Source organism: Paraburkholderia sp. A1RI-2L (genome assembly GCF_048957375.1).
GTDB lineage: Bacteria > Pseudomonadota > Gammaproteobacteria > Burkholderiales > Burkholderiaceae > Paraburkholderia.
Window position 1 is genome coordinate 1 of the sequence record NZ_JARBTA010000003.1, and the last position, 114879, is coordinate 114879.

Sequence of the window (114879 nt, forward strand, 5' to 3'; positions counted from 1 at the left end):
AGGCGCGCAACGTCGCGCCCCGTTACTGCGTCTTTCATCGGCTCTGACCTCCAAAGGAAAGGGGGTGGCGGCAACTTGCGTTGTTCGCGGACGCCTATCCTTTGCTAGCCAGTTTTTGCCTGGAACACGAAAAATCCGAAAACCGGGCCGGAAGCTATGTCGTGCGCATCACGCGGCCCGGAAATTCATATCCGTTTGATATTCGATAAATTTTTTCTAGCTATCCCAGTCCCGAATGGGAAGACGCCACACGCGTCACTCACGCGTACGAAGGAAACGGCGATAAGCCTCGCCGAACGCTGTAGCGTGCATCGGCTCGCTGTCGCGGCTCACGTCGCCATCGTCGAAGCCGATCTGGTCGGTATTCGCCTGCGCCGTTATGAGATGATTCTCCTTTGTTTCCATTGTCTGGAATGCATTGACGCGGGCGTTCTCCCATGACGAACCACTTGATTCAAAGCGTTGAGAGCGAGGCCAGAAACCCGAAACGGTTGCGCTTCGGCATCGTGCTGCTGCCCAATTTCACCTTGACGGCTTTCTCGGGTTTCGTGGACCTCCTGCGGCTCGCGAGCGACGAGGGCGACATGAGTCGGCCCGTGCGCTGCTCATGGACCATCGTGGGAGAAAATCTCGTTCCCGTGCGCGCCAGTTGCGGGATTCAGATCACGCCGTGGACGACCTTCGCCGAAGCCGGGGAATTCGATTACGTGGTGATCGTGGGCGGGCTGCTGCATTCGGGACCCTCGGCAAGCGACGCGACGCTCGCGTTCATCCGCGCCATGGCCGACACGCCGGCCACGCTCGTGGGCGTTTGCACGGGTGCGTTCGCGCTGGTGCGGGCCGGCGTGATGAGCGGCTATCGGATTTGCGTGAGCTGGTTTCACTACTGGGATTTCGTCGAGCGCTTCCCGCATGTGGACGAGCACGAAATCGTTGCCGACCGGCTCTTCGTGATCGACCGGCGGCGCATCACGTGCTCGGGCGGCCGGGCATCGATCGACGTGGCGGCGGCCATCCTGTTGCGCCATGTGGAGGCCACGATCGTGCGCAAGGCGCTGCGCATTCTGCTCGTGGACGATGCGCAGAAAGGCAACGCGCCCCAGCCGCATCCGCCGGGCCTCGAGCCCGCCACGCATCCCAAGGTCCGGCGCGCCATCTTGCTGATGGAGCAGCATATTGGCCAGCCGCTGAGCTTGCCGGAGCTTGCGCGCCGGCTCGAAGTGTCGGTTCGGCAACTCGAACGGCTGTTCACCTCGGAGACGGGCCGCTCCCCCGGCACCTACGCAAGGCAGATCCGCATCCGCATGGCCTCGTGGCTGTTGACGAGTTCGGATCGCACGGTGGCCGATATTGCATCGTCGTGCGGATTCTCCGATGCCTCGCACCTGGGCCGCGAGTTTCGCAAGGAGTTTGGAGAATCGCCCAACGAATACCGCACGACGCGGCTGCCGGACACGCCCGACGTGCCGCCCGTGCTGCCCGAGGTACATTGATTTTGCTGGCGCGCATGGGCCCGCGTGGCTATTCGGTCCTCATGTCAACGGGTGGACGGCGAGCCCCGGTTTGACGTATTGATGCGCCCATTTCCGCGCGTATCCTCTAAAATTCGAGGGCACGCTGCAACAAGGAGTGGACATGAACAGGGACAGAGCCGAACACATTCTGATCGAGGCTGATTCGGTTGCCGAGCTGGTGCTAGGCGGCTTCGATATGACGATTGACACTTCGGAAGGGCGCGCGTTGTACGAGCGCGCATTCACGGCTTACGTTCGCAGTGAGATTGGCGATTTGCCGATGGCGTCGCTGTATGATGCGCTGAAGGGCTCGGCGGGAACCTTGCCGTCGTAGTGCAGGCGCGGTATGGCGAGCCCGCTTCATGCGCTCGCCGCCCGCGATCACACGGGCGATTTCACGCCGCCGCTTCGGACTCCATCCGCTCGAGATAGCGCAGCAGTTTGCTCACCATCACGACGACCGTGAGCGCGAGGATCACGAAGAACACCGCAAGCGGCGTGAGCACGTGCACGGAAACAAAGCCCGCGAACCCCATCATCGCCGAAGACACGAGCAGCAGCGCGCAGCCGAGTATCGCGCTCGTCAAGCCCGCAATGTGCGGAAACAGCGAATTGCCCTTGGCCATCAGCGTGGGATACATCGCGCCCGCGCACAACCCCATCACGAGCACGGGCGCCGCCAGCGTCCAGACTTGCAGGCCCACCGTCAGCGAGAGCGCCTGCATCGTGATCGCCGCGCCCGCCATCACGCGCGAACCGAACCGCAGCCGCCACTCGGGGCTCGGCAGGCGCGGACCGTGCAGCCGGTTCGACAGGCCGCCGAGGAAATACATCATGCCGATGCCGAGCGCGAGATAGCCGAAATAGGTCGGCGGCTTGTGCAGCGTGTTCAGCACCATGAACGGCCCGACGATATTGAACACGAGCAGGATGCTGTAGCACAGTCCCTGTGCGAGAAAACAGCTCTGGAACACCGGGCTCGCCAGCACCTTGCCCGCGTTCGCCATGAGCGTGCGCGGCTCCAGATGCACGGGCTGCGGCAGCGTCTCGCGATAGCGCCAAAGCACCGCCCACATTCCGAGCGAATAGAGGAGCAGGAACACGAGGCAGGCCTGCCAGCCGAACCAAGTTTGCAGGTGCGCGCCAATCACGGGCGCGACGATGGGCGCGAGCCCCCACGTGATCGACATATAGGTGTACGCGTGCATCAGCGCCTTGCCGCTGAACGAGTCGGTGATGATGGCCTTGGCGAGCAGGTTGGTCGTGGCGATGCCGAAGCCCTGCAGACAGCGGGCCAGCACGAAGGTCTCCAGATTGGGCGCGGCGAGCGACAGCACGCAGCCGATCGTGTAGATCACGAGCCCGAACGCGAGCACGCGCTTGCGCCCATATGCATCGGCGACGGGGCCGAAGACGAGCTGGCCGATCGCGTAAGCGGCCATGTAGCCCGAGACGCTCGACTGGATCGCCTGCGGCGTGGTCGCGAAATAGCGCGCCATCGCGGGCAGCGCGGGGACGTAGATGTCGATGGCGAGCTGGCCCGCGGATGCGTACAGGCAGATCATCGCCAGCAGGAAGCGCGGTGAGTTGGTTGCGCGCGCAAGCGTCGTTGCGCGGTTGGAGGAAGAGGCGGACATGAGAGAAGTAATGGGTGCGTAGCGGGCGTTTCCGGGTATTTCGATAGCGTCCCGCACGATTTCGCCATGACCGAAGCCATCGGCGGGCCATATACTAACATTCCCCCGTGGTTCGAGTTTGCCGCGCATGAATTGCAGCGCAAGGTGCGGAGTTCATTGCGGCTGTCGCGCCGGTAGACTGGATTCGTTCGACTTTCCACTGGAAACAAGACATGGCCGATGCAGAACTGGGTGCGCGAAGGGGCTGCGGCACGAATTGGGCCACGAAATGGGCCACGAACTGGACCACAAGCGGTGACGCGATCTGGGCAGACGCAATCGAGTCACTCGACCGTTATGGCAACGCGGTGCTGCCGTCCGTGCTCCGGGTGCAACAATGCGAGCAGCTTGCTGCACTGTATTCGCGCGACGACTGCTTTCGTTCGCGCATCGTGATGGCGCGCCACAATTTCGGACGCGGCGAATACAAGTACTTCGCCTATCCGCTGCCGCCGCTGCTCGAACGGCTGCGCCACGCGCTGTACCGCCGCCTTGCGCCGCTTGCCAATCGGTGGAACCGGCAGATGGGATTCGACGTGCAGTATCCCAACGAGCTCGACGCGTTTCTCGCGCGCTGCCACGCAGCCGGACAGACGCGTCCCACGCCGCTCATGCTGCGCTATCGCGAGGGCGACTACAACTGTCTGCATCAGGACCTTTACGGTAAGCATGTATTTCCGCTTCAGGTGGCGATTCTGCTTTCGGCGCCGGGCACCGATTTCACGGGCGGCGAATTCGTCATGACCGAAACGGGAAGCCGCGATCAGCACGCTGGCGTTGTCGCGCTGGAGCAGGGCGATGCCGTAGTGTTCGCCGTCAATCAGCGGCCGGACACGACGGCGAGCGCGCGTGGGCGCGCAAGCGTGCGCCGCGTGGCGATGCGTCATGGCGTGAGCGTCGTGCGCAGCGGCACCCGGCACACGCTCGGGCTGATCTTTCACGATGCGCGCGCGGCATCGACATCGGAGCCGGCATGAATGCGCACGCCATGATCGAACGTTTCGATGTTGATGCCGTGGGCGCGCAACTGGACGCCGAAGGTTACGCGGTGTTGCCACACTGTTTCGATCCCCGCGAAGCACGCGCGCTCGCGCGCTTGCTGGAGGATGGACTGCTTTCGTCCGTGCCGTCGGAACCCGGCAACGGCGAACGGTTCGACTTCAATGAGGGCCTGCCGCCGCTCTTGCATGCGTGGCGCGAAGCGCTCTATCGATGGCTGGCGCCCATGGCGAACCGCTGGCATGCGCTGGCGGGTCTCGAACCCTGCTTTCCCGCCGAATTCGAGGCCTTTTCCGAAGCTAACCGGCGCGCCGGACAGCATCGGCCGCAATCGCATCTGAGCCGGTTGCGCGCAGGCGATCGCCTCGCGCTGCATCGCCACGACGAGGGTGAGCAAGTATTTCCGTTTCAGATGATCGCGCTGCTAAGCGCGCCGCAGCGCGATTTCACGGGCGGCGAATTCGTGATGACCGAGCAGCGCCCGCGAATGCAGTCCCGGCCCATGGTCGTGCCGCTCGCACTCGGCGACGCCGCCATCATCGCGACCGCGCAGCGCCCCGTCGAAGGCGCGCAAGGCCATTACCGCGTCAAGCTCAAGCACGCGATCAGCCGCGTGCGAGGCGGCGAGCGCTTCGGCATGGAGTTGATTTTTCACGATGCGCGTTGAAAAAGGCACGCGATTCGGTAAAAACGTTATGCCCATAAAGCCAATAAGTGGGCCGCCGTGTATTTCTGGCACTCGCCGCCGGAAATGAATATAAATGAGAATTTGCTCGTGAAAACGTTGCTGATAAAATTTAAAAAATAAATAAAAATAAATGGCTGTTGTGACCTTGCATCGAAATTACATATGCGGTGGCGCATAGGGTTTTTTGGTGCAACGAGACGGGTTTGTATCAAACGGGGCGGGATAAATCCAACAACTGCCAACGTCAAGCGCTCCAATATATTCAGGCGGTTTGCGCTATTTGTCCCTTTATCTATCCGAAAGCGGGCTCGCCGCTCATCGCAATAATATTCACATCTGGTTACAAGGCCTGACTTTACCCTGCAATCGGCCTTCCCCTATGCTCGACGCATACAAATCGCCCGCTCAGCTATCGGCTGCGAAGGCTATCTGGGAAGTCAGTCGATGGGTGACGGGTTGGCATGCCACCGCCGCCGTGATTGCAGCGGATTCCACGTCTTCCCGAGGTTAACCGGAGCGTCAGATGTTGCATGCCTTCTTTTTCGATGCAGCCGCGAGTCAACCGCATATGCCGGCGTTGTGGGCACGCGGGTGCACTTACCACTACGGCGAGATTCAAGCATGGGCTCGTCGCGTGTCGTCGGGACTGCATGCGGCCGGCGGGACCAACGACGTGCGACGGTGCTTGCTCTTCGGGCATCGCAGCGCCGCCACCTATGCGGGGATACTGGGCATTCTCGACGCCGGGTTGGCCTATGTGCCGCTTAGCACGAGGATGCCGGCAAGACGCATTGCCGCGATCATCGAAGAGTCCGGTGCGCCGTTGATGCTGGTCGACCGGCATGGCGCCCGGGCGCTCGAGGAGGTGTTGCCGCTGCTTGCGCAGCCGCCACGGATATTCCTGCTCGACGAAGATGCGCACGACCTCTCTTTGCCGTTGCTGCCGAGCGCGCCCTATGTGCAGCGCAAGAGCGCGGAGAGCGATGTTGCCTATGTGCTCTTCACCTCCGGTTCGACGGGGACGCCGAAGGGCGTGCCGATCACGCATGCGAACGTCAGTGCCTATATCAACGGGCAGTTGCGCATACATGGAAAATCGGATGACGCGCGATATATACAGTTATGCGAACTAGTATTCGATCCGTCCGTGCATGACATGTTCGTCTGCTGGGCGAATGGCGCTTGCCTTTACGTGCCTGAAACCGTCGATCCGCTCTACAACGCGGACTTCATCAAGCGTCACGGGATCACGCACTGGAATAGCGTGTCGTCGGTGGCGGGATTCATGCAGCAGATGCGCAAGCTTACGGCGGACGCCTTTCCGAGCCTTCGGGTATCCCTGTTCGGTGGCGAGCCGCTGGCCCGCTCTCTGGCGCAAGACTGGATGCGCGCGGCACCCCATAGCCGGTTGCTGCATATGTACGGCCCCACCGAGGCGACGATCGCCTGCACGTATTTCGAGGTCGATGCCGGATTCGTCGAGGATCGGCGCCACGCTGTCGTACCGCTTGGCGGCGCGCTACCGGACGTGGAGTGGGTGATTATCGACGATGAACTCGACCCCGTCGCGAACGGACAGAAGGGGGAACTGCTGGTGGCGGGCCCGCAGATTGCCGAGGGCTATCTATCGCCCGACGAGGCCGGCAATAGTCGTTTCGTGGTCGGGCGCTATCCCGGCCGGCGCGCGCAACGCTGGTATCGAACCGGCGACGCCGTTCGCATAACTGAGCAATATGGCCTGGTGTTCGAGGGACGTCTGGATTCGCAGGTCAAGATTCGCGGCAACCGGATCGAACTGGAAGAAGTCGAGCGTGTCGTTCAAACGTGTAGTCAGGCTGCGCAGTGCGCGGTGATTCCATGGCCGGTGGACGAAGCTGGGCAAGCCGCAGGCCTGGTGGCCTTCGTGACCGACGCCAGCGGCGAGCCCGGGCAGATTCAGCGGGCGTGCCGCGAGCGCTTGCCGCTACACGCCGTTCCGCAACGGATCGTGGTTCTTGACGCGCTTCCGCTCAACGTGAACGGGAAAATCGACCGATCCGCGCTTGCGAGGCAATACGCGGGTGACACGATGGCCGTCTGATGCCCGTGTCCGTTCGAGGCAATGCATAGCGAGCCGTCGTCGCGCGGGAACGCGCGCACGGGATGTTGGAAAGAATGTCAGTAAGAGGGGGAATCAATGAAAGCCGCATTGCGCCGCATTATTTCGGAAACCGCATGCCTCGACGTGCCGGTCGAAACCTTGAGCGATACCGACGATCTATACGCGGCCGGACTGTCGTCACTTGGCACGATTCGCGTGATGCTGGCTGTCGAGGAGGCGTTCGGCATCGAGATGCCGGCTGAGTTGATTACGTTCAATTTGTTCACGAGCATCGACGCGCTCGCCGGAACGCTCGCACCGTTCCTGCGTGATGGGCAGGCCGCGCGTGTACCCGTCGCAGCCTTGCCGCGACAGCCATGAGGATGAAGCCAACCATGAGGCCCGTCACCCTGGGCGGCTGCTCTGGGTCGCTGCATCTGCCTGCGGGCGGCGAGGCAGGCACTGGCGTGGTGCTGTGCAATCCGTTCGGCTATGACGCACTATGCGCATATCGCGGCTGGCGCGAGTTGGCAGAGCGCCTCGCGCACGGCGGCGTATCCGTTCTACGCTTCGATTATCCAGGCGCCGGTGATTCGACCGGCAACGAGGAAGATCCGCAGCGTTTTCGTGCATGGATCGACAGCATCAAGATGGCGACGCGCTATCTGCGCGCAGCCAGCGGCGCAACGCGCGTGATCCTGTGCGGATTGCGCTTGGGCGCGATGCTTGCAGCGCTGGCCGCCGAAGAAATGGGCGACGTGGACGGGCTCGTATTAATGGCGCCCGTAATAGCCGGGAAGCGCTATATCCGCGAACTGCGCATGCAGCATGAGAGCTGGCTCAAGACCTCCAACGGCAGCGCGACCGCCGATGAGGTGCGCGAGGCCGTGGGGGCATTCGGGTTTCAATTGCATGCGGACACGCTCGAGCCACTCGCCGAGGTCAACCTCGCGCGACGCGAGCGTCGTCCCGCACGCCGCGTGCTGATTCAGGACGTCTGCAACAACGCATCGCTGCACGAACTCGCGGCGCGCTATCGCGATTGGGGCGTGCGCACGGACGTGGAAATTTTTCCCGAATACGACAAGTTCCTGGTCGACCCCCGGTCCAGCGTAGCGCCGCAACGCGCCTTCCACGGCGTACTGGCGTGGCTGGGATTGCAGCCCGGTATGCCGGCGCGGCCAGCGGCTCAATTGCTTGCGCCAGCCGCCGATGCCCGCATCGATTTTGCGGCGGGTAACGAGAAGCCGGTGGTATTCGGGGGCAAACGCTATGCAGGAGTATTTTGCCGGCCATGTCACGCGAATCGACGCGCGCCCGCCGTGCTGATCGTCAATACAGGAGGCGTTCACCGCGTCGGCGACGCAAGGCTTGCCGTGCTGATGGCGCGAAGGCTGGCGGCCCAAGGCATCGCCTCGTTGCGCATGGATCTGGGCGGCCTGGGGGATAGTTTGGATCACGAAGATTCACCGACACTCGATGACACCTATGCGCGGCATGCGGTCGACGACGCAGGCGCCGGCGTGGATTGGCTCGTCGCGGCCGGATGCCGGGAGGTGGTGACGTTTGGCGTCTGCTCGGGGGCGTGGGCCAGCATGCATGCGGCTTTGGTCCATCCTGACGTGGTGGGCTGCATGTCGGTCAACCTGCCTTTTTTCTTTTGGGGTGGACCGCAAACGAAACCGGGTGCCCGGCGTATCGAATCCAGCCAGGTGTATCGGCGCTCGGTCCGCAACCCGCGCAAATGGCTCCGCTTGCTGACCGGCCGCGCGAACGGACTGGCGATCGCCGCGGAGTTGGCGCGCCGCTGGTCCGTGCGCCTGACGTCGCTCGCCGGCAGTCCGTTCGAGGGACGGTTCGGCTTCAACACCTCCACGGGCGCGACCCGCAGGCTCTTGACGGATCTCGAGCGCAAAGGCGTAAAGACATCGCTGATCTACGGCTCGCTCGATGCAGGGCTCGATGAACTGGAGATGCGTTTTGGACGAAACGGAAGCGAACTCCGCACGCTGACTCATGTCACGACCGAGGTGATCGAGAGGGTGGATCACTCGTTGTTCTCGCGCACCGCGCGTGAAATAGTGATGGCGCGTTTCGAAGCATTCTTGCTCGCGATGGCACTCGACGCCGGGCACGCAGACGTTCCTGATTGCAGGGATTCGCACCTGCGTGTGTTGTGCAGGATGTAGACGATGATGATCACGATGACACGCGGTGAAGCGCGCGCGTCTGTGCGCACGGAACTGGATCGGGAAGTCCGGAAGATAGAGCGGTCGGCCTGCCTGTCGACGCAGATCGCTTGCGTCCCGGACGCCTTCACCAGAAAGACATTCGAAACGGGCCTTTGCTGGCTCGAGGACTTCATCATGAAGCCTCATGCCGAGCTTGGCCGACGCGGCGCGGTTTGCCCTTTTGCGAAGCCTGTTCATCACGAAGAGTCACTGGTTTTTTGCCTGTGGGACGCGACCGATCTGCACTACAGGGACTATTTGTCGATACTGGGCAAGTTCCCGGACCTGTACCTCAGGCTGCTTGACTCAGCGAAAGCAGATTCTCGGCTCTTTTCATTATGTGTATTCGTTCGTGGCCTGGACGAAGCGCAGTTTTATCAATACATAGACGAAGCCCATGCATTGTTGAAACCCGCGTTTATGGACGCGGGATTGATGCTTGGCGAATTTCATCCGTTGAGCGTGACAAAAGGCGCTCATTCAGAAACGTTCCGGCCCATGCGCAGCAGTCAGCCTGCATTTGTTGTGCGCGCCATGTCGTCCCACGACGCACTCTTCATCGATCGCGAGAGTAGCGCGGACGAGGTCCGTCTTCGCGAACTGCGGAACTATCGCTCATGGGTGGGCGAAAACCTGCCGGAAGCGGAGGTCGCGCGTATCGAAAAACGGATCGCGGAACTCGGAGCGGCAGGATCGGCATGACGGTGGCGCGCGTGATTCGTGAAGGCTTTTTGCTCTGATCCCAATCGGCTGGCGGCGCGCTCAATGCCGATAAATATCCGCCATCTCACCTGCGGAATTGGGCTGTGTCGCAGCGCCAACAGCCTCGAAATCATTGCGCGTTCATGCAAAGTTATTTCTCGGAAGGAACACTGAAGCGGAAAAGCTCTGCAGCGGAGGTCGTCATCACTTTTGCTCTCGCCGGAAAGTCGGGAATCCAGTCTTCCAATGCTTCCACGGTACCGCGGTAGTCGATCAGATGACGATGCTGCGTATGCGGCCAGTCGCTGCCCCACACGAGACGTTCAGGGCCAAATGATTCGAGCAGAGCGGCGGCGAGGGCGCGCCCGTGCTCAGTGCCGTCTGAGCGGTCGGCGCTGCGATAGGCGGCAGACAGCTTGACCCACACGCTGCCGCAGGAGGCTGTGGATTGCAGATAACGAAAGCCGGCATCGCCGGGACCGAGATGCGCATCGGGCCGTCCGAAATGATCGACGACCACCGTGCAACCGTGGCCAAGCAGGGCATTGAGCACGACAGGGAGATCGGCCGCATTCGCCTGAACTTCGACATGCCAGTGCAGGGCGTTCAAGCGCGCGAGGAGCGCGGACCATCGGCGATCGCGAAACTCCGGCAGTGCAAGTCCGATCAGATTCAGTCGTGCGCCTACGATGTGCGCGGCGTTCAGCGCTTCCAGTTCGGCGTCCGTGATCTCTGGCGCGACAACGGCCACGCCACGAAAGCGTCGCGGATAGCGCTCGCATACCGCACGCAGAAACGCATTGTCGGTGCCAAGAAAGCTGGGCTGCACCAGAACGCCTTGCGACATGCCATGCGCTGCGAGTTGCGCAATGTACTGTTCGAGCGTCGCATCATAGTCCGGCGCATGACGGCGTTGTGAGGCGAGCGGAAGTCCTTGCACAAAGATGTGCGCGTGCGTATCGATGCCCGTGATGGACGTCGTGGCCCCGTCGAGCCATGTCAGGGACGCCGACGAAAGGCCATCGAACGGATCGGCCGGTAGTGCGGGCTGGAAGCGGTCCATCGTTTGTAGTGCCTGAAATTCGGTTGACATTGAGCGATGCGTCAATGCACGAGCGCGCTCAGTGGCGCGACACGGCTGGCGCGTCGTCGCGCGCGCCGCTCGGGTGCTGCGACGGGACGAGCCGGCCCCGCGTGCTGGGCAGCATCAACGCGGCGACGACGACGAGACCATAGGCAACGCCCGCGTCGATACCCAGTGCCGCGCCCAGCGACATCGACCCGCTCATATGGCCAATAAGCACCGGAAATGCGGCCGATACGATGCGGCCGAAGTTGTAGCAAAAGCCGACGCCGGTTCCGCGCACCCCTTGCGGGTACAACTCGTTGAACAGCGCGCCAAGCGTCGCCGGAATGCCCGCCGAAAAGAGGCCGAGCGGAAAGCTCAGGATCAGCATGGTAGTGTCGCTGATCGGCAGGAACGTGTAGATGTTCACCATCACCGCGCAGCAGATGGCGAAGAGGATCACGTCCCAGCGTCGTCCGATACGGTCCTGCAACCATGCGCTCAAGAAACAGCCGACGATGAATGCCACGATGACGACTGCGAGATAACCGCCGGTTCCCAGCACCGAGAGATGGCGCTCAGTCTTCAGATACGTCGGCAGCCAGGTGGTGATCGCGTGGTAGCCGCCATGCGCGCCCAGTCCGATCAGGCCGCCGACGATGGTGGTGCGGATCACGGCAGGATCGAAAATTCCCGCGGCAATGCTGAATATGCCGCGTTGCGCGGAATCGTCGTGCGCGATCTGCGGTTCGCGCGGCGGCTCGACCACATTGCGGCGCACGTAGAGAACGAGGAGCGCGGGGACGAGGCCGATCGCGAACAGAACGCGCCAGGCCCATTGCGGCGAAACGAACGAGAACACCGCCATATAGAGCAGCACAGCGGCGCCCCAGCCGAACCCCCACGCGCTCTGCACGATGCCCATGGCCTTGCCGCGATGCCTGGGGTTCATCGTTTCGCTGAGCAGGACGGCACCAGCCGTCCATTCGCCGCCGAAGCCGATGCCTTGCAGCGCCTTCAGCACAAGCAACTGCTCGAAGCTTTGGGCGAATGCACTCAGAAACGTGAAGAGCGAGAACCAGATCACGGTGATCTGCAGCGCGCGCACCCGGCCGACGCGGTCGGACAGGATGCCCGCGAGCAATCCGCCGAGCGCGCCGGCCACCAGCGTGGCGCCGCCGATTAGTCCCGCCTGGCCTTTGCTGATGCTCCAGGTGGCGAGAAGCGAAGGAATGACAAGGGAAAAGACCTGCGTATCGACGGCGTCGAGTGCCCAACCGCCGAAGCAGCTCCACAGTGTTCGTTTCTCGATGGGCGTGATTTCGCGATACCAGCGCATGGTCGTCGTCTCCTGGTGCGTGCCGCGTGCGAAGTTCGGCGGACGGCCGCTGTTAGTGGATTTGACGGGATTCTAGGTAAGCCTGAAACGCGTGCATACTATGGAAATGTTGTTCATTCATAGCATCTTGATATGGAAAGGCGACCATGGAGTCGATTCGCACGTTGAAGTATTTTCTCGCCATCGTCGATGCGGGAAGCGTCACCGGCGCGGCCGCCCAGCTCGGGATGGCCCAGCCAGCGCTCAGCCAGGCGATTACCCGGCTGGAGAAGGATCTGGGCGTGAAGCTGCTGGCGCGCACGCGCCGCGGCGCCGCCCTGACACCTGCCGGCGAAGCGATCGCCGAGGATATTCGTCTTAGCGTTTCGCGGATCGAAGCGGCCGAAAAGCGGGCGCGCGATATCGGCGCACAACGCGGCGGCAGGCTGACCATCGGCTTCGCGTCCGCGGCGCTGTTTGAGGTCATGCCCAGGGCGATAGCGGCGTTGCGCGCGGCGGTCCCTCATGTCGAGTTGACATTGCGCGAAATGAGCAACGCGGAACAGGCCAGCGCGCTCGAATCCGGCGAGATCGACATTGGGCTGCTGCATACGCCGGTTGCGGTGGGCGGCAGAATGCGCGAAAAGCTGATCGTGCGCGAGCGCTTGCAGGCAGTCGTGCAGGCGTCGCATCCGCTGGGCGAGGATGGCAAGCTCGGCCTCGCGGAACTGGCACGCATGGGGCTGGTGTGGTTTCCGCACGGACACTTGCCGGTGGTGCGAGCGGGCATCCTCAGCGCGTTTCGCAAGTTCGGTTGCGAAGCCAATATCGTTCAGGATGCCAATCGATCGCTGACAGTGCTCGCCTGCGTTGCCGCGGGTTGCGGCGCTTCGCTGTTGCCGCAATCCGTCAAGGCGATCCAGTTCGAAGGTGTGCGCGTGTGCGAGGTGCGGGAAGGCGACGCGCTGCCGCTATTCGAACTCAGTGCGATCTGGCCGCATCGTTCGCGTCCTACGCTGGCCGACAAATTTGCAGCGCTGTTAAGCACGTGTTGATTCGTGCGTCGGACTTCGAGTTGCACTTTGGACACGACTGAGTAGCCGGATAGAAACCGGTCCGGTGATGGAGCCAGGCACGGAGGTGGGGCCCAAGCTCGCAGCGCCAGTTCGCTGACAGACATACGGGCGCGGCGCATTCGAACAGAATGCGGCCCATACCCAATACAGACCCGCCTGCCAATGCGCAAGTCGGGCGCTATCAGCACACTCGGGGAAAGCACATGCACACCACTCGTTTTCGGCCATCTACTCTGGGTGGTCTGTTCGCGGCGTTCACATTTGCTGCTGCACCCGCAGCTTCAGCCCATACCAGCGCGCCAGGCAGCGAGCCCACCGTGACGGCCATCTATGGCATCGCCCTGTACAAATCCTTCACCGCGATGCCGGAGTGCCCCTTCAAGCCGAACAGCTATCCGGGCGTCCACAACTCCTACACCGACGAAATCCCGCACCCGTGCTTTGAACACGCCGACCGCTCGCTGATTGGCACGGCCCCAACAGGAACGGAGACGCTCGACGTCATGTACCCCGTGGACAAGTCTCCCGAGATGTACACAAGTTTGCGCATCAGCCTCATCAAGGGCGTTGTGCACGGCGTCTACCTGTTGACGCCGGGCGTCGACACGCAGGTACATGACTATGCACTCCTGGAGTACAAGTTCGGCAAGCCCCAGGTCAAACGCTCCGTCACCGTACAAGACCGGATGCGCGGCACCTACGAGGTCATCGAGGCGCGCTGGCAACGACCGGGCGGCGTCTCACTGTCGTTCACCGGCGCGGCCGACGCGCCTAACGCCGGAGAATTCACGGCAACGACGCCGCAGGAGGGTGCGCGGCAGCAGGCCCAGGACGGCCAGCGGCAAGGCCTGCCAAAGCTGTAACGCTTTGACCAGGTTATCCATGGTCCGGCTGATATTGTCGAGTCAGAAGGCCCTGCTTCTCTGGCCCTGTCTGTCCGGGTGTTTCTGCGTGTTTCGCGGCGCAATTTGAAAGGATGTTCGGCTTTTGGCGAGCGTTTCAATCGGCTTACCTGTTTGCACCATAAGCCTTTTGTTCTTTGCAAAAAAAGGGCCGCGCTGCATGAGCGCAGCCCGCAAATCACACACGCAGCGAGAATTTTCAGTGCCGCTAAGTCAGGATAATCTTCTGACGAAGGAAATCACTCAGGCGTTTCCCCTACAAAATGTAAGCCAACAACAATTCGGTGCGAGTGATGGTCACAGCATCGGCGCGCTCCAGCCATACTTCTCAGACACGGACGCGCTCACTCGTAGCCCTTGTCTGCACCCAACGTGATGATCTGGGTGCGGCGCAGGTAATCGCCGGCGGAAAGAGCACCCAGCCTGCGCGTGGATTTATTCGCACATACAAGGCCGCTTTCGGGTCACGACGACGCGTCTTCAGTTTCAGGCGCCGACGCGGCCCCGGTTTCCACAGCAAAGGCTGCGCCCGGGATCAACAGGACCGGGCACGACGACATGCGCACGAAGCGCTCAGCGACACTGCCGAGCATGAGCCGCTTCACGCCGCGCCGCCCATGCGTGCCCATGACGACAAGGTCGCAATGCGTCGCGCGCGCTACATCGAGAATGCGCTCGGGAACACTGCCCCCGGGCGCGTCGACTTCGACTACGCGCGGGTTGCCTCGTACACCGTTGAACTGCATGGCCGCAAGCGCTTCGTCCTTCAGGCGCTGGCCTTCCTTTAGCAGCGCTTCGTGCACGTGCATCGGATTGCCGCCGGGCATCTCATAGGCCGAGATCGGCACCTCGACCACAAAGAGCGGGATGAGCTCTGCCCCGCTCCCGCGCGCGATCGAAAGTGCGAATTTGAACGCGCTCTGTGACGTTGCGCTGCCTTCTATCGGCGCCAGGATTCGTTCGTACATGGTCACACCTCGTTGCTGCTCTAACGTAACGTTCAATCTAGGCGTGGCCCCGGTTTTCTGACTGATGTGGATCAATCAACGCCGGGCACCCGGCCGTGCTTCACGGAAGTCGAATGGAGCGCATGGAGATGCAGGCATGTTCGCTAGCGCAGCGACTCCTGTGTGAAGCGGGAATTTGTACGCTTGATTGGCGGGTGTTGCGTCAACCGGACTCGACCGCGGCGCGGCGCATAAGCGCCACGCGTTTCTATGACTGAGCACCTTCGAGCGCGGCACACTGGGCGTTTTCCCCATTTCGCAAGCTTTCCTTCGCTGTGCGGGACCGTGCGGCATGCTACGATCGGTCACGCGATTCCACTTCGATCTGGGCGGGCCATGGCGACGTTGTATGACTTCCTGGGCGTGCATGACGACGCGAGTGATGAGGAAATCAAGCGGGCCTACCGCAGGGCCGCGATGAAAGCGCATCCTGACCGCAATATGGGACGCGAAGCATCCGCACATGCGCAGTTTCAGGAGATCAAGGAGGCTTACGCGATCCTCTCAGATCCCGCGCAGCGTCGCGTTTATGATGCCGTTTATGCCGAGGAAATGGGGCGTCTGGCCCGTGAGCAGGAAGAAGAAGCGCGTTTGCAAGAGGCGGCACGCCAGGCGGCGTATGCGCGTTATGTAGCTGTGGCGATGCGCTTCGCAGAACAGGGCCACAACCGCGACGTCGTGTTCGGCGTGCTACTCGGTCGCGAATGTGAGCCACAAATGGCGGAGCGAATCGCAGTTGGCGCGGTCGAGTTGCATTTATCGCGCCAGAGCTGTACCTCCAGTCGCCAGCAATCTGACGATTCCACATCGCCCAACTCCAAAGAGCCACGCAGCGCAATGCCAGAATCTGCGCCAGAGAGCGAGTGCAAGAGAGAGCCGCTTGATGGCCACTCGCACGAGAACTTCTTTAATGCGATCTGGCGCGGAATGTTCGGGTTCGTCGTGCCGGGCGATCCCCCTTCGCGTGAGGAACGCTGATGCCTGGCTGCCGGCGCTGTCCGACGGTCTCGCCGTGACAGACTGCCGGAATCGATCGCAGGCCCGTAACTAGCGAACGGCCGCCTCAAAGCGCTCCTACTTGTTGGGTGCAAAGATCCAGCTTCTTGCTGGCGCCCGTGATCGAGTCACTCGTTCAAGCTCTCAGCTCCATTGCGTTGTTCGTGCCGGACGCCGTTGGTGTCCAGAAAGGCGGGTTCCTCATGATTGGCACGGCGCTGGGTCTCAATCCGCAAACATGCATCGCAACGGCGTTCGCGCGTCGTATTCGCGATCTGCTGGCAGGTCATGGAATGGCGCCAGTTGATCAGGCTTGACGCATCGACGGCGTGCAGAGCAGCTCGAGAAGATCGTTGCGAACATAATCGATGGCAACGATCGGTTATTGAATTTTGCTCCCCCGGCGTGAGGCTCGGTCTTCCTCTTATACGCCAGCGCCTTGCCTGACGCCAACGGTTCGGAGGCTGTGCTTTTCAAGGTTGCTTTTGGCGAAGTACCGGGCCGAGCCAATTGCCGATCTCCTGCGCACTCATCAAGCCGCTTCGGCGGTCCACCTCGATTCCGCCGCGAAACAGCACAAGCGTCGGAATACTGCGAATCCGGAATTGCGTCGCAACTTGTGGATTTGCATCGGTTTCGATCTTTGCAAAGAGGGCGCGCGCTTTGAGCTCAGCCGCGGCGGTGGCGAACTGCGGCGCCATGGCCCGACATGGACCGCACCATTGCGCCCAAAAGTCGACGAGCACCGGCAGATCATTTCGGCCGACATAGGACGTGAAGTTGCTCGTGTTCAGATGGACGGGGTCATCGCCAAGCAACGGCTCGCCGCAGGCCCCACAGACGGCGGAAGCGTCGAGTCGTGCCGCATCGATGCGGTTGACCCGCATGCAATGGCTGCAAACGATGTGCATTTTTCTCTCCTTCGTTTCCATGTCGAGCCCGACGCGCGGCCTGGAGAAACATCAGTTCGCGTCCTCGCCGCTTGCTTCCGATCTCGACGCTGAACTCGCGGGAGTCCGCGGACTCCGTCCGGATTCGGACCGCGGCTTCGGGGCGACAGTTTCGTCAGTTCCGCCCGTGGTGGAACCGGAGGGGGACGCTGGGGCGGACATCACTGATGTGGCCGGTGTCGGAATAATGTCGAAGAGCAACCCAGCCGATACAACGAAGATCGCGGCAGATAGTATGAATATCATGGCATCCACCTCACGCTCGTAAATAGCCTCGGCGGCCGGACGGCTCACATCGCTTATCCGCCCAACGCAATAATCGAAATCGTAAGCAGCCCACAGCGACCATCGCGAGGCCGGCTTTCATTGCCCCCCGCCGCGGTATAGCGCGCGAGTGCAGATCCTGCGGTGGGTACGCATATCGTCTCGGCTGAAGTTCGACAAACTCATTTGCGCCGACTGCCAGCGCGAATCGCCGCTACAAAAGGTATACGAACGATGTGCTGATTACTTGATTTCCGTCAATCGCGAGCCCTCGCACTGAAGACCGCGATGAGCGGGCGGGGAATCCCTTTTAGCGATCAGACCGGCGATATTGAATTACATCGCACACAGTGAAGTCGAAAGGCGAAATCGGGACCGTGAGCTCATCAAGCTCGGACACACTGTTCGACTGATCGCCCCACAGTTCGTCCGGCCTTACTTGCAGAGCAACAAGACCGACGCGGCCGAAACCTGGAAATCGCGTGATGGGGAGGCTGTGATCCAGGTCAATCGTTGAGGATCTTTCTTCACTACTGTCTACACAACGGGTGGTTCTCGCGGGCACACGGAGCACTGCGGCTGCGAAGCATTGCTCATACCTTTAAGCGCGATTCACCAACTCATGCGAGAGCGTTCTGAAGACTGCCACGCGCAGTGAGAAGGCATGGACGCACAACGCTGAAACACGCAAGGAGAAGACGCCATGGATAAAGCTTTTTCGCGCAAGGCCGCGCACTCCGCGAACCCGGCGCCAGTAGCTTACCGCACGCCTGACGAGCGGGCTGCCGAGGGCCGGGTCATTCGCGATCACGTACCCCGGGCGTCGCAGGCGGGATGGCGCCTGCCCGAGCAGCGCCGCAATGTGATCGAACTGCTCGAAGAGTCCAACGCGGGCCGCTTGCCGCACCTGATCCCCATCCGCTTCGGTCGAATGTCCGCCTCGCCGTTTGCGTTCTATCGAGGCGCCGCCGCCATCATGGCTGCGGACCTTGCCACGACGCCGACGAGCGCCTTGCGCGTGCAGGCGTGCGGCGATGCGCATCTGATGAACTTCGGCGGGTTTGCGACCCCCGAGCGCAACGTGATCTTCGACATCAACGATCTCGACGAGACACTGCCGGCTCCCTTCGAGTGGGACCTGAAGCGGCTTGCCGCGAGCGTGGTGATTGCGGCACAGCATCTCGAGCTGCCTTACAGCGACACCGTGCGTCTCACGACCGATCTCGTGCGCCAGTACCGCGAACGTATGCACGACTATGCCTACATGCGCGCGCTCGATGTCTGGTACGACCGGATTGATTTGCAAAAGTATGAGGACAAGTCAGGCGATCCGGATATCGTCGAGTATGCGCGCAAGCGCCTTGCGCAACGGATCGAAGTCGAGCGACGAAAGACCGTGCCGGATCACCTCTATCCCAAGCTCGTTACCGAGGAGGGCGGGCGGCCGCGTATCAAGGACGAGCCGCCGCTCATCTTTCACCCTGATGCGGAACTGGCGCCTGGCCTCGAGTCAGGCTATGCCGAGTCGCTGGCCTCGTATCGCGAGAGTCTCGCCGAGCATGTGCGCGTGTTGTTCGATCGGTTCCATCTGGTTGACCTCGCGGCCAAGGTAGTGGGTGTGGGCAGCGTCGGCACGATGTGCAGTGTGGGCCTCCTCATGGCCTCCGATAACGACCCGCTATTTCTGCAGGTGAAGGAGGCCAGAGCTTCGGTCCTGGAGCCGTATGCGGGAAAGAGTCTGCATTCCAATCATGGTCAGCGGGTGATTGCGGGCCAGCGCATCATGCAGTCCGCAAGTGACGTGTTTCTCGGCTGGACTCGCGGACAGAACGGGCGCGACTTCTATATCAGGCAACTGCGCGACATGAAGATGTCTGTCGTTATCGAAGCACTGGATGCCAGAATGCTCCGGCAATACGGACGCATGTGCGCGCATGCGCTTGCGCGGGCTCATGCGCGCTCCGGTGATGCCGCGATGATTGCCGGATACATGGGTTCGGGCGGGGCTTTCGACGACGCCATCACTGAGTTCGCAACGGAATACAGCGGGCAGAACCGGAACGATTATCGAGAGTTCATTCGGGCAATTCGTGAAGGTCGGATCGAGGCGGTAATGGATGACTGAGCCGCGAACGCCATGCTGGCGTCTCTAGTCAGCTCTGGCCGGCTGGCGGCGTGCTCAATGCCGATAAATATCGGCCATCTCACCCGCGGAATTAGGCCGTGTCGCAGCGCCATACCTTAGCCGCTCAGCATGAGCCCGATGCCGATGCGAATGCAGGACGGGCCGCTTCGATTCCGGCGGCATGGTGGAGACCTCGCGCACATTGTGTGCATTTTTGGGAACCCATCCGCCCTTGACCATGGCCTGCGAGAGCAGCGCTTTGGTTTCCGGCGTATTGCCGCGTTGCGCGATGGCGCTGCTGGTCGTTTCGATCACGCAATCCCATTGGGCCGCAGCCGCGCATTCGCGCGCCTGCGCGAGCAGGGTATCGTAGGCATCGGGCTGTGGCGTGGGTGTTGTCGCGATGGCGGGTGTTGTCGCGATGGCGGGCGCGGACGCATTCGCGACCACATAGCGATCGGGTTCGGCGGGCGCCTCACGCTGCGGTGTGGCCACATGATACTTCACGCCAATCGCGACCATGAGCAGGAAGAAACAGAAGCTCACCGCAAGGCTGAACCATGCGCCGCCGGTCAGGCGCGCGGGATCGTTGCTTCTTGCGGAGGCTTCGGGGCCGTTGACGTGGTCCGGCTCCCGGTCTTCGCGTTCCCCTGGCTCCGGCTGGGGCGGCATCGTCATGGAACGATTCTCCTCTTGCTTCGCTTCTCGAAGGCCGCCACGATCGATCATCCCTGGCAGATGCAAAAAGCATAGAAATCGGCGGGGCGAAAGGCAACTCTCCTGGGAAGGGCCAGTGCGCGGATGGAAAAATGGCACAAAACGAATAAGCGAATGAGACAGAACAAGCGGAACAAACGGGCAGTTTTTCTTTGTTCAGAAGAAAATTGCCAACAAGATTTCCGATTGCCATTTCCAGTTAAACGTTGTGCACCCAGCGGCTTTGCAAAGGAGCAAAAATAGCTCCCGCCCAGGCATTCATGACGCTTGTGTTCTGTCACGATGCCGCTCGCCTTCTATGGCATCGGATTTTGTTCACGTCTACTGAAACGAACGGCTGTGTCACGCCCCGTGGCGCAGCTTTTTCCATCAGAGGACGCCATGCGCAACGCTTCCGTTTCCACGTCGCCCAAATCGCGCGCGACCGCCGCCGCACGGCTCGAACGCTTGCCGTTTTCCGGCTATCACAAGCTGATTTTCCTGATCATCGCACTCGCGTTTTTCTTCGACTCGGTCGATCTCGGCACCATGACTTTCGTGCTCGGCTCGATCAAGAAGGAGTTTGGCCTGTCGAGCGCGCAGGCCGGGCTCGTGGCCAGTGCGAGCTTCTTCGGCATGACGATCGGCGCTGCGGTGGCGGGGCTGCTCGCCGACCGCTTCGGCCGCCGTCCGGTGTTTCAATGGAGCATGGTGCTGTGGGGCATCGCATCGTATCTGTGCTCGACCGCGCACGATGTCAACTCGCTCATCGTTTACCGGATCCTGCTCGGCTTTGGCATGGGCATGGAGTTCCCGATCGCGCAGGCGTTGCTTTCCGAGTTCGTGCCCTCCGCGCAGCGCGGCCGCATGGTTGCGTTGATGGACGGCTTCTGGCCGCTCGGCTTCATTACCGCAGGCATCGTCGCGTACTTCGTGTTGCCCGCGCTCGGCTGGCGCGCCGTGTTCGCGCTGCTCGCGATTCCCGCGGTGTTCGTGCTCGTCGTGCGCCGGATCGTGCCGGAGTCGCCGCGCTGGCTCGAGCATCGCGGGCGCCTCGTCGATGCCGACCGCGTGGTCTCGGACGTCGAGGCGCGCGTGATGCGCTCCATGAGGCTGACGCGCTTGCCCGCCCCGCAGCCGCTCGCGCAACCCGCATCGTCGCGCGGGCGCAGCGCATTGCGCGAAATCTGGAGCCCTGCTTACCGCCGCCGCACGACGATGGTGTGGCTGCTGTGGTTCTTCGCGCTGCTCGGTTTTTATGGGCTCACTTCGTGGCTCGGCGCGCTGTTGCAGCAGGCCGGCTTCGCGGTCACGCAGTCGGTGTTCTACACGGTGCTGATCTCGCTGGGCGGGATACCCGGCTTTCTGTGCGCGGCGTGGCTCGTCGAGCGCTGGGGCCGCAAGCCCACCTGCGTTGCGTCGCTCGTGGGCGGCGGCGCGATGGCGTTCGTCTACGGGCAAACGGCGCTGCATGGCGCGAGCATCGTATTGCTGGTCGGCACGGGGCTCGTGATGCAGTTCTTCCTGTTCGCGATGTGGGCCGCGCTCTATACCTATACGCCCGAACTCTACGGCACCGGTGCACGCGCGACGGGCTCGGGGTTCGCCTCGGCGATCGGGCGGGTCGGTTCGCTGATTGGCCCCTACGTGGTGGGCGTCGTGCTGCCGTTGTTCGGCCAGGGCGGCGTGTTCACGCTCGGCGCGCTGTCGTTCGTGGTTGCGGCGCTGGCCGTGTGGGTGCTCGGCATCGAGACGAAGGATGCCTCGCTCGAAGCGCTGGAATCGTCGGATGCCGGCGCCGGAATGGCGGCGGCTGCCCGCGAGAAAGCCCCGCTGAATTAAGAGGCCGAGGCGCGCTGGCGCGCGGGCAAGAAGCCGATTGGTATTTCGCCTTGAACTTTATTGCTCAGATCAATGACTATTCGGATCGTCGCAACGCTTGTGATCATCGCAAGCGTTGCTTCGAGCCGCGCAGCCGATCAAGCCTCGCGGTAGGTGCCCTTTGCCTTCGCCGCATGTGTGGCCAGGATGTCCATCAGCGCGGGACTGAGACAATCATAGGGTTCCAGGCCCTTGTCGTGCAGGGTTTGCCGGACTTGCTCCATCTTTGAAGGCGGCGTGCCGCTTTCGATGATCGACGAAACGAACGCCGCGAAGCCCGGGCCATCCCAGCCGGTATCGGCGGACAGTTCCGTATGGATGAAATCGAGCCCGTAGAACGCATGGTCCTTATTCTCGATGCGGCCATACAAATGCGTGCCGCAGGCGGTGCACGCATGGCGCTGGATCGGCGCTTTCTCGTCGACGACCTTCAACTTTTCGCCGTGCGCAACGACGGACAGCTTCTCGCGCGGCACGACCCCCACGACCGAGAACAGCGCGCCCGCGGGCTTCCAGCACTTGCTGCAACCGCATGCGTGGTTGAACAGCACCTGTGAAGCAACCTGCACTTCAACCGGGTTATCGCTGCACTTGCAACGCAGCGTGCCTCCCGCGAAATTCTCGGTGCCTTTTTTGATGCCCTGATCGACGGTCGGATGTAACGCGATGGTCATGATGTGTCTCCGTGATGGCTTGTGAAGTGAACAGTCGTGTGGACTGGTTTGCCCGTGCTTCGCTGGGCGAAAGCGGCTGCTGATGATACTGGGTGCGAGTATAGGTCAAATACTGCAGGGGAGTATACGAGGGAACCCTGCGAAACAACGCTGCGAACGGCCGTGACGTGTCCCTGCATGTCTGGCGGGCACGGGACGCTCCGGCATGCAATACGTTTTAGAAAAACTTAAGCATCGTGCACTAGCACACCTCTATTCTTCGATTTTTTGAGTCCATATGCTTGGGGCCTTGTTGTTATTGTTCGCCCCGAACACCACTCCTTTAGAACAGGAATGCCCATGATTGCCATGAAGAAGACGCTGGTGTGCGTCGCGCTGTCCGTTGCGGCGCTTTCCGCCCACGCGAAGGAATTGACCGAGTTGAAGTTTGGCGTCGATCCGACCTATGCCCCGTTCGAGTCCAAAGCGCCGGACGGCAAGCTCGTGGGTTTCGAAATCGACCTCGGCAACGAAATCTGCCGGCGGCTCCGCGCAAAATGCATCTGGGTCGAAACCGCGTTCGACGGCATCATTCCTGCCCTGCAGGGCCGCAAGTTCGATGCGATCATGTCCGCGATGTCGGTGACGCCGCAGCGCGAAGCGCAGGTGGCCTTCTCGACCATGTTGTTCAAGACGCCCAGCGCATTGATTGGGCCGCGCGGCGCGCGGCTCGAACCAACGGTCGCGTCATTGAAGGGTAAGAATATCGGCGTGGCGCAAGGCTCCACGCAGGAGGCCTATGCGAAGGCTTATTGGGCGCCGGCCGGCATCAACGTGACCTCGTACGCGAATCAGGAAGTGGTCTACACCGATCTGCGAGCGGGCCGGCTCGACGCCACGCTGACCGACATGATTTCCGGCAGCAACGGCTTTCTGAAAACGCCGCTGGGCCGCGATTACGCGTTTCTTGGCGCGCCGGTCAACGACGCGAAGACGCTGGGCGCCGGCGCGGCAATCGGCTTTCGCAAGAGCGATAACGCATTGCGCGAGATGATCGATCAGACGATTGGCGAGATGATCAAGGACGGGACCTATCAAAAGATCGCGCGGCGTTATTTCGATTTCGACGTGCTGGCGAGTTGAAGTTTCCGGAGCCTCAAGCGATCAGGCGCTCGTTGCGCTGCTGCTGCTCCTTGCCACGGTTGACGAGCCAGCGGTGAAACTGGCGGCAATGCGGCCGGTCGAATGCGTTCGGCTTCCACTTGAGGAAGTAGGGCGACGGCAACGCGAGCCCGAGCGCGAAAGGCATGACGAGGCGGCCTGCGGCCAGGTCGTCGGTAATCATCGAGCCTTGCGCGAGCGTGAACCCGTAGCCGTCGATGGCCGCCTGAATCGCCACGCTCGAAAGCGAGAACACGAGGCGGTTTTCGTCGAAATCGGCGCAATCGACATCGTTGGCGGCGAACCATTCGCGCCATGACGGCGGCGAGGCGAACTTCGGCTGCCAGTCCACCGTGATTAACGGGTAGGCGAGGAGATCGGCCGGCGTCTCGAGCGGCGTGCCCGACTCCAGCAGACGCGGGTTGCACACGGGCACCACGCAATCGCGGAACAGTTCAACCGCATTCTCCGTATTCAAGCCGCGCTCGCCATAGCTGATGCGAAAGTCGATTTCGTAGCCGTCCGGCGACGGCTCCGTGTGCGTGCCATCGAGATACACACTCAGCTCGGGATGCTGACGCTGCCATTCGAGCACGCGGGGCGCGAGCCACTTCGACACCAGCGAAGGCAGCGCGCTGACGCTCAGATTGCGCGTGTTCTTCGCGCGTTCTATTTCGGCATGCGCCACGCGCAGGCTTTCGAAGGCCGCAGCGCAACTCTCGTGGTACTGCCGGCCGATCGCGGTGAGGCGCAGCCGCTTGCCGTCCTTTTGCGTGAGATGCATTCCCAGCGTGTCTTCCAGCAGTTTGATCTGCTGGCTGACCGCGCCCGCGGAAATGCCTAGCCGCCGGGCTGCTTCGGTGATGCCGCCGCATCGACCGACGGCTTCGAAGATCTGCAGCGCGCGCAATGGAGGAAAGCTGTTCGTCGTCATTTCGTTATCGCTCGAATCGCTGGCGGGATTTCACGGTTTAGAAACTCTAAACGAACAGGCAGGTTTTTACATCTATTCTTTTGCTTTATGGCTTTTTATCCTTGGAACCCAATACACGAAATCGTCAAGGTGGAGGCAACGGAATGTTTCTGAGGAATGCATGGTACGTCGCGGCATGGGACGCGGAAGTGACGCGCGAACTCTCGCCAGTGACGCTGTTGGGCGAGTCCGTGGTGTTGTACCGGCGCGAGGGCGGCACGCCTGTCGCGCTTGAAAACGCGTGTCCGCATCGCAAGCTGCCGCTTTCGATGGGCCGGCTCGTCGGCGATCATGTCGAGTGCGGTTATCACGGTCTCACGTTCGATTGCGAGGGCGCGTGCGTACGCGCGCCGGGCAGCACGAGGATCCCTTCCGGCGCGAAAGTGCGCAGCTACCCGCTGGCGGAACGTTACGGCCTGCTCTGGATCTGGATGGGCGATCCCGCACAGGCCGATCCCGCGAAGATCGTGCAGATCGACGAATGGGGCGATCCGGCGTGGGGTATGAATCGCGGCGATGCCATGACGGTGGACTGCCACTATCTCTATGTCACCGACAATCTGCTGGACCCTTCGCACGTTGCGTGGGTGCATCGCTCGTCGTTCGGCAATGCGGCCTGCGAAGCGGAACCGCTCAAGACGGAGGCGACCGCGCACGGCGTGACCGTGTCGCGCTGGATGCGCGATGTGGAGGTGGCGCCGTTCTACGCGCAGTTCGTGCGCTTCGCAGGACGTTGCGACCGCAAGCAGCATTACGAAGTGCGTTTTCCGTCGCACGCGATCATCAAGGCTGTCTTCACGCCGGCCGGCACGGGCGGCGACGATGCACCGCTTCATACCGATGTGTTCCTGATGAACTCGTATAACTTCATGACGCCGGTGGACGCATCGCATACGCGCTACTACTGGTTTCAGACGCGCAACTTCGCGCCCGACGATGAACAGGTGTCGCGTCAGTTCGACGAGGACGTGCGCCATGCGTTCGAGGAAGACCGCGCGGTGTTGACGGCCGTGCACGCGGGCATGCAGAACGCGCGCACGCCGAACATTGACCTCGCCATCGACGCGGGACCGCTGCGCTTCAGGCGCGCGCTCGCGCAGATGATCGAGCGCGAGCAGCAGACGGAAAATCTTTCGCTTGCGCCGATTCACGTCGTGCAACGCGAGCGCGTGGAGCCATGAAATGAGTGACGCTGGCAAGACCGCGGCGGAACTGGCGAGCCGTGCGCCTACTGGCTTTCGCCGCTTGCGCGTGAGCGCGCGCACGCGCGAAAGCGCATCGATCGTTTCGTTCGAACTCGTGCCTGCCGATGGCGAGGCGTTGCCTGCGTTCGTGGCCGGGCAGTTCGTGACGTTGCGCTTGCCCTTGCCGGGCGGCGAGCCTCTGCTGCGCACCTACAGCCTCTCGGGCGACCCGGCCGATACGGCGCGCTGGCGGATTTCCGTCAAGCGCGAACCGGCCCCGGCAGGGCGCGAGGACCTGGCGCCGGGGCGCGGCTCGTCGTATCTGCACGACGCGGTGCAGGTTGGCGACGAACTCGAAGCGGCGGGCCCGTCGGGCGCGTTCGTGTGCGGCGACGACATCACGCGGCCCGTCGTGCTGATGAGCGGCGGCGTGGGTTTGACGCCGCTCGTCAGCATGCTGCATCGGCTTCGGGCGATGGCGGGCGCGCGGGACCGGCGCGTGTATTTCATTCACGCGTGCGAGAGCGGCGCGGTGCATGCGTTCGGCCGCGAAGTGCAGGCGGTGGCGGCCGAGTGTCCGAACGTGCGCGTGCACGTTTGCTACCGGCAGCCCGCCGCGCAAGATCGTCGGGCACAGACCTTCGACAGCGAGGGGCTGATCACGCGCGAGACGCTGCAAGGCTTGCTGCCGCTCGACGACTACGAAGTGTATCTATGCGGGCCGCCCGCGTTCATGCAGGCCAACTGGCGGCTCCTGCGCAGCCTCGGCGTGGCGCGCGAGCGCATTCATTACGAGTTCTTCGGCCCTGCAACCGTGCTGGAAGCCGATGCCGATGTGGAACCTGCGCGCGAAACATCGCCCGATGCGGTCCCGCGCACGGAGACGATCCGGGAAATCGATGCGCACGCAACCACTGTTCGATTTCACCCGGACGCTGCGCCCGTGGCGTGGGATGATCGCTGCGAGTCGCTGCTCGAACTGGCGGAGCAGCATGGTTATGCCGTGCCGTTCAGTTGCCGTGTCGGCATCTGCAATACTTGCGTGACGCCGCTGGCGCAAGGCAACGTTGAGTACGCCACTGCGCCACTCGACCCGCCCGCTGAAGGTACGGTGCTGCTTTGCTGCGCGAAACCCGCGGGACACGTTACGCTCGCGCTGTCCGAGGCGTGCGCGCAAAGCGGCGCGGCGCGCTCCCCACAACCCGCTTGATGACTCGCAGAGGATTTCATGAAGATCGGCTTTCCCGTCGAACCGGATTTCGCGGCCCAGCGCCAACATTTTCTTCACGCCACGCAATTGGCGGGGGCAACGGTGACGAGCTACGCGCATCCGCTCAAGGGCCCCAACGGCGAGGCGCTCGCGACCGACGTCGCCTGGCTGGGCAACGCCGTCGCGCGCCGCGTGCTGGTGGCCGTGTCGGGTACGCACGGGGTGGAGGGCTACTACGGATCGACGTGCCAGACGCAATGGCTGCATGAGTTGGCCGCGCGAAGCCTGCCCGACGATGTCGCGGTGATGATGGTGCACCTGATCAATCCGTGGGGCACCGCGTGGGTCAGGCGCGTGAACGAAGACAATGTCGATCTGAATCGCAACTATGTCGACTTCGGCGCGCCATTGCCGCTCAATCCGCGCTACGAGGAACTGCATGAGATTTACGTGTGCCCCGATATCGACGGTCCGCAGCGGCACCACGCCGATACGCTGCTGGAGCGGCAAGTCGAGTCGCTCGGCTGGTCGGGTGTGCAGGCGATCGTGGGCGCGGGCCAATATCGCCACGCGGACGGACTCTTTTACGGCGGCCAGGCTGCAACATGGTCCAACCGGACCTTGCACGAGATTGTGCAGCGCTTTCTCAAACCGGCCCAGGTGGCGATTTCGTTCGATCTGCATACCGGGGCGGGCGCGTTCGGCCATCCGATGCTGATGGCGATTGCGCAATCGACCTATCCCGCGCTGGCCGACGCGCAGCGCCTTTACGGCCCCTGGCTCTACACGCTGCTCACGCACGCGGATGCCGCCATCAGCGAAACCGGTGTAGTTGCGCGCGCAACTGGCTACGCCTCGCAGGCGCTGCTGGACGCGTTGCCGGATACGCATCTGATGCAGCTCGTGATCGAATGCGGCACGTACCCGGAAGCGCCCATGCACACGGCCTTGCGCGACGACCACTGGCTGCACCTGTACGGCGACCCGCGCGACGCGCGAGGCCGCGCGATCAGCCGCGCGCTGTTCGAAGCGTTCATGCCCGCCGATGCCGATTGGCGCGAGCTCGTGTGGCTGCGCACGCGGCAGATCTGGGAGCGCGCGCTGGCGGCGCTGCCAGGCATTGCGCCCACGGCAGCGCCTTGAAACGTAGCCTGATCTGCTAGTATCGCCGCGTGATCGTGGCGGCGGAGCCGATGCGCGATTCGCGCTCCGCCGCCGTCATGCTTCAATGCAGCTTGATCGAGGGCCGGTTGTAGCGCTGCAGAAACTGGCCCAGCGTCTGGAGCAGCGTGCGCCGGGTGCCGTGCACGCCCAACAGGTGCTTGCGATACAGCAGCCGGTACAAGCCCGACGCAGCCAGGCCGTCGACGATCACGGAGCGCTCGCGCAAGCGCAGGTCCGCCTGATACAGCGCGCCGGACTCGCCGAGCGAGACTACCGTGCCGGCGTCGCGAAACACGAAGCCCGCAACCGCCTTGCCCGCGATGCGCCGCGCGAAAGCCTGGCTCAGGTAGACCGCCTGCTGGTGGGCGACCTGGGCGCGCGGCGGCAGGTAACGGCTCGAACCGCTGACCGGGCAGGCTGCGCAGTCGCCGAACGCGAACACGTGCGCATCGTCAGGCGTTTGCAAGGTATCCGTCACGATGACCTGATTCGACGCGCTCAGCGCCAGTCCCTCGATCGAGCGCAGCATCGCGGGCCCGGCCACACCGGCGGCCCAGATCGTCATATCGGCGGGCAGTACTGCACCGGTCGAAGTCACGATGGCATCTTCCTCGACGCTCGCCACGCGCGTGTCGGTCAGCACTTCGATATGCAGACGCTCGAGTTGCGCCTGCGTGCGCGCCGAAATGCGCGGGTCGAGCACCGGCAGCACGCGCGGCGCGCCTTCGATCAGACGAATCTGGACGTCGCGGTCGGGATCGAGCGCCCGGAAGCGGTACGCCGCGAGTTGCCCCACTGCGTGCCGCAGCGCGGCGGCCAGCTCCACCCCGGTTGCGCCCGCGCCGATCACGTTGATGCACACCGGCCGCACGAGCGGCGCGCCGGGCGCATCGGCGAGGTGATTGACCTTCGCGCAGGCCGCGAGGAACTTCTTGCGGAAATCCTCGGCGTGCCCCACGTGTTCGAGCGGAAGCGCGTAGCGCGCGGCGCCAGGCACATTGAAGAAGTTGGTCACGCTGCCGACGGCCAGCACGAGGTCGTGATACGGCACTTCCCGTGGCGGCACGATCTGCGCGCCGTCGTGGTCGAGCACCGCGCCGATGGTGGCGATGCGGCGTGCGCGATCGACCGATTGCAATTCGCCTTGCACGAACTCGAAACCGTGGCGCTTTGCCTGCGCCGCATATTCGATCGTATGCGAAGCGGGGTCGCGGTGGCCCGATGCGGCTTCGTGCAGAAGCGGCTTCCAGAAGTGCGTCGGCAAGCGGTCGACGAGCACGATGTGCGCTTGCCCGCGGCGGCCGAGCGTGCTGCCCAGGCGCGTAGCGAGTTGCAAGCCGCCGGCGCCGCCGCCGACAATCAGGATGCGGGGCAGATTAGCCGCGCGCGCCTTCGCGAGAATGCCAGGGATGAGTGCCATGGTTGTCTTCCAGAATGAAATCGGTTTGAATGTCGCGCGACTGGATTTCACGATATCGTTTCGCGAACCCAAGAACAATTTAATGTTTATAGGCAACTCATATGCTTTCACTAATAGGTAAGGCGGCCACGTTCCGGCAGCTCAAGGCGCTCGACATGGTCATGCGCCTCGGAAGCGTATCGCGCGCGGCGCAGGAGCTGCATCTGACGCAGCCGGCCGTCTCGCTGCAGATCCGCCTGCTGGAGGAAGCGGTGGGCGCGGCGTTGCTGCAGCGTGTGGGCCGGGGCGTGGAGTTGACCACGGCGGGTGAAATCGTGGGCCGCTATGCGCGCGAGATCTTGCATCTTTGGCAGGAAGCGGGCGACGAAGTGGCGGCATTGAAGGGAGATTTGGGCGGCACCTTGCGCATCGGCGCGATCACCACCGCCGAATATCTGATACCGCCGCTGCTGGTCCGATTCACGGCGACGCGCCCGCATGTAAAGACCTACTTCAAGGTGGGCAATCGCGAAGAGATCATTCGCATGCTCGCCACGCATGAAATCGACCTCGCGGTCATGGGCAGTCCGCCCAAGGAACTGCGCACGCATGCGGCCGAGTTCGCGAAGCATCCGATGGTGTTCGTCGCTGCGCCCGAGCATCCGCTCATGCAGCGCAAGCGTATTTCAATGAAGGATCTGGAATCGGCGCATTTGCTGGTGCGCGAGCGCGGCGCGGGGACGAGAACGACCGTCGAGAGTCTGTTCAAGACATCGGGTCACCGATTTCATGTGGGATCCGAACTATCTAGCAACGAGGCCATCAAGCAGATGGCCGAAGCGGGGCTCGGCGTGGCGTTCCTGTCGCGTCATGCATGTGCGCTGGAACTGCGCGCGGGGCTGCTGAAGGAACTGCCGTTCGCGGGCAATCCGGTCGAGCGCGAATGGTATGTGGTGACGCTGGCCGACCGGCGCATTTCGCAGGTGACCGGGTTGTTTCGCGATTTCCTCGTCGAGCAGGGCGCGCCGGTGATCGATCTGGCGATGTTGTCTTCCTCCGGCGCGCGGCGCAGGAAGTAGGGAGCCAGGCGCGCTCGCGCGCTCAAATGCCCCGTGGCTGCCTGCGCTTGAGCGCGACGATGTTGGCGTCGATCCAGCGGCGCGCGCTGGCGAGCATGATGGCTTCCTGTTCGCGGCCGTTTCTCATGCCTTCGACGGTGACGAACTCGACATTGCGTATGCCGATGGTCGCGAACACCGCGCGAATGTAGCCCGTGAGGTAGTCGGGCTGGCGTGCCGCGCCGCCCCAGGTAAAGAGACCGCCCGACGAGACCGCGACCATCACGGGGCGATCCCTGAGCAAGCCGATCTTGCCTTGCGCGGTCATGGTGAAAGTGCGCCCGAGGCGCATGACGTGATCGAGCCAGGCCTTGAGCCCTGAGGGCGGCCCGTAGTTGTGCATGGGCGTGCCCATCACGACCACGTCGGCCAACTCGAGTTCTTCGATCAGTTGTTCCGAAAGCGCGAGTGCGCCGTGTTGCGCGGCGCTGCGCGCGTGGGGCGCGACCAGCATGGCATCGACGAATTCGGCGCTCAGGTGCGGCGGCGGAGCGTTGCCCAGATCGCGCCGCTGCACACGTGCGTCCGGGTTTTCACCGAGCAGCGACTCGACCGCGTAGCGCGTCACCTGGCTACTGACCGAGGCGTCGCCGCGCGGGCTGCACTCGATATGCAAGATCTGGTTCACGCCTCGATGGCCTCCGATTCCATGCACCGATCCAATCCGGGAACGTTCGTGAAGATCGATGTTCGCGAGGCGAGTGCGGTTTTTGCGCTATATGCGTTAGGGAACGATCCTATCAAGCCACGCGCGCGGCGGCACCATCGGGTTGCACATGTCGTTCATACCACGGTGCTGATAAGCCTTTGGCCGGCGAGATCGCTTCGACTTTTTTCCATACGTCCTCACTCAGCAGATTTCGGCAAATGTAAGCAGACATTGGCCGCCGATTAATCGAGTTCAAATTCTCCGGGAATCGTCTAACAATACCAGGACAAACGCGTCGTGCATGGTGGGGGAAATCGTGATGTCCTGAGTTCTACGGGCTGCGCGAATCCGAACGGCTATTCAAGCCCGGCGTGCCATGTCCATGGCGCGCGGACGCTCGCGTTCCGGATTCGGGGCTATCCGGTGCCTTCGCTGCTGGGGGCGGGGCTCATGACGGCCGTGCTGTTGACGACCTTCGTGACGTGCGAATCCGCATGACCTTGCTGCGCGGCGTGCAGTTTCTCGTGGCGTTGACGCTGGCTTACTGGCTCTGGTGTCGCGGGCGGACGCAGGAGGCGGAGGCGGTCCACGCACCGGGGCATGGATTGCGCTTATGCGCGGCGGCGTTTCTTCGACAGATCGGCGAGCGCCGGAACGAGTTGCTTGAATTGCTGGAAAGCGGCGTCGCGGTGCGCCCGTGCCGCCGCGTGAAGCTGCATCTCATCCTCGCGGGTCCAGCTTCCGATCGCGGCAATCTTGTCGGCTTCGCGGCGCATCCATTGCGCCTGCGCGATATTCATGGACCGCCCGCAGACGGTCGAGCGCAGCCGCCAGTAATCGAACTCCGCATAGAACCGCCGTGGGCCGCGCGCGCCCGCCGGGCGCTGCCGGCGCAACCACCATTCGAATTTTCCGTCGCTCCAGATCCGATGCGTGAAACCGGCGGGCCATTCGAGCCCGTCCGGAATCAGTGATTCGGCAGCGAGTTGCTCGATGGTGCCGAGCACCTCGAAATAACCGAGCTCGGGGCAAACATTGAAAACCGGGGCGTCGGGGATCTTGACTTCGATAGCGTGTCCTCGCGCTGTGTCGCTGGTAATGGTCATGGGGATGGCCTCTCGACTTATTGGTCTGCTCATGGTGGGACGTGCGGCCCATTCGCTCATTATCGAGATAGCACGTGCTTGCGCTAAGTGACGAGGTGACGCCCTGGACGGCTTGTCGCAGTCAGTCGAACTTGATGCGCTTCAGGAATGGCGAGGATATCCATGGCAGATTTCCCATCGGCCCAAAAGGGGAGCAGACGGTGTTTCACCGTCAGCAGCCCAAACCCGTAACGACGCGGATTCCCTTGGGGTATTGCAGGCAAGCCGCTGCCCAAACCGGTTGCCACATTCGCACTGATCGTTGACCGGACGAAGAACGAAGCGAAACATCGTGCTGATGTCGTTTACTGGCCGATTCTTGACGGTTTATTTGCGGTTCGATTTCGCGCAGATAAATAGAATCGTTTGAAATAACGTCGCCTGGTGCCAAGCAGTTGGCTTCTAACATAGTCCGCCTTCGCATCACTATGGCACTCAAAGAATTCGCCAGCGCCATCAACCCTGAAAGCGCACCCGATCAGTGCATGACTGATCGAAGGTGTGCACGGGGCGGATTCGTTGTGCAATATCCGGAGACAGTCAGTGGAATCGTTTGCGAATGGCGCACTGTGGATGCTCGATCCTCACTCTCGCCCACCATTCTCGCGGACATCATCGCTTGACGATGCTCTGCTCAAGCGTGCCACCGGCGCCGCGGCGTTCGGCAGCGCGATGGGTGGGTGAATGGCGTAGCAATACCTGCGCCGCAACGTCTGGTGGCTCGCCCAAAAATCTCATCGCTAGCCGATGCGTCGATTGCATTTTTGATCTGCGCGGCTAGTTCGAACGTGGAGTCTGGCCTGACGACATTGCACGCCTGCCCACCGCCATTTTCATCACGAACCGGCCAGTTGCCCGCTTGTGGCGAACCGCCCGAGCGGCGCAGTACGGCATTGAGGCGTCGCTGATGCGTGCCGCAAAAAATGGAGAGATACGCATGACCTCGCTAGAAAAGGCTGCTGCGGTTTCCGCCGTCGCGATGGAGGAAGAGACATCTGCAGCGTTTAAACGACGCTTCATGATCAGAATGATCATCGTGCTTACCGGCGGCACGTTTCTGGACGGCTATATCCTCGGGATTGTCGGCCCGGTGTCCGGCAAAATGACCGCCGAACTCGGCATATCGGCGGTCTGGGAAGGCCTGATCGCGGCGGGCGCGCTGTTCGGCATCCTCGTCGGCTCGCCGTTGGGTGGGTGGGCTGGCGACAAGTTCGGTCGCAAACCCCTGTTCATGCTCGACATGGGGTTGTTCGTGATTGCGTCGGTCATGCAGTTCTTCGTCGGATCCACGCAGTTATCTATCGCGTTACCGCTGCAACTGTTCGTGGTGCGGCTGCTGATGGGCATCGCAATCGGCGCGGAGTACTCGGTTGGTTGGCCACTGTTGTCGGAGTTCTCGCCAGCCCGGATCCGTGGACGGCTCATGGGCTTGACGCTGATCGCGTGGTATGCCGGCTTCATGTTCGCCTTCGTCGTGGGCTACTGTCTGGACCGGTATACGGATCTCGGCTGGCGAAACATCCTCGGCACCAGCACCTTCATCGCGATGGCATTGTTCCTTGGCCGGATTGGCATGCCCGAGTCACCGCGCTGGCTGTGGAGCAAGAATCGTACGGACAAGGCCCGCTCCATCGCTTATCGGTATATGGAAAGCGCCTCCGATATGCTCGACATGGAGCGCGAGGCACCCCATTCGGGCGGTGGCTTCGGGATGTTGTTTTCCCGCCAGTACTGGCGGGTCACACTGTTCGTGTCGCTCTTCTTTTTCTGTGTCGTCACGCCGTACTTTGCGATCGCCACATTCGCCGACAGTGTCTTGCAGAAGTTCGGCCTCGGTGGCGGGCTCGCGGGAGGAGTGGGATTGTCCGCCGTTGCTTTGGCCGGAAGTGTCGCGACGGTCCTGCTGATCGACAAGGCCGGCCGCCGTGCGCTGACGGTACCGCCGCAGTGGATCATCACTGTGATCCTCGTGATCCTCGGCGTGTGGACAGATGCACCTGGCGTGGCCGTGCTGGGCCTGTTTCTCGCATTCTCGTTTTTTAACGCGGGCTGCGGCACGCTAACCTGCATCTACCCTGGCGAGGTTTTCCCCACAGAGATCCGCGGGATCGGGACAGGCTTCGCTGCCGCGTTCAGCCGGATCGGGGCCGGCCTCGGCACCTTCCTGATGCCCTGGTCCATCGCTAATCTCGGCCCCTCAGTGACCATACTGATTGCCGCCGGCATCGCCGCTGTCGGTGCCGGCGTATCGCAATGGCTAGCCCCTGAAACCCGGGGCAAGAGTCTTAGCGAAACGGCCTCCGGGTTTTCGCACTAGCACCAGCGGGAGCTTGCGGAAAATCCTGGCTCGGGGCAGGTCCAGGCGGGCGCAGTGAGAAGTAAAAGTCACGGCGCTGCCGGTGGTGGGCGAGGCGCGTTCGGTCGGCGTGATCGTCGGCATGATCGTCGGCGCGCTAGAAGAAGTGGTGAATGCCGGCCACCACGACCGTCTGCGAGCCCGAAGACGACGCGCCTATCCCCATCGTGCTGGCAACCGCGCCCGATGAGGCCCGTTCCACCATCACGTCCATATAAAGCTGGGTGCGCTTCGAGAGCGAGTACACATTGGCGAGCGTCGCCTGGGTCCAGCGCTTGCCGGCGAGCGTCGTGGTCCACGCGCCCGCGCCCACCATATAGGCGGGCGTGATCTGGAAATTGGCGCCGCCGTCGATGGTGTGGTAGTCCTGCGCCTCGCCATGCCGCTCGATGCGCACCTGCGTGTAGAGCGCATGCAACTGGACTCGCCCCCACTGATAGCTGCCGCCGATGCCCGCATTGCGCACGCGGTCGGCCACGAACGGCGCGCCGTTGGACAGGTTCACGCCCTCGAACGCATTCAGGCCCAGCCCGCCGGCCAGGTTGAGCGCGCGGTCGTGGTACTCCGACCACGCGGCGGCCAGCTTCAGCGGTCCGTAGCCATAGTTCGCGCCGAAGCTGATGGTGTGTCCCGTCGTGCTGCTGCTTGAATTCGTGAAGCCATAGAGCGCGCCAATGGTGAGGCCTGCGAACGGCTGGCTCACGAACTTGGCGGTATTGGACAGTTCGACGGGCACGGTATTGGCCAGCCCGTCGACGTTGCCCGGATGAAAGGCGGAGAAGTCGCCGAGCGACTGGGCGGTCGACAGCGGGCCGAGCATTTCGAAGTGGAAGTCGGTCTGGCGGCCAAGCGTGACGGTGCCGATGCCGTTCTTCGCAAGACCCACCCAGGCCTGGCGGTTGAAGAGCGTGCCTGCGCTCGACATTGCGCCGCTCAGCGTGGAGAAGCCCGACTCCAGCTTGAACACGGTCTTCAGCCCCGCGCCCAGATCCTCGGTGCCCGTGAGGCCCCAGCGGTCGGCCTGGAAAGTACCCTGTTCGGCGATGAACGCGTGCGAGCCATGCAGATTGCTGACGTAGCCCACGCCCGCGTCCAGACTGCCATACAGCGTGATGCTGCTTTGTGCATATGCAGCGGAAAAATTAGTCATGCCAAGCGCCATGCACACGGGCGCCAACAAACACTTCTTCATTGGGGGTCTCCTCGCGATGCTCGATTTGCTCTGTTGAACGAGCCGGCCCGAACCGGGCCAGCCGTGCCTGCATTTACTTCATGGATTCACTTCAAGGTCTGATACAGGATTGCCGCGCCCGAAACGATCGCGAAGCCCATCACGCTGATGCGCAAGACTTTGCTGTTCAGTCGCCGGTGCACATGCTGGCTGATGAAGGCGCCGAGAATGACGGGCGGCACGAGCAGCAGCGCGGAAACGAACCGGTCCAGGTTGATCTGGCCGGTGAAGCTGAGCATCACCAGCGAGACCGCTTCGCCGATCGCGAAGCACAGCGCGATGGTCGAGCGCAGCGCGGGCGCGCGATAGTGCTGGAAGACCATCGCCAGCGCGGGCCCGCCAATTCCCGTCGCGGTTTCGGTGATGCCCGTCACGGCGCCTGCCGTGATCAGCGCGTTGCGGCCCGGCGCGAAAGTCGGCGCGCACAGTGTCGCGACAGCGGCGGCAATCGTCGATGCGCCGATGAACAGGTTCAGGTCGTGCGCCGAGATGCGCGAGATGATCAGCACGCCGCCGACGGCGCCCACCGTGCGCCCGACTGTGATCCATAGCGTGCCGCTCGAATCGAGCGCCGGGCGCTCGCGCCACGCGAGATAGACGTTGAGCGGAAGCATCAGGATCAGGAGCGACACGGGCAACAGGCCCGGATCGATCAAGCCGATCACGGGGGCGCAGATGAGCGCGAAGCCCACTCCCACTGCGCCCTGAATGAACGCGGCAATCGTCACGGTGGCGGCAAGAATGAGGAATACGGTCAGACTCACAGAAGGGTTCTCCTAAGGATGGACAGCTATGCGCGGGGCGGATCGAACGGCGTCACGCGCGCGCGTGTTTCAACGACTCGATACCAGTGGCGCCAGGGTTTGCGCGGCGGGCTGCGCCTGCAGGGCGCCGCGAGCCGTGGGGGCGGCCGGTGTGGCCGACAAGGGCGCGGCGTGCACCCGCTGGATAGGTGCGCGCGCAACGACAGCGGCAGCGGCTTCTTCGACTTCGCGCAGCAGCGCGCGCGCGTCCCAGTCGATGGGCCAGCCGTGCCACAGGCGCAGGCGCCCCGCGACGAACACCGCATCGATCTGGCTGCGATTGGCGAGGCGCACGAGCTCCCATTCGAGATCCCACGAGGGCCGCATTTCCGGAACATCGAGGTCCACCAGCAGAAAGTCCGCTGCCTTGCCCGGCGCGATTTCGCCGGTCAATGCGCCAAGGCGCACGGCGTCGGCGCCGCCGCGCAGCGCGTGATCGAGCCAGAGCTTGCCCGCGCCGCACGACGAGTCGCCCGTTGCGAGGCCGAAGGCGAAGCGCTGCGCGGTCTCGGCCGCGTCGAGCAGCCGGAATGCGTCGCTGCGCGTGCCGTCGGTGCCGAGGCCGAAGCGGATGCCGAGCGCGGCCATTTGCAGCGCTGGGGCCACCGCATTGCCCTTCCATGAACTCGCGACGGGGTTGTAGCTCACGGCCGCGCCCGTGTCGCGTAGCAGGTTCAGCTCGGAAGGCGTGACGAGCGTGGCGTGCGCAATCAGGGTTTGCGGCCCCAATGCGCCCGCATGGTGAAGGTGCTCAATGGGGCGCATCTTGCGCGCGACGATCGAGCGCTCGACGGCGGCGAGGTGCTCGTTGGCATGCGTCTGGAACACCGCGCCGGCCTCGGCGCACAGGGCGGCCACGGTTTGCAGCATGCCGTCCGAACCTGCTTCGGGCACCGAAATAGCCAGCGACGGATGCACGAGCGCGTGGCCGCTCCAATGCGCCAGATGGGCCTGCGCGCGGGCGACGATGGCGCCGCGCTCGCGGGTGTCGATATGGTCGGCGAGGTCGTTGCAGATCTTGCCGAGCACGCAGCGCACGCCGACTTCCTGGGTGGCCGCGGCGATCGTCGAGATGTCGCTGTCCGAGCGCGTGCCGGCGTCGCAGACGGTCGTGAAGCCGCCGCGCAGCGCTTCGAGCGCGGCGAGTTTGGTCGAGAGATACAGCAGGTTTTCGTCGAGGCAGTTCTCGAGCGGGACCCAGATGCGGCGGTAGATCTCGGAGGGCTCGCCGAAAGCGAGCGCCTTGCCGAACGACTGCGTGAGATGGTGATGCGCGTCGACGAAGCCGGGCATCAGCAGCTTGCCCGGCAGCGCGAGCGGCGTCAGCAGTGGGTAGCGCGCCACCAGTTCGCCGGCGGGGCCGATGTCGCGAAAGCGCCCGTTGGCGACCACGACCGCATGCTCGCGCACCGGACCATCGGCGAGCAGCAGCGTTTCGGGTAGCAGCAGCAGTTCATCGGCGCACAGTTCTGTGCGCGAAAGGGAGCGGGGCGAAGCGGCTGTGGAGCGAGTTTGCATGATGAAGAAGTTGGGCTGTATGGGGTTCAGTGGCAGGAGGGGGTTTCGTTGACGGCTGCATCGAGCGCGCCGGCCGCATGGGGCGCATGGGCTGCATGGGCCGTGCGGTTTGCGCGCGGCCGCCAGCGCAGGCTCAGGTGTTCGAAGATCAGATTGACGATCACGGCGGTGAGCGCGCCCATCGCGAGCCCGTTGCCGAGCACGATTTGCAGCGTCGCGGGAAAGCGGCTGTAGACGCCGGGCACGACGATCGGCAGGATGCCCATCGTGAGCGCGGCGGCTAGCGTGTACATGTTGGCGCGCGCGCGCAGGTCCACCTGGCGCAGCAGGTTGATGCCCATGACGCCGATGATCGAGAACACGATCAGCGCGGTGCCGCCCACCACCGCGGCGGGAATGGCGTTGGCGAGGCGCGAGAGCGGCGCGAGCAGCGCGATCACGATCAGCAGCGCGCCGGCCATCGCGGTGACGAAGCGCGAGCGGATGCCGGTTGCCTCCACGATGCCGATGTTCTCGCTGCTCGTGATGATGAGCGAGGTGCCGAAGAATCCGCCGACCATCGACATGAGCGCATCGGCGCGGATGGTCCGCGGCACGGCCACACGCGGGTCGATTTCCTTGCCCACGATCTCTGCGATCGCCACGGTCTGGCCGGTGGCCTCCGCCATCGAAATCACGCTGAAGATCAAGAGCGGCAGCGCGGCGAAGAGGTCGAAGCGCGGCATGCCGAACGGCAGCGGCGTGGGCAGCGTGACGAGCGCGCCGCTCCAGACGCCGGCAAAACTCATCAAGCCCAGCACCGAGGCGAGCGCCGCGCCCGCGAGCAGCCCCAGCAGCACGGCGAGCTGGCCGAGCATGCCCTTGAAGAGCTTGGCGAACAGCACGGTGAAGGCGACCGTGGCGAGTGCGAGGCCGATTCCGGCCGGGCTGCCGAACTCGGCGGTGCCGGGCCGCCCGACGATCACCACGCCGTAGATGCGGATAAGGTTGACGGCGACGAGGATCAGCATCGTGCCGATCACGATGCGCGGGAAAAAGCGCAGGCAGCGCCGGAACACCGGTAGCAGCAAAAAGTAGAACAGGCCTGTGAGGATGGTCGCGCCGGCAGCCGTGCGCAGATCGGTTTGCTGCGCGATCAGCACGAACAGGACCACCGGCGCGCCGCCCGGCACCATGATGAACGGCAGGCGCGCGCCAAAGCGCAGCGGGCCGAACGACTGCAGCAGCGTGCCGATTCCGCAGACGAGAAAGGTCGCGCTGATCAAGTCGACGGTCAGCGCGGGCGACAGGCCGAGCGCCTTGGCGACCAGAAAGACCGCCGTGATGGGGGAAGCGGCCACCACCAGCACGTGCTGCAGGCCGAACAACATCAGTTTGACGAGCGGCAAGCGCTCGTCGACAGGGTGAACTTGCTGGGCTTTCGTCATGACTGCGTGTCTCCCATGTGCCGCAGACCGCCTCACGTCTGCGAAGATGTGTCGTTGTTCTGGCAAAGCTGCTCGACAAAAACCGTCTCCCAAATCGATTTGGGATCGCGTGCAAAAAATTGGGCGGGCGCCCCAAATCGATTTGCTATCGTAGAATGGTGCGTCCTGAAGGCCTTGTCAAGCCGGATTATTTATCGACCGATTGGTCGCGATAGCCAACGAACCCCGGACTCAAGCGAGAGAAACAGCATGCAAAGTCCAGTGCCGCCAAAGCCGCGGCCGACCATTGCCGACGTCGCCCGCGCAGCGGGCGTCTCCACGACCACCGTTTCGCATGCGTTGAACGACAAGGGCTATGTCGATCCGCAAACGCGCCAGCGCGTCAAGGATGTGGCGCGCGATCTGGGCTACCGCCCGAGCGTGCGCGCGCAGCGGCTGCGCACCGGCGAGGCGCGCACCATCGCGCTGCTTTCGTCGATGCCGTTCGAAATCGCCGGTGGCGCGTCGCGGCTCGGGTTTCTGATGGAGGTGGCGGCGGTCGCGGCCGCCGCCGCCCTCACGCGCGGACTTGCGCTGGTGCTCGTGCCGCCCATCATGGCGGGGCGGCTGCCGCTCGAGCAGCTCGACATCGACGGCGCCATCGTGATCGAACCCACCGCCGACGATGCGAACGTGGCCCATCTGCAGGCGCGCGGCTTGCCGGTCGTGTGTCTCGGCCGCATGCCCGGCAACGACGCGCTGCCCTATGTCGACATCCACTCGTTCGCCACCACGGCGCTGTTGCTGCGCCATCTGCATGAGCAGGGCAGCCGGCGGATTGCGCTTTTGATCGGCGCGCAGCAGCGTAATTCGTATGTCGAATCGCGCGCTGCGTACGAGCAATTCTGCGCGGAGCACGACATGCCGCCCGTGATCGCGGTGGCCGACGAAGCGGGCGGCGAGGAAGCGGGCCGCGAAGCGTGCGCTGCGCTGTTGCAGCAGCACCCGCAACTCGACGGGCTGTGCGCGCTGGTTGACGCGTTTGCCGTGGGCGCCGTGCAGGGCATTGCCGACGCAGGCCGGCGCGTGCCCGACGACATCAAGATCGCAACCCGTTACGACGGGATTCGCGCGCGCAGTTGCAGGCCGCCGCTCACGGCCGTCGATCTTCATCTCGACGAAATGGCTTCGCAAGCCGTGGCGCTGCTGTTCGATCATCTGGCGGGCAAGGGCGGGGCGGACTTCGCCACGCCGCCCGATCCATCTCTCGTGGTTCGCGAGTCTTCGGTTGCCGTCCGGGACGATGCCTGAGGTTTGGCGCGCAACACGGGTTATTGACGGCTCCAGGCAATTCCTGAGTCGCAAATCAGGAAAACCTGATTTCCGCTCTGTGTCGGCATGGCTATTCTGCCTTTACACGAAGACACGTAACGCAGGATTCGTGACCCGTTCGGAAGACGTCATCGGTGCGCCTGGAGAGATCGAGACGAAATAAGACCGGGCATTAAATGAGTGACTTGCCTAAGACTGGCTTCGACTGTCTCCGTCGGGCGAGCCTTAGGCCTTTTTCATAATAAAAAAGCGGATGCCGATAACGTTAGATATCGTTTAAAGGCTTGCCCCATTTCATGCAGCCGTATTTCCCCTTGCGCCGAAAGATATTCCGATTGCATATTCTAATTTTCGATTTTCGATAAGATATCAGCGGGAACGCATTATGGGTTTCCATCGGGGTGCGGGGTCGAGCGAAACGGCGTTTTCGCTTGGGCAAAAATGAGAATGCGCTTCGCGAAAGCTTGAAGCAGCATCGAATAAGTTGGCGAAATGAGGCGACGCTTCAATACGGTCGTTGGCCGGCTCATCCGGGGTGGAGGCACTCGCCGCCGCGTGGGCAGATGGGTCACGCCGGCGGCTTTGGCCGTCCTGTTGATGTCTTTTTTCTGGGCGCATTCGCTCGCGGATTCTCACGGCCCGAAGCAGTCCGTGCTGCGCGTGCTGGCGTGGCCCGGCTATGCGGACGAGGACTGGGTCCGCGCATTCGAGAAGCGCTTCCACGCCAAAGTCGAAGTCACGTTCGTCGATTCCGACGAAGCGCTCTGGGCCCGCATGCATGGCGCGGAGCCGCAGCCGTTCGACGTGCTGGCGGCCAATACCGCCGAGATCGAGCGCTATGCGCACGCCGGCCTGCTCACCGCGCTCGACCTCTCGCGCATTCCGAACCGCCGCTGGCAGCAGCCTTATTTCCAGCACGTAGCCGAGATTCGCGGGCTCGTGAGCGCGGGCCGCACCTACGCGATTCCGTTCACCTATTCGTCGATGGGGCTGATCTACGACCGCAAGCAGATTGCCGAGCCGCCGCATTCGATGCGGGCGCTATGGGATCCGCGCTATCGCGGCAAAGTGCTCGATTTCAACAGCGCGCAGCACAACTTCTCGTTCGCCGCGCTGGCGCTCGGCTATCCCGACCCGTTTCACCTGACGCCCGGGCAATTGCGCACCGTCACGCGCGAACTCGTGCGCCTGCGGCGCAATCTGCTCACCTACTACACGTTGCCTGAAGAGGCCACCGAGCAGTTCGTGCAGCATCACGTGGCGCTGATGTTCGGCAATTACGGCACGCAGCAAGTCGAGCAACTGCGTCATGCCGGCGTCGACGTGGGCTACGTGATTCCGGACGAGGGCGCGCTGGCGTGGCTCGATTGCTGGGCCATCACGCGCAACGCGACCAATCCGGCGCTGGCCTATGACTGGATCAACACCATGCTGGAGCCCGATATCGGCAAGCAGCTGACGCAACGCCAGGGGCTTGCCAACACCATGACGCCCGTGTCTGGCGTTGCTGCCGGTGCCGGTGCCGGTGCCGGTGCCGGTGCCGGTGCCGGTGCCGGCGCGGGGCCGCGCCTCGTCTGGATCCAGGGCGTCGAGAGCACCGGCGAGCGCGAAGCGCTGTGGCGCCGAATCAAAGCGGGCGACCCGCTGGAGCGCTTCGCGCCATGATCAAACTCGGGCTGACTTCGCGGCTTTCGATCCTGCTGGTGTGCATCGGCGTGGCGGCGTCGGGCGCAACGGGCTATTCGACCTATCGCGCCAATCGCAAGATGCTCATGCACGAAGCGGAGCGCAGCCTGCTCACATCGACGCAATTGCTGAGCCAGCGTTTCACCGCCGCGCTCGGCGACGTCGCCGACGACGCGCTCGTGCTCGCGACCCTGCCTTCGTCGATGGCGGTCGCGCAAGGCGACGCGCCGCGTCCCGCCGATGTGCGGCTCAAGCAGGTGTTCAGCGGCTTCATGCTGCATCACGCCGAGTATCTGCAGATACGCCTGATCTCGCGCGGGCAAAACGGCCTGGAGCGCGTTCGCGTCGAGCGCGAAGCGAGTGGCATCGTGGTGGTGCCCGATGACCAATTGCAGGAGAAGGGCCAGTTTCCGTATGTGTACGACGCGCTGGCGGCGAATGCGGAGCGCGTCTACGTCTCGCCCATCGGCCTGAAGGCCCAGCCCGGTTCGGACCGGAGCTCGACGCTGCCGGTAGTGATGGTGGGCGCGCCGATTGTCGATCAAAGCGGCGACAAGGTGGGCGTGCTCGTCATCGACGTCGATCTCACCAAGGTGTTCGAGCGTATCGAACGCGATTTGCCGGCTGACTACGCGGTGTACATGGCCAACGAGTGGGGCGATTTTCTGCTCCATCCGGACCCAGGCCAGACCTTCGGCTTCGAGCGCGGCCATCGCGTGCTGCTGCAAAAAAGCTTTCCCGCCACCGCGCCGCTCTTCACGAACGGGCCGCCGAGCCTGACATTCAACGGCTATGCGCGTGGCAACCAGCCGCCGGCCGAAGTGTTCGCGTTCGTGCGCTCGCCGTTCGGACTCGCGGGCGGCAAGCGCTTTATCGCGCTCGGACTCGCGCGGCCGCTCACCGACGTGCTCGCGCCCGCCAACGAACTCGGCGCGCAAATCGTGCGTCTCGTGCTGATCTCCAGCACCGTCGCGATCGTGCTGGCGGTGTTGTTCGCGCGCGCGTTGGCGCGGCCGCTGCGCACGCTCGCCTACGCGGTGACGCACATCTTCGACGAGGACGCCATCGAGCGTTTGCCCGTCGCGCGCTCGGACGAGATCGGTGTGCTCGCGCGCTGCTTCGACCGCATGCGCATGGAGATCCGCTCCCAGGTGGACGCGCTGCATACGCGGCAGCAGGAGCTGGCGCACCGGGCGGGGCACGACCCGCTGACCGGCTTGCCGAACCGCACGCACTTCATGGAGCAACTCGATCTGGCGCTACGCCGCGCGGCGCTGAGCGACGAGCCGCTGGCCGTGATGTTCGTCGACCTGAACGACTTCAAGCAAATCAACGATCAATTCGGGCATTCGGCCGGCGACCAGACGCTCGTGGTCGTGGCGCAGCGCTTGCGCGCGGCGTTGCGCGGCTCCGATGTCGTTGCCCGCTATGGCGGGGACGAGTTCGTGATTCTGGTGAGCGGCGTGCATTCGACCGACGCGCTGCGCGTGGCGGCGGGCCGCGTGCAGCTGGCGATGGAGGCGCCCGTGTCGCTGGGCGAGCATCTGATGACGGTGGGCGTGAGCATCGGCATCAGCGAATTTCCCGCCGACGGCAAGCATGCCGAAGAATTGCTGGCTAAAGCCGATACCGCCATGTATGCCGCGAAAGCCGCGACGGGTTCGCACTTCGTCCGCTATCAGGAGCTGGCGAGGGCGTCGGATGGCTGCAGCACGCGCTGATCGAGACGTTTTCACCTGCCGGGCTGGCCAACACGGGATACGCCGCGCTCGACGTCGGCGCGTCGCGCTGCGTTCGCGGCCAGGAACCGGCATACCTCGCGATGCATCCATTGCGCACCAGGGCTCGTCGCCAGCGCACGCCATGAGCCGTGCACAAGGCCGGCGCCGACGGGCGCGTGCGCGTGGCCGCCCGCCGCGCGAATGCGAGCGGCGAACAGCCGCGCGTCGTCGCGTAGCGGATCGTGCTCGACGCCGATCGCGAGCACGGGCGGCAACCCGTCATAGCGCGAGGCTTCGAGCGGAATGGTCCATGCTGCTAGCGCCCGATTCTCGACGTCCGCGCCCCAGTACAGCGCGCCATAGCGTCTTACGTCGGCGAGCGTGAGCATCGGCGCGTTGGCTTGCGTGTCGCGCGCGGGCAGCTGGGGCTCGATACCGAGCAGCGGATAGACCAGCGCGATGCCATCCACGCCTGGCATGCCTTCGTCGCGCAAACGCATCGCCACGCTCGTGGCGAGCGTGCCGCCCGCGCTGTCGCCTGCCAGTTGCAGCGGCCGGGGGAGGGGGCCGAACGGCAAGCGAGCGTCGATCGCCGCACGCGTGACGGCGAGGCAATCGTCGTGGGCGGCAGGCGCGCGATGTTCGGGCGCCAGCCGGTAGTCGACGGCGACGACGCAAAGGCCCGTGTCCGCCGCGATGCGCGCCGTGATCAGATCGTGGCTTTGCAGCGATCCGACGACAAAGCCGCCACCGTGAAAATACAGCACCGTGCCTTTGGACTGCGCGCGCCCGGCGGGCGCGTACAGACGCAGCATCACCGTCTGTCCATCGGCGCAGGTGAGCGGCGCGTCGTGCGTGCGCACGCCATCGGGCAATGGCGGCGTGAACGCAGCGGCAAACCGCTCGTATGTCGCGCGCTGATCGTCCACGGTCTCAGCCGGGTGATCGCTCGCATAAAATGCATTGGCGCGCTCGACGAACGCGGCGATTTCAGGTTCGAGCATGACGCGTCGCTCCTGGTGTGCCTGCCATTGCTCGCATGTCACTTGCGGGCTTGCGCAGGCAAAGCAATTACACGCCCGGCATATTGGGCAACCGGCAGCGCTGCCTGCTGGTCGACGAGCGCGTGCACGCGCGTTTGCACGTCGCTATCGAACGCCGCAGAGCACGGTCCGCTCGTATCGACGTGCAACAGCATTTGCTCGCTGGCAGCGACGGCTTGCTCGCCATCGTCCGCGAACATTTCGAGGTACAGATGAATCCGCTTCGCATCGTGAGCGAGCACGCGCATTTCGACACGCACCTGTGCGCCCTGCTTGATTTCCTGCAGATAGTGGATATGCGCTTCGAGCGTATAGATCGAACGGCCGCGCGCTTTTCGCACGCTGTCGTCGAGGCCGATCTCGTCGATCAGCGCATCCACGGCAAAGCTGAAGATCAGCATGTAGAACGCGTCACGCAAATGGCCGTTGTAATCGACCCATTCGGCGCGCACGACATCGTGATACGCCGGCAATTGCGCGTGTCGCGGCATGGTCAATGGCTCCGTTATGTTGAATGAGGGTTGGCGCTCGCGGGGCATCGTGCTTCAACGCCCCGCGAGGGTCCAGATAGCGCGCGGCGCTATTCGTCGGCGCGCAGGCCATGGCGCGCTTTCGTGTCGGCAATCGCCGACAGCACGTTCGTGATGCATTCGTCGCGATAGCGTTCGAGTTGCTTGATCGACCGCGGCCCGATCTGCTGCGCCGTACCGTCGACGACGCGATCGATGAGCTCGTCGGTCAGCTTCGGCGCGACGAGCTTGGTCCACGGCAATTCGAGCGCGGGGCCGAACTGCTGCATGAAATGGCGCATGCCCGCGTCGCCGCCCGCGAGCGTGTAGGTGAGGAAGGTCCCCATGAACGACCAGCGGATGCCCGCGCCAAAGCGGATTGCGTCGTCGATCTCGCCCGTGGTCGCGACGCCTTCGTCGACCAGATGCAGCGCCTCGCGCCACAGCGCTTCGAGCAGACGGTCGGCGATAAAGCCCGGCACCTCCTTGCGCACATGCAGCGGCCGCATGCCGAGCTCGTGATAGATGCGCATCGCGGCATCGATAGTCGCGGGCGATGTGCGCTCGCCGCCCACCACTTCGACCAGTGGCAGAAGATAAACGGGGTTGAACGGATGGCCGACGATGCAGCGTTCGGGATGCAGCGCGCGTGCATAGAAGTCGGTCGGCAACAGGCCCGATGTCGACGACGCGATGATCGCATCGGGCTTCGCGGCGCGGCTGACCTGTTCATGCAGCGCGAGCTTCAGCTCTTCGCGCTCGGGCGCGCTTTCCTGAATGAAGTCGGCCTGCGCGACGCACGCTTCGATCGTATTCACGAAGCGCAGACGCTCCTGCGAAGCCCCTTGGGCGAGCCCGACGCGCTCGAGTGCGTGCCAGGCGTTCGCGACGTTGTCGCGCAACTGTTTTTCCGCGCCCGGGGCCGGGTCCCACGCCACAACGTCGAGCCCGTGCGCCAGCGCGCGCGCGACCCAGCCGCTGCCGATCACGCCCGAGCCGATGGCCGCGAATGTCTTGATGGTGGTGATTTCTTTCATTGCCGATGATCGTCTGAAGGGTTGAATGGGTTTTAAAGCGATCGATGCGCTTCGGCGCGTCACGCGTACTGTTCGACGGCGCGCTTGTCGAGCAGCCGTTCGCCGCGCGCGGGCAAGCCGAGTTTCCTGCGGCCTTCGGCGGGCGTCAGCGCGCGGCCGCCGAGGCGCTCGATGATCTCGATGGCGCGCGTGACCAGGGAGCCGTTGCTCGCGGGCACGCCCTTGTCGAGCCAGATGTTGTCTTCGAGGCCGACGCGCACATGCCCGCCCAGCAGCATCGCCTGCGCGACCATCGGCATTTGCATGCGACCGATGCCGAAGCCCGCCCACTGCGCCCCAACCGGCAGGTTGTCGACCATCGCCTTCATCGTGGTCGTGTCGGCGGGCGCGCCCCAGGGAATGCCGAGGCACAGCTGGAACAGCGGCGGCGCATCGAGCAACCCTTCCTTCAGCAATTGCTTTGCGAACCACAGATGGCCGGTGTCGAAGATCTCCAGTTCGGGCTTGACGCCGAGCTCCTGAATGCGCTTCGCACCTGCTCGCAGCTGAGCCGGCGTCGACACGTAGATGTAGTCGCCATCGCCGAAATTGAGCGTGCCGCAATCGAGCGTGCAGATCTCCGGCAGAAGCTCTTCGACATGCGCAAGCCGCGTCAAGCCGCCGACCAGGTCGGTGTTCGCGCCGAAACGCATCGGATCTTCACCGGGGCCGATTTCGAGGTCGCCGCCCATGCCTGCCGTCAGGTTGATGATGACGTCCGTATCCGCCGAGCGGATGCGATCGACGACTTCGCGATACAGGTTCGGGTCGCGGCTGCCGCGTCCGGTTTTGGGGTCCCGCACATGGCAGTGCGCGACGGTCGCGCCGGCTTTCGCGGCCTCGATGGCCGCGTCGGCAATCTGCTTCGGCGTGACGGGAATGGCGGGGTGCTTGCCGACGGTGTCGCCTGCCCCCGTGACGGCACAGGTCACGATCACTTCAAGGTTCATGCTTGCAATTCCTGTTAGACGTTTCAAAGGAAAATACGGAGTCCTGCTGGAGACACGAGATCAGAGACCGAGATACGCCTTGACAGCGGGTAAGCCGTCCTTGCCGTCATAGGTCTTGACACCGGCCAGCCATGCATCGAGCACCTGCGGATTCTGTTTCAGCCAGGACTTGGCGACGTCGGCGGGCTTCTCCTTCTTCATCACCGACTGCATGACGACGTTTTCGATTTGTGTCGTAAAGCGCAGATTGCTGACGAATTTTCCAGCGTTCGGGCAACGCGTCATAAAGTCGGTCGACGTTAGCGTGTAGACGCGCGCTTCGCCGTCGTTGGGACCGAATACGCCATCGCTGCCGGTCAGATATTTCATGTCGAGCTGAATGTTCATCGGATGCGGCTGCCAGCCGAGAAAGACCACCCATTTCTTCTCGCGCACCGCGCGCTCGACGGTGACGAGCATGCCCGCCTCGCTCGATTCGACCAGCTTGAACCCGCCGAGACCGAACTGGTTGGTCGCGATCATTTTCTGGATTGCGGCATTCGCGCTGCTGCCCGGCTCGATGCCGTAGATCTTCCCGTCGAGTTCGTCGCGATGCTTGGCGATGTCGGCGAAAGTCTTCAGGCCCGCGTCGTATTCGTAGGCCGGCACCGCAAACGTGGCTTTCGCGCCGGTCAGATTGGGCGGCTGCAACACGTTGATCGACTTGGACTCGATGAACGGCGCAATTGCCATTTGCTGCACGGGCCACCAGTAACCCAGCGATACGTCGAGCTGCTTGCTCTTCAATCCGGCGAACGAAATCGGCACGGAGGCAACCGTCGTCACGGGCTGATAGCCGAGTCCTTCGAACACGGTCGAGGCGAGCGCCGTTGTCGACGTAATATCCGTCCAGCCGATATCCGCGAAATGGACGGCCCGGCAGCTTGCCGGATCCTGCGCGAATGCGGGCAAGGACATGGCCGCGAGAAGCCCGGCCAGGCCTGCAGTGATGGCTTTGATGCGCAACTTCATGAGAATCCCCCTGGACGCGTTATATGGCGAGCCTGCATTGCGGGTGGCGAATCGGATGACCTGAACCGATCCGGTGTGCAATCAAGGTACCGGTTCATATCGCGCCCAAATCGACCCTCAGCGACCCGTTCTTGCTTGCGAGCGACCATGAGGGAAAACCACAGTGCGGGACCAATGGCTCGCCGGGCACGGCTTGTGGACGGCTTGTGCACTGCGTCATCGGGCCGGTTATTTTTGGCGTTGCTTGCCGCGTCGCATGGCGCTTGCTACGCTCGCCGGATTCGAGGCATCCGCTTCACGTGACCTCCCGAGCATCAAGTGATGCCCCAAGACATCTCGTTCCTGCTGCTGCCGGGTTTTTCGGCCCTCGGTTTCATGTCGGTCATCGAGCCTTTACGCGTCGCGAACCGCTTTCGCGAGAACCTGTACCGCTGGCACATCGTGAGCGTGGACGGCGCGCCCGTGCCCGCGAGCAATGGCATCTCGCTGAACGCCGAAGCGGCGTTCGCGGACGTCGATGACGTGCAGAGCGTGTTCGTGGTCGCGGGTTTCGAACCGCTTGCGTGCTATACCCGCGCGCTCGGCGACTGGCTCAAGCGCCTCGACCGCGCGAACGTCACGCTTGGCGGCATCGACACGGGCGCATTCATTCTTGCCGAAGCGGGACTGCTTCGCCCGACGGATAGCGTCACCTTGCATTGGGAAGCGCTGTCCGCGTTTCGCGAGCGTTACCCGTCCGTGGCGGCGAGCGGAGATCTATTCGAAATCGGCGAACGGCGCATTACGTGCGCGGGCGGCACAGCTTCGATCGACATGATGCTCGATCTGATTGCGCGCAGTCACGGCGCGGCGCTTGCCTCGTCGATCTCCGAGCAGTTCGTGTTGAGCCGCATCCGGCAGCGCTCCGATCATCAGCGCATGGAAATCGCCGCGCGCTATGGCGTGCACAATCCCAAGCTGATCCAGGTGATCGGCGTGATGGAACAGAACATGGAGGAGCCGCTCGCGCCGGCCGATCTCGCACAGGCAATTGGCGTCACGCGCCGGCAGCTCGAGCGGCTCTTTTGTTCGCTGCTCAAGGACACGCCGACGCATTTCTATCTGCAATTGCGGCTCGATCGCGCGCGGGAGCTGCTGCGCCAGACCGATATGTCGATTACGGCGATATGCGTGGCATGCGGGTTCGAATCGCCGTCGCATTTTTCGCGGACCTATCGCGCGAGGTTTGGTGCGAGCCCCAGGCGCGACAGGAGTCCGGCAAGTTAGGAGGCGCAGGCGCGACGGCACTGATTAACGGCGATACCGTTGCGCGCGCAAGCATCGTGTCCAACTTCAGGCATGCTCGCGCGCGCCAAGTTCGCCTGGTTCACCCAATTCATTGAACAGCCATCGCCGGAAAAGCGGCACCGCGGCGGGTGCGGGACGCGCGGGCGGACAGACGAGGTAATAGCCGCGCCCGGTCGTCACGGGTGTGTCGAGCAGGCGTACCAGAAGCCCGGATGCGATCAGTTCGTCGGTCAGCGGCGTCCAGCCCAGCGCGACGCCCTGGCCCATCAGGGCGGCCTGCACGACAAGCGAATAGCTGTTGAACATGATCCCCTGGCTTTCTTCCGGCGCGGCGAGGCCATGGGCGGCAAACCATGTGTCCCACGCGAGCCAGCGCTCGGGTTCGGTCGGTTGCACGTGCAGCAGCGGCAACGCGGCGAGATCGGCGGGGTGGGTCACGGCGCGGGTCACGGTGCAATTCGCGTCGCGGAACGCAGGTGAGCAGACCGGCGTGACGGCTTCGGCGAACAGCCGCGTCGAGGTGCAGGGCGGCCAGTGGCCGTCGCCGAATGCAATCGCAATGTCGGCGTGATCGCGGTGAGGATCGTAGCCAAGCTGGGACGTGACGATCTTCACGTTGACACCCGGCATCGACGCTTTCAGGCGCGCGAGACGGGGCATCAGCCAATAGGTGGCGAAGCCCGCGTCGGTGAGGATCGTCAATGCGCCCGTCGCGCGGCGCGCGCGAATGCAGGCGGTCGCCTCGCGAATCGTGTCGAGACCGCTGCGCACGGCTTCGTAGAGCAGCGCGCCTTCGGCCGTGAGCGTCACGCCGCGATGCCCGCGCTCGAACAGCGGCGCGCCGAGGTCTTCTTCCAGTTGCACGATGCGCTGGCTGACCGCGGGCTGGGTCGAGCCGAGCTCGCGCGCGGCGGCCGTGAAGCTCGCGAGGCGCGCGGCCGATTCGAAAGCCGAAAGCGTCTGCATCGGCGGAAGACGGTCTGGACCAGGCACAGGCATAACATCCCCTTATGGGCCGATAAGCGTACGCCGCCTTCACAAAGGTTTCGCAGGCGGCAATAGTGAAGTCCACGCGGCGAGTCACAACGATGCCTGCATCGCCGCGCAACGACGCATAACCGTACGATTCTAATCCGCCCCGCCCATGAGCCCTGTCACAAAGCAGAATATCCTCGTCCTGATGGCCGACCAGATGACGCCGTTTGCACTGCGCGCGTATGGCAATCAGGTTTCGCTGACGCCGCGCATCGATGCGCTTGCGAAAGAAGGCGTCGTGTTCGATGCCGCGTACTGCGCGAGCCCGCTGTGCGCGCCGGCCCGCATTTCGATGATGACGGGCAAACTGCCCGCCGCCACCGATGCATACGATAACGCCGCCGAATTGCCCGCACAAACGCTGACGTTCGCGCACTACCTGCGCGCGGCCGGTTATCGGACGATCCTTTCGGGAAAGATGCACTTCTGCGGCCCGGACCAATTGCACGGCTTCGAAGAGCGGCTCACGACCGACATCTATCCCGCCGATTTCGGCTGGGTGCCCGACTGGGACCGCCCCGATGTGCGTCCCAGCTGGTATCACAACATGAGTTCGGTGCTGGATGCGGGTCCCTGCGTGCGCACGAACCAGCTCGATTTCGATGATGAAGTCACCTACACCGCGCGCCAGAAACTTTATGACATCGCACGGGAGCGGGCTGCGCAACGGGATGAGCGTCCGTTCTGCATGGTCGTGTCGCTCACGCATCCGCACGATCCGTATGCGATTACCCAGCAGTACTGGGACCTGTACCGCGATGAGGACATCGACATGCCGCGCATCACGCTCACGCGCGACGAGAGCGATCCTCATTCGAGGCGCCTGCGCGATCTCTACGAGGCGGACCTGACGCCACCGACCGACCAGCAGATTCGCAATGCGCGGCACGCCTATTACGGCGCGCTGTCGTATGTCGACGCGCAGTTTGGCGCGCTGCTCGATACGCTGAAGGCAACCGGTCTTGCCGACGATACGATCGTGATCGTCACGTCGGATCACGGGGAAATGCTCGGCGAGCGCGGGCTTTGGTACAAGATGACCTGCCTCGAAGGCGGCGTGCGCGTGCCGCTGATCGTGCATGCGCCCGCGCAATACCGCGCGCGGCGCGTGGCGCAGGCGGTCTCGCATGTCGATCTGCTGCCGACGCTGGTCGAGATGGCGACTGGCACGCGCCGCACGCAATGGCCCGACCCCGTCGACGGGCGCAGCCTGTTGCCGCACCTTCAGGACGACGGCGGCCACGACGAAGCGACCGTCGAGTACTTTGCGGAAGGCGCGATTGCGCCGATGGTGATGATCCGCCGCGGCAAGTACAAATTCATCCATACGCCGGTCGACCCCGATCAGCTCTATGACCTCGCGAACGATCCCGGCGAATGCGTAAACCTCGCGCCGGATCCGCAAGCCGCGAGCCTCGTCGACGCGTTTCGCAATGAAGTCGCGCGGCGCTGGGATATCCCGGCATTGCATCAGGCGGTGCTGACGAGCCAGCGCCGCCGGCGCTTTCATTTCGAAGCAACGACGCAGGGCGCGATCCGCTCATGGGACTGGCAACCGTTCAACGACGCGAGCCAGCGCTATATGCGCAATCACATCGAGCTCGACACGCTGGAGGCCATGGCGCGCTATCCACGCGTTACGCGCTGAATCGCATCAATACGGGAGTCCACGATGAACAAAAGCTGGAGAAGTTCGCTTGCGAAGACGGTGCTGGCAGTCGCGACGCTTGGCGCGGCCCTGACGGGGACCTTACGTGCGGCCGATGCTGCCGAACCGCAAAGCTGCACGCAGGTTCGCATGGCCGATCCGGGGTGGTCGGATATCGACGCGACCAATGCCATGGCGGGCGTATTGCTGAAGGCGCTGGGCTACCAGCAGAACGTGTCGAACCTGTCGGTGCCGATCACGTATCAGGGTTTGAAGAAAGGGCAAATCGACGTGTTTCTAGGCAACTGGATGCCGGCCCAAGGTCCGCTCGTGAAACCGTTCGTGGACGAGCGTTCAATCGACGTGCTGCACGCGAACCTGACCAATGCGAAATTCACGCTGGCGGTGCCGGACTATGTGGCGGCGGCGGGCGTGCACTCGTTCGCGGACCTCGTCAAGCATGCGGACCAGTTCAACGGGAGGATCTACGGTATCGAGCCGGGCGCGCCGGCCAATCAGAACATCAAGAAGATGATCGCGGAAAAGGCATTCGGCCTTGGCGACTGGAAGATCGTCGAATCGAGTGAAACGGGCATGCTCACGCAAGTGGAGCGCGCCGTGCGCGACAAGCAGTGGATCGTATTCCTCGCGTGGGAACCGCACGTGATGAACACGAAATTCCGCTTGAGCTATTTATCCGGCGGCGATGCATTTTTTGGCCCGAACTATGGCGGCGCGACCGTGAATACGGTGACACGGCCGGGCTTTGCCGGCCAGTGCGGAAATCTTGCGCGGCTTTTCCAGCAGATGACATTCAATGTCGATCTGGAAAACCGGATCATCGCGAATGTGCTGCTAAACAAGATGGATGTCAATGTGGCGGCGCGCAATGCACTGAAGAGCAATCCCGGATTGCTCGATGCATGGCTCAAGGGTGTGACGACCACGAGCGGTGCGGACGGATTGCAGGCAGTGCAGGCGCAACTCGGCATTCACTAAATACCAGACCGCAAGCAGCGTTAACTATGTAATGAGGCGCGCGCAGTTTTGCCATGAACCGCGCGCTTCTTCTTTTATTGCCCGTGTCGCTGCAAGGCCAAAGCGTGTCGCGTCTGGTCGGTTTGCCCGAAATATGGATTTGTACTGTGCGTGGACCGTGATGCAGGTCGCGCACGCGGCGAAGTCATCTTCGCGTTCCCCTACCTTATAGCCTGGCAAGAGAGAGCTCAATGAAAAAACTGAATGCCGCAGCATTGACGGGCGTCGCACTGGCGCTCGCCGGGGTTTCCACCGCGAGTCACGCACAAAGCAGCGTGACGTTATACGGGATTCTCGATGCGGGTATAACCTGGGTGAACAACACGGGCGGCTCGCATGTCGTGAAGTTCGACGATGGCATCTCGTACGGCAACCGTTGGGGCATCAAGGGCACCGAAGATCTGGGCGGTGGCCTGCAAGCGGTCTTTGCGCTGGAGAGCGGCTTTCACCTGGGCAATGGGCAGTTGGGTTTTGGCGGTTCGATGTTCGGTCGCCAGGCGTATGTGGGACTGCAGAACCAGTGGGGCACATTGTCGTTCGGCAATCAGCTGGATATGACTGAAGAGATGGTGTACCTCTACAACGTCTCGGCATGGGCGAGCGGTTATGCGATTCATCAGGGCGACTTCGACCGGTTCAACGGCGACCGCCTGCCCAATGCGGTGAAGTTCCTGTCGAAGGAATTCGGGGGCTTCATGTTCGGCGGCATGTATTCGTTCGGCAACGTTGCGGGCGACTTCCATCGGGACAGCGCATGGAGCGTGGGCGCGCACTATGCGAACGGATCGTTCACAGCGGGCGCCGCCTACACGCAGTTGAACAATCCGCACGGCATCTACGCGTTCGATCCGTACGCGATGCTCGGCGTGCACACGTTTCTCGGACAACAGGTCGCGACGGTCGATCCCGCCACGGGAGCGCGAACCGATCTGTTTTCGGCCAACCCGTTCCCGGTGGACAAGCAGGGCACATTCGGCATTGGATCGAGCTATGCGATCGGCAATGTGACGCTGATGGGCAACTTCACGTACACCGCGATCAAGGGTCTTGGCGTGACGTCGCACATGAAGGTGGGTGAGGGCGGCGCCAGTTGGCAGGTGACGCCTGCGTTCAGTGTGATCGGCGGCTACCAGTACACGAACTTCGAAGGGCACCACTGGAATCAGGGCTCGCTCGGCGCGCACTATCTGTTGTCCAAGCGCACGGATGTGTATATCTCCGGTGACTATCTGAAGGCGTCGAGTGGCGTGGACGCGGTGATCGGCTATAGCTTCACGCCGTCGACCTCGACGACTCAAGCCGACGTGCGGATCGGGATGCGGCATTCGTTCTGAGTGCGCCGCTCGCGCCTACGTCTCGCTCCAAAGCCGCAAAAGATTGTGATAGCAGCCCACGAGACTACGGCGCGCGCCGGCGTCCGCGTCGCTGGCGTTCAGCCGCTGGATGGCGGTGTCCATGTCGAACAGCAGCGCGCGTTTCGTGTCGTCGCGCACGAGGCTTTGCACCCAGAAGAAGCTCGCAACGCGCGCGCCGCGCGTGACTGGCCTGACCTGGTGCAGGCTCGTGGCCGGATAGACGATCATGTCGCCCGCAGGCAGCTTCACTTCCTGCACGCCATAGGTGTCTTCGACCACGAGTTCGCCGCCTGCGTATTCCTCGGGCGATGAGAGAAACAGCGTGACCGAGACGTCGGTGCGCAGCTTCAGCCCATTAGGCAGCACGCGCACCGCGCCGTCGACATGGCTGCCGAACGTCATGCCGCCTTCGTAGCGATTGAAGAGCGGCGGATACACCTGGTTGGGCAGCGCCGCGCTGATAAAGAGCGGATGGCGCTCGATGGCCGCGAGCACCACGTCGCCCAGCTCGCGCGCGAGCGGCGTGTGCTCGGCAATCTGCCGGTTGTGCTTGACGGGCGCGCCCGACCATCCGGCCGTGGCGCGGCCATCGACCCATGCATCGCCGGCATGATCGAGCCGCTCGCGCAGCGCGCGCACCTGCTCGGGCGTCAATACGTTGGGAACATGGATCAGCATCGCGTGCTTCCTTTTCGAATCAGAAACGATAGTTCGCCGTAGCGAGGAACGTGCGGCCGACGCCCGGCACCGAACGTCCGCCATCGGAGGGAACGAGTGCGTCGTAATAGAACTTGTTGGTGATGTTCAGCAGATTGAGCTGCACGTCCCACTTCTTTGCGTGATACGCGGCCATCGCATCCCAGCGCGTATAGCCGCCCGTTTCCACATAATTCGTGTTCGACGCATAGCGCGACGACATATAGGTCGGCCCGCCGCCGATTTCCCAATGCGGCGTGAGCGCATAGGTGGTCCAGAACGTGAAGGTGTTGCGCGGCGTGTTGGCCGGCGTGTGGCCCTGGGTGCCGTCGAGCGCCTTGAGGATCACGCCGTCCATGTACGTGTAGCCCGCGAATACTTGCCACTTGTTCGTGATGTGGCCCGTGGCGCCCGCCTGAAAGCCGCGCACGCGAATGTCGCCTTCGAGCATGTATTGGCCGGTCGATGTCTGCGTGCGCGCATTGTCTTTTTCCTGTTGGAAAAGCGCCGACGTCACTGAGAGATTGCCGCCCAGCAAGTCCCATTTGCCGCCCACTTCATACGATTTGCTGCTCTCGGGCGCGAGGTTCTGCGTGTTGTTCGTGACCGTGAGCGCTTCGAGTGACGGATTGAACGAGGTGCCATACGAGAAGTAGTACGACTGCCAGTCGGTGGGCTGATAGATCGCACCGGCGCGCACGCTTGTGAAGGTGTTGGTCTGGTCCGCGTAGGCGGGCGCGCTCACGGTGTTCGCAATGTGCGCCTGGAAGCGATCCCAGCGCACGCCGCCGATGAGCTTCCAGTGCTCGCCGATCGACATGGTTTCATTGAAGTACGCGGCCAGCGAGGTCGCGCCCGATTCCGCATGATTGCCCACGGTCTGCGTGACGTTCGAAGGTGTCGGAATATAGACGGGGTCGAGCAGCGAGACGATCGGCAGGTTGTTGCGCGTCGTGGCCTGGTTCGTATAGCTGTCGTGGCCGATTTCGACGCCCGCAATCATCTCGTGCTTCACGGCGCCCGTGGAGAACTTGTATTGCGCCATCGTATCGTTATAGATCGAGTGGTTCTCGATCACGCGGTCGTGGCTCGCGAGCTTCACGTACAGCGATGAAAGCGGCAACGTCGTGTAGTTGCCGTTTTTCAGCGCCGGGCTCGAGGCGAGCGGGCCGCTCAGCACGGCGCCCGGAGCGGTCTCGCGCGCATCGGTGCGCGAGTGCGAGAACTGCGTCTGGTTGCTGATCTTGAACTGCTCGTTGAAGGTGTGATCGATGCGCGCCGACACCGTTTGCACGTCCTGGATCGTGCGGTCGTCGGTGAGGCCGTAGAAGGTGCTCTTCGACGGCGCGAACGGATGCCCGTTGATCGACTGCACACCATAATCGGGCATATCGCGGTTGTGCTGGATGAGCGCCGAGAGCGTGATCTCGGTGGGGGTGCCAATCCCGAAGCGCAGCTCGGGAGCGAAGCCGTAATCCTTGTTCTTCATCTGGTCGCGCGTCGAACCCATCGACTGGCCAAACGCGTTCAGACGGAACGCGGCATGGTCGCCGAGCGGGCGGTTCAGGTCGAGCGTCGTGCGATAGCGGTCGTCGGTGCCGAGGGTGGCCGAGACTTCGGTGAACGGCTTGCGCGTCGCGTGCTTGGTCACCTGATTGATCACGCCGCCTGTCGAGCCGCGGCCGAACAGCATCGACGAAGGACCGTAAAGCACTTCGATCGACTCGAGGTCGAAGGTGTCGCGATAATACTGGTTGCGGTCGCGAAAGCCGTCCAGATAGATGTCGTTCTGTGCGGTGAAGCCGCGCAGATTGATGTTGTTGCCGATCTGGCCGCCTTCCGCGCCGCCGATCGTGATGCCCGGCGCGTTGCGCAAGGCGTCCTGAAACGAGGTGGCGCCCTGCGACTGCATCACGGCCTTGTTGATGACGGTGACGCTTTGCGGGATGTCGCGCAGCGCCGTGGGCGTTTTTGCGCCCACGGTCGAGGTCTCAGCCTGGAAGTCCTGATTATGCTGGCCGGGGGCCTGGGCCGAGACGGAGATGGCGGGCAGCGTGGCGTTATCCGTGGCCGGAGCTGGCGGGGCAGCCTCGCTCTGCTGCGCGGCAACCGGCGCGCTCTGGGCGAGCGCGGACGAAGCAAAAGGTACGGCAAAGACCAGCGCGAGCGCACTCGCGAGCGGCGTCCTGTTCGACATGGGGGCCCTGTGCAAGGAATAATCCGCGCGATCGATTGCGCACGCATGGCGCAACAGCGCGGGCGGGGTGGCTGGCTGAGCCGCCCCAGATGCACGGGGAAACGACGCTAGGCTGGCTGGTCCTGGTTTAAACGTCCCGGATTCTGCCGGGAAATGAGAATCGATATCATTCCATATATTTCAATCGGTTTCAATCGGTTGGCAGCATTTCAGCAACACTTTCAGCCGCTCATCGCGAGGGCCGCCGTGTCGCGGTGGGTGATCGCCGTCGAATTAATGGGCCCAAGCAAAAGACGGATGCGCTGACCCTCGTAGGGTTGGCCATCATGCTGCCGGACCGCCCGCAGAACCGTCTGCTTTCCCAGCTGGAAGGCGAGCCGGATCTGCGCTTCAGTGTTGTCGGCTGCGCCCAGCGTTTCGCAGACGACTTCATACGGAATGGCAAAGGCACGGTATCCCCACGCAAACCCGTACGCGGAAAACCACAATTCGGTTCCGTGAGAGAGGACGGGCGCCGTAAGCCAGATGGTTGGCTCATTCATTGAGTTCACCTTTCAGAAGACATCAAGTCATCGACTTCGCGTTTCCCGTGCCGCTCGGTTGTGTGCTGGGCGTTCTGATGTATCGCCGAACAACAGGCTATGCCTCGAAAGCAACGTTCGTTTGACGTATATCAATGCCGTGCGAGCGCCTGAAAAATACGGGCATTGGTCTGCGATGCCTTGGAAACGAGGAGGAATCGCTCATACGTGCATTGCTGGAACGATCGACGGCCGCGAAATCTCCGCATGCTCCGGCGCTCACGGCGGCGTTGATATGCATCAACTGGCGAAGGGGCAAGGGCGAGTCTAGTTCCAGATAGCGGCCGTACCTGGACGAAGGAGGGTGAAATGGCCTGGAACCGCCGATACAGCCTGATCAGCCACGTGCGCTCGTCGCTGTGGATCGTACCGGTTTTCGCGGTGATGTCCGCCATGATTCTCAAACGTGTCGCTGTTGCCGTCGGCGAGTGGCTCATCAGCACGCATGGCTATGACGTTGAGAACGGATTCCTCTCCGTGAGCGCGGATGAGGCCCACGCCATACTCGACCGCATCTTCACGCTCAACCTGTCGTGCCTCGTATTTACCTTCAGCTCATTGCTCGTCGCGATCCAGATCGCGGGGGGGCAATACACGCCACGCATCATCGCGACAACCCTGCTCCGGAACAACGTCATCCGTTGGGTGGTGGGGCTATTCGTCTTCTCGATGCTCTGGACCCACAGGACGATGACCGAGCTCGGCCAGGGCACGCTCATACCGCAATTGCAGGTTGCCCTTGCCACCGCGATCGGGCTCGCGTCGCTCGTGGCGTTCATCCTGCTGATCGACTATTCGGCGCGACTCCTGAGGCCAGTGAGTCTCGTGGGCCGTGTCGCCGAGCTGGGATTCACCGTCATCCGCAATGTGTATCCCGACAAGTTGTCCGAGCAGGGCGACGCCGCCCTGGCGGACGATGCCGCGGCCGCGGAAGTGGACAGCGCACGAATGAGACGTGAGCCGGCGAACCGCGTCGTTTGCCTGCGCGGCAGGTCCGGCGTCGTGCTGGCCGTCAATCTGCCGGGCCTTGTGCGCGAGGCGCAGCGTGCGGATTGTTTTATTGAATTCGCGGTTCAGGTCGGCGATTTCGTTGCAACCGATGAACCGCTTTTCTATTTGTATGGCAATTCCTGGGCGCTGGACGGCCGTCGGCTGGAAAACCTCGTCGCACTCGGCTCCGAGAGGACGATGGAGCAGGATCCCATGTTCGCGTTCCGCATCGAGGTGGATATCGCGCTGAAAGCGCTGTCGCCGGCCATCAACGATCCGACGACAGCAGTCCTGGCAATCGATCAATTGCACAGGCTGCTCGGGATGATTGGAAAGCGCTCGCTGGCCAACCGCGAAATCTACGACGAGAGCGGGCAACCCCGGGTGGCCTTTTACACGCCTGACTGGGAAGACTATGTCCATATGTGCTTCAGGGAAATCCGGATGGCAGGAGCCGGAAGCATCCAGATTGGCCGGCGCCTTCGGGCCATGATCGATAACCTGACGACGACGTTGCCCGCATCGCATCACGCCGCTTTACGCAGCGAACGTGACCTCCTCGACGCAGCGATTGAACGGGAGCACATTCTGGCCGAAGACGCGATCCTGGCGCGTATCGGCGACACCCAGGGGCTGGGCGGCTCGTCCGTCGCGTCCAGCGCAAGGAGCCGGCCTCGACTCATTGTCAGCATGGACCCCGACCACAAATCAGAGCCGGAAGCCACCACGCATGCGGGGCGATAAAGAAGCAGGCTGCCTTGCGGCAGGCAACTGACCTGCATCAATTGCAACGTCCGGTGCATGATTATCGTGGATCGATGATGGCCGGTTACATGGGACCGGGCAAACCTTCGACGACGCGATCGGCAAATTCCGGTTGAATGGCCGGGTAGGAGGACGCGATGGACAAAGAGCACGTTCCCGCTGCGAGTACTGATGCGACTTCCCCTGCCAGAGGCTGGCGCGCGATACTCGTGCCGGCGCAATGGCTGCCGGATTACCGGTTGCCGTGGCTTTCATCCGATCTCGTCGCCGGGGTCACGCTGGCTGCGTACGGAATACCCGTGTCGCTTGCCTATGCGACGCTCGCCGGTTTGCCGGCCCAATACGGCATCTACTGCTACCTGGTCGGCGGCATCTTCTACGCCTTGTTCGGCACCTCCCGCCAACTGGCCATTGGGCCGACTTCGGCGATTTCGATGCTCGTTGGCGTGACGGTCACGGACATGGCAGGCGGCGACCCTGGGCGGTTCGCCTCCATTGCCGCATTGACGGCAATCCTTATTGCGATCATGTGCCTGATCGGCTGGATTCTGCGGCTAAGCTCCCTCGTCAACTTCATCAGCGAGACCATATTGCTGGGCTTCAAAGCGGGCGCCGCACTGACTATCGCGCTAACCCAGTTGCCCAAGCTTTTCGGGGTCAAGGGGGGCGGGGAGCAGTTTTTCGAACGCGTTTCGATCCTGTTCGGGCAGCTTCCAGACACCCAGCTCGTTGTGCTCGCCTTCGGGGTTGGTGCGCTAGCCCTGCTGGTTTTCGGCGAAAAGTTTTTGCCGGGGCGTCCCGTCGCGCTGTTCGTGGTCGCGCTATCCATTGTTCTGCTTTCGCTGACGCCGTTGGGCACGATGGGATTCAAGGTCGTCGGCGCATTGCCGCGCGGTCTGCCGGATTTTCACCTGCCCTCGCTGCGCATTCGCGACGTGGACGGCATTGTTTCGTTGGCGTTTGCCTGTCTGCTGTTGTCGTATGTGGAAAGCGTGTCAGCGGCTCGCGCCATTGCCCAGAAAAATGGCTACGAAATCGATCCGCGTCAGGAGCTGCTCGGACTCGGCGCGGCAAACCTCGCCGCGGGTCTCTTCCAGGGGTATCCCGTCGCGGGTGGCTTGTCCCAGTCGTCCGTCAACGACAAGGCTGGCGCGAAGACTCCGCTCGCGCTGGTATTTGCTTCGATCGCCATCGGTCTATGCCTGATGTTTCTCACAGGCTTGCTGACCAACCTGCCCAACGTCGTACTCGCAGCCATCGTGCTGGTGGCGGTCAAGGGTCTCATTGACATTCGCGAGTTGCGTCACCTTTGGCGCGTCAGCCGCTATGAGTTCATGGTGTCGATGGTCGCATTCGTTGCGGTCCTGTTGCTGGGAATTCTCAAAGGGGTGATCTTTGCGGTGCTGGCGTCGATGCTTTTGCTCATCCGGCGCGCGGCACATCCGCACGTGGCGGTTCTTGGCCGCATTCCCGGCACGCACTTCTATTCGGACATCGAGCGCCATGCCGACAACGAACAGATTCCCGGCGTGTTGATGTTTCGCGTCGAGGCGTCGCTGCTTTACTTCAACGCCGACCACGTGCGCGCTGCGATTACGGCGAGAATCTTGTGCGCAACCTGCCCCGTGAAACTGGTGATACTGGACCTCTCGAACGCTCCCGCGGTGGACATCGCGGGAGCGAGGATGCTGGCCACTTTGCACACGGACCTTGCCAGCGCAGGAAGGCGGCTGCGCCTCGTGGCTGCTCATGGCAGCGCGCGCGATATGTTGCGCGCCGAAGGACTGGAAGAACTCGTTGGCGATATTAGCCGACGGGTCTCCGTGGACGACGTCATCGAAACGTACCTGCGCGAGATGGACATGAAGGATATCGAATCGATATCTGAAGAGCATCGAGACGCCGGAATGGCGCCTTCGTAGCGCAAGTTTGTGAAAGTGTCGCGCGTTGCGGTCTGCCTGCCCTGATCGACTTTTGCGTATCGCTAAAGACTGGTGCGGGCGATGCCATCGTGCGGCAAGGCCCTTCTCTGATTGACGAGGGTCAACCAGGTGGCGATGAGCGAGCTTATCGTAGATGCAGGCTGTGCCGTTTCCGAAGATAGCTTTTATCGGCACTCCAAACGTTATCGATTACGAACTGCTAGCGGGGAGCATGGCCCGAATGCGGGCCCACGATGACCATGGTGAATATGCCTGCACCTATCGTGTCCATCGTCGATGGCGATGAGCACGTCCGCAACGCCCTATGTCGCCTGCTTCGCGCCCGTGGTTACGCCACGCGGGCATACGACAGCGCAACTGCGTTCCTCCAGGACATAGACCTGGAGAACTCGCCTGCTTGCCTGCTGCTCGATCTCGAGTTGCCGGACTCGAGCGGCATCGAATTGCAGCGTCGGCTCGACGGCATCGTGCCGATCGTGTTCATCTCCGCGCACGGTGACTTGACCACCGCTGTGGCCGCGATGAAGGCGGGCGCGACCGATTTTCTGGCGAAGCCAGTCGATGCGCTGACCCTCCTCGACGCCACAGCGCGCGCCGTCGAGCGCGCCTGCCAGCTATTTGCACGCCGCAAGGAGCGTGCTGAGATTCAGAGCCGCGTCGACAGGCTGACCCCGCGCGAACGCGAGGTCATGGCGCTGGTGGTCAAAGGCCGCCCTAACAAGCTCGTTGCAGACGAACTGGGCGCAGCAGAGAAGACTATCAAGATCCACCGTGCACGCGTGATGGAGAAGATGCAGGTGCGCTCGCTGGCCGATCTGGTTCGCCTCGTAGTGGGCGCGCAGGCCGATGACGAGGCGTTTCTGGCTGTGCCCGGCCGCGCGCGAGCGATGGCTTATCGCACACATGATTTGGATAGAAGGGGATCTTCATGATCAATGCACTTGCCAGGTGGCACGCCGATCACGTCAATTTTGTGCGGCTACTGGATCTGCTGGACGAACAGGTGGGGGCCTTCCATCTGGGAGAAACTTCGGACTACGATCTTATGAGCGATATCCTTTACTATCTGCGAGACTACTCGGATCGTTATCATCACCCCCCGGAGGACGTTGCCTATGCGCGGCTCGTCGAACGCAATCCCGGGACTCGTTTGATAGTGAACCGGCTTCTGCAAGAGCATCGCGTGATTGCCACGGCTGGAGAAGAACTCTTCAATCGCCTGAATGACGCAGCGGCAGATGTACTGGCACCGAGGGCGGACCTCGAGGCGGCCACGGCTACCTATCTTGTGTACTACCGCCACCATATCTTCTCTGAGGAGCGCGATATCATGGCCAGCGCAGCTCAGGCATTGACCGAAGAGGACTGGGCTGAGGTCGCCGCGGCGGTGCCGGCCGGTCCCGACCCGCTCTTCGGCGACAATGTGATGGAGCGCTTCGTCTCGTTACGCAGGAAGATTGCCCCTGACGTCTGAGATCGGCTCTCGTCCGCGTATATTCAGGCGCTCATCGCGCCCTGCGTTCCCGGCTGCGTTTCAGCGCCTGCTGAGCGATGGCCGCCATCTCGCCGTCGCTAAGGGTCTTCGCGACGGCGCACGCGTAGGCATGATGCTGCTGCGTCATTGGCACGCACAAATCACGCGCATCCATATAGCGCAGCAAAGCGATCCGCTTGTGCCCGGCGGCAATGCTGTGCTCGTACAGTGACAGAGCGGCCTGCGGGTCGCGGCCCTGCGCGACCCGCTTGACGAGGACTCTCGTTTCGATGCGGTTCATTTTTTTGCGGTCTTCGCCTTGACCACGCCGGCCTGGCGACCGGCCATCATCCCAACGCAGTGCGCTTCTTCTTCTCAGGGTCGTCGAAGGGCAGAGCGGCCGTCACGCCGCGCGTCTCGATACTGCCCCTGACTTCCAGCGCGATACCGTCGCGTGCCTGGTCCACGTCCACGCGCGCGATCGCGAGAGAGCGCTTCGTGAGCCGCGAGTACATGCCGCAGGTAATGACGCCAACCTTGCGGCCGTTTTGCCACAACGTGTCGCCTGCCGCGGTGGCGCGCGACGCACTGACATCGACGCCGTAGATCTTGAAGCGCTCTTTGTTGGCGAGACGGAAATGCTCGGTGGCGCCACAGAACTCCGTCTTTCCCGGCGACACGGTGAAGTCGAGGCCCAGTTCCCACAGCGTGTCTCCGGCTTTCTCGTCGCTGAATGGCCAGGTTTCCGAATTATCGTAGGGATAGAACAGCAGATAGCTCTCCACGCGCAGCCAGTCGAGCGCCGCAAACGCACAGGGAATGATGCCGAAGCCCTTGCCTTTGGCGAGGATCGTGTCCCAGATCAGCGGCGCATCCACGGCCTTGCAGAAAATTTCGTAGCCGCGCTCGCCCGTGTAACCGGTGCGCGAGATGGTGACGGGCCGGCCGAAAAGGCGCGTCTGTATATGGTGGAAGTAGGGCAGTTCCCGTATGCCAGCTACATGCTCGGCAAGGAAGTCCACAGCGGCCGGCCCTTGCAGCGAAAGGTCATGCAAGTCGTCGTCGAACAGCACGGCAACCTGACGGCCCACGGCGGAGCGCACGAGCCGTTCGTAGCCGGTGCCTGCGCCATGCACGACCATGAAGGCGTTCGGGCCGGTGCGGTAGACGATGCAGTCGTCGATGAACTTGCCGTCTTCGTTGAGGATGGATGCGTAGGCCGACTTTCCCGGGTAGAGCTTGCTGATGTCGCGCGTGGTCGCCCAGTTCAGCAAACTCTCGGCGTGCGGGCCGACGTAATGAACTTTCTTCAGGCCCGAAACATCCATGAGGCCCGCCTTGGTGCGGATAGCCTCGTGATGATCCGCGAGATCCGCTGCATAGCTCCATGCCATGCCCATGCCGTTCCAGTCTTCCAGGTTGGAACCCAGCGCGCGATGACGGTCCGCGAGTGCCGAAATACGCCATGAATTTGCCATGGATAACGCTCCGTAAAGTAGCGATGAGGGATTGGCGAACCGCGCGGCGCCGGCAGTCTTCGATACTGCCGGCGCACGCAGTTTCCTTAACCTGCATTTTTGACGAACGCAGTTGGGGCCGCTATCCAGAAGAGGGGGTATGCCCAACGTGGTAGCGGCGTTCGCCACGCGCGCAGTGCCTGGCAATGCTTCGAATATCCATCAGAATTGCATTAGAAGCGATGCAGAAAGCCGATGCGCACCACAGCCTGGTTCTCGCTCGAAGAGAGGTCCGCTGCACCGACAATGTGTGCCGCATCGAGATCGGTGCCCGTCTTGCCGTTCGTGTGCTGATAAGCGCCTTGCGCGTAGACCGAGGTCCGCTTGCTGAGCGAATAGTTCAGCGCCAGCGCGACCTGGTGCCAGTTCGGACTCGATCCGCTCGCCGTCTCCTTGAGGTTGCCGTGCGTGAAGGTGTAGGCGGCGGCGACGGACAGCGCAGGATCGATGAAGTACTGACCGTTGATTTCGACGTTGTCGAACTTCCACGACGACCACGCTTGCGTGCCGATGTCGGGCGCATAGGCGTTGCCGGTTGGGTCATAGACGTCGACATGCGAATAGGCAAGGCCGATGTTCGAACCGTCGCCGAAGGTCCATTTCACGCCCGCGCCGATATTCTGCTGGCGCGCGGCGGTGAAGACGCCGTCGCCGCCCACCGCGCCGGTGCTGTTCAAGTTGCCGTTGGACTGACGCGTGTAGGCCACCGTGGCCGAGAAAGGGCCGGCGCCATAGCTGATCCCCGCGCTATAAGCGCGGTTGTTGGCGAAGTTGGTGGCATTGCTGAACCCATACACGCCTTCTGCCTGAAACCCGGCGAAGGTCGGACTCACATATTTGACCGCGTTGTTGAAGCGGAAGTCCTGGTCCGCGTTGTCGTTGTCGAACGGATGCGATGCGAGGTCGCCGATGGTGTTGCCCGCCGCCGTGAATGGGCTCCACATGTCGACGATTGCGTCGTACTGGCGTCCGAACGTGAACGTGCCATAGTTCGCTGAACTGAGCCCGACGAATGCCTGGCGGCTAAAAAGCGTGCCGTTCATGCTCAATGCGCCGTTGTTGACATTGAAGCCGCTTTCGAGGGTGAAGATGGCCGAAAGACCGCCGCCGAGATCCTCGACGCCCTTGAACCCGAAATTCGACGCGTTGGCGTCGCCGCTGACCATGGCGTAGGCGCTATGGCCACGCGCGTTCGACGTGTAGTTCAAGCCGTCGTCGATCACGCCATAGAGCGTGACGCTGCTCTGCGCATGGGCGTGGCCGGCCACGAAAAGTGCCGCGAGCGCGGCGCAAGGAAGGTGCTTGTTCATGAGCTAGCGTTGGCTCCTGATTTGACGGGCGAGACAGGGGAGTTCGTACTGGTGCTGGAGTTTCGTCGGGCGCCCGGAACCCGTACAGAACTGCATTGATAGCTCGCCGGTGATGCGAACGACGGCGGCGAAACATTCACCATGAACCGATGATGCGGGACTTCCACTTGCATTCTTCCCACTCGCGCGACGGCTCGGAATCCATGACGATGCCGCCGCCCACGCAGTACACGCCCTCGCCGCTGCGATCGAGAACGAGGGTGCGTATGGCGACGTTCATCGAGAACCGGCCATCTGGCGCGAGCCATCCGATGCTTCCGCAATAGACGCCTCGCGGCGCGATTTCGAGGCGGCGGATGTGGCGCATCGCGGCAATCTTCGGCGCGCCGGTGACCGAGCCGCACGGAAAGAGCGCGCGCAGGATGTGTTCGAGATTCGGCTCGCCGATATCGGCGGTGATCGTCGAGGTGAGCGTCCAGACCGTTGCGTATCGTTCCAGCGCGAACAGATTCTCCACCGCGACCGAACCGGTGCGCGCAATGCGCCCGAGGTCGTTGCGCAGGAGATCGACGATCATGAGGTTCTCGGCCTTGTCCTTCGTGCTCGCCTGCAATTGCGCAGCAAAGCGGTCGTCTCGCCCGGGATCGGGATCGCGCGGCGCGGTGCCCTTCATGGGCCGTGTCGTGAGCTTGCCGTCGCTGTGCTTAAGGAACAGTTCCGGAGAAAACGAAAGAATCCGGCGATCGCCGTCTTCGATATACGCCGCATGCGCAGACGGATTCGCGCTGGCCAGACGCCGGTAGAGCGCCCCGGTATCGCCGCGCATGCTCACGTCGAGCGGAAACGTATAGTTGATCTGATAAACCTCGCCCGCGGCGATCAGGCTGCGGATCTCGCTCACCTGCTCCATATAGCGATGCTTGCCGATGCGTGGCGTGATCGAGATGATCTCGCTTTGCGCATCGTTCGCGAGGGCCTCGCACGATGGCGCTTCATTCGCATCGTCGAAAACGAGCGCGGTCAGAGGCGCTTGCTGTGCGTCTTCCTCATTGCTGCGTTCATGCAATGACGGCTCGAGCCAATACCCCACCTCATAATCGGCGATCAAGGCAATCCAGTGTCCTCGCGCGCGCGCCGTGTCGATTTCCTGCATCGCCCCCGCGAACTCGCGGCGATTGAGGGCCGTGATCCGCGAGTGCGGGCCGCGCATGACGAGCGCACGTCCAGCAACGAAATCGTCGAATCGGCAAGTGTCCATGGACGAGGGGAAGTTGAACCACGAATCAATGCGCCGAGCATCGACGACCAAAAGTGCTTCATCAATGATTCGTAGTAGGTATCCCCCATGGGGTAGGCGCGATGCGCCCGTACGCGCCGGGCGCACGGTGCAGGCGCGGCATGGCGGCAATGGGTAGCGCGCTTCTACCCGCTTCTACCCCTTAGGGGAGACGCGGTGGCCGCGCACCGTTGTCTATGCTTCGCGCAGGCATCACCCGGTATCGGGACACTATGAATCCGAGGAAATCGTGGAGACAAGACATCGAGCAGCGGACCAACGCGCCCAGACCGTGCATGAGATGATAGGCGGCGAGGCCGCGCTCGCGCGCCTTGTCGAGACGTTCTACGACATCATCGAAACCGATCCCGAAGGCGCGCGCATTCACGCGCTGCATTTGAAGGGCTTTGGCCTCGCCCATGTCAGGCAGGCGCAGTTCGAATTTCTCTCGGGCTTTTTCGGCGGTCCGCATTACTACCTCGAGCGCATGGGGCACGCGAATCTGCGTACCATGCACGCGCACATCGAGATCGGGCTGGCGGAGGTCGAGGCGTGGCTGACGTGCATGCGCAAAGCCATCGCGCAACTCGGCTATGACGACGACGTCGCGGCGACGCTGATGCGGCACTTCACACGATCCGCGCAAGCGCTGCGCAATACCGGCTAGCTCGCACTTCCAGGCCGATACCGGGCGTGCGGCCACCCAGGGTCTCTATCTACCTACAAAAACAGTATTGACACTCGGGGCTCCATCCACAATAAATACCACGGTGAAACTTTGGTTCCGAAAGGGAAACTCGACCGGATCGGTCGAAATTCCCCAATCGTTTCGCCGTGACTGATGGAGGGATTGAGCATGAGTTACCGCTTGAGAAAGCGCATCGACAGCATGTTTGCCCGGGACCGTTGGATGGCAGGCACCGCATTGCTTGCGCTATGGGTTGCGCTGGGCTTCGTCTACTTTGCGGTGACCATGTCGGTGGCGGATCCTGCGGTCCGGATTGCGCTGACGGTTGGCGCCACCGGCGTGGTGGTGTTCAATACCGCGTCGGTGACGGCGATGGTGCGGCACTACAAGGAAGACAAGGACCATATCTACGGTCTGGACATCCACCATCTCGACGAGAACCGTCTGCGCAAGGCGGCGCTTCGCGACAGCGAGCAAGAAGAAGTGCTCGCCTGACTTCCCCGCCGCTGGACCACACAACGCAATGCCGACCGAAGAGGAAACTCGTCATGGCATCCGTATATGTTCCCCCTGTGCAGAAGGGCTTCGGGCAGCTGGTGGATAGCCTGTTTCTGCTGGTGCTCGTGTATTGCAGCCTGCTCGGCCCGCTGTTGCTCAAGGCGCCGGACAAGCAGCCCGATCAGGCACAGGCCGCGACCAGCCAGGTGTCGTGGCAGACGCTGGGTCAGAATCCCACCATGCAGGCGCAGTGGCAGAAGCTCGGCTACAACGCCGGGCAGGCCAAGCCCATCATCACCACCCGGTTCGACTACGTAGTGGAGCCGGGCTCGCTGATCGTCACGGCGCTCGTGATCGTCGGCTATTTCGTATTCGTGCTGCGCGTGTCAGAGAAGCAGTATCGACAGGTGATCGCGGAAAAATTCGGAGAGTGACGCCATGAACTTCTGGTCATTGCTGAGTCATGCCGCCTGGGCGCTCGCAATCCTGCTGTTTGCGTGGATTCTTGTCGATGCGCTGCGGGTCTCCCGCACATACGACGACGATTTCCTGATGAGTTCGACCGAAGGCAGCGAGTAACCCACGCGATAACCCCCGCGACGGATCCGCCTCAACCCGTCTGGATAGCCAATCTGTACAGGAGCGGTGCATGAGCGACGCAGCAACGGCAGGACAGTCCGGAGAGCGCATTGCCCTCCTGAAAGTACTGGGACCGATTCACGTGTGGGCGCTCGGCGTGGGCATCGTGCTCGTAGGCGAGTTCATGGGGTGGAACTTCTCGGTTGCCAAAGGCGGTGCATATGGGTCACTGATCGCCTGCTGGATCATCGGGCTGCTGTACACCTGCGTCGCCATGATCGACTCCGAAGTGACCTCGACAGTCGCGGCGGCCGGCGGCCAGTATACGCAGGCGAAGCACATCATCGGGCCGCTCATGGCGTTCAACGTAGGGCTCTATCTGGTGATGGCCTATACGATGCTGGAAGCGGCCGACGCGCTCGTGGTGGGCGACCTCATCAAGGCCGTGGCGGCGGATTCGGGTTATGCCGTCGACTCGCGCCCGTTCGCGCTCCTGACGATTGCCTTTCTCGCGTGGCTCAATTACCGCGGCGTGTTCGTCACGCTCACGGTCAATTTCGTGATCACGGCGATTGCCTTTCTCGCCATCGTCGTGCTGTTCTTCGGCGTGCAGCCGTGGAATCCTGGCCAGGTCCTGCTCCATCATCAGTTGCTGACGCAGTTGCCGTATGGCTGGCTCGGCGTGGTCGCCGCGCTGCAGTTCGGCATGTGGTACTACCTGGGCATCGAAGGCACCTGCCAGGCCGCCGAGGAGGTGCGCTCGGCGGGACGCTCGATTCCGCTCGGAACCATGTGCGGGATGATCACGCTGCTGATTGCCGCCGCACTGACCTGGTATGTGGCCACCGGGCTCATGCCGTGGGAGTATCTCGGCCAGGCAGTGACGCCGCTCTACGACGCTGCGCGCCTCACGGGCAACAAGGGGCTGCAAACGCTGCTGTTCGTGGGCACGCTGTTCTCGGCCATCGCATCGGCCAACGGATGTATCAACGACGCCTCGCGCGCCTGGTTTTCGATGTCGCGCGACCGCTATATGCCGATGTGGTTCGGCGCGGTACATCCGCGCTATCGCACCCCATACCGCGCGATCATCTTTCTGGTGCCGATTGCGATCTCGTTCGCGTTCACCGGCTTGCTCGATCAGGTTATTACGTTTTCCATCCTGTCCGGGCTGCTCGGCTACACGTTCATGTCGATCAACATCGTGAAGTTTCGTCGCAAATGGCCGCTTGGCAGCATCAATCGAGGCTACGTCCATCCGTTTCATCCGATCCCGGCGATCGTGCTGGCCTGCCTGTGCTCCGCGACCTATTTCGCCACCTATCTCGGCTATGGCGCCTCGCTGCTGTCGATCATGGCGTTCTATATCGTCGCGTCGATCTGGTTCGCGCTGCATCGCTACAAATACGTCAAGCGTGGCGACCAGTTCACGATGAACTGGCCGCGGCCGAGGGACTATTGACGGGCATTGAAATCGACGCTAGCCGTAGCAGCGGCGCGGGCGGGTCATACCGCCCGCGCCGCATTCGTATAGGGAGGGTTCCGTCATGTGGCTCGCAGGCAGCGCTCCTGCCACAGCGTTTTCTGCCGTATTGACTGCCGTATTCGTCGCGGTATTTGCGGTGACACTCGCCATCCTCAATCGACGCGCGCGCGAATCGCTCAGGACGCAACGCCGCAAGCTGTTCGATGGGTGCTTCGCGCTTTTCGATCACGCCACCTTGACCCAGGACGACGTCGCCTTTCCCGTGCTGACGGGCTCGTATCGCGAGCATAGCGTCAGGATCGAACCCATCGTGGATCAGGTCGTGTTCCGGCAGGTGCCGTCGCTCTGGCTGACCGTATCGGTGAGACAGAACTTGCCCGTCGCCGGAACGTTCGATCTGCTGGCGCGCAGGGCGAACGTCGAATTCTGGTCACACGCCGATGCATTGCCGCGGTGCGTCCCGCTCCCGCGCGATTGGCCGGGCCATACCTCGCTCAAGTCGGATCGCGAGGCATCCGAATTGCCGCTGCGCATACTCGGTCCGCACGTGAGGACACTGTTCTCCGACCCGCGCTCGAAAGAGCTGGTCGTGATGCCGCGCGGCGTGCGCATCGTCTATCAGGTTCAGGCGGCGGATCGCAGCGAATACCTGGTGCTGCGCCGCGCGACGTTTCATGGGGCGCACGTGAGCGTGGCGCTGCTCGAGTCGCTGCTCGAGCGCGCGACGGCCGTATGCGCCGATCTGATGCAAGGAGGCGAGCATGCAAGCGCACGAAATCGAAGCAGCGCAGAAACGTGTTGACGAAGCGACCGGAGAAGCCGTCGAGAAAGCCTCAAAGCGGCCTCCGGATCCAGTCGTGCGCCGCCCTTTGCACCCCTGGGTCGTGCTGGCCGCTGCGGCGGTATTGCCGGGCGCAGGGCAGGTTCTCAACCGCATGCCGAGGCGTGCGCTCATCATGGTGTTCTTCATGCTGTTGCTGGGCTTTGTGACGCTGCAGCTCGCCGCGCCCGGGCGATCGTTCGCCGGCCGTCACGCGGGCGGCATCTTTGTCTATGCGATTGCGGTGCTCGATGCCTACGCGGTCTCGCGATATCGCCGCGAGTACTTCGTGCAACGCCAGCGCGCAGGCGACATGTAGCGCGCGGCAGCGGACGGCTCGCATTTTTCTACCCCCAGAAGGGTAGTGCTTACCCAGTGGGCTATACCCCTGATTGGGTTCGTGGCAGGAAAAAAAGTTTATTGGCGTTGACAAGTGAAATTCCGCTGATTACTTTTAATCCACGTTCAATCCTGTCGAGAAATGGGTGCCCCTCATGTCAGAAACGCGCCGCTTTACACTGACGTTGTCATGCCCCGACCGGATCGGCATTGTCGCTGCCGTCAGCGCGTTCATTGCCGAGCATCACGGTTTGATCATCGAGGCGACTCACCACGCCGACGAAATCGAAAAGCGCTTTTACATGCGCCACGAGATCGCCACCGACTCGCTGCCGGTCAGCCTCGAGACGTTTCGCGAGCGCTTTGCCCGCATCGGCCGCGAGTTCTCGATGGACTGGAAGGTGACGGATCATTCGCAGAAAAAACGTGTGGTGATCCTCGTTTCGAAGCTCGAGCATTGCCTCTACGACCTGCTCGCGCGCTGGAAGGCCGGCGAGCTCGACATCGAGATTCCGTGTGTGATCTCGAACCATGAAACGTGGCGCAGCTTCGTCGAATGGCATGGCATTCCGTTTCATTACGTGCCGGTCACGCCGGACACCAAGCAGCAGGCCTACGACCAGGTGCAGCGCCTGTTCGAGGACGCGCGCGCCGACACCATGGTGCTCGCGCGCTACATGCAGGTGCTGTCGCCCAAGCTGTGCGCGGCATATCCGGGCCGCATCATCAATATTCATCATTCGTTCCTGCCGAGCTTCGTTGGCGCGAAGCCGTATCACCAGGCGTATGCGCGGGGCGTGAAGCTCACCGGCGCAACCTGCCATTACGTGACGGAAGACCTCGACGAAGGCCCGATCATCGAGCAGGACGTGATTCGCGTGCGCCATTCCGACCGGCCCGACGATCTCGTGCGTCTTGGCCGCGACATCGAAAAAGCGGTGCTGGCCCGAGGCTTGCGTTACCACCTCGAAGACCGCGTGCTGATACACGGCAACAAGACGATCGTTCTGCGCTAAAAGCAGCCCTGCTGTCCAACCCGGTTTGCCCGCGCGCCGCTGTGCGCGCGGATGAGAACAAGGAGTGAGCCATGCCGTGGCGTCTCGTGCGTTTTGCCATGTCGAAGAAGCACCCTGAGCCGCGGATGTTCACCCGGCATGACACTTTGCGCAGTTCTTATGACGTTGTGATCATCGGCGCGGGTGGCCACGGGCTCGCGAGCGCCTACTACCTCGCCCGTGAGCACGGCATCAAGAACGTGGCGGTGCTGGAGAAAGGCTATATCGGCGGCGGCAACACGGGCCGCAACACCACGATCATCCGCTCGAACTACCTGACGCCCGAAGGCGTGAAGTTCTACGATCAGTCGGTCAAGCTGTGGGAGGACCTCTCGCAGGACTTCGACCTGAACCTGTTTTATTCGACGCGCGGCCACTACACGCTCGCCCATACGGATTCGGCCATGCGCACGATGCGCTGGCGCGCGGAGGTGAACAAGCACTTCGGCGTGGACTCGGAGGTGGTCGGCCCGAAAGAGGTCAAAGAGGCCGCGCCGATGATCGACCTCTCGTGCGGCGGCGTGGCGCCCATCCTCGGTGCGCTGTATCACGCGCCGGGATCGGTCGCGCGCCACGACGCCGTGGCATGGGGTTATGGGCGCGGCGCCGACCAGCGCGGCGTCGAGATTCATCAGCAAACCGAAGTACTGGGCATCGACGTGGTGGGCGGAAAGGTGAAGGGCGTAAAAACCTCGCGTGGCTATATCTCGACCAACAAGGTGCTGTGCGCGGTGGCGGGCTCCACGCCGCGCATCACCGACATGGTCGGGCTGCGCACGCCCATCTTCATCCATCCGCTGCAGGCGATGGTGAGCGAGCCGCTCAAGCCCTGGCTCAATCCGATTCTGGTTTCGGGGAGCCTGCATGTCTACATCAGCCAGTCGGCGCGCGGCGAACTCGTGATGGGCGCTTCGCTCGACCCCTACGAGCTGCATGCCACCCGCTCGACGCTCGATTTCGTGGAAGGGCTCACGGCGCACATGCTCGAGATGTTCCCGTTCCTCTCGACCGCGAAAGTCATGCGCCAGTGGGCGGGGATGGCGGACATGACGCCGGACTTCGCGCCCATCATGGGCAAGACGCCGGTGGAGGGCTTCTATCTGGACTCCGGCTGGGGCACGTGGGGCTTCAAGGCCACGCCGGTGTGCGGCAAGACCATGTCGTACACCGTTGCCAACGATACGAACCATGAGTTGATCAACGGCTTCACGCTCGATCGCTTCCGCCGCTATGCGCTCACGGGCGAGAAGGGCGCAGCATCGGTCGGACACTGAGCGGAGAACACGACGATGAAGATCATGACCTGTCCTGTGAACGGCGCGCGGCCCGTTTCGGAGTTCGTCTACTGGGGCGAAATGCGCGCGATGCCGGACCCGGCGAAAGCGAGCGACGACGAATGGGCCGACTACGTGTACTGCCGCAACGGCGCTGCCGGCGTGAAGAAGGAGTGGTGGTGCCATACCCCGAGCAACACCTGGTTCATCGCCGAGCGTGACACCGCGAAGGATCGTGTCATCCGCACGTATCTGAACGACGAGGAGGCGTAAATGCGTCTGGCACCGCATGCAGGCGAATGGATCGATCGCAGCCAGCAGATCGAATTCGGCTTCGAAGGGCAGCGTTACACGGGCTTTGCAGGCGACACGATCACGAGCGCCCTATGGGCGTCGGAGGTTTCGGTGCTCGGGCGCAGCTTCAAGTATCACCGCCCGCGCGGCGTGCTCTCGCTCGCGAACCACGACGTGAACGCGATGTTCCAGGATGGCGCGCGCCTGAACGTGCGCGCCGACGTGACCGAGCTGATCGCCGGTGCGAACTGGCACGCGGTCAACACCACGGGCGGCGTGGCCAATGACCGTAACCGCTGGATGGGCAAGCTCGCGCCGTTCCTGCCGGTTGGCTTCTATTACAAGGCGTTCTACAGCAAGCGCTGGTTTCCGCGCTGGGAGCGCATGTTCCGCAAGATGGCCGGGCTCGGCGTGGTCGACCTCAAGGCGCCGCACGTGCGCACGCCCAAGCGCTACGGGTTCTGCGACGTGCTGGTGATCGGCGCGGGGCCCTCGGGGCTGGCGGCGGCGCTGGAGGCGGCGCAGCAGGGTGCGGACGTGGTGATCGTCGACGAGAATGCGCGCTCGGGCGGTAGCGGCACGTATCAGGCGGGCGGCGACATGGAACGTCTGGAAACCGTGCGCGCGCTTGAAGCTCAGGTTCGTGCGCATCCGCGCGTACGCATGTTCAATCGCACGCTCGCCGCGGCTTATTATGCGGACCACTGGGTCCCGCTCGTCGAACCGGATCGCATCACCAAGATGCGCGCGAAGGCGGTTGTGGTGGCAAGCGGCGCGTTCGAGCAGCCCGCCGTGTTCCGCAATAACGACTTGCCGGGCGTGATGCTCGCCTCGGCGGCCCAGCGGCTCGTGTGGCGCTATGGCGTGGCGCCGGGGCAGCGCGCGGTGGTGCTGGGCGCGAACGCCGACGCCTATCGCGCGGCGCTCGACATGCTGGAGCGCGGCATCAAGGTGAAGGCGCTGATCGACCTGCGCGCGACGCATCGCTTTGGCGAGCTCGCCCGCGAGCTGGAGGCGCGCGGGGTCGAAGTGCTGGGGTCGAGCTGCGTGATCGAGGCCGTGCCGAACACCGACGGCAACCGGCTTGCGGCGGTGCGCGTGGGCCCGACGCCGCCTGCGGGCATGAGCGTTTCGCACGCGCAAACCCGGCAGATCGAATGCGACACGCTGCTGATGAGCGTTGGCTGGGCGCCGGCTGCGAACCTGCTCTACCAGGCAGGCACGGCGATGCGCTACGACACGGGCGTCGAGCAGTTCGTTCCCGATCGGCTGCCCGAAGGCGTGTTCGCGTGCGGCCGCGTGAACGGCGTGTATACCTTCGAGAGCAAGCTGCAGGACGGCCGTCGTGCTGGCGCGCTTGCAGCCGCGCATGTCGGTTTGCTGGGCGGCGCGCCGGACTCGCGCAGCACAGCGATCGCGCGCGAGCCCGAATCGCCCTCGCATGCATGGCCGATCATCCCGCATCCGGCGGGCAAGAACTTCGTCGACTTCGACGAAGACCTGCAACTGAAGGATTTCGAAAACGCCGTTCAGGAAGGCTTCGACAACATCGAGCTGCTCAAGCGTTTCTCGACCAACGGCATGGGCCCGAGCCAGGGCAAGCACTCGAACATGAATGGGCTGCGCGTTCTCGCGCGGTTGACCGGCAAGGCGCCGCAGGAAGTGGGCACGACCACGGCGCGGCCGTTCTTTCATCCGGTGCCGATGGCGTTGCTTGCCGGGCGCGGCTTCAATCCCGAGCGCCGCACGCCGATGCACGCGCAGCACGAGCGCCTCGGGGCGAAGTGGATGCCGGCCGGTGTCTGGCAGCGGCCCGAGTACTACGCGGTGGCGGGCAAGGATCGCGCGCGCTGCATCCAGGAAGAGGTGCAGGCGGTGCGTACCGGCGTGGGCATGATCGACGTGGGAACGCTCGGCAAGCTCGAAGCGCGCGGTCCGCAGGCCGCGCAGTTCCTCGAGCGCGTCTACGTGTCGAAGTACGCGGGGCTCAAGTCCGGCATGACGCGCTATGCGCTGATGTGCGACGAAGCTGGCGTGGTGATCGACGACGGCGTGATCGCGCGTCTCTCCGACGATCACTTCTACTTCACGACCACGACCTCGGGCGCGGCGGCGATCTACCGGGAACTCTCGCGCCTGAATGCGATCTGGGGGCTCGATTGCGGCATCGTCAACGTGACGGGCGCCTACGCGGCCATCAACCTCGCGGGTCCATACTCGCGCGCCGTGCTCGCGAAGCTGGTCGACCTTGATTTGTCATCCGAAGCATTTCCGTATCTTGGCATCCGCGTGACGGGCATCGCGCTGGGCGCCAACCGCGTGCCGGCCAGGCTGATGCGGGTGGGCTTCGTCGGCGAATGGGGCTACGAGATTCACGTTCCCGCCGAATATGGCCCGGCGCTGTGGAACGCGCTTTATGAAGCGGGCAAGGAATTCGGCATCCGTCCGTTTGGCGTGGAGGCGCAGCGGCTCTTGCGGCTGGAGAAGGGCCACGTGATCGTGAGCCAGGACACCGATGGCCTGACGACGCCGCGCGATGCCGCCATGGAGTGGGCGGTCAAGATGGACAAGCCGTTCTTCGTCGGCCAGCGCAGCTTGCAGGCCATCGACAGCCAGGCGCAGCAGCAACGCCTCGTGGGCTTCGCGCTGGACGATGGCGTGAAGAACGACGCCTTGCGCGAGTGCCATCTCGCCATCGAAGGCAAGGAGATCGCAGGCCGCGTGACGAGCGTGTCGTGGAGCGAGACGCTGAACAAGACGATCGGCCTCGCGTTCGTGCGGCCCGCGATGGCGAAACCGGGCACACAACTGCGCTTTCGCCTGAGCGACGGCACCATGGTGTCCGCCACGGTGGTGCCCACGCCGTTCTACGACCCAGAGAACCTGCGCCAGAAAGACGCCGCACCCGCGCACGCCACCGCACCGAGGGAGGAGACCGCATGAGCGCATCGAACCTGGCAGGCGCAGCAAATTTCCCGCTGCGCACGAGTCCCATACGCGACGCCCAACACGCCGCTGAAGCACGGTGGAGCACGGTCGAGAACATGCAGATCGTCGAGCGCCACGGCGCGAACGACGAAGCGCGCGCACGCAACGCGGGCATTGCGGATGTCTCGCACCTGTCCCGCATGGGCTTCAAGGGCCAGGGCGTGGCCGCCTGGCTCGCGGAGCAGGGCTTGCCCGCGCTGCCCCAGCCCAACACATGGGCGCCGCTCGCGAGCGGCGGGCTGATCGCGCGTCTGGGCCTCACCGAGTATCTGATCGAGGACGGCATGAGCGGCCGCGCGTCGTCAAAGCTGGCCCATCGCGAGCCGGCGCTGCGGGTCTATCCGGTGCTGCGCCAGGACCTGGCGCTGGTGCTGTGCGGCGAGGCGATCGACGAATTGCTGCTGCAGACCTGCAACGTCAACTTTCGCGCGCTGGACCTCGCAACCCGACCCGTCGTGCTGACTTCGATGGCGGGGGTCGCCGTCACCGTCCTGCCGGGCGAGCGGCTGGGCCGTCCGTACTACCGTCTGTGGGCCGATGGGACATACGGTGTGTACTTGTGGGAAACCCTTGCCGGCATCGCTGCCGAATTGGGAGGCGGGCCGGTCGGTCTCGCCGTGATCGACGCAATCGACCAGGCACCATCGCACCAGGCCAGCAGCTAACTCACCAGGCCTGCATCAGGCTTATCAGGCTCATCTGGCACCCCGGGCGAAAGCATCCGGCGCAAGCAGGCGCCGGGCGTTTTCTCGACACCGCATCACGACGCTTGAGGACAATCGACATGACACCCGCAGAAGCCAAGCAGTTCCTCGCAGATAACGACGTCAAGTACATACTCGCGCAATTCGTCGACATTCACGGCGTAGCGAAGACGAAGTCCGTGCCCGCTGCCCACCTCGACCTCATCCTGACCGATGGCGCGGGTTTCGCCGGCTTCGCGGTATGGGGCCTCGGCATCGATCCGCAAGGGCCGGACTTCATGGCGGTGGGCGATCTCGACACGCTCACGCTCATGCCGTGGCAGCCGGGCTACGCCCGCATTGCCTGCGACGGCTACGTGAAAAAGGAGCCGTGGCAGTTCGAGAGCCGCGTGACGCTGAAAAAGCAGGTCGCCCGCTTGCAGGAGCACGGCTGGATCCTGAACACCGGGCTGGAGCCCGAGTTCTCGCTGCTGCGGCGCGCCGAGGATGGCCGCATCGTGCCGTGCGACGCCTCCGATGCGCTGCCCAAGCCGTGCTACGACTACAAGGGGCTTTCGCGCTCGCGCGAATTTCTCGAGCGCCTGACCGAGTCGCTGATCAAGGCTGGCATCGACGTCTATCAGATCGACCACGAGGACGCCAACGGCCAGTTCGAAATCAACTACACCTACTCGGACTGCCTGAAATCCGCCGATTCATACGTGTTCTTCAAGATGGCCGCTGCGGAGATCGCCAACGAACTCGGCCTGATTTGCTCGTTCATGCCCAAGCCGTTCTCGAACCGGCCGGGCAACGGCATGCATATGCACATGTCGATCTCGGACGGCGAGCGCAACCTCTTCGCCGACAAGCACGACGAGCGCGGGCTCGGGCTTTCGAAGCTCGCCTATCACTGGACGGCCGGCCTGCTCAAGCATGCGGCGGCACTCGCGGCCATTTGCGCGCCCACGGTCAACTCGTACAAGCGTCTCGTGGTGGGCCGCTCGCTGACCGGCGCCACGTGGGCGCCGGCCTACGTGAGCTACGGCGACAACAACCGCTCGTCGATGGTGCGCATTCCCGGTGGCCGCATCGAGTTGCGCCTGCCCGATGCCGCGTGCAACGCCTATCTCGCGACGGCCGCCGTGATCGCCGCGGGCCTGGACGGCGTGAACAACAAGCTCGATCCCGGCGCGCCGTGCAATCTGAATCTCTACGAGATGTCGCCGCAGGAGCTGCGCCAGCGCGAAATCAGCATCTTGCCGCAGAACCTCCAGGATGCGCTTCGCGAACTCGAGCGCGACGAAGTCATGATGGAGGCGCTCGGCCCGGCAGGCGCAGAGTTTCTCCGCCTCAAGCACATGGAATGGATCGAATACATGCGCCATGTGTCGGATTGGGAGCAGAAGACCTACCTCGAATTTTTCTGAGCTGGCGTCGCTGCGCCAGCCGTCCATGAAACGCAGGAAATACGTGCAGGAGATTAATCATGTGTGGAATCGTAGGATTACTGATAAAGCAGCCATCGTTGCGTGAGCGGCTGGGCGAGCTGATGGTGCCCATGCTGCTCGGCATGACGGAGCGCGGGCCCGATTCGGCAGGGCTGGCCGTGTTCACGGAGCCGGTGGACGAAGACACCCGCAAGATCAGCCTGTATTCCGGCCTCACGGAAGAAGCCGCTGATTTCAACTGGCAAGGACTCGTGCACGAGATGAACGCACATCTGGGCGCCGGCGCCTCGGTTCAGGCCAAGGGCAACCATGCGGTGCTGAGCGTGAGCATTGCGCCGGAGACCGCGAAGCGCTGGATCGCCGAGCAGCATCCGAAGCTGCATATCCTCTCCACGGGCCGCGCCATCGACCTGTACAAGGATATCGGCACGCCGAAGGAAGTTTCGGACCGCTACGCGTTCCAGAACCTTTCAGGCACGCACCTGGTCGGCCATACGCGCATGGCCACCGAGTCGGCGGTCACGCCCGACCGCGCCCACCCGTTCACGGCCGGCGAGGACTTCTGCCTCGTGCATAACGGGTCGCTCTCGAATCCCTTCGGCGTGCGCCGCATGCTCGAACCGCACGGCATTCACTTCGATACGGACAACGATACGGAGGCCGCCTGCCGCTTCCTCGAATACCGGCTGCGCGAAGGCGACGATCTCGAAGTGGCGCTGCAACAGGGCTTCGAGCAGCTCGACGGCTTCTACACGTTCCTCATGGGGACACCCGACAAGCTCGCGCTGATTCGCGATCCGTTCGCGTGCAAGCCAGCGGTGGTGGCAGAGACCGACGATTACGTGGCGATCGCCTCCGAATTCCGCTCGCTGGCGCATCTTCCCGATATCAAACATGCAAGCGTGTTCGAACCGGCTCCCGAGGAGATGTACGTATGGAAAGTCTGAACTTTGACCTGGCAAGCACGTCAGTGACCGAACTCAACCGGTTCCTGCACAAGGACGCCGCCGGCAAGGGCGTGCAGGCCGTGCGCATCGCGAACCCCGATGGCGCGCACAACATCGCGGTCGGGCTCGATCTGCCGATCGAGGTCGAGATCGACGGCCACGCCGGCTACTACGCGGCCGGCATGAACAAGGAGGCGAAGGTGACCATCGCGGGTAGCGCGAGCACCGGCGTCGCCGAAAACATGATGAGCGGGCGCGTGCACGTGAAGGGCTTCGCGTCGAATGCAGCGGGTGCGTCGGCGCAAGGCGGCCTGCTCGTGATCGAAGGCGATGCGGGCCTGCGCTGCGGTATCTCGCTCAAGGGCGCCGATATCGTCGTGAAGGGATCGGTGGGCAGCTTCTCTGCGTTCATGGCGCAGGCCGGGCGGCTGGTGGTCTGCGGCGACGCCGGCGACGCACTGGGCGATTCATTGTACGAAGCGGTGCTGTACGTGCGCGGCAATATCAAGTCGCTGGGCGCGGACGCGCGCGAAGAGCCGATGACTGCCGCTGACATCGAAGCAGTGGCGCAATTGCTGCGCGCGGCAGGCCCCGCATTCTCCGGCTTCGAACCGAGGGACTTCAAGCGCATCGCCTCGGCACGCTCGCTCTATCACTGGAACGCCGACGCGAACCAGGAATATTGACCCAAGGATCCCGACCATGGAAATCAAGCCCATCCACATGAAGCAACTGGCCACCGAAGAATCCTGGGGCTTCGACCGCAAGACGATCAACTATATCCAGAACGCCGCGGCGCACGGGCTGTATGAAATCCGTGGTCTCGGCGCGAAGCGCCACGTGCCGCATTTCGACGATCTGCTGTTCCTCGGCGCGTCGCTCTCGCGCTATCCGCTCGAAGGCTATCGCGAGAAATGCACCACGAAGACCGTGCTGGGCACGCGCTTCGCGAAAAAGCCCATCGAGCTCGCGATTCCCATCACCGTCGCGGGCATGAGTTTCGGCGCGCTATCGGCGAACGTGAAGGAGGCGCTGGGCCGCGCGGCGACCGAGATGGGCACCTCCACGACCACCGGCGACGGCGGCATGACCCAGGAAGAGCGGCGCTCGTCCAGGACGCTTGTTTACCAATGCTTGCCGTCGCGCTACGGCTTCAATCCCGACGACGTGCGCAAGGCCGACGCGATCGAAGTGGTGATCGGCCAGGGCGCGAAGCCGGGCGGTGGCGGGATGCTGCTCGGGCAAAAAATCTCGCCGCGCGTCGCGAAGATGCGCGTGCTGCCCGAAGGCGTCGACCAGCGCTCGGCGTGCCGCCATCCCGACTGGACCGGCCCCGACGATCTGCTCATCAAGATCCATGAGTTGCGCGAGATTACCGACTGGGAAAAGCCGATCTACGTGAAGGTGGGCGCAACGCGCACCTTCAACGACGTGAAGCTCGCCGTGCACGCGGGCGCGGACGTGATCGTGGTGGACGGCATGCAGGGCGGCACCGCGGCCACGCAAACGTGCTTTATCGAAAACGTCGGGATTCCTACGCTTGCCGCGTTGCGCCAGGCCGTGGATGCGCTCGAAGACCTCAACATGAAGGGCACGGTGCAGCTCATCGTCTCGGGCGGCATCCGTAGCGGCGCCGATGTCGCCAAGGCGCTGGCGATGGGCGCCGATGCCGTGGCCATCGGGCAGGGCGTGCTGGTCTCGCTGGGCTGCAACAGCGCGTCGTATATCGAGAACGGCCAGCACGTGCAGGCGCTCGACGATTACGCCAACCTGGGCACGGCGCCGGGCTATTGCCACCACTGCCACACGGGCAAGTGTCCGGTGGGCATCACCACGCAGGATGCCGTGTTGCAGGAGCGGCTGCAGCCCGACGTCGGCGCGAAGCGCCTGCGCAATTATCTGAAGACGCTGAACATGGAGCTCACCACGATCGCGCGCGCCTGTGGCAAGCAGAACGTGCATCACCTGGAGCCCGAAGATCTCGTCGCGCTCACGGTCGAGGCGGCGGCGATGGCGCGTGTGCCGCTCGCCGGCACCAACTGGATCCCGGGTGTGGTCTGACGCGCCATGACGGCACAGATCATCGATGGGAAGCACCTGGCGCGGCGCTTGCGGGCGCGCTTTCGCGAGCGCGTCGCCGCGCTTTCCATGCGCGGCGTCGTGCCGGGCCTCGCCGTGGTGCTGGTGGGCGACAATCCGGCCTCGCAGGTCTACGTCGCGAACAAGGTGAAGGCGTGCGAGGAGAGCCGCGTGCGCTCGTTCATGCACCGGTTCCCCGCCAGTTGCACGGAAACCGAGTTGCTCGAGCGCATCGGCGAACTGAATCTGGACCCGGCCACGCACGGCATTCTCGTGCAATTGCCGCTGCCGCCACAGGTCAACGTGCGGCGCGTGCTGGAGAGCATCGTCGTCGACAAGGATGTGGACGGCTTTCATCTCTACAACGTTGGCGCGCTCGTGGTCGGCAATTCCATCTTTCCGCCTTGTACGCCTTACGGCGTTCAACTGCTGCTGGAGACCACGGGCATCGAAGTCGCGGGCAAGAACGTGGTGGTGGTCGGCGCGAGCAATATCGTCGGCAAGCCGATGGCGCTGATGCTGTTGCAGAAGGAAGCCACGGTCACCATTTGCCACGCGAAAACCCGCGACCTCGCGCATCACACCATCCACGCGGACATTCTCGTGGTAGCGGCGGGCAAGCCGGGGCTCATCAAGGCGGAGATGGTGAAGGAAGGCGCGATCGTGATCGACGTGGGGATCAACCGGCTCGCCGATGGGCGCATCGTGGGCGACGTCGATTTTGATGCAGTGCGCGAGCGCGCCTCGTGGATCACGCCGGTGCCCGGCGGCGTGGGGCCGATGACCGTCACCATGCTGATCGAGAACACGTTGCGCTCGGCGGAGCGTTTCGCGCAGGGCGAGGCGTTTCATCCAGCACAGCCGTTCTGGCAGGTGCCGGCACGCTAGCGCGGTGCAAGCTGCGCGACCACGCGGCGTCATCAGGGGAAAGGAGCCGCTGTGGCCGAGTTGATCAGGATGCCGGACGATGATGCGTGCACGGCGCTGGACGCCGCGCACCGGCACGCGCTGACGTTTCATCGTACCCGCGCGACGCGCCCGCCCGCAGCAACGGCGGGCTTCGCGGCGTTGCTCGACGCGTTTGGCGGACCTGCGCCCGAGGCGGGCCTGCCCGCGAGCGAGGTGATCGAGCAACTGGCCGCCGCGGCCGGTCCGGGCTTGATGGGCACCGCGGGTCCGCGCTTTTTCGGCTGGGTCGTGGGCGGCTCGCACCCAGCCGGTGTCGCGGCCGACTGGCTCACGAGCGTCTGGGGGCAAAATGCCGGCTGCTACGAGGGCGCGCCCGCGGCCGCCGTGGCCGAGCAGGTGGCCGGGCAATGGCTGGTCGATCTGCTGCGGCTCCCCCCCGAATGCTCGGTGGGCATCACCACAGGCGCGACGATGAGCAACTTCGTCTGCCTCGCAGCGGCGCGTGGTGCACTGCTGCGCCGCGTGGGCTGGGATGTCGAGGCCGACGGCCTGTTCGGCGCGCCGCCCATTGCCGTTCTTATCGGCGACGATGCGCACGCGAGCGTGTTTGCCGCGCTACGCTATCTGGGTTTTGGCGAGCGCTCGGTCATGAGGATTGCTACGGATGACGCGGGGCGCATGCGCATCGACGCGTTGCGCGCCGCGCTCGCGCATTGCCGTGGGCCGCATCTCGTGATCGCGCAGGCGGGCCACATCATGACCGGAGCGTTCGATCCCGTCGGGGAGATTGCCGCACTGATGCGCGAGCGGTGCGAGCGCGGTGGCTGGTTGCACGTGGACGGCGCCTTCGGCCTGTGGGCGAGGGCATGTCCGGCGCGCGAAGCGCTGGCGCAGGGCATCGAGCATGCGGACTCGTGGGCGACAGACGCGCACAAGTGGCTGCAGGCGCCCTACGAGTGCGGGTGCGCTTTCGTGCGCGATGCCGATGCGCACCGGCGGGCGATGACGATCGGCGCGGGCTATCTCCCGCCCGCCGAAGACGGGGGCGCGCGCGACCCCGTGCATTACGCCCCGGAGTTGTCGCGGCGCGCGCGCGGGTTCGTCTTGTGGACCCTGTTGCGCACCCTTGGCCGGCGCGGCATCGCGGAGATGATCGAGCGGCATTGTGCGCTTGCGCAGCGGTTGGCGCGTCGTCTGGCCGAGGAGCCTGGTATTGCGGTGCTAAACGAAGTCGAGTTGAATCAGGTGGTCGTGCGGTTCGGTGCGGATGAGCCCGTCGCGCTTGGCGACGTGCTCACGGACGCCACGATCGCGCGCATTCAGCAGCAGGGCGTATGTTTCGCGGTCGGCGCACAGTGGCGTAAGCGCCGCGTAATGCGTATTTCGGTCATTGCATGGCCTACCACCGAGGATGATATCGACCGCGCCGCCGACTCGATGATCGAGTCGTGGCGCGCGGTGGAGCGCGTGCGCGTTGATGCGCAGAGCGTCGCGGCGCACGCGTAGGCGTCCAATTTCAGCGCTTGCCCTCCGAGCCCGCGATCGCCCGCGCAGTGGAAAGCAGCGCCTCTGCCATCCGAATACTGGCCGCGTCGATCAACCGGCCATCCAGCGACACGGCCCCCTTGCCATCTCTCGCCGCCTGAGCCATTGCATCCATGATGCGTTGCGCGCGCGAAACTTCGGCATCGCTCGGCGTGAACACGCGGTTCGCCAGTTCGATCTGCGAGGGATGAATCGCCCACTTGCCGTCATAGCCGAGCACCGCGGCGCGCTTCGCAGCGGCGTCGTAACCATCGGGATCGCTGAAGTCCCCAAACGGTCCATCGATCGGCCGCAATCCATAGGCGCGGCATGCCACCATCATGCGCGTTTGCGCGGCATGCCACTGGTCGCTCCAGAAGTATTCGCGCTCGCCATTGGCGTCCTTGTCGCTCAGCACACCGTAGTCGCGGTTCACGCCGCCGATCACGGTCGTGCGCGCACGCGTGGAGGCCGCATAGTCGGCGACGCCGAACGACATCGCCTCAAGCCGGCGGCTCGATTGCGCGATTGCCTCCACGTTCGCCATGCCCAGCGCGGTTTCGATCAGGACTTCGAAGCCAATGCGCTTTTTGCGCTTCTTCGCCGTCTCGATCTGCGTGACGAGCATGTCGATCGCATAGACGTCGGCCGCCACGCCAACCTTCGGAATCAGAATCATGTCGAGCCGCGGGCACGCCTCCACGATATCCACGACGTCGCGATACATGTAGTGGGTATCGAGCCCGTTGATGCGGACCATCACCGTCTTCGCACCCCAGTCGATGTCGTTCAGCCCTTCGATGATGTTCTTGCGGGCCTGCTCCTTGTCGTCGGGCGCGACCGCGTCTTCGCAGTCGAGAAAAATGATGTCGGCCGCCGAGCGCGCGGCTTTTTCGAACATCGCGGGGTTGGAGCCCGGCACGGCAAGCTCCGAGCGGTGCAGCCGCGGCGTGGCCGGTTCGATTGCGGTAAAGCTCATGGGTAATCTCCTCGATAGTGGAGGCGCGCGGCCCTAGCCCGTCGCGCCGAAGCCCGATGCGATGCAATTAATGGAGAGCAGGAGCGGCACCAGATAGCCGCGCCGCTCCTGATCGGCGCTGGCCGAGCGGTACAGACGCAGCAACTCGATCTGCTGCCGGCTCACGAGGTTGATGGCTGGCAGCCGGCGCGCGAGCCGCTCGCAAAACTGGGGGAAGCGGTCCGCGGCGGCGGTGCCGCCACTCACTTTCAGCACCATCTCCGTGGTGAGGCGATACTCGGCCTCGATTTGCGCGAAGATCGTTTCGCGTACGCGCGCGTCGGGCACGAGGTCCGCATAGCCGCGCGCGATGTCGAGATCGACCTGGGCGAGCGTCTTCTCCACTTCGTCGACGATCAGCCGGAACAGGCGCGATTCATTGAACATCCTGTGCAGCAGATCGAGGCCGCGTTCCTGGCGCACCCCGAGGAACGACGAGATCGCGCTGCCCACGCCATACCAACCCGTGAGCGCGTGGCGGTTCTGCGACCACGCGAACACCCACGGAATCGCGCGCAGGTCTTCGAGGCTGCGTGCCCCGAAGCGCCGGGCAGGGCGCGAGCCCATGTTCAGCATCGAAAGCTCTTCGAGCGGGCTGGCCGCCTGAAAATACGCAATCAGCTCGGGCTGCTCGACCAGCTTCACATAGGCCGCGCGCGAAGCGCCCGCGAGCGCTTCCATCGCGTCATCGAACTCGCCGCGCGGCAGCAGCTCGTCTTCGCGCTCCGATTTGAATGTATGCTCCAGCACGCTCGACGCGAGCAACTCGACGTGATACTGCGCCGTGCCGCGGTTCGCGTACTTGTACGACACCACCTCGCCTTGCTCGGTCACACGAAAGCGTCCGTTGACGGAGCCCGCGGGCAGCGCGGCGATCGCGCGGCCCGCCGGCACGCCGCCGCGGCTCACCGAGCCGCCACGGCCGTGGAAGAACGAAATCGTGATGCCCAGTTCGCGTCCGACGCGCGTGATCTTCGTCTGCGCCTTCGAGAGCTCCCAGTTGCTCGCGAAGAACCCGCCGTCCTTGTTCGAATCGGAGTAGCCGATCATGACCTCCAGCACCCCGCCTTGCGCACGGATGCTGCGCTTGACCATCGGCACGGCCAGCAGTTCGCGCAGGATTTCGGGCGCGCGCCGCAAGTCGTCGATGGTTTCGAGCAGCGGCACGACCGGCAGCGTGCAACTTTCCACGCCGGCGGCATCGCTGAACAGCCCCGCCTGCTTCGCGAGCAGATAGACGCCGAGCACGTCGGTCGCGTGGTGCGTCATGCTCAGGATGAACGCGCCAAAGGCATTGCGGTCCACCTGCTGGCGCATCGTGCGGACCATGCGGAAGATCTGCACCGTTTCCGCTTCCACTTCCGCGAGGGATTCGGGCAAGGCGTCCGTGGCTTCGCCCGGGGCGAGCGGGCGGGCGAGTTCCGCGAGCAACCACGCCTTCCATGCTTCGGAGTTCAGATCTGGTGGCTCCGAGCCTGGCTTGGCGCGAGATCGCCACAGCGCGAGCAGGGTCTTGTTGATGACCGTGGAGTTCTCGCGCAGGTCGAGCTGCACCGTGCTGAAGCGGAACGTTTCGACCTCATGGCGCAATGGCCGGACATACGAGTCGGCAAGCGTGTCGCTGCCGGTCGCGAGCAGGGCCAGTTCCATCGCGCGCAGCTCGGCGGCGAGTTCGTCGGCGCTCGCGTAGCCGCCGGAAATAGCGGTGCCCGCGCCGCGCCGTTGTGCGTCGGCGAGCGTGGTGTCGAGCTTGCGCAGCATGCAGGTCAGGTACTGGCGGAACACCTCGCCTGGATTGCGCGTGGCAATGGCCGTGCCGTCGCCGCTTTGCTCGAGCATGCGCGCGAGCTCGGCACCGAACGCTTCAGGCACGGGCAGTGCCTCGGCGGTGATGCTGAGCGTCTGCGCGAGCTCGAGCAGTTGCTGCCGGTAGCGCTTGAGGCACGCGAGCCGGTTATCGTAGAGCGTCGCGCGCGTGACCTCGTTGTTGACGAACGGATTGCCGTCGCGGTCCCCGCCGATCCACGAGCCGAACTGGAAGAAGCGCGGCATCTCGAAGTGCTCGCCCGGGTAGAACTGGTGCAGCGCCTCTTCGAGCCGCTCGAACAGCAGCGGCACGGCCTCGAACAGCGTTTCGCCGAAGAAGTGCAGCCCCCACGCCACTTCCTGAGCAACAGTGGGCTTCTCGCGACGCAGCTCGCCGCTCATCCAGAGCAGCTCGATTTCGTTGCCGAGCTGCCCGACGAGCTTGCGCCGCTCGCGCGGCGTCCAGCGCGGCGACTCCAGATCCATCAGCTTGCGATAGATGCGCCGGTGGATTTCGAGCACGGTGACGCGCTTGGCCTCGGTCGGGTGCGCCGTGATGACCGGGCGGATCTTCAGATGCTGGAGCACGGTGCGGACTTCGTCGGCGGGCACGCCGGCCGCAGCCGCATCGGCCACAACGCGCGAGAACGAGGCCGTGAGCCGCGCATAGCCGCTCTCGATTTCGATCTCGCGGCGGCGGCGCATGGCGGTGCTCTGCTCGGCCACGCTCAGCAGCTGGAACCAGATGCCCTGGGCCTGCAGGCTGCGCCGCCACACCGCGCGCGGCACATCGGGAGGCAGCTGCTCGCCGCGCAGCGCGAGTTCGACCTGGGGCTGGCGGCGCCGCGCGACATCGCACAGCAAGCCGAACAGCAGGTCGACCACACACGGTTCGTAAGCCTGAGCATCGAGCGCGGGCAACGCCGCAGAAGCCGTGGCGAGACGGTCGAGCAGCGAAGGCGGCGCTGCGGAAGAAGGCGCGGACGAAGACTGTGATGCAACCGGTCGATGGCGCGGCGCCTCCACGCCACGCAACGTCACGGTGCGAGCCTCGGCCCCGGCAGCCTCCCGGGCCTCGATGGCATCAAGCGACGCGGCGGGCATCATTTTGCGTCAGCGCCGCAGCGACGGTGGAGCCCAGCTCGGAGGCGCTGGGTGCAACGAGAAGCCCGTGGGCACGCATGATTTCCGCCTTCTCGGCCGCGCTGTCACCGGCGGCCGAGATAATCGCGCCCGCATGGCCCATGCGGCGGCCCTTGGGCGCCGTGAGGCCGGCAACGTAGCCCACCACCGGCTTGGTCATGTTCTCCTGTACCCAGCGCGCCGCTTCGGCTTCCTGGGGCCCGCCAATCTCGCCGATCATGATCACGGCCTCGGTCTCGGAATCGTTCTCGAAGAGCCGCAGATGGTCGAGGAACGAGCTGCCGTTGATCGGATCGCCGCCGATGCCCACGCTCGTCGTCACGCCGAGACCCAGTGCGTTGAGTTGCGCCGCCGCCTCGTAGCCGAGCGTGCCCGAGCGCGAGACGATGCCGATCGAGCCGCGCCGGTAGATGTTCCCCGGCATGATGCCGAGCATGGCCTTGCCCGCGCTGATGATGCCCGCGCAGTTCGGTCCGACCAGCATGGTGCGGCTTTCCTTCGGATAGCGAAGCAGATAGCGCTTCACGCGCATCATGTCCTGGGCCGGAATGCCATCGGTGATCGAGCACACGAGGCGCAGGCCCGCGTCGGCGGCTTCCATGATGGAGTCGCCGCAAAAGGGCGGCGGCACGAACACGAGACTCGCCGTGGCGCCGGTTGCCTGCACGGCTTCCTTCACGGTGTTGAATACGGGACGGTCGAGATGGCGCTGGCCGCCCTTGCCGGGCGTCACGCCGCCCACCACATTGGTGCCGTACGCGATCATCTCTTTCGCGTGGAAGGTCGCCTTGTCGCCGGTGAAGCCCTGCACGATCACGCGGGTGTTTTCGTCGATCAGGATGCTCATGGGTACGCTCCTATTTGCTCTTTCTGGCGCGGTGCGCCTTGGACGCTTCTACGGCTTTCTGGGCCGCTTCGAGCAGCGTTTCGGCCGCGATGATCGGCAGCCCGCTCTCGCGAATGATGCGGCGCCCCTCTTCGACATTGGTGCCCGCGAGCCGCACGACGAGCGGCACGCGCAGGTTCTTCGCGGCTTGCACGACGCCCTCGGCCACCCAGTCGCAGCGGTTGATGCCCGCAAAGATGTTGACGAGAATGGCCGAGACGTTGGTATCGGAAAGCACCAGCCGGAAGGCCGCGGCAACCCGCTCGGGCGATGCGCCGCCCCCCACGTCGAGGAAGTTCGCGGGCTCGCCGCCGGCGTACTTGATGGTGTCCATGGTGGCCATCGCGAGACCGGCGCCGTTGATGATGCAGCCGATGTCGCCGTCGAGGCCCACATAGTTCAGCCCGAACTGCGCCGCCTCCGATTCGCGCGGGTCTTCCTGCGAGGCGTCGCGCATCTCCGAGACATGCGGGTGCCGGAACAGGCCGTTGTCGTCGAAGGTGACCTTGGCGTCGAGCGCGAGCACGCGGTCGTCGGCGGTGACGACGAGCGGGTTGATCTCCACCATCGTTGCGTCGAGGTCGCGAAACGCGCGGTAGGCGCCCATGATCGCGGCCACGGCGCGGCTCACCTGTTTGATGTTCAGGCCGAGGCCGAAGGCCAGCTCGCGCGCCTGGAACGGCTGCAGGCCCACGGCCGGTTCGGCGATTACTTGCAGGATGGCTTCGGGATTCGTGCGCGCGACTTCTTCGATATCCATTCCGCCCTGTGCGGAGACGATCACGCGCACGCGCTCGGCCTTGCGGTCGAGCACGATGCCCAGATAGATCTCGCGCTCGAACTTCTCGGCCACTTCGATATAGACGCGCTCGACGACCTTGCCTTCAGGGCCGGTTTGCGTGGTGGCAAGACGCTTGCCGAACAGCGCGGTGGCCGCCGAGTGCACGTCGTGATAGGTCTCGCAAAGCTTGATGCCGCCGGCCTTGCCGCGTGCGCCCGAGTGGATCTGCGCCTTGACGGCCCAGTGCCAGCCGCCGAGCTCGGTGGCGCAATAGACGGCCTGGTCCGGCGTATAGGCGACGAGCCCGCGCTGGATCGGCACGCCGAAGCCGGACAGCAGTTCCTTCGCCTGATATTCGTGGATGTCCATGATGGTGTTCCGTGCGAATGAGAAAAGCGGTATGAAATTGAAAACGCCGCCCGATGCTCAGGCGACCAGATGTTGCGGTTCGCCGCTCACGTAAGCCTCGATGTTGTCGATCAGCTGGTCGGCGAGATACTGCATGGCGCCGTCCGATGCCCAGGCCACATGCGGCGTGAGGATGAAATTCGGCAGATCGAGTTCGAGCAGGGGATTGCCCGCCTTGGGCGGCTCGCCGGTCAGGACGTCGAAGCCCGCCCCCGCGATCAGCCCTTCGCGCAGGGCCGTCGCGAGCGATTGCTCGCAGACGAGCCCGCCGCGCGCCGTATTGATGAGCAACGCGCTGCGCTTCATCGTCTGCAACTGCTCGAGCGCGATCATGTTGCGGGTTTCGGGACGCAGCGGCGTATGCAGCGAGACGATGTCCGACTCGCGCAGCAACTGCTCGAGCGGCATGAAGGCGACGTCGCGCGGCTTGGTCCTGGTCGACGCATGCTCGGCGAACACCACGTGCATGCCGAAGCCGCGCGCGATGGCTGCGGTGCCGCGGCCGAGCGAGCCGTCACCGATGATGCCGAGCGTCGCGCCGTGCAGGTCGCGAATCGGATGGTCGAAGAAGCAGAATTGATTCGACGCCTGCCAGCGGCCGCGCCGCACGTCGTCGCGATACGCGAGCAAATTGCGGCGCAGCGCGAGGATCAACGCGAAGGTATGCTCCGGCACCGTGTGAGTGGCGTAATTGCGGATATTGGCCACGGCAATGCCGTGCGCGCGGCAATACGCCGTGTCGATCACGTCGTAGCCCGTGGCCGCCACCGCGATCAGCTTGAGACGCGGCAGCTTCGCCAGCGTGTCGGCACGCAGCGGCACCTTGTTGGTGATCGCAATGGTGGCCCCTTCGAGACGCTGGGCCACCTCGTGCGGCGCACTCACGTCGTACTGCGTCCAGCGGTGATCGAAGGCGGGACGCCGTACATCGGCCTTCAACGTGGAGCGATCGAGAAAGACGATTTCATGACGCATGATTTCGGTATCCTGCCTTTTTTCGTGAGGCGTTGAGAGCGCGGGATGCGGTTATGGCCCGCGGCGAACAGGGCTCAGGCGGCGGCCACGCGGCGCAGCGGCTCGACTTGATCCGCGGGTTGCGTGTTCTGCGTGTGTTGCGTTTGCGCCTTGCGCGGGTCGTGCGTGCGCCAGTACTGCGTGGCCGCGCCGGTGCCGCTGCCGGGGCGCACGTCGATACCCACGTCGAGCATCGCCATTTCCGCGCCCGCAATGGCGCTCGTGAGCATCAACTCGTTCAGGTCGCCGAGGTGGCCGATGCGGAACACCTTGCCCGCGACCTTCGAGAGGCCGGCGCCCAGCGCAAGGTTGTAGCGCCGGAAGGCCGTGTCGATCACGTTGGCCGCATTGAAGCCCTGCGGAACGACGATGGCACTGACCGTATCCGAATACCACTTCGGCGCCTTGGCGCACAATTCGAGCCCCCAGCCTTCGGTCACGGCCGCGCGCACGCCCTGGGCGAGGTAATGATGGCGCGCGAACACGTTATCGAGTCCTTCCTGGAAGATCAGGTCGAGCGCAGCGCGCAGGCCGTAGAGCAGGGACAGGGCCGGCGTGTACGGGAAGTAGCCGGTTGCGTTGGCCTTGATCATGTCGCCGAGATCGAAGTAGCAGCGTTTTGACTTCGCATGCTCCATCGCCTTGAGCGCCTTCGGGCTCACGCACAGAATGCCCAGGCCCGCCGGCAGCATGAGGCCCTTTTGCGAGCCGGTCACGGCCAGGTCGACGCGCCAGTCGTCCATGCGGAAGTCGATGCAGCCGATCGAACTCACGCCGTCGACGAACAGCAGCGCGGGGTGATGGGCATTGTCCATCGCGTGGCGCAGTGCGCCAATGTCGCTCGTGACGCCCGTGGCGGTCTCGTTGTGGCAGGCGAGAATGCCCTTGATCTGATGCTTCTTGTCGGCCTTGAGCACCTCTTCGATGCGCTCGACGGGCACGCCCTCGCCCCAGTCGACGTCGACGATCTCGACTTCGAAGCCCAGCCGCTGCGCCATGTCGGCCCACAGATGGCTGAACTGCCCGAAGCGCGCGACGAGCACACGGTCGCCGGGCGAGAGCGTGTTGGTCAGCGCGGCCTCCCAGGCGCCCGTGCCCGAGGACGGAAAGATGAACGGTTGGCCGCTCGTGGTCTTGTAGAGGCGCTTGAGGTCGCTCAGCACGCCGTTCGCGAGCTCGGGAAAGCGCGTCGAGCGGTGGTCCTCCATCGACACGACCATCGCGCGCAGCACGGCGTCGGGAATGTTGGTGGGGCCGGGCACGGCGAGAATGTTGCGACCCGGGATACGCGTTCCAGTGGTATTCGACATGTCTGCACTCCTGAGTGACGGGATGAGGGCCTTAGGTAGGTACGTAGGTACGAAGCTATGAAACGTCCGCTCGGGCGGTTGAATCAGACGGCGGGCCGTTGGGCCGTGGCGCTGTGCAGTTGCGCGGGCGCGTCGCCGTAGACCGGGAAGCGCGTCGTGAGCGCGTGCACGGCGTCGGCCACGCGGCGGATCACGAGATCGTTCGCGGGCGCTTCGAGCACGTCGGCGATCAGATTCGCGAGATGCCGCGCTTCGGTTTCGCCAAAGCCGCGCGTGGTCATCGCGGGCGAGCCCACGCGGATGCCGCTCGTGACGAAAGGCTTTTGCGGGTCATTCGGAATGGCATTCTTGTTGACCGTGATGCCCGCCTTGCCGAGCGCCGCTTCGGCATCCTTGCCGGTGATGCTTTTTGCGCGCAGGTCGACGAGAAAGAGGTGCGATTCCGTGCGCCCCGAAACGATGCGCAGCCCGCGCTCCTGAAGCGTCTCGGCCATGGCGCGCGCATTGATCATGACCTGGCGCTGGTAGTGCTTGAACGCGTCGCTCATCGCCTCGCGGAACGCGACCGCCTTGGCCGCGATCACGTGCATGAGGGGGCCGCCCTGGATGCCGGGGAAGATCGTGGAGTTGAGCGCCTTCTCGTGCTCGGCACTCGAGAGGATCAGGCCGCCGCGCGGGCCGCGCAGCGTCTTGTGCGTGGTCGAGGTGACGAAGTCGGCAATGCCCACCGGGCTCGGGTAGAGGCCCGCCGCAATCAGTCCCGCGTAGTGTGCCATGTCGACGAAGAGCCACGCGCCCACGCTGTCGGCAATCTTGCGAAAGCGTTGCCAGTCGATCGTGAGCGCATAAGCCGAGGCGCCCGCGACGATCATGCGCGGCTTGTGCTCGTGCGCGAGGCGCTCGACTTCGTCGTAGTCGATTGCTTCGGTATCCGGATGGAGTCCGTAGGCCACGGCGTTGAAGAGCTTGCCGCTCACGTTCACCGACGCGCCGTGCGTGAGGTGGCCGCCGTGCGCGAGCGACATGCCGAGGATCGTGTCGCCGGGCTTGAGCACAGAGAGATACACGGCCTGATTCGCCTGCGAGCCCGAATGCGGTTGCACATTCGCATATTCGGCGTTAAAGAGCTTTTTCGCGCGGTCGATGGCGAGCTGCTCGGCGACGTCCACGTGTTCGCAGCCGCCGTAGTAGCGCTTGCCCGGATAGCCCTCGGCATACTTGTTGGTGAGGAGCGAGCCTTGCGCCTCCATCACGGCGGGCGACGTGTAGTTTTCCGATGCAATCAGCTCGATGTGATCTTGCTGTCGCGTGGATTCCGCAACGATGGCCTGACGCAATTCCGGATCGGTTGCTGCGATGGTCTGCTGGAAGCTGAACATGTGGGTCGCCCTGGTGTCGATGGTCGGTGTCGGAAACTTGAGATCGATGGTAGTGGCACCGCGCCAAAAACACTCATTCCGGTTTGTTATCCAACCCATAACCCGGCCTGGAAGCCAATGCCGGCGGGGCTCCGGCACGCGGGAATACCTCGTCGTGGGCATTGCCGCACTGGCCTGCGCTGGTAGAGTGGGGGCATGGGATGGACGCCTTTTTCAGGGATCCAGTGGAGGCCAGGGTCTGTTCACCTTAGAAACAGGCTTGCGCTGGCCGCCAGAAGGGCCGAGCGCGAGGATTGCGACGAAGCGAATACTCGACGTATTCGTGGGGAGTATGACGCGGCGATCGGCCCTTCTGGCGGCCAGCCCCTGACTGGAATTGTTTAATTTGGGGAATGTGCCTTTGCGGCCGCATTGCGACGCCCTCCTTGCACTGCAGCCGCAAAGGCACGTTCGCAAGCCTGTTTCTAAGGTAAACAGACCCTATGGCCTGAAGAGGAAGCGGATGCTTAACCTGACATTGCGGCAACTGCGCGTTTTCGAGGCGGCGGCGCGTCACCTGAGTTTTTCGCGCGCGGCCGAAGAGCTGCATCTGACGCAGCCCGGTGTGTCCGCGCAGCTCAAGCATCTCGAAGAGACCATCGGCATGAAGGTATTCGAGCAGATCGGGCGGCGTATCTTTCTTACCGAGGCGGGCCGCGAGGTCTACAGCCATTCGCGCTCGATTCAGGAGCAACTGTCGATACTCGAGGAGTCGCTCGATCAGTTGCGCGACACCACGCAGGGCAAGATTCGCGTTTCGGCTGTAACGGGTACGGCCGGCCATCTCTCGCTGGCGTGCATTTCGCGCTATACGAAGGCGTTTCCGGGTGTGCGCGTGCGGTTGAAGTTCGGCAATCGCGAGAATGTGCTTGGCGCGCTGGCCGGTAATGAAGCCGATCTGGCGATCATGGGGCAGCCGCCCGAAGGTCAGGGGCTCGTGGCCCAGCCTTTCATGAAGAACCCTCTGGTGGCGATTGCGCCGCCCGATCATTCGCTTGCACGGCAACGTGCGATTCCGCTCGCGGCGCTCGAGGACGAGGTTTTCGTGGTGCGCGAACCGGGCTCAGGCACGCGGCGCGCGATGGAGCGCTTCTTTGCGGAGCATCGCATCCGGTTTCGGCCGGGGTTAGAGGTGAGCAGCAACGAGGCCGTGAAGTGCTGCGTGCACGTTGGCATGGGGCTCGCCGTGGTGCCGCTGCAGACGGTGCTGCCGGAGCTCGAGACGCTGCGCCTGAAAGTGCTGGATGTGGAGCGCTTTCCGATCGTTCGGTATCTGTATATCGTGCATCGCGAGAGCAAGCATCTCTCCGCAGCCGTGGAGGCGTTCAAGCGGACCCTGCTGGGCGAGGCGCAGAAGGTGATGGACGAAGTGTAGGGAGGGGGGCTTAGGTTGCGGGGTGCGTGCGTTTCGTGGCGCACCGCGACCTGGGCTCACGCGGCAATGAACACCTCGCCCCTGCCGTCCACAGAAACATCGCCTGCGAGCCGCCGCGGCGTCCATTTCGCGAGATCCCCGAACGCACCGCCTTCTTTCGCGAGGCTGCGTGTGACGAGACGCCAGAATACGCTGACCTCGGCGTGAATCTCCGCGAACCGATTCGTTGCCGGGACGTTCCGCGCATCGGGCAAGATCAGCGAACCGCGCCGCATGCCGTAAGCGAGATGCTCGCCCACGCTGCCTGCGATGCCGATCGTACCGGCCACCATGCGCGAGGCAGCAAACGCACCGGCATCGCCGAACACGAGCGCCGTGCCGCGCCGCATGCGGTCGCCAAAGCGCTCGCCGGCGTGACCACGCACGATAAGCGTGCCGCCGCGCATCCCGTCCATGCTGCCCGGCAACGCCGCCGCCGCGAAATCGCCGGTATTGCCGCCAATCTCGATGCGCCCGCCCGCCATCTCGCAGGCCGCGAAAGAGCCGCTGCTGCCGCGCACGGTGAGCGCGCCGGCACTCATCTGCGCGCCCGCGAGATCGCCCACGTCGCCGTGCACGACAATCGCGCCGCCATCCATCGCGCAGCCCACGCGATCGTAGCGCCGCAAGTCGCCCTCGAAGGCGATGCAAGGTTCTGCGTCGGGCGTCGTGTGCATACGCACATCGAAGAGGTCCGCGAGCGCGATGCGCTCGGTGCCGTGCCACAGCGGCAGGCGCGCGACTTCGCTGTCGCTCAGGGGGGCGAGTGCGGCGGGCAGGAGCGAGCGCGCGTCGATGCGCAGCGCGGGCGCCGTCTTCACGCGCAGCGTGATGCGCTTCATGGGGTTTCTCCGTTACCGCACAGACGATGCAGATGAAAGTGGAACGGGCCGAGCTTGCCGCCATAGTTTCCCGCGCTAATGCGCGTGACGCCGGCTTGTGCGCCCCGCGCGGTCACGGCTTCGATACCGGCGCGCATCGCATTCGCGACGTCAGCTTCGCTGAGTCCGTCGACGACGATCTCCAGCACGCAGCGTGTCTCGTCGGTCAATGCCGTGCGCGGGGCGAGGCCCGCGAGCGTGGGACAAAACGCGTCGTTGGTCGAGGCGGGCAGCGCGGCGTATTTCGAGCCGACCTTCGAGCCCGAGCGCACCACGCCGCCGGGAAACGGCATGATGATGCCGGGCACGCGCCGCATCGCTTCCACGGCCGCTTCCGCGCCGGCGAGCGCGGCGTCGGGGTCGCGCGCGAGCAGCAGCAGGTTGCCGCCGCCTACGCCCTTGATCACGCAGGTCGTTTCCTGCGCAACGAACTCGCCGTCCATCACGGGCACGCGCCAGTAGCGCACGCCGTCGATCAGCTTCGAGATTTGCCAGCCGTCGCCGAAAAAGCGCAGGTTCTTGCCGAGCGCGATGGCTTCGCCTTCGATAATGCCCGCATAGACGGCCGTGGTCGGGCAGGTCAGCACGCACTGGCCCACGCGCCGCTCGACCTGCTTGGCCAGTTCCTTGCCCGACATCGAGAAGAGCAGGACCGCGACGCCAGGCCTGCCGTCGGGCGACGCGTCCGGCTCGATCTCGCGTTCGATGGCAGCCTCGCAGCCGCAGGCGATCACCGAGGTCGCAAAGCCGGTCGCAGCCACGGCTGCGTGGCGCGCCCAGGTGCGGTTGCGCGCGGTGATCACGAGCCGGGTGGCCTTCATCGGAAAGGCTTCGGCGAAGGTGTCGTCGATGGTGACGCCGTTGATGGTGAGCGGCGGATGCTCCGCAATGCTCGCGCTTGCGCTCATGTCGGCTGTTCCCCTGTGCTGTTGCCGTGTGCGACGCAGGCCGCGGGCAGGAGCCGCCCGCCGTTGCAGCACGAGCAGAGCTCGTCGCGGCTGATGGCGGCGTGACGAAAGTTGTACGCGAGGTGGCGTTCGCCGTATTCGTCGAGCGTGCGCTCGATCGAACGGTCGAACTCCGGCGCGACGAAATGCGTGCCGCCCACGGGTGTTGCCACGATGCGCCCGTTGCGCGCGACCAGCTCGCCATCCTTGAACACATATTCCGGTGTGCTGAACATGGCTTCGCGGTTGGCGTCGTCGCGATACACGGCGATGTCGGCGGCGGCACCCACGCTCAGGCGGCCACGGTCGCGCAGCCCGAGCAGCCGCGCGGGCGCGGCGCGCGTGAGAATCGCGATTTCCTCGAAACTCAGTTCGCGCGTCATGCTCGCGAGCGCCGATTGCTGCGCGACCTCGGGATGCAGCTTCGCAAGCTGCTCGTCGCGGAACGATTTGTCCATCAGCAGCCGGATCAGGTGAGGGTAGCTCGTGAATGGCCCGCCGTTCGGGTGATCGGTCGTGAGCGTGATCTGCCAGGGGTTCTTCACCATCAGGAACAGTTCGAGGCCAATCGTCCATTGCAGCGCATTGACGTAGCTTTGCTCGCGATAGCGGAACGGCACGACCCCGCAGCCCGCATCGCATTCGATGTCGCCCGCGATCCATTTGCGCGGCGAGGCGAACTCGGCCTGCTTGACCTGTTTCATGATGTCGCCGGAAGCGGTGACGGTCTGTCCGAACATGATCTGGCCTACGTCGATCGAGATGTTCGGATGGGCGTTGACGGCCTCGGCAATGCGTTCTGCCGCCGAGGAGAATTTGCGCGGGCCTTCAGTGCCGTAGCTATGGAACTGGATATGCGTGAGGTGGCCCGGCAGCCCTTCGAGCGCGTCGATCGTCGCGAGCGTGGAGTCGACGTTGCCTGGCACACCCAGGTTGCTCGCATGAATGTGCAGCGGATGCGGCACGCCCAGCTCGGTGAGTGCGCGCGCGAGCGCATGCAGCACCTGGCGCGGCGTGATTGCGTAGTGCGCGTGCGTCTCGTCCACATTCAGGCTGCGCTGGTTGAACTTGAAGGCCGAAATCCCGCCCGGGTTCACGACCTTCACGCCCAGAGCCTTCGTGGCGTTGATGGACCAGCCGACGTAATCGCGCAGGCGCTCGAAATCCTCGCCTTGCGCAAGCATGCGCAGGAATAGCTCGTCGTTGCCGAGCATCACGTAGGCGCCGTGATCGATGATCGGCGTATCGCCCATCTCCAGATGCGTGTGGCGCGCATTAGAGGCGATCATCGCGGGTTCGAATGCCGCGGTGTAGCCCATCTCGGCGTAACGGTAGCCCGTCGCGAGCGTGCCGGGCGTGCAGACGCCGCACGAGGCCAGCTCCAGTTCGTTTTCGGCCTGCTCGCGTTGCATCCGGATCCGGTGATCCTCGGGCATCAGCATCCGCGCGAGGTTCACCTTGCCGCCGCCGATATGCGAATGCATGTCGATGCCGCCTGCCATCACCGTCATGCCGGTGACGTCGTATTCCCGGTCCACGGCTTCCTCGTCGCCCAGATGAACGATGCGGCCGTCGCGCACGCAGAGGTCGGCAATCTGGCCCTCGATGCGGCTTGCCGGGTCGAACACGCGGCCGCCGCGCAGACGAAACGTGCTCATGCTGCGTTCTCCTTGCACGATGCGAGCTTTGCGTCCAACTGTGCCGCGAATGCGGCCACCGTCGGCAGCGTGTCTGCGTAGATGGGCGTGAGCGGCAGCACGACGCCGCCGTCGGCGCGAAACAGATGGCCTGCGGAACCGATGCCCGGCGTGGAGACCGGCACGAACACGGTCGGACCCTCTCGGTCGGCGCAGGCTGCGGCGAGGCCTGGATGGCCGAGCACGATCGTCGGGAGAGGGGTACGCGGCGGCGGCAGGTCCGCGCCGAAGCTCGCGACCCAGACCAGCGCGTCGACGTCGCGATCCGCGAGCAGGCGCGCCGTGTCGTAGCGCTGCGGCGCATGCTCCAGGCCGCTGCGATGCACGCCCGTGCGCAACGGCAAGCCGGAGAGCCAGGTGAGTGCCTGGTTGACGCTCGCGCCGCCGTCGTCGCCGCCGAGCGCAAGGCCGCCCGCGCGCCGCATGCGGTTGAGAGTTTTCAGCAGCCGGTCGAGTCCCTCCACGAGCAGCGCGGCATGAGCGCCCGGCAGGTCAGCAGGAATCCATACCATTGCCGTATAGTCCGCCGCGAGCATGCGCTCCACGAGCGCGGCCAATGCGGGATCGGCGGGGGCGCGCAGGGATTTGCCGGCGAGCAGCGCGTTGAGCATGGCCACGGTGTCGTAGAGGTCGCCCTGCAGCGGTACGGCGAGCGTCTCGACTCCGGCGCGCTGCGTGAGCGCAGCGTCGATCTCGCAACCGAGAAAGACGACGGTGCGCTGTGACGGTCCGACGTCATCCGTCTCGCCACCCGTTTCGCTACCCACCGCGCAACGCGAGAAAAACTCGGGATAGCGCGTCGATGGCGAGGAGCCGATGCAGATAATCAGATCGGCGCGATTGCGGATCTCGGCAAAGGTCGTCGTGAACGCGCCTCGGTCCTGCATGGCCGTCAAGCCGTGCATCAGCGCGCGGCCATGCGCATGGTCGACGATCGCGCCGCAGGCGTTGGCGACGCGATAGAGCGCGCGCGCGCCGGCAACGTCGGTGGCCATGCCGCCGAAGAGCGGCTGGCGCGCGCGGGCGAGCCACTGCGCGGCGGTGTCGAGCGCGGTCTGCGCGTCCACCGGTTGGCCGTTCACGGCGGGTGTCGCCGAGGACGGCGTGCCGCCGAATTGGGCGAGTGCGCGCGCGGCGCGCGGGCAGCTCGTGCCCGCCGGCGTCAGCGTTTCGCCTTGGGCGACGCCGAAGCGGTCGCACAGCAGCGCGCAGAACGGGCAGGTCCAGGGTGGGGTGTCGAGAGTCGCATCCATGCCTGCCGATTTGCAAGGGCTATGCCATGAGCCATATTGCGGCGGCACAGGCGCCAGCTACGCGCCTTGCGAGCCGCCATGCAGGAGGATGGGCGTCTCGCGTCGCCCGCCGGGTGCGCTACGGCGCGTGCCGTGCGCGGTACACAATGCGCACGGGAATTCGCGAGCGCGTCACACACTGTCACGTCAGGCGTACCCACGCCTCAGCCGCGCAAGGGGCGATCTGGCTGGCAATTCGTCGCCGATGCCATTGCCGGTTCATTGCTGATTCAGTGTGACGAGCCGCGAAACCGTGGCGCGGTGGTATGCGCGCGCCACTGGCACGAAACGTGATTGTGGCGATGTGGCAGGCGCCGCGCGCGGGTCGCACATTCAGGATGCAGCGGGAATACGCCGCTCGTGCAAGGCGGAGGCCACTAGCCATGCAGTCGCGCCCGAGGTGGCCGCCGCTTGCAGATCGTCCGCGTGGCGAATGCCGCCCGCGCCGATGATCTGCCGCTGCCCTGCGCGTTCGCTGACCTCGGCGATCGCGTCGAGCGCAGGGCCGTCGAACGAGCCCACGCGCTCGAGCGTCATGACGATCAGGCGTGCGGGCCAGTGAGACGTGTCGGTCCAGCAGCGCGGATCGCCGAGCGGCGCGTCGTGACGGCGGTCGAGCGAGAGCAGCGCGTCGGCGGGCAGATGCGTCATTGCGCCGGGCTGCAGCGATTCGCTGCCGAAGACGGGCGTGATGGGCGCATTGCGGGAGGCGCTTGGGGTGCCGCTCGCGATGTCGCTGCGGGTGCCGCATTCGCGCAGTGAGGCAAGCAGTGCGCTGGCCGCATGAGGATCGGCAAAGCCCGCATCGAGCCACAACTCGATGCCGGGCAGCGCACCGGCGAGCCGGACAAGCAGGTCGAGTTGCGGTGCGCCGTGCATGATGCCGTCGAGATCGGCGACATAGAGCACGGAGGCGCCGCAGTAGTCGAGCAGAGCGCGGGCGGCGTCCACAGGATCGCTGCCACTGCAGAGTTGCGATTCGAGGGCGCGATAGCGGCTGCGTTCGCCGCGTATGGCACGCACGGCGGTGCCGCCGAGCACGTCGATAACGGGAATGATTTGCATGGGGGAGCGAGCGATGACGAAGGTGCTGGTCTATGAATATATCAGTGCTGGCGGCGATGAGGCAGCGGCTGCCAGGCCCGAACTGCTCGCGATGGGGCGCGCGATGCGCAATCCGGTGGCGAGCGACCTCGCGCGCATTCCCGGCGTGGAGGTGACCTGCATCTGTGCGGCTGGCGATCCCGCCACTGCGCCGCGCGCGCCCTCGCTGACGTGGCGCGTGCCGCCGCGCGCGCACGACGCCGTTGCGTTCGTGGGTGCACAGGCGCAGCGCCACGACGCGGTCTGGGTCATCGCGCCCGAGACGGACGGCGTGCTGGCCGCGCTGTGCGGGGCGGTGGACGCGTCGCGCTGGATCGGTTGCAATGCCGCCGCGCTCCAGGTGGCGGGCAGCAAGCGCAGGACGGCGCGGCATCTCGCGCAAGCCGGCATTGCAGCCACGCGCGCCTGGTCGGCCGACGCGCCGCTGCGGCCCGGCGCGAGTGCATGGGTCGTGAAGCCCGACGACGGTGCCGGCGCAATCGACACCCATGTCTATCACGACTTTCGCGCGGCCCAGTCTGCGTTCCTCGCGCGCCTCGCGGCGCAGGAGGACGTGACTTTCGAGGAATGGGTGGAGGGCGACGCGCTGAGTCTCTCGCTGCTGTGCACGCGGGGCCGCGCGGAACTGCTGAGCGTCAACTGGCAGCATGTGAACGTCACGCAGGGGCGCCTCGCCTATGAGGGCGTCACGGTGGGCGCCATCGCGCTCGACAGCCTCGTGGGCCGCGCCTGCACGGAGCTGGCCGCGCGGGTCGCGCACGCGCTGCCGGGATTGGCGGGCTTCGTTGGCGTCGATGTGGTCTGGCATCGCGAGCGTGGGCCGGTGATCGTCGAAATCAATCCGCGCGTGACCTGCGCCTATGCGGGGCTGGCGGCGCGGCTTGAGATGAACCTGGCCGCGCGCGTGCTAGCGGCGCACCTCGAAGCTCAGCACGAAGCCCAGCACGACGCGAACGACGGGGTTCGCGGCACGGCACACGACGGCGCCGAACAGGTCTGCCATGTTGCATGACTTCGTGATCGGCTGGGACATCGGGGGTGCGCACGTGAAGGCGGCGCGCGTGGAGCATGGCTGCGTAGTCGAAGTCGTGCAGTGGCCTTGCCCGCTCTGGCAAGGCCTTGCGCAACTGGACGCCGTGCTGGCCCAGGCCGCCGCACGCTGGCCCGATTACCGCGAGGCCGGCCATGCCGTGACGATGACGGGCGAAATGGCCGATCTCTTCGAGCATCGCGAGGCCGGCGTGGCTGCGCTTGCGCAGCGGCTCGCCGCACGTTTGGGCGAGCGCGTGGTTTTCTATGCAGGGGAGGGGCGCTGGTGCGCGCTGGACGAGGTGGCGGCGCACTGGACGCACATCGCTTCGGCCAACTGGCTCGCCACGGCTCAGGTGGTCGCGCGGCGCCTGCCTGATGCAGTGCTGGTGGACATCGGCAGCACCACGACGGACCTGATTCCGGTGCGCGGCGGCCGGGTTGCCGCGCGCGGCACCGACGACGCGGCGCGTTTGCGCACCGGGGAGCTGGTCTATCAGGGCGTCGTGCGCACGCCGCTATGCGCGCTCGCACAGCGCGTCGGCTTTCGCGGCGAGACCTGGAACGTCATGAACGAGCTCTTCGCAACCACTGCCGACGTGTACCGGCTTACCGGCGAGCTCGCCCCCATGCACGATCAGCATCCGGCCGCGGACGGCGCAGGCAAGGACGCCGTGGCTACGCACCGGCGGCTCGCGCGCATGATCGGCCATGATGCGCGAGATGCATCGGAATCCGAATGGATTGCCTTCGCCTGCCAATGGCGCGATCTGCAGCTCGGGTATCTGGCCGCGAATCTCACGCGCATGCTGGGCAAGGTCGGGCCGGCGCGCGGTGCCGTGCGGCTGGTGGCGGCGGGCTGCGGCGCATTTCTGGTCGAGGCGCTCGCGCATTCGTGCGGGTATGAGACGGTGCGCTTCGGCAAGCTCATCGAGGCGCACGGCGGCGCGGCGGGCTGGGCGCAGGTCTGTGCGCCCAGCGCGGCGGTTGCGCTGCTGTTCGCGGAGACTGCCGATGCAGCGCTCGCGTGACGCGGCGGGATCGCCGATGTCGTTGGGGGAGCGCCTATGTGGGTGGTGAAGATCGGCGGGAGCCTGAGCCGCGACCCGTTGCTGCAGACGTGGCTGCGCGAATTGAACGAACTGGGCGGCGGGCGCGTGGTGATCGTGCCGGGCGGCGGCGGCTTCGCGGATCAGGTGCGCGAGCATCAGGCGGTCTGGCGATTCGACGATCTTGCTGCGCACAACATGGCGGTGCTCGCGATGGCGCAGCACGCGTTGATGATGCAGGGCTTGTGCCGCCGCCTCGTGATCGCGGCGACCGAGCCTCAGATCCGCCACGCGCTGCATGAAGGCCGGACCGCCGTGTGGGCGCCATTTGGTCTGCTGCGGCAGGAGGCCGATACGCTCACGAGCTGGGACGTGACGTCGGATTCGCTGGCGGCGTGGCTTGCCAATCGGCTCAACGCCGAGCGTTTGATGATTGTGAAGTCGTGCGAGATCGATTCGCAATGGAGCGCCGCGCAACATGCGGAGAAAGGCGTGCTCGACAAGCGCTTTGCCGAGCTTACCAGGGAGGCTTCTTATCCGTTGGATATCCTTAATAAAAAGGACTGGCCGCGTGTTCGGGAATTGCTGCTCAATGCGGTTACGTCTTGATGGGGGCGATTTCGGCGCAAGATATAGCGCTCGGCGCGTTTCCTTGTATTCGTGTCGATATGCCGGCGTTGCCTGTGCGGGGTGGACCCTTTATTTGCAGCGGCAAAGAAAAGTAGGGGCCGTATTGTTGACCGTCGCAACAGTTATCTGGACAGCCTGGGTTAAGTTGAAGCGTTACGCTCCGTCCATCATCGCCATAGCTTGCCGAATTCCCCATCGAGCCAACATGTGACCTGATTTCAATAGGGGCTTTCACAAGCCTTGGATAATGGCGCGTGGATTGAAGTCCACTGACTTTCTGTTCCCAAGCCGGTCGCATGCGTCGCCGCATCTGTCAACACGACAATATGCGCGAGTGGTTCATCGCTGGTCGCGTCTATTGGACTCGACGATACCGCGTACGGCACTCACACGGTCACTCGAATGAGGTCTGTTGCTTCGACACCGGTCTGTGGTCTAAGCCGCGCGAGCGCGGCATTGTGCGAGCGCACCTACATCCAGGCGACGAACGATTCGTCGACCTGAACCATACCTTTGCCGAAGCGGCGATCAGGTGCCGTAGATGTTCTCGCAGAGCGCCACACTCGCTCCCAGCTTCCGCGATAGATCGGCGGCCGCATCCAGTTGCGGTCGATCTAGCTCGCCTGATGTGTGCGCCGCGTTGAGGCGAGACGCAGGACCGGAAAGCGTCAGCGCCGCCATGAACTTGTCGCCAGCGCCAAAGATCGGTACGGCGAACGCCGCTGTGTGCACGTCGCGCGCGCCCGCGGTGAAGATCGGCAGTGCGGGCGACTTGTCGTAGATCGGTTCGCCGAGTCCCCAGAAACGGATCACCTGGCTGATGGCCGTGTCGTCGAGCGGCAGCGTCGTCCCCGCGAGCCGCGTTTCACGCAGACCTTCGGACGGCTCGGCCCGAAACAGGCAAAGCCGCTGCCCGTTGTCGTGAACGTAGTACGATGCGCTTTCTTTCGTCAGCGCCGCCAGCGCATGCAGCGCCGGTTCGACCACCGTAGACAGATGGAAGGACTGCTCGTACAGCTTGCCCAGGTACAGCACGCGATGTCCGAGCGAGTAATTGCCCGATTGCGCGCGCACCACATAGCCCATTCGCTCCAGCGAGTTCATCAGTCGATAGACCGTCGTCTTGTGCATGCCGGATGTTTGCGCAAGCATCGCGAGCGACTGTGACTCGGCCCCCGGTTTGAAGCAGTCCAGTAGCGAAAGCGCTTTCTCGACCGCGATGACTCCGTCGTTTCCCATTCCTGCCTCCCGTCATTCGTTGCTCCTGAATTGTACACAGTAAAACGGCGATTTACACCGTAAAAGGGTAAACGCTAGTGGTTCTGTACGCCGTCGCTGGCTATAGTGATTTCGCACAGTACACCATCATTGTACAGAGTACAACTCACGAACTGAGGTGAAACCCATGAGCACTACGTCCGCAGGTACTTCCGCCATTAATCGCCATATCGAACGCGTCTCGCCGGAACTCGTCGAGGCTGCCGCCCGGTATCAGGCCGCCATCCTCGCCGACGTCGCTGGCCGTCGCGGCACGCTGCATGGCCGGGTCAAGCCGCTGTCGCCGACGATGAAAGTCGCGGGCCCGGCCGTCACCGTCGAAGTGCGTCCCGGCGACAACCTCGCCATCCACGCCGCGCTTTCCATCGCGAAGCCGGGTGACGTGATCGTCGTCGACGGCAAGGGCGATCTGTCCTGCGCGCTGATCGGCGAAATCATGGCGACGCAGGCAAAGGCAAGCGGCATCGCGGGCGTCATCATCGACGGCGCGGTGCGCGACGCGCACGAACTTGCCAGCGGCGACTACCCGATCTTCGCGGCCGGCCTGAATCCCTGCGGTCCGACCAAAAGCGTCGCGGGCCTCGTGAATGCGCCGATCTCGGCTGGCGACACGGCCATCAATCCGGGCGACCTCATCGTCGGCGACGCGGACGGCGTGGTCGTCATTCCGCGCAACGACGTCGCACGCATCATCGAACTCGCGCAGAAAAAGCTCGACATGGAAACGGCGCGCATCGCGGCGATTCACAAGGGCGACGTCCGTCCGGGCTGGATCGAGAAAGAACTGCGTGCTGCGGGCATGCTGGCGGAAGGCGAGGCATTGTGATGCAGACGGCAACGCACAAACCCGTCGTCCTCGTGACGGCGGCCGATCTCGCGCCGCAAGCGCTCGACATGCTGACCCAGTTCGACGTCGTGTTCGCGGGCAAGCAGCCGACGGAAGACGACATCGTCGCGCTGTGTGCGCGACACAAGCCTGTCGCGATCATCGTTCGATACGGCAAGGTCAACGCCCGCATCATGGACGCCGCCGAAAACCTGCAGGTGATCTCGAAGCACGGCAGCGGCATCGACGTGATCGATCAGGCGGCGGCAGCCTCGCGCGGAATCGCGGTGCGTGCGGCTGTCGGCGCCAACGCAGCCGCGGTGGCAGAGCACGCGTGGGCGCTGATTCTCGCGTGCTCCAAGTCGGTGCCGCAACTCGATGCACGCATGCGCGAAGGCCACTGGGACAAGTCCACGCACAAGTCCGTCGAACTGGACGGGCGCACGCTCGGCCTCGTTGGACTGGGCGCGATCGGCCGACGCGTTGCAGCGGTCGGCATCGCGTTCGGCATGAACGTGCTTGCGTTCGACCCGTACGCGAACGAAGCGCCCGCTGGCGTGAAGCTGGTGTCGCTCGACGAGTTGTACACCGCTTCCGACATCGTCTCGCTGCATTGCCCGCTGACAGCGGAAAACCGCCAGATGCTCAATCGCGACACGCTCGCGCGGTTCAAGCGCGGCGCGATTCTCGTCAACACGGCGCGTGGCGGTCTGATCGACGAAGACGCGCTCGCCGAGGCGCTCGCCAGCGGCCAGTTGCGCTCTGCGGGTCTCGACAGCTTCGACGTCGAACCGATGACGAACCCGCATCCGTTCCAGCAGATTTCGAACGCGATCCTGTCGCCGCATATCGGCGGCGTGAGCGATGCCGCGTACGTGAATATGGGCAAGGGCGCCGCCGCCAATGTTCTCGCCGTCGTCGAAGAACACGCCAGCAACATAGCCTGAAGTACGCAAGAGAAGGTCCACCATGTTCTATCTCATCTCGCCCGAAGTACGCACCGCCGAAGTGTTCACGCGTATGCCGGATAAATTCCGCAAAGCCGACGTCCAGACCGATTGGGCGCGCGCCAATCGCGGCGGCCTCGCCACGGACTCGTTTCTCGAAGGCCCAGTGTGGGACCCGGCAGGCTATCTGTTCGTGACCGACATCCCGCATGGCCGCGTCTTCCGGATTTCGCCTTCGGGAGAGTGGGAACTCGTCGTGCAATACGACGGCGAGCCGAACGGGATGAAGCGCTTCGACGATTCGCGTCTGCTCATCACCGACTATCGCAATGGACTGATGCTGCTCGACATCGCGCGTGGCGAAGTGCGTCCGTTTCTCGAGCGGCGTAATTCCGAGCGCTTCAGGGGCGTGAACGATCTCACGTTCGATTCGAGCGGCAACCTCTATTTCACCGATCAGGGGCAAACCGGTCTGCACGATCCGACGGGCCGTGTGTACCGGCTGTCGACGGACGGCAAGTTGGACATGCTGCTCGGCAATTGCCCGAGTCCAAACGGACTCGTGTTGTCGCCCGACGAGAAGGTTCTCTTTGTCGGCATGACGCGCGGCAACTGCGTGTGGCGCGTGCCGCTTCAGGCCGACGGTTCCGTCAGCAAGGTCGGGCAGTTCTTCACGTCCTACGGACCGAGCGGTCCGGACGGGCTGACCATCGACACGCAAGGTCGGCTCTTCGTCGCGAACCCCGGGCTTGGTCGTGCATGGGTGCTGAATCATCGCGCCGAACCCGTCGAAATCCTGACGAGTCCGGAAGGCGCGTCGCTCACCAATCTCTGTTTCGGCGGCGCGGACATGAAGACGCTGTTTATGACCGAGTCCGTTTCGGGAACGGTCCTCAAAGCTGAAATGACGATTGCCGGGCCGCTTCCGAAGCTGGCCAAGCGACGCTAAGCGCGCATCACACATCAATACCTTGCGCCGACAGAAGCGCAATGGAGGAGCAAACATGACCATGTCGCAAACCCTGCGCGCCGACGGCGCCACGCGGCACGCCGAAGCGCCGCCTGTTCCCGCTATCGCGAGCGAGGATTACGCGGCCAGCGAGCGCACGCTCGCGAAGGCGTTCCGTCGGATCCTGCCGTTCATTTTCATCTGCTACGTCATCAGCTATCTCGACCGGACCAATGTCGGGTTCGCCGCGCTGACGATGAACAAGGATCTCGGTCTGACGGCCGAACAGTTCGGCTTCGGCGCAGGACTGTTCTTCGTCGGCTATTTTCTGTTCGAGATTCCGAGCAACCTGATCATGCAGAAGGTCGGGGCGCGCGTGTGGATCGCGCGCATCATGATCACATGGGGTCTCTTTTCGATGGCGACGGCGTTTGTCGTCGGCCCGAAAAGTTTTGCGGCTGCGCGCTTCCTGCTCGGTCTTGCCGAAGCCGGCTTCACGCCCGGCATCTACCTGTATTTCACGCACTGGTTTCCGGGCAAGTGGCGCGCGAAGGTGACGGCTGCGTTCCTCGTTGGCATTCCCGTCGCGAACATGATCGGTTCGCCCGTTTCAGGCGCGCTGCTCGAACTCGGCGGCTTGCACGGGCTGCGTAGCTGGCAGTGGCTGCTGCTGATCGAGGGCGTGCCGGCTGTGATTCTTGGCATCGCCTGTCTGTTCGTGCTTGCCGATCGCCCCGAAAAGGCGAAGTGGCTGAGCGACGAAGAGAAGTCGTCGCTTGCGAAGCGCCTCGCGCTTGAACAGGGCGACATCGGCGCGCGTCACGGCACCAATCTGCGCGATGCGATGACCAACTGGCGCGTGTTTGTGCTCGCGTTCATCAACTTCTGCGGCATCGTCGGGTCGCTCGGCGTCGGTCTGTGGATGCCGCAAATCATCAAGCAGTTCGGCGTCGAGCACGCGGTGGTCGGCTGGCTCACGGCGATTCCGTATGCAATCGGCGCGGTCGTGATGCTCTGGTGGGCGCGCGTCGCGAATCGCTCGCAAAACCGCATTCCGTATGTGGCCGGCGCACTGGTCGTGGCGGCTGTCGCCTTGTGTGCCAGCACCTTCATCGACACGCCCGCGCTCAAGCTGATCGCACTGTGCTTCACGGTGAGCGGCATCCTCGCTTTCCAGGCGACGTACTGGGCCATTCCGTCCGGCTTCCTCACGGGGCGGGCGGCTGCTGGCGGTCTCGCGCTGATCGTGTCGGTCGGCAATCTGGGCGGCTTCGTCGGCCCGTCGATGATCGGCGCGCTCAAGCAGTTCTCGGGCGGTTTCACGGTGCCGCTGCTCGCGGTCTCGGGTGTGCTGCTGCTCGGTGCGCTGACCATCGCCTGGCTCGGCGATCCGGGCGCTGACGCAGGCGAAGCGCCGTCGGCTCACAAGGCTTGATCCACGCATTCAAAACCAATCCATAAACACTTTTGGAGACTCCATGCTGTATAAACAAGCCAGCCACAAGCTCGACACGAACTCCCGCCTGATGCTCGGCGCACTCGTAGCGACAGGTGTCAGTCTGTCGTGCGGCGCCGCGCATGCGCAAAGCAGCGTCACGCTGTACGGCATCGCGGACGTTGGCATCGAGCACATCAACAATACGAGTGCTGGCGGCGTACAAACGCGCGAAGTGTCGGGCAATCTGTCCGGTTCGCGCTGGGGGCTGAAGGGCGTCGAAGATCTCGGCGGCGGCATGAAGGCGATTTTCCAGTTGGAGAACGGCTTCAACATCAATGACGGCACGACCGCGCAATCGACCAAAGGTCTGGGTACGAACGCGACGACGACGGCCCGGCTGTTCGGCCGGCAGGCGTGGGTCGGTCTTTCGTATAAGCGCCAGCAACTGACGTTCGGTCGGCAGAACTCGCTGCTCTACGAACAGGCGGTTGCGTTCGACCCGATGGGCGCTTCGTCGCGCTACTCCGTGCTGTCGCTCGACTACGCAATGGCCGGGCGGATCGACAACTCGGCGAAATACACGGGCGTATTCGGCCCGCTGACGGCGCAAGCGATGTACAGCACGCGCTACGACACGGGTTACGGCGCCGAAGTGCCGGGCGCGCAAATCACGGGGCGCTTCTTTGGTGGCGCGCTGACCTTCGCACAGGGGCCGTTCGCAGCGAGCGTGTCGTACGAGCAGCGTAACAGCAACACAGTCGCGACCAACACGGGCACCGAGCGTCGTGCAACGGCAGCCGCTTCGTATGTAATCGGATCCGTGAAGGGCTTCGCGGGCTACCGCTATCTGCGGGCATCGAGTGCGTTCCTGCCGGTGAACCCGATCGTCGTTGCAAACGGCTCGGAAGCCAGCGCTGCGAACCTCTACTGGGCGGGTGCGCAGTACAACGTGACGCCCGCTTTCATTGTGACGGCCACCGGCTACTACCAGGATGTGCATTCGACGGGGGCTGACCCGTGGCTCGCGGTGCTCAGCGCGGACTATTTCCTGTCAAGGCGCACTGATCTTTACGCAACCGCGGGCTTCGCGCATAACAAGGACAAGTCTGCGCTTGGCGTCAATGGATACGGCACGGTCGCGCCCGGATATAACCAGACGGGCATCACGATTGGCATGCGCCAAAAGTTCTGACGGGAGAGCGTTGTGCAGATAGTCCACGCGCCCCATCTTCCGGTTCGAGAGGACTGGCTTGCATTGCGAGAGGAGCCTGTTCTCGAGCCTGAGCTGCCGATTGTCGATGCCCATCATCATCTTTGGGACCGTCAAACGGGGCGATATCTCGCGGATGAGTTCGGCAAGGATGTGGCAAGCGGGCATCGAGTCATGTCGACCGTCTACGTGCAATGCCGCTCGATGTTGCGCCAGGACGGTCCCGATGCGATGAAACCCGTTGGTGAAGTGGAGTTCGCCAACGGCATCGCTGCGATGTTCGCAAGCAGCGCGTATGGACGGGCGCGCTGCTGCGAGGCGATCGTCGGCGGTGCGGATCTGACGCTGGGCGCGGAACTCAGCGCCGTGCTCGAAGCGATGTTGCAGGCATCCGGCGGCCGCCTGCGCGGCATCCGCAATCCGCTCGCGTGGCACGCGAGTCCCGAAGTGGCTTCGAGTCCCGTGACGCCGCCGCGCGACCTGATGACGAATCCGGCCTTCCGGCGAGGTGTCAGGGCGCTCGGCCGCTTCGGGTTGTCGCTCGACGCATGGGTCTATCACACGCAACTCGACGATCTATATGAACTCGCGCGTGCCGCGGATCACGTCACGGTCGTCATCGATCATTTCGGCGGTCCGCTGGGCGTGGGTCCGCATGCCGGTCAACGCGCGGCTGTGCATGCCGAGTGGAAGCAGAAACTCGTTCGCGTCGCGAGCCTGCCCAACACGCGCATCAAGCTCGGCGGCGCGGGCATGAACGTGTTCGGTTTCGACTTCGCCGCGCGCGAGCTGCCGCCTTCGTCCGAAGAATTGGCCTGTGCGTGGCGGCCGTATTTCGACACCTGCGTCGAACTGTTCGGCGTGAAACGCTGCATGTTCGAAAGCAACTTTCCCGTCGACAAAGGGATGTTCAGTTACGGCGTGCTGTGGAACGCCTTCAAACGACTTGCGTCCGCGATGTCCGCCGATGAAAAATCCGCGCTGTTCAGCCAGACGGCGGCGACGACTTATCGCCTTGCGATTGCCGGAGACAACACATGAAGACGAGCGCAACGGTTGCAGCAACCGAATTCAAGGACGGTGCACAAGCCAAGGGATTGAGGAACATCACGGGCACCGAGTGGCGTTCGCTTTCACTCGCGGGACTCGGCTGGACTTTCGAGAGCTACGACTCGTTTCTGCTGTCGCTTCTCCTGCCGACGCTCGCTCTTCAGTTTGGCCTGAGCAAGGCACAGCTCGGTCTTTTCACGAGCATTACGGCGGCGGGGCAGATCGTCGGCGGGATTCTGTTCGGCTATGTGTCGGACCGGTTAGGGCGCGTGCGTACTGCGTTGCTCTGCGTCGGCATTTATTCGCTGTTCTCGGGGCTGATTGCGTTCGCACCGAACGAACACTGGTTCGCGGCGTTGCGCTTCTTCGGCGCGTTGGGAATGGGCGGCACATGGACGGCGGGCGCCGCGCTCATTGCTGAAACCTGGCACGCGAGCCGACGCGGCAAGGGCGGCGCGCTGATGCAGATGGGTCTGCCCATCGGCGCAATTCTCGCCATCACGATTTCAGGCATCGTCAGCGGCGTGAACGACGGGCTTGGCGGCAACAACTGGCGTCTGCTTTTTCTGATCGGTGCGTTGCCGTTCTTCATCCTCTTCTGGGTCGCGAGAAATACACCTGAATCGCCGATCTGGCTGGAACGCAAGCAGGCGAAGCCGTCGGTACACGACATGCAAGCGGCAAGCGCCGACAAGCTCAATGTGCGTGGACTGCTGACGGCGTTCGGTTTCATCTTCTTTCTGCAATACCTGTACTGGGGCGTCTTCACGTGGACGCCGACGTTTCTCGTCACGGTGAAGCATCTCGACTTCGTGCATAGCCTCAAGTTCGTGCTTGCGCTGCAGTTCGGTGCGATCAGCGGATTCCTGCTGTTTTCGGCTTTCGTCGACAGGCTCGGCCGACGTCCGATGTTCCTTGCCTATCTATTGATCGGGGCGGCCGCCGTGGGCGTGTACATCCTGTCGTCGGACGCGCTGCTGCTGATGGTCGCGATCTTTCTGACCGGCTTCAGCGTGAACGGTATTTTCGCGGGAGCGGGTCCGTTCCTCGCGGAGATCATCGGCAACACGGCGTCGCGCGGATTTCTGATGGGCCTCGCGTATAACGGCGGCCGTCTGGGCGGCTTCATCGCGCCGTTGATCATCGGCGCGCTCGCGTC

General features: G+C 63.8%; 102 protein-coding genes and 2 pseudogenes (1 of these 104 only partly in view). 62 read left to right on the plus strand and 42 right to left on the minus strand.

Features of this window, described 5'->3' with window-relative positions; all coding sequences use genetic code 11:
- Window positions 1-255: 255 nt before the first annotated feature.
- Window positions 256-405, minus strand: coding sequence for a hypothetical protein (locus PWP93_RS23140; RefSeq protein WP_421027369.1), 150 nt, complete (start codon window positions 403-405; stop codon window positions 256-258).
- A gap of 32 nt (window positions 406-437) precedes the next feature.
- Between PWP93_RS23140 and PWP93_RS23145 the strand changes: the two genes are divergently transcribed.
- Window positions 438-1493: a GlxA family transcriptional regulator gene (locus tag PWP93_RS23145; protein ID WP_421046173.1), complete on the plus strand. Its 1056-nt coding sequence runs from the start codon at window positions 438-440 to the stop codon at window positions 1491-1493.
- 142 nt (window positions 1494-1635) lie between these two features.
- A complete protein-coding gene (locus PWP93_RS23150; RefSeq protein WP_421027371.1) occupies window positions 1636-1848 on the plus strand; it encodes a hypothetical protein in 213 nt (70 codons plus the stop codon).
- A gap of 61 nt (window positions 1849-1909) precedes the next feature.
- Here the strand turns inward: PWP93_RS23150 and PWP93_RS23155 are convergent, their stop codons facing one another.
- Window positions 1910-3151 carry a multidrug effflux MFS transporter gene (locus PWP93_RS23155; protein WP_421046174.1) on the minus strand — a complete coding sequence of 414 codons (1242 nt, stop codon included), beginning with the start codon at window positions 3149-3151 and terminating at the stop codon, window positions 1910-1912.
- 212 nt (window positions 3152-3363) lie between these two features.
- Between PWP93_RS23155 and PWP93_RS23160 the strand changes: the two genes are divergently transcribed.
- From PWP93_RS23160 to PWP93_RS23185, 6 genes are all read left to right on the plus strand, one after another.
- The gene (locus PWP93_RS23160; RefSeq protein ID WP_421046175.1) at window positions 3364-4167 is read left to right on the plus strand and encodes a 2OG-Fe(II) oxygenase; all 804 of its coding nucleotides are present in this window, start codon (window positions 3364-3366) and stop codon (window positions 4165-4167) included.
- Window positions 4164-4856, plus strand: a complete 693-nt coding sequence (locus PWP93_RS23165) for a 2OG-Fe(II) oxygenase (RefSeq protein WP_421046176.1) — start codon at window positions 4164-4166, stop codon at window positions 4854-4856. The genes PWP93_RS23160 and PWP93_RS23165 overlap by 4 nt, the downstream gene beginning before the upstream one ends.
- Before the next feature lie 544 nt (window positions 4857-5400).
- Window positions 5401-6957 (plus strand): amino acid adenylation domain-containing protein, encoded by a 1557-nt coding sequence (locus PWP93_RS23170; protein ID WP_421046177.1) that lies wholly within the window; start codon window positions 5401-5403, stop codon window positions 6955-6957.
- Between the two features lie 96 nt (window positions 6958-7053).
- Window positions 7054-7338, plus strand: coding sequence for an acyl carrier protein (locus PWP93_RS23175; protein ID WP_421046178.1), 285 nt, complete (start codon window positions 7054-7056; stop codon window positions 7336-7338).
- 14 nt (window positions 7339-7352) lie between these two features.
- Window positions 7353-9146 carry an alpha/beta fold hydrolase gene (locus PWP93_RS23180; protein WP_421046179.1) on the plus strand — a complete coding sequence of 598 codons (1794 nt, stop codon included), beginning with the start codon at window positions 7353-7355 and terminating at the stop codon, window positions 9144-9146.
- Window positions 9147-9149: 3 nt separating this feature from the next.
- Entirely contained in the window at window positions 9150-9890 is a 741-nt protein-coding gene (locus PWP93_RS23185; RefSeq protein ID WP_421046180.1) for a DUF6875 domain-containing protein, read from the plus strand.
- A 151-nt stretch (window positions 9891-10041) separates the two neighbouring features.
- Here the strand turns inward: PWP93_RS23185 and PWP93_RS23190 are convergent, their stop codons facing one another.
- Window positions 10042-10953 (minus strand): amidohydrolase family protein, encoded by a 912-nt coding sequence (locus PWP93_RS23190; RefSeq protein ID WP_421046975.1) that lies wholly within the window; start codon window positions 10951-10953, stop codon window positions 10042-10044.
- A gap of 58 nt (window positions 10954-11011) precedes the next feature.
- On the minus strand, window positions 11012-12295 hold the full coding sequence (locus PWP93_RS23195; RefSeq protein ID WP_421046181.1) for an MFS transporter: 1284 nt from the start codon (window positions 12293-12295) through the stop codon (window positions 11012-11014).
- Between the two features lie 146 nt (window positions 12296-12441).
- On the opposite strand from PWP93_RS23195, the gene PWP93_RS23200 reads away from it, so the two are divergent.
- A complete protein-coding gene (locus PWP93_RS23200; protein ID WP_421027380.1) occupies window positions 12442-13329 on the plus strand; it encodes a LysR family transcriptional regulator in 888 nt (295 codons plus the stop codon).
- A gap of 338 nt (window positions 13330-13667) precedes the next feature.
- Window positions 13668-14213, plus strand: coding sequence for a hypothetical protein (locus PWP93_RS23205; protein WP_421046182.1), 546 nt, complete (start codon window positions 13668-13670; stop codon window positions 14211-14213).
- Between the two features lie 503 nt (window positions 14214-14716).
- Here the strand turns inward: PWP93_RS23205 and PWP93_RS23210 are convergent.
- Window positions 14717-15220, minus strand: coding sequence for a universal stress protein (locus PWP93_RS23210; RefSeq protein WP_421046183.1), 504 nt, complete (start codon window positions 15218-15220; stop codon window positions 14717-14719).
- A 375-nt stretch (window positions 15221-15595) separates the two neighbouring features.
- Here PWP93_RS23210 and PWP93_RS23215 point away from each other — a divergent pair, with 375 nt between their 5' ends.
- Together PWP93_RS23215 and PWP93_RS23220 are read left to right on the plus strand one after the other, a co-directional pair.
- Window positions 15596-16237 carry a J domain-containing protein gene (locus PWP93_RS23215; protein WP_421046184.1) on the plus strand — a complete coding sequence of 214 codons (642 nt, stop codon included), beginning with the start codon at window positions 15596-15598 and terminating at the stop codon, window positions 16235-16237.
- A 125-nt stretch (window positions 16238-16362) separates the two neighbouring features.
- Complete coding sequence (locus tag PWP93_RS23220) at window positions 16363-16572, plus strand: hypothetical protein (protein ID WP_421046185.1); 210 nt, start codon at window positions 16363-16365, stop codon at window positions 16570-16572.
- A 156-nt stretch (window positions 16573-16728) separates the two neighbouring features.
- Here PWP93_RS23220 and trxC read toward each other — a convergent pair whose 3' ends face one another.
- Window positions 16729-17187 carry a thioredoxin TrxC gene (gene trxC, locus PWP93_RS23225; protein ID WP_421046186.1) on the minus strand — a complete coding sequence of 153 codons (459 nt, stop codon included), beginning with the start codon at window positions 17185-17187 and terminating at the stop codon, window positions 16729-16731.
- A gap of 658 nt (window positions 17188-17845) precedes the next feature.
- Between trxC and PWP93_RS23230 the strand changes: the two are divergent.
- Both PWP93_RS23230 and PWP93_RS23235 read left to right on the plus strand, forming a co-directional pair.
- Window positions 17846-17974, plus strand: a pseudogene (locus tag PWP93_RS23230) (IS110 family transposase); the annotation flags it as partial.
- Between the two features lie 198 nt (window positions 17975-18172).
- Complete coding sequence (locus PWP93_RS23235; protein ID WP_421046187.1) at window positions 18173-19594, plus strand: DUF2252 domain-containing protein; 1422 nt, start codon at window positions 18173-18175, stop codon at window positions 19592-19594.
- 54 nt (window positions 19595-19648) lie between these two features.
- Here the strand turns inward: PWP93_RS23235 and PWP93_RS23240 are convergent, their stop codons facing one another.
- Window positions 19649-20272 (minus strand): hypothetical protein, encoded by a 624-nt coding sequence (locus PWP93_RS23240; RefSeq protein WP_421046188.1) that lies wholly within the window; start codon window positions 20270-20272, stop codon window positions 19649-19651.
- Window positions 20273-20692: 420 nt separating this feature from the next.
- Here PWP93_RS23240 and PWP93_RS23245 point away from each other — a divergent pair, with 420 nt between their 5' ends.
- Entirely contained in the window at window positions 20693-22132 is a 1440-nt protein-coding gene (locus PWP93_RS23245; protein WP_421046189.1) for an MFS transporter, read from the plus strand.
- 137 nt (window positions 22133-22269) lie between these two features.
- On the opposite strand, the gene gfa is transcribed toward PWP93_RS23245, so the two are convergent.
- Window positions 22270-22845: an S-(hydroxymethyl)glutathione synthase gene (gene gfa / locus PWP93_RS23250; RefSeq protein ID WP_421046190.1), complete on the minus strand. Its 576-nt coding sequence runs from the start codon at window positions 22843-22845 to the stop codon at window positions 22270-22272.
- Between the two features lie 348 nt (window positions 22846-23193).
- Between gfa and PWP93_RS23255 the strand changes: the two genes are divergently transcribed.
- Window positions 23194-23967: an ABC transporter substrate-binding protein gene (locus PWP93_RS23255; RefSeq protein ID WP_421046976.1), complete on the plus strand. Its 774-nt coding sequence runs from the start codon at window positions 23194-23196 to the stop codon at window positions 23965-23967.
- A gap of 13 nt (window positions 23968-23980) precedes the next feature.
- Here the strand turns inward: PWP93_RS23255 and PWP93_RS23260 are convergent, their stop codons facing one another.
- Window positions 23981-24919, minus strand: coding sequence for a LysR substrate-binding domain-containing protein (locus tag PWP93_RS23260; protein ID WP_421046191.1), 939 nt, complete (start codon window positions 24917-24919; stop codon window positions 23981-23983).
- Between the two features lie 143 nt (window positions 24920-25062).
- Between PWP93_RS23260 and PWP93_RS23265 the strand changes: the two genes are divergently transcribed.
- The 3 genes from PWP93_RS23265 to PWP93_RS23275 are packed head-to-tail and all read left to right on the plus strand — an operon-like array spanning window position 25063 to window position 28495.
- Window positions 25063-26139 carry a Rieske 2Fe-2S domain-containing protein gene (locus PWP93_RS23265; RefSeq protein WP_421046192.1) on the plus strand — a complete coding sequence of 359 codons (1077 nt, stop codon included), beginning with the start codon at window positions 25063-25065 and terminating at the stop codon, window positions 26137-26139.
- Window position 26140: 1 nt separating this feature from the next.
- Complete coding sequence (locus tag PWP93_RS23270) at window positions 26141-27352, plus strand: 2Fe-2S iron-sulfur cluster-binding protein (protein WP_421046193.1); 1212 nt, start codon at window positions 26141-26143, stop codon at window positions 27350-27352.
- 18 nt (window positions 27353-27370) lie between these two features.
- Window positions 27371-28495, plus strand: a complete 1125-nt coding sequence (locus PWP93_RS23275; protein ID WP_421046194.1) for a DUF2817 domain-containing protein — start codon at window positions 27371-27373, stop codon at window positions 28493-28495.
- 82 nt (window positions 28496-28577) lie between these two features.
- Here PWP93_RS23275 and PWP93_RS23280 read toward each other — a convergent pair whose 3' ends face one another.
- Window positions 28578-29936: an NAD(P)/FAD-dependent oxidoreductase gene (locus tag PWP93_RS23280; protein WP_421046195.1), complete on the minus strand. Its 1359-nt coding sequence runs from the start codon at window positions 29934-29936 to the stop codon at window positions 28578-28580.
- Window positions 29937-30037: 101 nt separating this feature from the next.
- On the opposite strand from PWP93_RS23280, the gene PWP93_RS23285 reads away from it, so the two are divergent.
- Entirely contained in the window at window positions 30038-30994 is a 957-nt protein-coding gene (locus tag PWP93_RS23285) for a LysR family transcriptional regulator (protein ID WP_421046196.1), read from the plus strand.
- A gap of 22 nt (window positions 30995-31016) precedes the next feature.
- Here PWP93_RS23285 and PWP93_RS23290 read toward each other — a convergent pair whose 3' ends face one another.
- Together PWP93_RS23290 and PWP93_RS23295 are read right to left on the minus strand one after the other, a co-directional pair.
- Complete coding sequence (locus PWP93_RS23290) at window positions 31017-31661, minus strand: FMN-dependent NADH-azoreductase (protein WP_421027397.1); 645 nt, start codon at window positions 31659-31661, stop codon at window positions 31017-31019.
- 632 nt (window positions 31662-32293) lie between these two features.
- The gene (locus tag PWP93_RS23295) at window positions 32294-32848 is read right to left on the minus strand and encodes a hypothetical protein (RefSeq protein WP_421046197.1); all 555 of its coding nucleotides are present in this window, start codon (window positions 32846-32848) and stop codon (window positions 32294-32296) included.
- Window positions 32849-33764: 916 nt separating this feature from the next.
- On the opposite strand from PWP93_RS23295, the gene PWP93_RS23300 reads away from it, so the two are divergent.
- A complete protein-coding gene (locus tag PWP93_RS23300) occupies window positions 33765-35144 on the plus strand; it encodes an MFS transporter (protein WP_421046198.1) in 1380 nt (459 codons plus the stop codon).
- 136 nt (window positions 35145-35280) lie between these two features.
- Here PWP93_RS23300 and PWP93_RS23305 read toward each other — a convergent pair whose 3' ends face one another.
- The 4 genes from PWP93_RS23305 to PWP93_RS23320 form a co-directional block, all read right to left on the minus strand.
- Window positions 35281-36333, minus strand: coding sequence for a porin (locus PWP93_RS23305; protein WP_421046199.1), 1053 nt, complete (start codon window positions 36331-36333; stop codon window positions 35281-35283).
- A 128-nt stretch (window positions 36334-36461) separates the two neighbouring features.
- Window positions 36462-37178, minus strand: a complete 717-nt coding sequence (locus PWP93_RS23310; RefSeq protein WP_421027402.1) for a sulfite exporter TauE/SafE family protein — start codon at window positions 37176-37178, stop codon at window positions 36462-36464.
- Window positions 37179-37247: 69 nt separating this feature from the next.
- The gene (locus PWP93_RS23315; RefSeq protein WP_421027403.1) at window positions 37248-38735 is read right to left on the minus strand and encodes an amidohydrolase family protein; all 1488 of its coding nucleotides are present in this window, start codon (window positions 38733-38735) and stop codon (window positions 37248-37250) included.
- Between the two features lie 26 nt (window positions 38736-38761).
- Window positions 38762-40162, minus strand: a complete 1401-nt coding sequence (locus tag PWP93_RS23320; protein ID WP_421046200.1) for a uracil-xanthine permease family protein — start codon at window positions 40160-40162, stop codon at window positions 38762-38764.
- Between the two features lie 249 nt (window positions 40163-40411).
- Between PWP93_RS23320 and PWP93_RS23325 the strand changes: the two genes are divergently transcribed.
- From PWP93_RS23325 to PWP93_RS23335, 3 genes are all read left to right on the plus strand, one after another.
- On the plus strand, window positions 40412-41452 hold the full coding sequence (locus PWP93_RS23325) for a LacI family DNA-binding transcriptional regulator (protein WP_421046201.1): 1041 nt from the start codon (window positions 40412-40414) through the stop codon (window positions 41450-41452).
- Window positions 41453-42070: 618 nt separating this feature from the next.
- On the plus strand, window positions 42071-43138 hold the full coding sequence (locus PWP93_RS23330) for an extracellular solute-binding protein (protein ID WP_421046202.1): 1068 nt from the start codon (window positions 42071-42073) through the stop codon (window positions 43136-43138).
- Window positions 43135-44880 carry a diguanylate cyclase gene (locus PWP93_RS23335; RefSeq protein WP_421046203.1) on the plus strand — a complete coding sequence of 582 codons (1746 nt, stop codon included), beginning with the start codon at window positions 43135-43137 and terminating at the stop codon, window positions 44878-44880. The genes PWP93_RS23330 and PWP93_RS23335 overlap by 4 nt, the downstream gene beginning before the upstream one ends.
- Window positions 44881-44891: 11 nt before the next feature.
- On the opposite strand, the gene PWP93_RS23340 is transcribed toward PWP93_RS23335, so the two are convergent.
- From PWP93_RS23340 to PWP93_RS23360, 5 genes are all read right to left on the minus strand, one after another.
- Window positions 44892-45884 (minus strand): alpha/beta hydrolase, encoded by a 993-nt coding sequence (locus PWP93_RS23340; RefSeq protein ID WP_421046204.1) that lies wholly within the window; start codon window positions 45882-45884, stop codon window positions 44892-44894.
- Between the two features lie 38 nt (window positions 45885-45922).
- Window positions 45923-46414, minus strand: a complete 492-nt coding sequence (locus PWP93_RS23345) for a thioesterase family protein (protein ID WP_421046205.1) — start codon at window positions 46412-46414, stop codon at window positions 45923-45925.
- 89 nt (window positions 46415-46503) lie between these two features.
- Entirely contained in the window at window positions 46504-47469 is a 966-nt protein-coding gene (locus PWP93_RS23350) for an L-carnitine dehydrogenase (RefSeq protein WP_421046206.1), read from the minus strand.
- 59 nt (window positions 47470-47528) lie between these two features.
- The gene (locus tag PWP93_RS23355; protein ID WP_421046207.1) at window positions 47529-48458 is read right to left on the minus strand and encodes a 3-keto-5-aminohexanoate cleavage protein; all 930 of its coding nucleotides are present in this window, start codon (window positions 48456-48458) and stop codon (window positions 47529-47531) included.
- Between the two features lie 60 nt (window positions 48459-48518).
- Complete coding sequence (locus tag PWP93_RS23360; RefSeq protein ID WP_421046208.1) at window positions 48519-49469, minus strand: choline ABC transporter substrate-binding protein; 951 nt, start codon at window positions 49467-49469, stop codon at window positions 48519-48521.
- A gap of 321 nt (window positions 49470-49790) precedes the next feature.
- Here PWP93_RS23360 and PWP93_RS23365 point away from each other — a divergent pair, with 321 nt between their 5' ends.
- Window positions 49791-50735, plus strand: a complete 945-nt coding sequence (locus PWP93_RS23365) for a GlxA family transcriptional regulator (protein ID WP_421046209.1) — start codon at window positions 49791-49793, stop codon at window positions 50733-50735.
- A gap of 66 nt (window positions 50736-50801) precedes the next feature.
- Here the strand turns inward: PWP93_RS23365 and PWP93_RS23370 are convergent, their stop codons facing one another.
- Entirely contained in the window at window positions 50802-51722 is a 921-nt protein-coding gene (locus PWP93_RS23370; protein WP_421027414.1) for a choline sulfate utilization transcriptional regulator, read from the minus strand.
- 178 nt (window positions 51723-51900) lie between these two features.
- Between PWP93_RS23370 and betC the strand changes: the two genes are divergently transcribed.
- From betC to PWP93_RS23385, 3 genes are all read left to right on the plus strand, one after another.
- Complete coding sequence (gene betC, locus PWP93_RS23375) at window positions 51901-53439, plus strand: choline-sulfatase (RefSeq protein WP_421046210.1); 1539 nt, start codon at window positions 51901-51903, stop codon at window positions 53437-53439.
- 24 nt (window positions 53440-53463) lie between these two features.
- Window positions 53464-54438, plus strand: a complete 975-nt coding sequence (locus PWP93_RS23380; RefSeq protein WP_421046211.1) for a choline ABC transporter substrate-binding protein — start codon at window positions 53464-53466, stop codon at window positions 54436-54438.
- A gap of 230 nt (window positions 54439-54668) precedes the next feature.
- Window positions 54669-55811, plus strand: coding sequence for a porin (locus tag PWP93_RS23385; protein WP_421027417.1), 1143 nt, complete (start codon window positions 54669-54671; stop codon window positions 55809-55811).
- A gap of 15 nt (window positions 55812-55826) precedes the next feature.
- Here the strand turns inward: PWP93_RS23385 and PWP93_RS23390 are convergent, their stop codons facing one another.
- From PWP93_RS23390 to PWP93_RS23400, 3 genes are all read right to left on the minus strand, one after another.
- A complete protein-coding gene (locus PWP93_RS23390) occupies window positions 55827-56510 on the minus strand; it encodes a Fe2+-dependent dioxygenase (protein ID WP_421027418.1) in 684 nt (227 codons plus the stop codon).
- A gap of 19 nt (window positions 56511-56529) precedes the next feature.
- Entirely contained in the window at window positions 56530-58725 is a 2196-nt protein-coding gene (locus tag PWP93_RS23395) for a TonB-dependent receptor (RefSeq protein WP_421046212.1), read from the minus strand.
- 221 nt (window positions 58726-58946) lie between these two features.
- Window positions 58947-59267: a hypothetical protein gene (locus PWP93_RS23400; RefSeq protein WP_421046213.1), complete on the minus strand. Its 321-nt coding sequence runs from the start codon at window positions 59265-59267 to the stop codon at window positions 58947-58949.
- Between the two features lie 348 nt (window positions 59268-59615).
- On the opposite strand from PWP93_RS23400, the gene PWP93_RS23405 reads away from it, so the two are divergent.
- The 4 genes from PWP93_RS23405 (at window position 59616) to PWP93_RS23420 (ending at window position 64478) form a co-directional block, all read left to right on the plus strand.
- A complete protein-coding gene (locus PWP93_RS23405; RefSeq protein WP_421046214.1) occupies window positions 59616-61040 on the plus strand; it encodes a DUF2254 domain-containing protein in 1425 nt (474 codons plus the stop codon).
- Window positions 61041-61198: 158 nt separating this feature from the next.
- A complete protein-coding gene (locus PWP93_RS23410; RefSeq protein WP_421046215.1) occupies window positions 61199-62983 on the plus strand; it encodes a SulP family inorganic anion transporter in 1785 nt (594 codons plus the stop codon).
- A gap of 254 nt (window positions 62984-63237) precedes the next feature.
- Window positions 63238-63936 (plus strand): response regulator transcription factor, encoded by a 699-nt coding sequence (locus PWP93_RS23415; protein WP_421046216.1) that lies wholly within the window; start codon window positions 63238-63240, stop codon window positions 63934-63936.
- Window positions 63933-64478, plus strand: a complete 546-nt coding sequence (locus PWP93_RS23420) for a hemerythrin domain-containing protein (protein ID WP_421046217.1) — start codon at window positions 63933-63935, stop codon at window positions 64476-64478. The genes PWP93_RS23415 and PWP93_RS23420 overlap by 4 nt, the downstream gene beginning before the upstream one ends.
- Before the next feature lie 31 nt (window positions 64479-64509).
- Here PWP93_RS23420 and PWP93_RS23425 read toward each other — a convergent pair whose 3' ends face one another.
- The 4 genes from PWP93_RS23425 to PWP93_RS23440 all read right to left on the minus strand — a co-directional run bounded on the left by PWP93_RS23425 (window position 64510) and on the right by PWP93_RS23440 (window position 68563).
- Window positions 64510-64779, minus strand: coding sequence for a hypothetical protein (locus tag PWP93_RS23425; RefSeq protein ID WP_421046218.1), 270 nt, complete (start codon window positions 64777-64779; stop codon window positions 64510-64512).
- Window positions 64780-64825: 46 nt separating this feature from the next.
- Window positions 64826-65956: an aminomethyltransferase family protein gene (locus tag PWP93_RS23430; protein ID WP_421027426.1), complete on the minus strand. Its 1131-nt coding sequence runs from the start codon at window positions 65954-65956 to the stop codon at window positions 64826-64828.
- 212 nt (window positions 65957-66168) lie between these two features.
- Window positions 66169-67305 carry a porin gene (locus PWP93_RS23435; protein WP_421046219.1) on the minus strand — a complete coding sequence of 379 codons (1137 nt, stop codon included), beginning with the start codon at window positions 67303-67305 and terminating at the stop codon, window positions 66169-66171.
- Between the two features lie 136 nt (window positions 67306-67441).
- Window positions 67442-68563, minus strand: a complete 1122-nt coding sequence (locus PWP93_RS23440; protein ID WP_421046977.1) for an aminodeoxychorismate synthase component I — start codon at window positions 68561-68563, stop codon at window positions 67442-67444.
- Window positions 68564-68882: 319 nt separating this feature from the next.
- Between PWP93_RS23440 and PWP93_RS23445 the strand changes: the two genes are divergently transcribed.
- From PWP93_RS23445 to PWP93_RS23530, 18 genes are all read left to right on the plus strand, one after another.
- Entirely contained in the window at window positions 68883-69248 is a 366-nt protein-coding gene (locus tag PWP93_RS23445; RefSeq protein WP_421028013.1) for a group II truncated hemoglobin, read from the plus strand.
- A gap of 189 nt (window positions 69249-69437) precedes the next feature.
- A complete protein-coding gene (locus PWP93_RS23450; protein ID WP_421046220.1) occupies window positions 69438-69764 on the plus strand; it encodes a hypothetical protein in 327 nt (108 codons plus the stop codon).
- A 53-nt stretch (window positions 69765-69817) separates the two neighbouring features.
- Window positions 69818-70201, plus strand: a complete 384-nt coding sequence (locus PWP93_RS23455; RefSeq protein ID WP_421046221.1) for a hypothetical protein — start codon at window positions 69818-69820, stop codon at window positions 70199-70201.
- A gap of 4 nt (window positions 70202-70205) precedes the next feature.
- On the plus strand, window positions 70206-70346 hold the full coding sequence (locus tag PWP93_RS23460) for a hypothetical protein (RefSeq protein ID WP_421027430.1): 141 nt from the start codon (window positions 70206-70208) through the stop codon (window positions 70344-70346).
- Between the two features lie 70 nt (window positions 70347-70416).
- On the plus strand, window positions 70417-71808 hold the full coding sequence (locus PWP93_RS23465; RefSeq protein ID WP_421027431.1) for an APC family permease: 1392 nt from the start codon (window positions 70417-70419) through the stop codon (window positions 71806-71808).
- 85 nt (window positions 71809-71893) lie between these two features.
- Window positions 71894-72634 (plus strand): hypothetical protein, encoded by a 741-nt coding sequence (locus PWP93_RS23470; RefSeq protein ID WP_421046222.1) that lies wholly within the window; start codon window positions 71894-71896, stop codon window positions 72632-72634.
- Window positions 72594-72971 (plus strand): hypothetical protein, encoded by a 378-nt coding sequence (locus PWP93_RS23475; RefSeq protein WP_421027433.1) that lies wholly within the window; start codon window positions 72594-72596, stop codon window positions 72969-72971. Before PWP93_RS23470 ends, PWP93_RS23475 begins: the two co-directional genes overlap by 41 nt.
- Before the next feature lie 175 nt (window positions 72972-73146).
- On the plus strand, window positions 73147-74007 hold the full coding sequence (purU, locus tag PWP93_RS23480; protein ID WP_421046223.1) for a formyltetrahydrofolate deformylase: 861 nt from the start codon (window positions 73147-73149) through the stop codon (window positions 74005-74007).
- 71 nt (window positions 74008-74078) lie between these two features.
- Complete coding sequence (locus PWP93_RS23485; RefSeq protein ID WP_421027435.1) at window positions 74079-75320, plus strand: FAD-dependent oxidoreductase; 1242 nt, start codon at window positions 74079-74081, stop codon at window positions 75318-75320.
- Between the two features lie 15 nt (window positions 75321-75335).
- Window positions 75336-75593: a sarcosine oxidase subunit delta gene (locus PWP93_RS23490; RefSeq protein ID WP_421027436.1), complete on the plus strand. Its 258-nt coding sequence runs from the start codon at window positions 75336-75338 to the stop codon at window positions 75591-75593.
- On the plus strand, window positions 75594-78557 hold the full coding sequence (locus PWP93_RS23495) for a glycine cleavage T C-terminal barrel domain-containing protein (RefSeq protein WP_421046224.1): 2964 nt from the start codon (window positions 75594-75596) through the stop codon (window positions 78555-78557). It abuts the gene before it with no gap.
- Window positions 78554-79267, plus strand: coding sequence for a hypothetical protein (locus PWP93_RS23500; RefSeq protein ID WP_421027438.1), 714 nt, complete (start codon window positions 78554-78556; stop codon window positions 79265-79267). Before PWP93_RS23495 ends, PWP93_RS23500 begins: the two co-directional genes overlap by 4 nt.
- A 119-nt stretch (window positions 79268-79386) precedes the next feature.
- Window positions 79387-80715, plus strand: coding sequence for a type III glutamate--ammonia ligase (glnT, locus tag PWP93_RS23505; protein ID WP_421027439.1), 1329 nt, complete (start codon window positions 79387-79389; stop codon window positions 80713-80715).
- Between the two features lie 59 nt (window positions 80716-80774).
- Window positions 80775-81683 (plus strand): amidophosphoribosyltransferase, encoded by a 909-nt coding sequence (locus PWP93_RS23510; protein ID WP_421046225.1) that lies wholly within the window; start codon window positions 80775-80777, stop codon window positions 81681-81683.
- Window positions 81671-82369 (plus strand): protein glxC, encoded by a 699-nt coding sequence (locus PWP93_RS23515; RefSeq protein ID WP_035525493.1) that lies wholly within the window; start codon window positions 81671-81673, stop codon window positions 82367-82369. Before PWP93_RS23510 ends, PWP93_RS23515 begins: the two co-directional genes overlap by 13 nt.
- A 16-nt stretch (window positions 82370-82385) precedes the next feature.
- Window positions 82386-83744: an FMN-binding glutamate synthase family protein gene (locus PWP93_RS23520; RefSeq protein ID WP_421027441.1), complete on the plus strand. Its 1359-nt coding sequence runs from the start codon at window positions 82386-82388 to the stop codon at window positions 83742-83744.
- A gap of 6 nt (window positions 83745-83750) precedes the next feature.
- Window positions 83751-84650 carry a bifunctional methylenetetrahydrofolate dehydrogenase/methenyltetrahydrofolate cyclohydrolase FolD gene (gene folD, locus PWP93_RS23525; RefSeq protein ID WP_421027442.1) on the plus strand — a complete coding sequence of 300 codons (900 nt, stop codon included), beginning with the start codon at window positions 83751-83753 and terminating at the stop codon, window positions 84648-84650.
- Between the two features lie 51 nt (window positions 84651-84701).
- Window positions 84702-86177, plus strand: coding sequence for a pyridoxal phosphate-dependent decarboxylase family protein (locus tag PWP93_RS23530; RefSeq protein WP_421046226.1), 1476 nt, complete (start codon window positions 84702-84704; stop codon window positions 86175-86177).
- Window positions 86178-86187: 10 nt separating this feature from the next.
- Here the strand turns inward: PWP93_RS23530 and PWP93_RS23535 are convergent, their stop codons facing one another.
- From PWP93_RS23535 to glyA, 7 genes are all read right to left on the minus strand, one after another.
- Complete coding sequence (locus PWP93_RS23535) at window positions 86188-87174, minus strand: HpcH/HpaI aldolase/citrate lyase family protein (protein ID WP_421046227.1); 987 nt, start codon at window positions 87172-87174, stop codon at window positions 86188-86190.
- Window positions 87175-87207: 33 nt separating this feature from the next.
- Window positions 87208-90126, minus strand: coding sequence for a phosphoenolpyruvate carboxylase (locus tag PWP93_RS23540; protein ID WP_421046228.1), 2919 nt, complete (start codon window positions 90124-90126; stop codon window positions 87208-87210).
- The gene (sucD, locus tag PWP93_RS23545) at window positions 90104-91009 is read right to left on the minus strand and encodes a succinate--CoA ligase subunit alpha (protein WP_421027446.1); all 906 of its coding nucleotides are present in this window, start codon (window positions 91007-91009) and stop codon (window positions 90104-90106) included. The genes PWP93_RS23540 and sucD overlap by 23 nt, the downstream gene beginning before the upstream one ends.
- A gap of 10 nt (window positions 91010-91019) precedes the next feature.
- Window positions 91020-92198, minus strand: a complete 1179-nt coding sequence (locus tag PWP93_RS23550; RefSeq protein WP_421046229.1) for a malate--CoA ligase subunit beta — start codon at window positions 92196-92198, stop codon at window positions 91020-91022.
- A gap of 57 nt (window positions 92199-92255) precedes the next feature.
- Entirely contained in the window at window positions 92256-93212 is a 957-nt protein-coding gene (locus PWP93_RS23555; protein WP_421027448.1) for a D-2-hydroxyacid dehydrogenase, read from the minus strand.
- A gap of 74 nt (window positions 93213-93286) precedes the next feature.
- Window positions 93287-94561 carry an aminotransferase class V-fold PLP-dependent enzyme gene (locus PWP93_RS23560; RefSeq protein WP_421046230.1) on the minus strand — a complete coding sequence of 425 codons (1275 nt, stop codon included), beginning with the start codon at window positions 94559-94561 and terminating at the stop codon, window positions 93287-93289.
- 83 nt (window positions 94562-94644) lie between these two features.
- A complete protein-coding gene (gene glyA, locus PWP93_RS23565; protein ID WP_421046231.1) occupies window positions 94645-95940 on the minus strand; it encodes a serine hydroxymethyltransferase in 1296 nt (431 codons plus the stop codon).
- Window positions 95941-96442: 502 nt separating this feature from the next.
- Here glyA and PWP93_RS23570 point away from each other — a divergent pair.
- Window positions 96443-97354 (plus strand): LysR family transcriptional regulator, encoded by a 912-nt coding sequence (locus tag PWP93_RS23570; RefSeq protein WP_421046232.1) that lies wholly within the window; start codon window positions 96443-96445, stop codon window positions 97352-97354.
- 56 nt (window positions 97355-97410) lie between these two features.
- On the opposite strand, the gene PWP93_RS23575 is transcribed toward PWP93_RS23570, so the two are convergent.
- From PWP93_RS23575 to PWP93_RS23595, 5 genes are all read right to left on the minus strand, one after another.
- Entirely contained in the window at window positions 97411-98235 is an 825-nt protein-coding gene (locus tag PWP93_RS23575) for a formylmethanofuran dehydrogenase subunit C (protein WP_421046233.1), read from the minus strand.
- On the minus strand, window positions 98232-99182 hold the full coding sequence (gene fhcD, locus PWP93_RS23580; RefSeq protein WP_421046234.1) for a formylmethanofuran--tetrahydromethanopterin N-formyltransferase: 951 nt from the start codon (window positions 99180-99182) through the stop codon (window positions 98232-98234). Before fhcD ends, PWP93_RS23575 begins: the two co-directional genes overlap by 4 nt.
- Complete coding sequence (locus PWP93_RS23585; RefSeq protein WP_421046235.1) at window positions 99179-100879, minus strand: formylmethanofuran dehydrogenase subunit A; 1701 nt, start codon at window positions 100877-100879, stop codon at window positions 99179-99181. The genes fhcD and PWP93_RS23585 overlap by 4 nt, the downstream gene beginning before the upstream one ends.
- Window positions 100876-102171: a formylmethanofuran dehydrogenase gene (locus PWP93_RS23590; RefSeq protein ID WP_421046236.1), complete on the minus strand. Its 1296-nt coding sequence runs from the start codon at window positions 102169-102171 to the stop codon at window positions 100876-100878. The genes PWP93_RS23585 and PWP93_RS23590 overlap by 4 nt, the downstream gene beginning before the upstream one ends.
- Before the next feature lie 372 nt (window positions 102172-102543).
- Window positions 102544-103275: a HisA/HisF-related TIM barrel protein gene (locus tag PWP93_RS23595; RefSeq protein ID WP_421046237.1), complete on the minus strand. Its 732-nt coding sequence runs from the start codon at window positions 103273-103275 to the stop codon at window positions 102544-102546.
- A gap of 13 nt (window positions 103276-103288) precedes the next feature.
- Between PWP93_RS23595 and PWP93_RS23600 the strand changes: the two genes are divergently transcribed.
- From PWP93_RS23600 to PWP93_RS23615, 4 genes and pseudogenes are all read left to right on the plus strand, one after another.
- Window positions 103289-104326: an ATP-grasp domain-containing protein gene (locus PWP93_RS23600; RefSeq protein ID WP_421046238.1), complete on the plus strand. Its 1038-nt coding sequence runs from the start codon at window positions 103289-103291 to the stop codon at window positions 104324-104326.
- On the plus strand, window positions 104316-105374 hold the full coding sequence (locus PWP93_RS23605) for a hydantoinase/oxoprolinase family protein (RefSeq protein WP_421046239.1): 1059 nt from the start codon (window positions 104316-104318) through the stop codon (window positions 105372-105374). The genes PWP93_RS23600 and PWP93_RS23605 overlap by 11 nt, the downstream gene beginning before the upstream one ends.
- Window positions 105375-105410: 36 nt before the next feature.
- Window positions 105411-106001 carry an aspartate kinase gene (locus tag PWP93_RS23610; protein ID WP_421046240.1) on the plus strand — a complete coding sequence of 197 codons (591 nt, stop codon included), beginning with the start codon at window positions 105411-105413 and terminating at the stop codon, window positions 105999-106001.
- A 262-nt stretch (window positions 106002-106263) separates the two neighbouring features.
- Window positions 106264-106433 (plus strand): annotated as a pseudogene (locus PWP93_RS23615) (integrase); the annotation flags it as partial.
- Window positions 106434-106550: 117 nt separating this feature from the next.
- On the opposite strand, the gene PWP93_RS23620 reads toward PWP93_RS23615, so the two are convergent.
- Window positions 106551-107261: an IclR family transcriptional regulator gene (locus PWP93_RS23620; protein ID WP_421046241.1), complete on the minus strand. Its 711-nt coding sequence runs from the start codon at window positions 107259-107261 to the stop codon at window positions 106551-106553.
- Window positions 107262-107427: 166 nt separating this feature from the next.
- Here PWP93_RS23620 and PWP93_RS23625 point away from each other — a divergent pair, with 166 nt between their 5' ends.
- The 7 genes in view from PWP93_RS23625 to PWP93_RS23655 are tightly spaced (at most 55 nt apart) and all read left to right on the plus strand, a layout consistent with a single transcriptional unit that may run on beyond the window.
- Window positions 107428-108126 (plus strand): RraA family protein, encoded by a 699-nt coding sequence (locus tag PWP93_RS23625; RefSeq protein WP_421046242.1) that lies wholly within the window; start codon window positions 107428-107430, stop codon window positions 108124-108126.
- Entirely contained in the window at window positions 108126-109073 is a 948-nt protein-coding gene (locus PWP93_RS23630; RefSeq protein ID WP_421046243.1) for a hydroxyacid dehydrogenase, read from the plus strand. Before PWP93_RS23625 ends, PWP93_RS23630 begins: the two co-directional genes overlap by 1 nt.
- Before the next feature lie 22 nt (window positions 109074-109095).
- Entirely contained in the window at window positions 109096-110022 is a 927-nt protein-coding gene (locus PWP93_RS23635) for an SMP-30/gluconolactonase/LRE family protein (protein WP_421046244.1), read from the plus strand.
- A 55-nt stretch (window positions 110023-110077) separates the two neighbouring features.
- Window positions 110078-111457 carry an MFS transporter gene (locus PWP93_RS23640; protein WP_421046245.1) on the plus strand — a complete coding sequence of 460 codons (1380 nt, stop codon included), beginning with the start codon at window positions 110078-110080 and terminating at the stop codon, window positions 111455-111457.
- 43 nt (window positions 111458-111500) lie between these two features.
- Window positions 111501-112652, plus strand: a complete 1152-nt coding sequence (locus PWP93_RS23645) for a porin (RefSeq protein WP_421046246.1) — start codon at window positions 111501-111503, stop codon at window positions 112650-112652.
- A gap of 12 nt (window positions 112653-112664) precedes the next feature.
- Window positions 112665-113711, plus strand: a complete 1047-nt coding sequence (locus tag PWP93_RS23650; protein WP_421046247.1) for an amidohydrolase family protein — start codon at window positions 112665-112667, stop codon at window positions 113709-113711.
- A protein-coding gene (locus tag PWP93_RS23655; protein ID WP_421046248.1) for an MFS transporter crosses the window boundary here: on the plus strand, window positions 113708-114879 show its 5' portion. The gene runs 109 nt beyond the window's last position; 1172 of the gene's 1281 nt are visible here — the first part of the coding sequence; it begins with the start codon at window positions 113708-113710; its stop codon lies beyond the right edge, outside the window. The genes PWP93_RS23650 and PWP93_RS23655 overlap by 4 nt, the downstream gene beginning before the upstream one ends.

Coding starts and splice junctions, on each gene's coding strand:
- PWP93_RS23140 (WP_421027369.1), bottom strand. CDS start 405: ATGGAAACAAAGGAGAATCATCTCATAACGGCGCAGGCGAATACCGAC.
- PWP93_RS23145 (WP_421046173.1), top strand. CDS start 438: ATGACGAACCACTTGATTCAAAGCGTTGAGAGCGAGGCCAGAAACCCG.
- PWP93_RS23150 (WP_421027371.1), top strand. CDS start 1,636: ATGAACAGGGACAGAGCCGAACACATTCTGATCGAGGCTGATTCGGTT.
- PWP93_RS23155 (WP_421046174.1), bottom strand. CDS start 3,151: ATGTCCGCCTCTTCCTCCAACCGCGCAACGACGCTTGCGCGCGCAACC.
- PWP93_RS23160 (WP_421046175.1), top strand. CDS start 3,364: ATGGCCGATGCAGAACTGGGTGCGCGAAGGGGCTGCGGCACGAATTGG.
- PWP93_RS23165 (WP_421046176.1), top strand. CDS start 4,164: ATGAATGCGCACGCCATGATCGAACGTTTCGATGTTGATGCCGTGGGC.
- PWP93_RS23170 (WP_421046177.1), top strand. CDS start 5,401: ATGTTGCATGCCTTCTTTTTCGATGCAGCCGCGAGTCAACCGCATATG.
- PWP93_RS23175 (WP_421046178.1), top strand. CDS start 7,054: ATGAAAGCCGCATTGCGCCGCATTATTTCGGAAACCGCATGCCTCGAC.
- PWP93_RS23180 (WP_421046179.1), top strand. CDS start 7,353: ATGAGGCCCGTCACCCTGGGCGGCTGCTCTGGGTCGCTGCATCTGCCT.
- PWP93_RS23185 (WP_421046180.1), top strand. CDS start 9,150: ATGATGATCACGATGACACGCGGTGAAGCGCGCGCGTCTGTGCGCACG.
- PWP93_RS23190 (WP_421046975.1), bottom strand. CDS start 10,953: ATGGACCGCTTCCAGCCCGCACTACCGGCCGATCCGTTCGATGGCCTT.
- PWP93_RS23195 (WP_421046181.1), bottom strand. CDS start 12,295: ATGCGCTGGTATCGCGAAATCACGCCCATCGAGAAACGAACACTGTGG.
- PWP93_RS23200 (WP_421027380.1), top strand. CDS start 12,442: ATGGAGTCGATTCGCACGTTGAAGTATTTTCTCGCCATCGTCGATGCG.
- PWP93_RS23210 (WP_421046183.1), bottom strand. CDS start 15,220: ATGTACGAACGAATCCTGGCGCCGATAGAAGGCAGCGCAACGTCACAG.
- PWP93_RS23215 (WP_421046184.1), top strand. CDS start 15,596: ATGGCGACGTTGTATGACTTCCTGGGCGTGCATGACGACGCGAGTGAT.
- trxC (WP_421046186.1), bottom strand. CDS start 17,187: ATGGAAACGAAGGAGAGAAAAATGCACATCGTTTGCAGCCATTGCATG.
- PWP93_RS23235 (WP_421046187.1), top strand. CDS start 18,173: ATGGATAAAGCTTTTTCGCGCAAGGCCGCGCACTCCGCGAACCCGGCG.
- PWP93_RS23240 (WP_421046188.1), bottom strand. CDS start 20,272: ATGACGATGCCGCCCCAGCCGGAGCCAGGGGAACGCGAAGACCGGGAG.
- PWP93_RS23245 (WP_421046189.1), top strand. CDS start 20,693: ATGCGCAACGCTTCCGTTTCCACGTCGCCCAAATCGCGCGCGACCGCC.
- gfa (WP_421046190.1), bottom strand. CDS start 22,845: ATGACCATCGCGTTACATCCGACCGTCGATCAGGGCATCAAAAAAGGC.
- PWP93_RS23255 (WP_421046976.1), top strand. CDS start 23,194: ATGAAGAAGACGCTGGTGTGCGTCGCGCTGTCCGTTGCGGCGCTTTCC.
- PWP93_RS23260 (WP_421046191.1), bottom strand. CDS start 24,919: ATGACGACGAACAGCTTTCCTCCATTGCGCGCGCTGCAGATCTTCGAA.
- PWP93_RS23265 (WP_421046192.1), top strand. CDS start 25,063: ATGTTTCTGAGGAATGCATGGTACGTCGCGGCATGGGACGCGGAAGTG.
- PWP93_RS23270 (WP_421046193.1), top strand. CDS start 26,141: ATGAGTGACGCTGGCAAGACCGCGGCGGAACTGGCGAGCCGTGCGCCT.
- PWP93_RS23275 (WP_421046194.1), top strand. CDS start 27,371: ATGAAGATCGGCTTTCCCGTCGAACCGGATTTCGCGGCCCAGCGCCAA.
- PWP93_RS23280 (WP_421046195.1), bottom strand. CDS start 29,936: ATGGCACTCATCCCTGGCATTCTCGCGAAGGCGCGCGCGGCTAATCTG.
- PWP93_RS23285 (WP_421046196.1), top strand. CDS start 30,038: ATGCTTTCACTAATAGGTAAGGCGGCCACGTTCCGGCAGCTCAAGGCG.
- PWP93_RS23295 (WP_421046197.1), bottom strand. CDS start 32,848: ATGAGCGAATGGGCCGCACGTCCCACCATGAGCAGACCAATAAGTCGA.
- PWP93_RS23300 (WP_421046198.1), top strand. CDS start 33,765: ATGACCTCGCTAGAAAAGGCTGCTGCGGTTTCCGCCGTCGCGATGGAG.
- PWP93_RS23305 (WP_421046199.1), bottom strand. CDS start 36,333: ATGACTAATTTTTCCGCTGCATATGCACAAAGCAGCATCACGCTGTAT.
- PWP93_RS23315 (WP_421027403.1), bottom strand. CDS start 38,735: ATGCAAACTCGCTCCACAGCCGCTTCGCCCCGCTCCCTTTCGCGCACA.
- PWP93_RS23320 (WP_421046200.1), bottom strand. CDS start 40,162: ATGACGAAAGCCCAGCAAGTTCACCCTGTCGACGAGCGCTTGCCGCTC.
- PWP93_RS23325 (WP_421046201.1), top strand. CDS start 40,412: ATGCAAAGTCCAGTGCCGCCAAAGCCGCGGCCGACCATTGCCGACGTC.
- PWP93_RS23330 (WP_421046202.1), top strand. CDS start 42,071: ATGTCTTTTTTCTGGGCGCATTCGCTCGCGGATTCTCACGGCCCGAAG.
- PWP93_RS23335 (WP_421046203.1), top strand. CDS start 43,135: ATGATCAAACTCGGGCTGACTTCGCGGCTTTCGATCCTGCTGGTGTGC.
- PWP93_RS23340 (WP_421046204.1), bottom strand. CDS start 45,884: ATGCTCGAACCTGAAATCGCCGCGTTCGTCGAGCGCGCCAATGCATTT.
- PWP93_RS23345 (WP_421046205.1), bottom strand. CDS start 46,414: ATGCCGCGACACGCGCAATTGCCGGCGTATCACGATGTCGTGCGCGCC.
- PWP93_RS23350 (WP_421046206.1), bottom strand. CDS start 47,469: ATGAAAGAAATCACCACCATCAAGACATTCGCGGCCATCGGCTCGGGC.
- PWP93_RS23355 (WP_421046207.1), bottom strand. CDS start 48,458: ATGAACCTTGAAGTGATCGTGACCTGTGCCGTCACGGGGGCAGGCGAC.
- PWP93_RS23360 (WP_421046208.1), bottom strand. CDS start 49,469: ATGAAGTTGCGCATCAAAGCCATCACTGCAGGCCTGGCCGGGCTTCTC.
- PWP93_RS23365 (WP_421046209.1), top strand. CDS start 49,791: ATGCCCCAAGACATCTCGTTCCTGCTGCTGCCGGGTTTTTCGGCCCTC.
- PWP93_RS23370 (WP_421027414.1), bottom strand. CDS start 51,722: ATGCAGACGCTTTCGGCTTTCGAATCGGCCGCGCGCCTCGCGAGCTTC.
- betC (WP_421046210.1), top strand. CDS start 51,901: ATGAGCCCTGTCACAAAGCAGAATATCCTCGTCCTGATGGCCGACCAG.
- PWP93_RS23380 (WP_421046211.1), top strand. CDS start 53,464: ATGAACAAAAGCTGGAGAAGTTCGCTTGCGAAGACGGTGCTGGCAGTC.
- PWP93_RS23385 (WP_421027417.1), top strand. CDS start 54,669: ATGAAAAAACTGAATGCCGCAGCATTGACGGGCGTCGCACTGGCGCTC.
- PWP93_RS23390 (WP_421027418.1), bottom strand. CDS start 56,510: ATGCTGATCCATGTTCCCAACGTATTGACGCCCGAGCAGGTGCGCGCG.
- PWP93_RS23395 (WP_421046212.1), bottom strand. CDS start 58,725: ATGTCGAACAGGACGCCGCTCGCGAGTGCGCTCGCGCTGGTCTTTGCC.
- PWP93_RS23400 (WP_421046213.1), bottom strand. CDS start 59,267: ATGAATGAGCCAACCATCTGGCTTACGGCGCCCGTCCTCTCTCACGGA.
- PWP93_RS23405 (WP_421046214.1), top strand. CDS start 59,616: ATGGCCTGGAACCGCCGATACAGCCTGATCAGCCACGTGCGCTCGTCG.
- PWP93_RS23410 (WP_421046215.1), top strand. CDS start 61,199: ATGGACAAAGAGCACGTTCCCGCTGCGAGTACTGATGCGACTTCCCCT.
- PWP93_RS23415 (WP_421046216.1), top strand. CDS start 63,238: ATGACCATGGTGAATATGCCTGCACCTATCGTGTCCATCGTCGATGGC.
- PWP93_RS23420 (WP_421046217.1), top strand. CDS start 63,933: ATGATCAATGCACTTGCCAGGTGGCACGCCGATCACGTCAATTTTGTG.
- PWP93_RS23425 (WP_421046218.1), bottom strand. CDS start 64,779: ATGAACCGCATCGAAACGAGAGTCCTCGTCAAGCGGGTCGCGCAGGGC.
- PWP93_RS23430 (WP_421027426.1), bottom strand. CDS start 65,956: ATGGCAAATTCATGGCGTATTTCGGCACTCGCGGACCGTCATCGCGCG.
- PWP93_RS23435 (WP_421046219.1), bottom strand. CDS start 67,305: ATGAACAAGCACCTTCCTTGCGCCGCGCTCGCGGCACTTTTCGTGGCC.
- PWP93_RS23440 (WP_421046977.1), bottom strand. CDS start 68,563: ATGGACACTTGCCGATTCGACGATTTCGTTGCTGGACGTGCGCTCGTC.
- PWP93_RS23445 (WP_421028013.1), top strand. CDS start 68,883: ATGATAGGCGGCGAGGCCGCGCTCGCGCGCCTTGTCGAGACGTTCTAC.
- PWP93_RS23450 (WP_421046220.1), top strand. CDS start 69,438: ATGAGTTACCGCTTGAGAAAGCGCATCGACAGCATGTTTGCCCGGGAC.
- PWP93_RS23455 (WP_421046221.1), top strand. CDS start 69,818: ATGGCATCCGTATATGTTCCCCCTGTGCAGAAGGGCTTCGGGCAGCTG.
- PWP93_RS23460 (WP_421027430.1), top strand. CDS start 70,206: ATGAACTTCTGGTCATTGCTGAGTCATGCCGCCTGGGCGCTCGCAATC.
- PWP93_RS23465 (WP_421027431.1), top strand. CDS start 70,417: ATGAGCGACGCAGCAACGGCAGGACAGTCCGGAGAGCGCATTGCCCTC.
- PWP93_RS23470 (WP_421046222.1), top strand. CDS start 71,894: ATGTGGCTCGCAGGCAGCGCTCCTGCCACAGCGTTTTCTGCCGTATTG.
- PWP93_RS23475 (WP_421027433.1), top strand. CDS start 72,594: ATGCAAGCGCACGAAATCGAAGCAGCGCAGAAACGTGTTGACGAAGCG.
- purU (WP_421046223.1), top strand. CDS start 73,147: ATGTCAGAAACGCGCCGCTTTACACTGACGTTGTCATGCCCCGACCGG.
- PWP93_RS23485 (WP_421027435.1), top strand. CDS start 74,079: ATGCCGTGGCGTCTCGTGCGTTTTGCCATGTCGAAGAAGCACCCTGAG.
- PWP93_RS23490 (WP_421027436.1), top strand. CDS start 75,336: ATGAAGATCATGACCTGTCCTGTGAACGGCGCGCGGCCCGTTTCGGAG.
- PWP93_RS23495 (WP_421046224.1), top strand. CDS start 75,594: ATGCGTCTGGCACCGCATGCAGGCGAATGGATCGATCGCAGCCAGCAG.
- PWP93_RS23500 (WP_421027438.1), top strand. CDS start 78,554: ATGAGCGCATCGAACCTGGCAGGCGCAGCAAATTTCCCGCTGCGCACG.
- glnT (WP_421027439.1), top strand. CDS start 79,387: ATGACACCCGCAGAAGCCAAGCAGTTCCTCGCAGATAACGACGTCAAG.
- PWP93_RS23510 (WP_421046225.1), top strand. CDS start 80,775: ATGTGTGGAATCGTAGGATTACTGATAAAGCAGCCATCGTTGCGTGAG.
- PWP93_RS23515 (WP_035525493.1), top strand. CDS start 81,671: ATGGAAAGTCTGAACTTTGACCTGGCAAGCACGTCAGTGACCGAACTC.
- PWP93_RS23520 (WP_421027441.1), top strand. CDS start 82,386: ATGGAAATCAAGCCCATCCACATGAAGCAACTGGCCACCGAAGAATCC.
- folD (WP_421027442.1), top strand. CDS start 83,751: ATGACGGCACAGATCATCGATGGGAAGCACCTGGCGCGGCGCTTGCGG.
- PWP93_RS23535 (WP_421046227.1), bottom strand. CDS start 87,174: ATGAGCTTTACCGCAATCGAACCGGCCACGCCGCGGCTGCACCGCTCG.
- PWP93_RS23540 (WP_421046228.1), bottom strand. CDS start 90,126: ATGATGCCCGCCGCGTCGCTTGATGCCATCGAGGCCCGGGAGGCTGCC.
- sucD (WP_421027446.1), bottom strand. CDS start 91,009: ATGAGCATCCTGATCGACGAAAACACCCGCGTGATCGTGCAGGGCTTC.
- PWP93_RS23550 (WP_421046229.1), bottom strand. CDS start 92,198: ATGGACATCCACGAATATCAGGCGAAGGAACTGCTGTCCGGCTTCGGC.
- PWP93_RS23555 (WP_421027448.1), bottom strand. CDS start 93,212: ATGCGTCATGAAATCGTCTTTCTCGATCGCTCCACGTTGAAGGCCGAT.
- PWP93_RS23560 (WP_421046230.1), bottom strand. CDS start 94,561: ATGTCGAATACCACTGGAACGCGTATCCCGGGTCGCAACATTCTCGCC.
- glyA (WP_421046231.1), bottom strand. CDS start 95,940: ATGTTCAGCTTCCAGCAGACCATCGCAGCAACCGATCCGGAATTGCGT.
- PWP93_RS23570 (WP_421046232.1), top strand. CDS start 96,443: ATGCTTAACCTGACATTGCGGCAACTGCGCGTTTTCGAGGCGGCGGCG.
- PWP93_RS23575 (WP_421046233.1), bottom strand. CDS start 98,235: ATGAAGCGCATCACGCTGCGCGTGAAGACGGCGCCCGCGCTGCGCATC.
- fhcD (WP_421046234.1), bottom strand. CDS start 99,182: ATGAGCGCAAGCGCGAGCATTGCGGAGCATCCGCCGCTCACCATCAAC.
- PWP93_RS23585 (WP_421046235.1), bottom strand. CDS start 100,879: ATGAGCACGTTTCGTCTGCGCGGCGGCCGCGTGTTCGACCCGGCAAGC.
- PWP93_RS23590 (WP_421046236.1), bottom strand. CDS start 102,171: ATGGATGCGACTCTCGACACCCCACCCTGGACCTGCCCGTTCTGCGCG.
- PWP93_RS23595 (WP_421046237.1), bottom strand. CDS start 103,275: ATGCAAATCATTCCCGTTATCGACGTGCTCGGCGGCACCGCCGTGCGT.
- PWP93_RS23600 (WP_421046238.1), top strand. CDS start 103,289: ATGACGAAGGTGCTGGTCTATGAATATATCAGTGCTGGCGGCGATGAG.
- PWP93_RS23605 (WP_421046239.1), top strand. CDS start 104,316: ATGTTGCATGACTTCGTGATCGGCTGGGACATCGGGGGTGCGCACGTG.
- PWP93_RS23610 (WP_421046240.1), top strand. CDS start 105,411: ATGTGGGTGGTGAAGATCGGCGGGAGCCTGAGCCGCGACCCGTTGCTG.
- PWP93_RS23620 (WP_421046241.1), bottom strand. CDS start 107,261: ATGGGAAACGACGGAGTCATCGCGGTCGAGAAAGCGCTTTCGCTACTG.
- PWP93_RS23625 (WP_421046242.1), top strand. CDS start 107,428: ATGAGCACTACGTCCGCAGGTACTTCCGCCATTAATCGCCATATCGAA.
- PWP93_RS23630 (WP_421046243.1), top strand. CDS start 108,126: ATGCAGACGGCAACGCACAAACCCGTCGTCCTCGTGACGGCGGCCGAT.
- PWP93_RS23635 (WP_421046244.1), top strand. CDS start 109,096: ATGTTCTATCTCATCTCGCCCGAAGTACGCACCGCCGAAGTGTTCACG.
- PWP93_RS23640 (WP_421046245.1), top strand. CDS start 110,078: ATGACCATGTCGCAAACCCTGCGCGCCGACGGCGCCACGCGGCACGCC.
- PWP93_RS23645 (WP_421046246.1), top strand. CDS start 111,501: ATGCTGTATAAACAAGCCAGCCACAAGCTCGACACGAACTCCCGCCTG.